This is a genomic window from Anaerotignum faecicola (genome assembly GCA_024460105.1).
Taxonomy (GTDB): domain Bacteria; phylum Bacillota; class Clostridia; order Lachnospirales; family Anaerotignaceae; genus JANFXS01.
Window position 1 is genome coordinate 288,357 of record JANFXS010000003.1, and the last position, 115,343, is coordinate 403,699.

General features: G+C 38.5%; 105 protein-coding genes, 2 tRNA genes, 1 other RNA gene and 2 riboswitches (1 of these 110 only partly in view). Of the genes, 15 read left to right on the top strand and 93 right to left on the bottom strand.

Annotated features, from left to right (window positions below):
• The 5 genes in view from NE664_06285 to NE664_06305 are tightly spaced (at most 28 nt apart) and all read right to left on the bottom strand, a layout consistent with a single transcriptional unit that may run on beyond the window.
• Window positions 1–759 carry the 5' portion of a DUF1887 family CARF protein gene (locus tag NE664_06285; GenBank protein ID MCQ4726271.1) on the bottom strand. The gene continues 435 nt to the left of window position 1, outside the view, so only the first 759 of its 1,194 coding nucleotides appear in the window; its start codon is at window positions 757–759; its stop codon lies off the left edge, out of view.
• 28 nt (window positions 760–787) lie between these two features.
• The gene (locus tag NE664_06290; GenBank protein MCQ4726272.1) at window positions 788–1,207 is read right to left on the bottom strand and encodes a spore germination protein GerW family protein; all 420 of its coding nucleotides are present in this window, start codon (window positions 1,205–1,207) and stop codon (window positions 788–790) included.
• A gap of 10 nt (window positions 1,208–1,217) precedes the next feature.
• Complete coding sequence (locus tag NE664_06295; protein ID MCQ4726273.1) at window positions 1,218–2,288, bottom strand: hypothetical protein; 1,071 nt, start codon at window positions 2,286–2,288, stop codon at window positions 1,218–1,220.
• A gap of 20 nt (window positions 2,289–2,308) precedes the next feature.
• Window positions 2,309–2,995: a TIGR01906 family membrane protein gene (locus NE664_06300; GenBank protein ID MCQ4726274.1), complete on the bottom strand. Its 687-nt coding sequence runs from the start codon at window positions 2,993–2,995 to the stop codon at window positions 2,309–2,311.
• Between the two features lie 12 nt (window positions 2,996–3,007).
• Complete coding sequence (locus tag NE664_06305) at window positions 3,008–3,334, bottom strand: hypothetical protein (protein ID MCQ4726275.1); 327 nt, start codon at window positions 3,332–3,334, stop codon at window positions 3,008–3,010.
• 363 nt (window positions 3,335–3,697) lie between these two features.
• On the opposite strand from NE664_06305, the gene NE664_06310 reads away from it, so the two are divergent.
• Genes NE664_06310 through NE664_06320 form a run of 3 tightly spaced genes read left to right on the top strand, consistent with a single transcriptional unit; the run spans window position 3,698 to window position 7,486 of the window.
• Window positions 3,698–5,446 carry a Na/Pi cotransporter family protein gene (locus NE664_06310; GenBank protein ID MCQ4726276.1) on the top strand — a complete coding sequence of 583 codons (1,749 nt, stop codon included), beginning with the start codon at window positions 3,698–3,700 and terminating at the stop codon, window positions 5,444–5,446.
• 6 nt (window positions 5,447–5,452) lie between these two features.
• Window positions 5,453–6,139: a response regulator transcription factor gene (locus NE664_06315; protein ID MCQ4726277.1), complete on the top strand. Its 687-nt coding sequence runs from the start codon at window positions 5,453–5,455 to the stop codon at window positions 6,137–6,139.
• 9 nt (window positions 6,140–6,148) lie between these two features.
• Entirely contained in the window at window positions 6,149–7,486 is a 1,338-nt protein-coding gene (locus tag NE664_06320) for an ATP-binding protein (protein ID MCQ4726278.1), read from the top strand.
• Window positions 7,487–7,555: 69 nt separating this feature from the next.
• Here NE664_06320 and NE664_06325 read toward each other — a convergent pair whose 3' ends face one another.
• The 17 genes from NE664_06325 to NE664_06405 all read right to left on the bottom strand — a co-directional run bounded on the left by NE664_06325 (window position 7,556) and on the right by NE664_06405 (window position 24,545).
• Window positions 7,556–7,789 (bottom strand): DUF378 domain-containing protein, encoded by a 234-nt coding sequence (locus NE664_06325; protein MCQ4726279.1) that lies wholly within the window; start codon window positions 7,787–7,789, stop codon window positions 7,556–7,558.
• A gap of 70 nt (window positions 7,790–7,859) precedes the next feature.
• On the bottom strand, window positions 7,860–9,119 hold the full coding sequence (locus NE664_06330) for an insulinase family protein (GenBank protein MCQ4726280.1): 1,260 nt from the start codon (window positions 9,117–9,119) through the stop codon (window positions 7,860–7,862).
• Window positions 9,120–9,207: 88 nt separating this feature from the next.
• A complete protein-coding gene (locus NE664_06335; protein ID MCQ4726281.1) occupies window positions 9,208–11,325 on the bottom strand; it encodes a polyribonucleotide nucleotidyltransferase in 2,118 nt (705 codons plus the stop codon).
• A gap of 177 nt (window positions 11,326–11,502) precedes the next feature.
• On the bottom strand, window positions 11,503–11,763 hold the full coding sequence (gene rpsO, locus NE664_06340; GenBank protein ID MCQ4726282.1) for a 30S ribosomal protein S15: 261 nt from the start codon (window positions 11,761–11,763) through the stop codon (window positions 11,503–11,505).
• 139 nt (window positions 11,764–11,902) lie between these two features.
• Entirely contained in the window at window positions 11,903–12,853 is a 951-nt protein-coding gene (locus NE664_06345) for a bifunctional riboflavin kinase/FAD synthetase (GenBank protein MCQ4726283.1), read from the bottom strand.
• Between the two features lie 46 nt (window positions 12,854–12,899).
• Window positions 12,900–13,808, bottom strand: a complete 909-nt coding sequence (gene truB / locus NE664_06350) for a tRNA pseudouridine(55) synthase TruB (GenBank protein ID MCQ4726284.1) — start codon at window positions 13,806–13,808, stop codon at window positions 12,900–12,902.
• 11 nt (window positions 13,809–13,819) lie between these two features.
• Window positions 13,820–14,779, bottom strand: coding sequence for a bifunctional oligoribonuclease/PAP phosphatase NrnA (locus NE664_06355; GenBank protein ID MCQ4726285.1), 960 nt, complete (start codon window positions 14,777–14,779; stop codon window positions 13,820–13,822).
• Complete coding sequence (gene rbfA / locus NE664_06360; GenBank protein MCQ4726286.1) at window positions 14,772–15,149, bottom strand: 30S ribosome-binding factor RbfA; 378 nt, start codon at window positions 15,147–15,149, stop codon at window positions 14,772–14,774. Before rbfA ends, NE664_06355 begins: the two co-directional genes overlap by 8 nt.
• Before the next feature lie 24 nt (window positions 15,150–15,173).
• The gene (infB, locus tag NE664_06365) at window positions 15,174–17,528 is read right to left on the bottom strand and encodes a translation initiation factor IF-2 (protein ID MCQ4726287.1); all 2,355 of its coding nucleotides are present in this window, start codon (window positions 17,526–17,528) and stop codon (window positions 15,174–15,176) included.
• A gap of 31 nt (window positions 17,529–17,559) precedes the next feature.
• Window positions 17,560–17,859: a ribosomal L7Ae/L30e/S12e/Gadd45 family protein gene (locus NE664_06370; GenBank protein MCQ4726288.1), complete on the bottom strand. Its 300-nt coding sequence runs from the start codon at window positions 17,857–17,859 to the stop codon at window positions 17,560–17,562.
• Entirely contained in the window at window positions 17,852–18,121 is a 270-nt protein-coding gene (locus tag NE664_06375) for a YlxR family protein (GenBank protein ID MCQ4726289.1), read from the bottom strand. Before NE664_06375 ends, NE664_06370 begins: the two co-directional genes overlap by 8 nt.
• Before the next feature lie 22 nt (window positions 18,122–18,143).
• Entirely contained in the window at window positions 18,144–19,277 is a 1,134-nt protein-coding gene (nusA, locus tag NE664_06380) for a transcription termination factor NusA (protein ID MCQ4726290.1), read from the bottom strand.
• Window positions 19,278–19,294: 17 nt separating this feature from the next.
• Window positions 19,295–19,762 carry a ribosome maturation factor RimP gene (rimP, locus tag NE664_06385; GenBank protein ID MCQ4726291.1) on the bottom strand — a complete coding sequence of 156 codons (468 nt, stop codon included), beginning with the start codon at window positions 19,760–19,762 and terminating at the stop codon, window positions 19,295–19,297.
• A 110-nt stretch (window positions 19,763–19,872) separates the two neighbouring features.
• Complete coding sequence (locus NE664_06390; protein ID MCQ4726292.1) at window positions 19,873–21,147, bottom strand: adenylosuccinate synthase; 1,275 nt, start codon at window positions 21,145–21,147, stop codon at window positions 19,873–19,875.
• Between the two features lie 259 nt (window positions 21,148–21,406).
• Window positions 21,407–22,018, bottom strand: coding sequence for an epoxyqueuosine reductase QueH (locus tag NE664_06395; protein MCQ4726293.1), 612 nt, complete (start codon window positions 22,016–22,018; stop codon window positions 21,407–21,409).
• Window positions 22,019–22,067: 49 nt separating this feature from the next.
• Window positions 22,068–23,402, bottom strand: coding sequence for an LCP family protein (locus NE664_06400; GenBank protein ID MCQ4726294.1), 1,335 nt, complete (start codon window positions 23,400–23,402; stop codon window positions 22,068–22,070).
• A 15-nt stretch (window positions 23,403–23,417) separates the two neighbouring features.
• Window positions 23,418–24,545 (bottom strand): LCP family protein, encoded by a 1,128-nt coding sequence (locus tag NE664_06405; protein ID MCQ4726295.1) that lies wholly within the window; start codon window positions 24,543–24,545, stop codon window positions 23,418–23,420.
• A gap of 414 nt (window positions 24,546–24,959) precedes the next feature.
• On the opposite strand from NE664_06405, the gene NE664_06410 reads away from it, so the two are divergent.
• Entirely contained in the window at window positions 24,960–26,837 is a 1,878-nt protein-coding gene (locus NE664_06410; protein MCQ4726296.1) for an LTA synthase family protein, read from the top strand.
• Between the two features lie 76 nt (window positions 26,838–26,913).
• On the opposite strand, the gene groL is transcribed toward NE664_06410, so the two are convergent.
• The 6 genes from groL to NE664_06440 form a co-directional block, all read right to left on the bottom strand.
• Entirely contained in the window at window positions 26,914–28,551 is a 1,638-nt protein-coding gene (gene groL, locus NE664_06415; protein ID MCQ4726297.1) for a chaperonin GroEL, read from the bottom strand.
• Between the two features lie 33 nt (window positions 28,552–28,584).
• The gene (locus NE664_06420) at window positions 28,585–28,872 is read right to left on the bottom strand and encodes a co-chaperone GroES (GenBank protein MCQ4726298.1); all 288 of its coding nucleotides are present in this window, start codon (window positions 28,870–28,872) and stop codon (window positions 28,585–28,587) included.
• Window positions 28,873–29,257: 385 nt separating this feature from the next.
• A complete protein-coding gene (locus tag NE664_06425; protein MCQ4726299.1) occupies window positions 29,258–29,584 on the bottom strand; it encodes a branched-chain amino acid transporter permease in 327 nt (108 codons plus the stop codon).
• Window positions 29,584–30,291: an AzlC family ABC transporter permease gene (locus NE664_06430; GenBank protein MCQ4726300.1), complete on the bottom strand. Its 708-nt coding sequence runs from the start codon at window positions 30,289–30,291 to the stop codon at window positions 29,584–29,586. The genes NE664_06425 and NE664_06430 overlap by 1 nt, the downstream gene beginning before the upstream one ends.
• Window positions 30,292–30,574: 283 nt before the next feature.
• A tRNA-Leu gene (locus NE664_06435) sits at window positions 30,575–30,659 on the bottom strand.
• A 31-nt stretch (window positions 30,660–30,690) separates the two neighbouring features.
• The gene (locus NE664_06440) at window positions 30,691–31,629 is read right to left on the bottom strand and encodes a polysaccharide deacetylase (GenBank protein MCQ4726301.1); all 939 of its coding nucleotides are present in this window, start codon (window positions 31,627–31,629) and stop codon (window positions 30,691–30,693) included.
• Window positions 31,630–31,811: 182 nt separating this feature from the next.
• On the opposite strand from NE664_06440, the gene NE664_06445 reads away from it, so the two are divergent.
• Window positions 31,812–31,885, top strand: a tRNA-Arg gene (locus NE664_06445).
• Between the two features lie 192 nt (window positions 31,886–32,077).
• Here NE664_06445 and NE664_06450 read toward each other — a convergent pair.
• Window positions 32,078–32,239, bottom strand: coding sequence for a hypothetical protein (locus tag NE664_06450; GenBank protein MCQ4726302.1), 162 nt, complete (start codon window positions 32,237–32,239; stop codon window positions 32,078–32,080).
• Between the two features lie 302 nt (window positions 32,240–32,541).
• Window positions 32,542–33,519: a threonine/serine dehydratase gene (locus NE664_06455; protein ID MCQ4726303.1), complete on the bottom strand. Its 978-nt coding sequence runs from the start codon at window positions 33,517–33,519 to the stop codon at window positions 32,542–32,544.
• A 171-nt stretch (window positions 33,520–33,690) separates the two neighbouring features.
• Window positions 33,691–33,805: riboswitch (FMN riboswitch) on the top strand.
• A 94-nt stretch (window positions 33,806–33,899) separates the two neighbouring features.
• Here NE664_06455 and NE664_06460 point away from each other — a divergent pair.
• Window positions 33,900–35,270, top strand: coding sequence for an MATE family efflux transporter (locus NE664_06460; protein MCQ4726304.1), 1,371 nt, complete (start codon window positions 33,900–33,902; stop codon window positions 35,268–35,270).
• A 558-nt stretch (window positions 35,271–35,828) separates the two neighbouring features.
• Here NE664_06460 and NE664_06465 read toward each other — a convergent pair.
• Window positions 35,829–37,088, bottom strand: coding sequence for a dicarboxylate/amino acid:cation symporter (locus NE664_06465; protein ID MCQ4726305.1), 1,260 nt, complete (start codon window positions 37,086–37,088; stop codon window positions 35,829–35,831).
• Between the two features lie 101 nt (window positions 37,089–37,189).
• The gene (locus tag NE664_06470) at window positions 37,190–39,802 is read right to left on the bottom strand and encodes a cation-translocating P-type ATPase (GenBank protein MCQ4726306.1); all 2,613 of its coding nucleotides are present in this window, start codon (window positions 39,800–39,802) and stop codon (window positions 37,190–37,192) included.
• Between the two features lie 1,195 nt (window positions 39,803–40,997).
• Here NE664_06470 and NE664_06475 point away from each other — a divergent pair.
• Window positions 40,998–41,795: a ZIP family metal transporter gene (locus NE664_06475; GenBank protein MCQ4726307.1), complete on the top strand. Its 798-nt coding sequence runs from the start codon at window positions 40,998–41,000 to the stop codon at window positions 41,793–41,795.
• Window positions 41,796–41,928: 133 nt separating this feature from the next.
• On the top strand, window positions 41,929–42,840 hold the full coding sequence (locus NE664_06480) for a MerR family transcriptional regulator (GenBank protein ID MCQ4726308.1): 912 nt from the start codon (window positions 41,929–41,931) through the stop codon (window positions 42,838–42,840).
• Window positions 42,841–42,995: 155 nt separating this feature from the next.
• Here the strand turns inward: NE664_06480 and NE664_06485 are convergent, their stop codons facing one another.
• The 7 genes from NE664_06485 to NE664_06515 all read right to left on the bottom strand — a co-directional run bounded on the left by NE664_06485 (window position 42,996) and on the right by NE664_06515 (window position 52,685).
• Window positions 42,996–43,457, bottom strand: coding sequence for a DUF1097 domain-containing protein (locus tag NE664_06485; protein ID MCQ4726309.1), 462 nt, complete (start codon window positions 43,455–43,457; stop codon window positions 42,996–42,998).
• A 29-nt stretch (window positions 43,458–43,486) separates the two neighbouring features.
• Window positions 43,487–44,866 (bottom strand): dihydropyrimidinase, encoded by a 1,380-nt coding sequence (gene hydA, locus NE664_06490; GenBank protein ID MCQ4726310.1) that lies wholly within the window; start codon window positions 44,864–44,866, stop codon window positions 43,487–43,489.
• An 87-nt stretch (window positions 44,867–44,953) separates the two neighbouring features.
• Entirely contained in the window at window positions 44,954–45,343 is a 390-nt protein-coding gene (locus tag NE664_06495; GenBank protein ID MCQ4726311.1) for a hotdog fold thioesterase, read from the bottom strand.
• A 22-nt stretch (window positions 45,344–45,365) separates the two neighbouring features.
• Window positions 45,366–45,809 carry a beta-alanyl-CoA:ammonia lyase gene (locus NE664_06500; GenBank protein MCQ4726312.1) on the bottom strand — a complete coding sequence of 148 codons (444 nt, stop codon included), beginning with the start codon at window positions 45,807–45,809 and terminating at the stop codon, window positions 45,366–45,368.
• Window positions 45,810–45,825: 16 nt separating this feature from the next.
• The gene (locus NE664_06505; protein ID MCQ4726313.1) at window positions 45,826–47,004 is read right to left on the bottom strand and encodes a CoA transferase; all 1,179 of its coding nucleotides are present in this window, start codon (window positions 47,002–47,004) and stop codon (window positions 45,826–45,828) included.
• A 706-nt stretch (window positions 47,005–47,710) separates the two neighbouring features.
• The gene (gap, locus tag NE664_06510) at window positions 47,711–48,718 is read right to left on the bottom strand and encodes a type I glyceraldehyde-3-phosphate dehydrogenase (GenBank protein MCQ4726314.1); all 1,008 of its coding nucleotides are present in this window, start codon (window positions 48,716–48,718) and stop codon (window positions 47,711–47,713) included.
• Between the two features lie 199 nt (window positions 48,719–48,917).
• Complete coding sequence (locus NE664_06515) at window positions 48,918–52,685, bottom strand: phosphoribosylformylglycinamidine synthase (protein ID MCQ4726315.1); 3,768 nt, start codon at window positions 52,683–52,685, stop codon at window positions 48,918–48,920.
• A 204-nt stretch (window positions 52,686–52,889) separates the two neighbouring features.
• Here NE664_06515 and NE664_06520 point away from each other — a divergent pair, with 204 nt between their 5' ends.
• The gene (locus tag NE664_06520) at window positions 52,890–53,258 is read left to right on the top strand and encodes a zinc ribbon domain-containing protein (GenBank protein MCQ4726316.1); all 369 of its coding nucleotides are present in this window, start codon (window positions 52,890–52,892) and stop codon (window positions 53,256–53,258) included.
• Here the strand turns inward: NE664_06520 and sigE are convergent.
• From sigE to NE664_06645, 25 genes are all read right to left on the bottom strand, one after another.
• A complete protein-coding gene (sigE, locus tag NE664_06525) occupies window positions 53,255–53,992 on the bottom strand; it encodes an RNA polymerase sporulation sigma factor SigE (GenBank protein ID MCQ4726317.1) in 738 nt (245 codons plus the stop codon). The two genes, NE664_06520 and sigE, sit on opposite strands and share 4 nt — an antisense overlap.
• 12 nt (window positions 53,993–54,004) lie before the next feature.
• Window positions 54,005–54,886: a sigma-E processing peptidase SpoIIGA gene (locus tag NE664_06530; GenBank protein MCQ4726318.1), complete on the bottom strand. Its 882-nt coding sequence runs from the start codon at window positions 54,884–54,886 to the stop codon at window positions 54,005–54,007.
• Between the two features lie 393 nt (window positions 54,887–55,279).
• Window positions 55,280–56,665: a VWA domain-containing protein gene (locus NE664_06535; GenBank protein MCQ4726319.1), complete on the bottom strand. Its 1,386-nt coding sequence runs from the start codon at window positions 56,663–56,665 to the stop codon at window positions 55,280–55,282.
• A gap of 303 nt (window positions 56,666–56,968) precedes the next feature.
• Entirely contained in the window at window positions 56,969–58,114 is a 1,146-nt protein-coding gene (ftsZ, locus tag NE664_06540; GenBank protein MCQ4726320.1) for a cell division protein FtsZ, read from the bottom strand.
• Window positions 58,115–58,295: 181 nt separating this feature from the next.
• Window positions 58,296–58,649 carry a small basic family protein gene (locus tag NE664_06545; GenBank protein MCQ4726321.1) on the bottom strand — a complete coding sequence of 118 codons (354 nt, stop codon included), beginning with the start codon at window positions 58,647–58,649 and terminating at the stop codon, window positions 58,296–58,298.
• Between the two features lie 8 nt (window positions 58,650–58,657).
• On the bottom strand, window positions 58,658–59,389 hold the full coding sequence (locus tag NE664_06550; protein ID MCQ4726322.1) for a DUF881 domain-containing protein: 732 nt from the start codon (window positions 59,387–59,389) through the stop codon (window positions 58,658–58,660).
• Between the two features lie 21 nt (window positions 59,390–59,410).
• On the bottom strand, window positions 59,411–60,181 hold the full coding sequence (locus NE664_06555) for an FtsQ-type POTRA domain-containing protein (protein MCQ4726323.1): 771 nt from the start codon (window positions 60,179–60,181) through the stop codon (window positions 59,411–59,413).
• A complete protein-coding gene (gene murA, locus NE664_06560; protein MCQ4726324.1) occupies window positions 60,178–61,443 on the bottom strand; it encodes a UDP-N-acetylglucosamine 1-carboxyvinyltransferase in 1,266 nt (421 codons plus the stop codon). Before murA ends, NE664_06555 begins: the two co-directional genes overlap by 4 nt.
• 68 nt (window positions 61,444–61,511) lie before the next feature.
• Window positions 61,512–62,252 carry a tRNA (guanosine(37)-N1)-methyltransferase TrmD gene (gene trmD / locus NE664_06565; protein MCQ4726325.1) on the bottom strand — a complete coding sequence of 247 codons (741 nt, stop codon included), beginning with the start codon at window positions 62,250–62,252 and terminating at the stop codon, window positions 61,512–61,514.
• Window positions 62,252–62,755, bottom strand: a complete 504-nt coding sequence (gene rimM, locus NE664_06570) for a ribosome maturation factor RimM (GenBank protein MCQ4726326.1) — start codon at window positions 62,753–62,755, stop codon at window positions 62,252–62,254. Before rimM ends, trmD begins: the two co-directional genes overlap by 1 nt.
• Before the next feature lie 88 nt (window positions 62,756–62,843).
• The gene (locus NE664_06575; GenBank protein ID MCQ4726327.1) at window positions 62,844–63,074 is read right to left on the bottom strand and encodes a KH domain-containing protein; all 231 of its coding nucleotides are present in this window, start codon (window positions 63,072–63,074) and stop codon (window positions 62,844–62,846) included.
• A gap of 23 nt (window positions 63,075–63,097) precedes the next feature.
• A complete protein-coding gene (gene rpsP, locus NE664_06580; protein ID MCQ4726328.1) occupies window positions 63,098–63,346 on the bottom strand; it encodes a 30S ribosomal protein S16 in 249 nt (82 codons plus the stop codon).
• 39 nt (window positions 63,347–63,385) lie between these two features.
• A complete protein-coding gene (ffh, locus tag NE664_06585; protein ID MCQ4726329.1) occupies window positions 63,386–64,723 on the bottom strand; it encodes a signal recognition particle protein in 1,338 nt (445 codons plus the stop codon).
• A 13-nt stretch (window positions 64,724–64,736) separates the two neighbouring features.
• Window positions 64,737–65,093 carry a YlxM family DNA-binding protein gene (locus NE664_06590; protein MCQ4726330.1) on the bottom strand — a complete coding sequence of 119 codons (357 nt, stop codon included), beginning with the start codon at window positions 65,091–65,093 and terminating at the stop codon, window positions 64,737–64,739.
• Between the two features lie 210 nt (window positions 65,094–65,303).
• Window positions 65,304–65,753, bottom strand: a complete 450-nt coding sequence (locus NE664_06595; GenBank protein ID MCQ4726331.1) for a GNAT family N-acetyltransferase — start codon at window positions 65,751–65,753, stop codon at window positions 65,304–65,306.
• 540 nt (window positions 65,754–66,293) lie between these two features.
• Window positions 66,294–67,589: a signal recognition particle-docking protein FtsY gene (ftsY, locus tag NE664_06600; protein MCQ4726332.1), complete on the bottom strand. Its 1,296-nt coding sequence runs from the start codon at window positions 67,587–67,589 to the stop codon at window positions 66,294–66,296.
• Window positions 67,590–67,597: 8 nt separating this feature from the next.
• The gene (gene smc, locus NE664_06605; GenBank protein ID MCQ4726333.1) at window positions 67,598–71,164 is read right to left on the bottom strand and encodes a chromosome segregation protein SMC; all 3,567 of its coding nucleotides are present in this window, start codon (window positions 71,162–71,164) and stop codon (window positions 67,598–67,600) included.
• A 17-nt stretch (window positions 71,165–71,181) separates the two neighbouring features.
• The gene (locus NE664_06610) at window positions 71,182–72,093 is read right to left on the bottom strand and encodes an RluA family pseudouridine synthase (protein MCQ4726334.1); all 912 of its coding nucleotides are present in this window, start codon (window positions 72,091–72,093) and stop codon (window positions 71,182–71,184) included.
• Between the two features lie 2 nt (window positions 72,094–72,095).
• Window positions 72,096–72,572, bottom strand: coding sequence for a signal peptidase II (gene lspA / locus NE664_06615; GenBank protein ID MCQ4726335.1), 477 nt, complete (start codon window positions 72,570–72,572; stop codon window positions 72,096–72,098).
• Window positions 72,573–72,578: 6 nt separating this feature from the next.
• A complete protein-coding gene (gene aroB, locus NE664_06620; protein MCQ4726336.1) occupies window positions 72,579–73,661 on the bottom strand; it encodes a 3-dehydroquinate synthase in 1,083 nt (360 codons plus the stop codon).
• A gap of 12 nt (window positions 73,662–73,673) precedes the next feature.
• On the bottom strand, window positions 73,674–74,465 hold the full coding sequence (locus tag NE664_06625; GenBank protein MCQ4726337.1) for a YlmH/Sll1252 family protein: 792 nt from the start codon (window positions 74,463–74,465) through the stop codon (window positions 73,674–73,676).
• A 13-nt stretch (window positions 74,466–74,478) separates the two neighbouring features.
• Entirely contained in the window at window positions 74,479–74,760 is a 282-nt protein-coding gene (locus NE664_06630) for a YggT family protein (protein ID MCQ4726338.1), read from the bottom strand.
• A gap of 25 nt (window positions 74,761–74,785) precedes the next feature.
• Window positions 74,786–75,280, bottom strand: a complete 495-nt coding sequence (locus tag NE664_06635; protein ID MCQ4726339.1) for a cell division protein SepF — start codon at window positions 75,278–75,280, stop codon at window positions 74,786–74,788.
• Between the two features lie 26 nt (window positions 75,281–75,306).
• On the bottom strand, window positions 75,307–76,014 hold the full coding sequence (locus tag NE664_06640; protein ID MCQ4726340.1) for a YggS family pyridoxal phosphate-dependent enzyme: 708 nt from the start codon (window positions 76,012–76,014) through the stop codon (window positions 75,307–75,309).
• Between the two features lie 14 nt (window positions 76,015–76,028).
• Window positions 76,029–77,531, bottom strand: coding sequence for a hypothetical protein (locus tag NE664_06645; protein MCQ4726341.1), 1,503 nt, complete (start codon window positions 77,529–77,531; stop codon window positions 76,029–76,031).
• Between the two features lie 175 nt (window positions 77,532–77,706).
• Between NE664_06645 and NE664_06650 the strand changes: the two genes are divergently transcribed.
• Window positions 77,707–78,987 (top strand): amidohydrolase, encoded by a 1,281-nt coding sequence (locus tag NE664_06650; protein ID MCQ4726342.1) that lies wholly within the window; start codon window positions 77,707–77,709, stop codon window positions 78,985–78,987.
• 171 nt (window positions 78,988–79,158) lie between these two features.
• On the opposite strand, the gene ssrS is transcribed toward NE664_06650, so the two are convergent.
• A non-coding RNA gene (gene ssrS, locus NE664_06655) (6S RNA) lies at window positions 79,159–79,346 on the bottom strand.
• Between the two features lie 6 nt (window positions 79,347–79,352).
• Complete coding sequence (lspA, locus tag NE664_06660; GenBank protein ID MCQ4726343.1) at window positions 79,353–79,793, bottom strand: signal peptidase II; 441 nt, start codon at window positions 79,791–79,793, stop codon at window positions 79,353–79,355.
• Between the two features lie 171 nt (window positions 79,794–79,964).
• Here lspA (NE664_06660) and fba point away from each other — a divergent pair, with 171 nt between their 5' ends.
• Window positions 79,965–80,912 (top strand): class II fructose-1,6-bisphosphate aldolase, encoded by a 948-nt coding sequence (gene fba / locus NE664_06665; GenBank protein MCQ4726344.1) that lies wholly within the window; start codon window positions 79,965–79,967, stop codon window positions 80,910–80,912.
• A 449-nt stretch (window positions 80,913–81,361) separates the two neighbouring features.
• Here the strand turns inward: fba and NE664_06670 are convergent, their stop codons facing one another.
• The 6 genes from NE664_06670 to NE664_06695 form a co-directional block, all read right to left on the bottom strand.
• Window positions 81,362–81,808: a hypothetical protein gene (locus NE664_06670; protein ID MCQ4726345.1), complete on the bottom strand. Its 447-nt coding sequence runs from the start codon at window positions 81,806–81,808 to the stop codon at window positions 81,362–81,364.
• 2 nt (window positions 81,809–81,810) lie between these two features.
• Complete coding sequence (locus NE664_06675; GenBank protein ID MCQ4726346.1) at window positions 81,811–82,008, bottom strand: helix-turn-helix transcriptional regulator; 198 nt, start codon at window positions 82,006–82,008, stop codon at window positions 81,811–81,813.
• A gap of 501 nt (window positions 82,009–82,509) precedes the next feature.
• Complete coding sequence (gene rmuC, locus NE664_06680) at window positions 82,510–83,847, bottom strand: DNA recombination protein RmuC (GenBank protein ID MCQ4726347.1); 1,338 nt, start codon at window positions 83,845–83,847, stop codon at window positions 82,510–82,512.
• A gap of 15 nt (window positions 83,848–83,862) precedes the next feature.
• Complete coding sequence (locus tag NE664_06685) at window positions 83,863–85,047, bottom strand: MBL fold metallo-hydrolase (GenBank protein MCQ4726348.1); 1,185 nt, start codon at window positions 85,045–85,047, stop codon at window positions 83,863–83,865.
• A 13-nt stretch (window positions 85,048–85,060) separates the two neighbouring features.
• The gene (locus NE664_06690) at window positions 85,061–85,777 is read right to left on the bottom strand and encodes a 1-acyl-sn-glycerol-3-phosphate acyltransferase (protein MCQ4726349.1); all 717 of its coding nucleotides are present in this window, start codon (window positions 85,775–85,777) and stop codon (window positions 85,061–85,063) included.
• Between the two features lie 200 nt (window positions 85,778–85,977).
• Complete coding sequence (locus NE664_06695; GenBank protein MCQ4726350.1) at window positions 85,978–87,381, bottom strand: LysM peptidoglycan-binding domain-containing protein; 1,404 nt, start codon at window positions 87,379–87,381, stop codon at window positions 85,978–85,980.
• 413 nt (window positions 87,382–87,794) lie between these two features.
• On the opposite strand from NE664_06695, the gene proS reads away from it, so the two are divergent.
• The gene (proS, locus tag NE664_06700; GenBank protein ID MCQ4726351.1) at window positions 87,795–89,231 is read left to right on the top strand and encodes a proline--tRNA ligase; all 1,437 of its coding nucleotides are present in this window, start codon (window positions 87,795–87,797) and stop codon (window positions 89,229–89,231) included.
• Window positions 89,232–89,711: 480 nt separating this feature from the next.
• On the opposite strand, the gene NE664_06705 is transcribed toward proS, so the two are convergent.
• The 7 genes from NE664_06705 to NE664_06735 form a co-directional block, all read right to left on the bottom strand.
• Complete coding sequence (locus NE664_06705) at window positions 89,712–90,908, bottom strand: peptidoglycan DD-metalloendopeptidase family protein (protein ID MCQ4726352.1); 1,197 nt, start codon at window positions 90,906–90,908, stop codon at window positions 89,712–89,714.
• Between the two features lie 103 nt (window positions 90,909–91,011).
• The gene (locus NE664_06710) at window positions 91,012–91,779 is read right to left on the bottom strand and encodes an ABC transporter ATP-binding protein (protein ID MCQ4726353.1); all 768 of its coding nucleotides are present in this window, start codon (window positions 91,777–91,779) and stop codon (window positions 91,012–91,014) included.
• Complete coding sequence (locus tag NE664_06715; protein MCQ4726354.1) at window positions 91,776–92,849, bottom strand: iron ABC transporter permease; 1,074 nt, start codon at window positions 92,847–92,849, stop codon at window positions 91,776–91,778. The genes NE664_06710 and NE664_06715 overlap by 4 nt, the downstream gene beginning before the upstream one ends.
• 3 nt (window positions 92,850–92,852) lie before the next feature.
• The gene (locus NE664_06720) at window positions 92,853–94,040 is read right to left on the bottom strand and encodes an ABC transporter substrate-binding protein (GenBank protein MCQ4726355.1); all 1,188 of its coding nucleotides are present in this window, start codon (window positions 94,038–94,040) and stop codon (window positions 92,853–92,855) included.
• A gap of 297 nt (window positions 94,041–94,337) precedes the next feature.
• Window positions 94,338–94,517, bottom strand: a riboswitch (cobalamin riboswitch).
• Window positions 94,518–94,959: 442 nt separating this feature from the next.
• Window positions 94,960–95,694 (bottom strand): ABC transporter substrate-binding protein, encoded by a 735-nt coding sequence (locus NE664_06725; protein MCQ4726356.1) that lies wholly within the window; start codon window positions 95,692–95,694, stop codon window positions 94,960–94,962.
• A gap of 29 nt (window positions 95,695–95,723) precedes the next feature.
• Window positions 95,724–95,894 carry a DpnD/PcfM family protein gene (locus NE664_06730; GenBank protein ID MCQ4726357.1) on the bottom strand — a complete coding sequence of 57 codons (171 nt, stop codon included), beginning with the start codon at window positions 95,892–95,894 and terminating at the stop codon, window positions 95,724–95,726.
• 281 nt (window positions 95,895–96,175) lie between these two features.
• Entirely contained in the window at window positions 96,176–96,346 is a 171-nt protein-coding gene (locus NE664_06735) for a hypothetical protein (GenBank protein ID MCQ4726358.1), read from the bottom strand.
• Between the two features lie 184 nt (window positions 96,347–96,530).
• Between NE664_06735 and NE664_06740 the strand changes: the two genes are divergently transcribed.
• Window positions 96,531–97,967, top strand: coding sequence for a recombinase family protein (locus NE664_06740; protein ID MCQ4726359.1), 1,437 nt, complete (start codon window positions 96,531–96,533; stop codon window positions 97,965–97,967).
• Between the two features lie 10 nt (window positions 97,968–97,977).
• Here the strand turns inward: NE664_06740 and NE664_06745 are convergent, their stop codons facing one another.
• Both NE664_06745 and NE664_06750 read right to left on the bottom strand, forming a co-directional pair.
• Complete coding sequence (locus NE664_06745) at window positions 97,978–98,316, bottom strand: ABC transporter substrate-binding protein (protein MCQ4726360.1); 339 nt, start codon at window positions 98,314–98,316, stop codon at window positions 97,978–97,980.
• Between the two features lie 204 nt (window positions 98,317–98,520).
• Window positions 98,521–99,219 carry a 4Fe-4S binding protein gene (locus NE664_06750; GenBank protein ID MCQ4726361.1) on the bottom strand — a complete coding sequence of 233 codons (699 nt, stop codon included), beginning with the start codon at window positions 99,217–99,219 and terminating at the stop codon, window positions 98,521–98,523.
• A gap of 101 nt (window positions 99,220–99,320) precedes the next feature.
• Between NE664_06750 and NE664_06755 the strand changes: the two genes are divergently transcribed.
• Window positions 99,321–99,968: a Crp/Fnr family transcriptional regulator gene (locus NE664_06755; GenBank protein MCQ4726362.1), complete on the top strand. Its 648-nt coding sequence runs from the start codon at window positions 99,321–99,323 to the stop codon at window positions 99,966–99,968.
• A 54-nt stretch (window positions 99,969–100,022) separates the two neighbouring features.
• On the opposite strand, the gene NE664_06760 is transcribed toward NE664_06755, so the two are convergent.
• The 3 genes from NE664_06760 to NE664_06770 form a co-directional block, all read right to left on the bottom strand.
• Window positions 100,023–101,219, bottom strand: a complete 1,197-nt coding sequence (locus tag NE664_06760; protein ID MCQ4726363.1) for a VWA containing CoxE family protein — start codon at window positions 101,217–101,219, stop codon at window positions 100,023–100,025.
• 16 nt (window positions 101,220–101,235) lie between these two features.
• Entirely contained in the window at window positions 101,236–102,066 is an 831-nt protein-coding gene (locus tag NE664_06765; protein ID MCQ4726364.1) for a MoxR family ATPase, read from the bottom strand.
• Between the two features lie 104 nt (window positions 102,067–102,170).
• Window positions 102,171–103,763, bottom strand: coding sequence for a family 10 glycosylhydrolase (locus NE664_06770; protein ID MCQ4726365.1), 1,593 nt, complete (start codon window positions 103,761–103,763; stop codon window positions 102,171–102,173).
• Window positions 103,764–104,032: 269 nt separating this feature from the next.
• Here NE664_06770 and NE664_06775 point away from each other — a divergent pair, with 269 nt between their 5' ends.
• Window positions 104,033–104,440, top strand: coding sequence for a hypothetical protein (locus tag NE664_06775; protein ID MCQ4726366.1), 408 nt, complete (start codon window positions 104,033–104,035; stop codon window positions 104,438–104,440).
• Window positions 104,441–104,511: 71 nt separating this feature from the next.
• Here the strand turns inward: NE664_06775 and NE664_06780 are convergent, their stop codons facing one another.
• The 9 genes from NE664_06780 to NE664_06820 all read right to left on the bottom strand — a co-directional run bounded on the left by NE664_06780 (window position 104,512) and on the right by NE664_06820 (window position 114,857).
• A complete protein-coding gene (locus tag NE664_06780) occupies window positions 104,512–104,766 on the bottom strand; it encodes a DUF6514 family protein (protein ID MCQ4726367.1) in 255 nt (84 codons plus the stop codon).
• Window positions 104,767–104,924: 158 nt separating this feature from the next.
• On the bottom strand, window positions 104,925–106,199 hold the full coding sequence (hflX, locus tag NE664_06785) for a GTPase HflX (GenBank protein MCQ4726368.1): 1,275 nt from the start codon (window positions 106,197–106,199) through the stop codon (window positions 104,925–104,927).
• Window positions 106,200–106,420: 221 nt separating this feature from the next.
• On the bottom strand, window positions 106,421–107,659 hold the full coding sequence (locus tag NE664_06790; protein ID MCQ4726369.1) for an LL-diaminopimelate aminotransferase: 1,239 nt from the start codon (window positions 107,657–107,659) through the stop codon (window positions 106,421–106,423).
• 66 nt (window positions 107,660–107,725) lie between these two features.
• Window positions 107,726–108,559 carry a diaminopimelate epimerase gene (dapF, locus tag NE664_06795; protein MCQ4726370.1) on the bottom strand — a complete coding sequence of 278 codons (834 nt, stop codon included), beginning with the start codon at window positions 108,557–108,559 and terminating at the stop codon, window positions 107,726–107,728.
• A gap of 366 nt (window positions 108,560–108,925) precedes the next feature.
• Window positions 108,926–110,128, bottom strand: coding sequence for a dicarboxylate/amino acid:cation symporter (locus NE664_06800; protein MCQ4726371.1), 1,203 nt, complete (start codon window positions 110,126–110,128; stop codon window positions 108,926–108,928).
• 78 nt (window positions 110,129–110,206) lie between these two features.
• The gene (gene ilvA, locus NE664_06805; protein MCQ4726372.1) at window positions 110,207–111,394 is read right to left on the bottom strand and encodes a threonine ammonia-lyase; all 1,188 of its coding nucleotides are present in this window, start codon (window positions 111,392–111,394) and stop codon (window positions 110,207–110,209) included.
• A 40-nt stretch (window positions 111,395–111,434) separates the two neighbouring features.
• The gene (gene sdaAA, locus NE664_06810; protein MCQ4726373.1) at window positions 111,435–112,307 is read right to left on the bottom strand and encodes an L-serine ammonia-lyase, iron-sulfur-dependent, subunit alpha; all 873 of its coding nucleotides are present in this window, start codon (window positions 112,305–112,307) and stop codon (window positions 111,435–111,437) included.
• Between the two features lie 21 nt (window positions 112,308–112,328).
• A complete protein-coding gene (gene sdaAB / locus NE664_06815; GenBank protein ID MCQ4726374.1) occupies window positions 112,329–112,988 on the bottom strand; it encodes an L-serine ammonia-lyase, iron-sulfur-dependent subunit beta in 660 nt (219 codons plus the stop codon).
• Between the two features lie 642 nt (window positions 112,989–113,630).
• Complete coding sequence (locus NE664_06820; GenBank protein ID MCQ4726375.1) at window positions 113,631–114,857, bottom strand: hypothetical protein; 1,227 nt, start codon at window positions 114,855–114,857, stop codon at window positions 113,631–113,633.
• Window positions 114,858–115,343: the final 486 nt, after the last annotated feature.

A 115,343-nucleotide genomic window follows, 5' to 3' on the forward strand; every position in this document is an offset into this window, starting at 1 on the left:
TATAAGATAGCTTTTAGCAAGTTTTGAAACAAACGACAACACAACATATTTTCCCGAAAAATACAAATCCCGTATAAAGCCCATTTTCTGAAATTCATAAAGCATATCTTTATCGGGGCTTACATGGCGTCCGTCCTTTTGGTATATTTCCGCTCTGACTCTTAAATCAAGCTGCGACGGAGCCGAATCTGCCATAGCCGTCTGAAAAAAGCCGCATGTATTTCGCCATTTGCTAAGATGATTAAAAATATACCTGCACATTTTTAATATATTGTCAAAATCTTTTTCATCCGGCTCGGCATGGGAATTTCCGATAAAGTCAGATCCTCTCGCATCCACAAAATCCGAAAGGGTAAGCATTTCCGTTTTAACAAAATCGTTTTCATTTTCTATATTTACAAGCTTTTCTTCAATTATATCCGTATATACAAGCTTTGCGCCCTTTTCCGTTCCGGCTTTATAGCCGGCTATAACCATCAATTCGCTTCCTCCCGTAAGATCAATTATACAGTTTCCGTTTTCATCTATTACCTCGCAAACTTTTTTATAAATGTCATTCATTTTTAAGATATTTACCGGATACTTTTCAAGTATTATATTAGGAAGATGTTTTTTAAAACATTTCTCCAGACTTACAAATCTATACATATCATCTAAAGCATTATCGTAAATATATATAACTTTATCTGGCTTTACAGTCAGAACGCCAAGCGTGTTCTTTATAATGTCCTTGTCGTAAAATTCAATCTGCGTCGTCATGATAACCACCGGCTTTCAAAATTTTCGACTACTCTTCAACAATAATTTTTTCTTCAAATTTAACTTCTGCTCCGTCGTCTTTAGTCTTATTATTTTTATTCCCGAATATGGAGCCGAAATTAAGCTTTGAAACAGCTCCGGGAACCATATCGATAAGTTTGTTCACCGCATCCTGATTTTTAATATTTATAAGCTGTACGCTGCCGTTTATAATAGCTATAACAGCGCTCGGCGTAATCTTTGCCCCCATTCCTCCGGCTCCCGATTCCGTTTTTTTCCTGTCGGGATTCTCACTGCCTAGCGCTCCCATACCGAAACTTACTTCTATAAGCGGTATAAGCACAACATCGCCAATAGTAACTGCATCGCCGACAACTGTTTTTGTAGATACAAAATCGTCAAGCCTGCTGCATAATGCTTCAATATTTCCGTTTATAGATGCGCCCATATATGTCACCTTAACCCTTCAAATATATTTTAATAATTTTTCTTATCGGTTTTGATAATACATAAACTAAAGCCGAGCCGACAAGCCTGCCGACCGTTATGCTTCCTAAAATATTGATATTTCCTTCCGCCGTTTTTTTAGAAAAATCGCCTTTTATATTTACCGTTTCATAAAACATCCCTTTCAATACTGCCCCTGCGGCCACTATATTTCCCGTATCGCATGGATCGCCCGTACCGATAACGGCGTTAACAACAGTCCTTTCAGGCGCAATATCTTTAAAAACTGATTTAATAAATTTTACCGAAACCTTGGCAACAGCCTTTTTCTCTTCCCACGGCATATCTTTAAAATATTTAAGGTCAATTTTCCCGCCTTCATCCGGTAATCCGTTTTTATCGCCATTACTTTCTTCGGACATCCTATGATTTTCAGATATATTTCCCGTTTCATCATTAACTTTTTTATCAGTTTTAAAATCACTGTTTAAATTAACATTATTATTAATATTGTCAAACTTAAATTCGGACATTTTAACGCGCCTTACAACAGGTTTTTTTATATTTTTAGCGTTAAACTCTTTAATATTTTCTTCACCTTTATCATCAAAGCCGGGAAATACCGCCTTTTCGATTTTAATCGCTGTGTCTTTCGATTCCGCCGAAATATCTTCAAAGCTTCCTTTTTTTATTTCCTCAGAACCCATATTTAAATTTTGGTTTGCAGCGTTAATCCGTTCGCCAGTTTTTTCCTGCGCGCTTATTTCACAGCTTTTATTTTCTCTTCTTTCAGCCGATTTCCTTTTCTTCTTCTTTTTCCTATAATTTTCAATATTGGCTCCAAGTATTTTAATCATTATTTTCGCTTTATCTTCCAAATAAATTATATCAATATTTACAATTCCGAAAAGCCATTTAATATTTACATTCCCTTTAACGCTTTCATACTTTTCAGCATTTATAAAATATTTAACCGGAACAAAAAGTATAATACAAGCTAAAACTATTAAAATACCTATAACGGCTAAAATTACAACGCCGATAAATTTCAACGCTCCAAGAAGAATTAACAGTATATCCATGTTATACCACCTTGTTTGTCCTATGCCGCTTTGTTGCGCTTCTTTAAAAATACGGCCAGAGAAATTATCCAAATAAAAAATAATACCAAAACAAAAATAATTCCTATTTTCAAGGCCATAGCAATAAAAAAGCTTTCCGGAACAATATTAATAAGCCTGTCCCTTGTGTAATCCAGCTGCCATAAATCATTTGTAAAAAATATCTCATGAAAATAATTAAAAGCAGTCGTAAAGTCCCTTGATATAATAAAACCTAATACAGCGATGCAGGCAGAGAGAACTGGAATCCCAAAAACAAAATACTTTGAAGCGGATTTAAGGCCGGCTCCCAAATACATTAACGCCGCAAATGAAATCACAGCTGCAACCGCGGCGCCGTCCCTTATATTTTTGCCGCTCATCATTAAATTTCTTACGTCAACCATATGGTCGAGCTCCCTGCTGTTAAAAAACTGAGTTTCCGTGCCGTTTATATCAACAATTAAATTTAAGTAGTTTATACTGCCTTTCATATAATTAATTAAGTTATCCGTAACTTTTTCCAAATCTTCTTCATTTATTGATACTGTTTCATATACGTTGTTTTTTTGATATTGGCTGTAATAAAACTCCTTATCATGAAGAGCAACATAGTCTACCGAAGTCAGCAGGCAAACAATTAAAACAGAAAAAAACAATATAATTCCTAAAAATGCCCTTAACGCCATCAAACAAAACCACTACTCCCCGATAATATTATCTCTAAAGTCAAACACGGTTTTCCCTGCGGAAATCCAATACTCCAAAATTTCCGCAAACAACTTTCTTGCGCTGTATTTTCCATGCGCTATGCCAATAGCTTTAATATCGTTCTTGCCGCCTATTTCCTTTAAGAACTGGCGCGACGTAATGATTTGCGCGATATTGCGTCCGCTCTTGTAAACGCAGATAATATAAATATTATAAACAGGAATACCATTTTTTAAGCTATAAATGACTGTATTTAAATCTTCTATTTCCTTGCCTACAAAAATATTGTCAATAAAAAATTCGTCAATAATATCCAACAAACCACCGCCTTTATTTTAATAATTATACCTTAAACTGCCGAAAATTAAAATAACAATTTAATAATATAGCCGAAAATGCCGTATCAATATTTTTTATTTACGAAATAAGAGATTAATCTAAGTTATATTCGTTTTAATGATATATCCGTAAAAATAAAATGTCAATATATGCAAAAATTACATTTATATATTTTCCAACATGTCAAAAATATATAATAAATTTATTTAAGCTTTAAAATACAAGTTTTCTACATATGGATTTTACATAAATTTTACATACTGTTGTATATGGATTTTACCTTTGGCCGATACTATAAATACGGGAATTATTGTAAAAAGAAATATTTTGGGAGGAATACTATGTCAATTTTTAATGTATTAAGCCTGATAGGCGGGCTGGCGCTTTTCCTGTTCGGCATGAACATTATGGGAGGAGCCCTTGAAAAACAAGCCGGCGGCAAACTGAAAAAAATATTGGAAAAATTAACTTCAAACCCTTTTAAAGGGCTTATTTTAGGTATAGGGGTTACCGCCGTTATACAAAGCTCATCCGCGACAACCGTTATGGTAGTAGGATTTGTAAATTCCGGCCTTATGGAACTCGGACAGGCCATAGGCGTAATAATGGGCGCCAATATCGGCACAACCGTTACGTCATGGCTTTTAAGTTTAACCGCTATCGAAAGCAACAATGTGTTTATCTCGCTGTTGAAGCCTTCAAGCTTTTCGCCGATACTTGCGGCAATCGGCGTAGGATTTTATATGTTTTCCAAAGACGCAAAAAAGAAAAATTTAGGCACTATTTTTCTTGGTTTTACCGTATTAATGACTGGCATGGACACTATGACGGCGGCTGTTAAGCCTTTAGCCGACATACCGGAATTCGCAAATATTTTGCTTTTATTTTCAAATCCAATTTTCGGAGTCCTTGCCGGAGCCGTTTTAACGGCAATTATACAAAGTTCGTCCGCTTCGGTCGGCATACTTCAGGCTCTTTCGCAAACAGGGTCTCTTACCTATGGATCAGCCATACCTATTATAATGGGCCAAAATATAGGAACATGTGTAACGGCATTAATTTCTGCCATCGGCGCAAGCAAAAATGCAAAAAGAGCCTCTATGGTTCATTTGTACTTCAATTTAATTGGTTCCACATTATTCCTTTTGGTTTTTTACCTTCTGAATGCTATAATAGGCTTTGAATTTATAAATTCTTCGCTTAATGCGGCAGGCATAGCGGTAATACACACAACATTCAACGTACTTGCAACTATGGTAATGCTTCCTTTTTCAAAATGGCTTGAAAAACTTGCCGTTTTGACCGTAAAAGACAGCAAAGAAGACGAAGAATTCCAAACGCTTGACGACAGGTTTCTTGTTACCCCTTCAGTAGCTGTTTTTCAAAGCCGTGAAGTTGCCATTAAAATGGCAACGTTGGCTAAAGACGCCCTCTATGAAGCTATAGGGCTTACTGAAAAATTTGACAGCCACAAAGCCCGCGATGTTGTTGAAAAGGAGGATAAAATCGATATATATGAAGATAAGCTCGGAACATACATGGTTAAACTGAGCCGCCTTGACATAAGCGAAGATGACAGCAATGAAACTTCAAAGCTGCTTCACTGCATAGGCGATTTTGAACGTATAGGCGACCATGCGCTTAATATCAAACAGACTGCTGACGAAATTCACGAAAAAGAAATTGAATTCAGCCCGGAAGCCCTTGCTGAATTAAACGTTATTGCAAACGCTGTAAAGGAAGTTCTCGATCTTGCAATAGACTCGTTTATAAAAAACGACATTGCCCTTGCATCAAAAGTCGAACCGCTTGAACAGGTTATCGACATGCTTAAAGCCACCCTCAAAACAAACCATATCCGTAGGCTCAAAAAAGGCGAATGTACAACTGAAGTAGGCTTCGTTTTCTCCGATCTTATTACAAACTATGAAAGGGTTGCGGATCACTGTTCAAATATAGCAGTCTGCATAATTGAAATTGCCAAAAACAGTTTTTCAACTCATGAGTACCTGCATGAACTCAAAGAATCGAACAATAAAGCCTTTGAAGCTATGTATGAAACTTACAGGGAAAAATATGCCCTTAATTAAGGAGGTATTACAATGATTTATATTGTAGAGGACGATATTAACATACGCGAAATGGAAGAATACGCGCTTAAAAACAGCGGATTTCAGACAATGGGATTTTCTGACGGCGAAAGTTTTTTTGAAGAATGTAAAACAACTCTTCCAAACCTTGTTGTGTTAGATATAATGCTCCCCGGCAGCGACGGCCTCACAATATTAAAAAAGCTAAGACAAAATGACAAAACCAAAAAGCTCCCAGTTATAATGGTAACGGCAAAAACAAGCGAAATAGACGCCGTAAAAGCCCTTGACAGCGGCGCCGACGACTATATTAACAAGCCTTTCGGCATAATGGAATTTATAAGCCGCGTCAAAGCAGTACTTCGCCGTTTTGATATTGAGAGCGAAGTTTTATATACGTTTGAAGAAATTGTCCTTGACGACAGAAAACGCGAAGTTACCGCCGACGGAAAAGTATGTGAACTGACATATAAAGAATATGAACTTTTGAAGTATCTAATATCAAACAGCGGCATTGTTTTAAGCCGCGATAAAATTATGGACAATGTCTGGGGCACAGATTTTGAAGGCGAAAGCCGTACCGTAGATATGCATATAAAAACATTGCGTCAAAAACTCGGCCTAAGCGGGGCATACATAAAAACAGTCAGAAATGTCGGCTATAAAATCGATGTAATAAAAGAAGATAATTAAGGTGATTTTTTGGAAGAAAAAATTAACGCCCGAATGCTTTTTATAGGAATAATTTCCATGATACTTACGGCGTCTATGACAATAACAATATTCCACAAAGCGTTCGATAGGCAAATTAAAACTGATATAAGGCAAATGGCCGTTACATTGTCAACTATATATAACGGCATAGATGATTACAGCGATCTTGAAGCATATTCGGATAACGGCATACGCATAACTTTAATAGGGAAAAACGGCGACGTTCTTTTTGACAGTGACGGCGATGAATCCACAATGGAAAATCACAGTTTAAGAGAAGAAATCATTGCCGCAATGGAAACCGGTTCCGGGGAAGCCATGAGACATTCCGACACAATGGGATATAATACATATTACTATGCCGAGCTTCTTCCTGACGGAAACATACTTCGCACCGCAACAAATGTTGCCACAATGTACGCGGATTACAACAACACAATGCCAATGGTAATCGTTATAGGTATTTTAATATTATTTATAAGCGTATGCCTAAGCCAGATGCTTACAAAAAAACTTGTAGCTCCTATAGAAGCTATGGCGGAAAACATTGATGATATCGATAAGGATATACCCTACAAGGAACTTGAACCGTTTGCTCTGGCTATTAAAGAATATCACACAAAAAAAGATGAAAGCTCCAAAATGCGCCAGGAATTTACGGCTAATGTTTCCCATGAACTTAAAACTCCGCTTACAAGTATATCCGGCTATGCCGAAATGATTGAAAATGGCATGGTAAAAGATTCGGATATAAAAGTGTTCGCAGGAAAAATTCATACAGAAGCGCACAGGCTTATCGTCCTTATAGGCGATATACTTAAATTAAGCGAGCTTGACGAACCAAACAGATGTGACAACTGCGAACCTGTAGATCTGTATAAACTTGCAGAACATACAATTGAAATGCTGGCTTTGAACGCTGAAAAGTCAAAAATAAAACTTTTTCTATGCGGAAATGGCGCTGTTATAAACGGAAGCAAATTAATGTTAAGCGAACTTATATATAATCTATGTGATAACGCAATAAGATATAACAAAATAGGCGGATACATCAAAATCAAAGTATCTTCTAAAGACGGAAAAGCATATATAGATATAAAAGATAACGGAATAGGCATCCCTAAAGAATATCAGGACAGAATATTTGAAAGGTTTTTCAGGGTAGATAAAAGCCGCAGCAAAGAAACCGGAGGCACCGGCCTCGGCCTTGCCATTGTAAAACACATAGCTATACAACATAACGGCTGTATAAGCGTTGAGAGCCGGGTTGACGAAGGCACAACAATGCACGTTGTTTTAAAAGGGATGGATGAAAAAGTACCGTAAAAATATACGCGTCTGATTTTACTTAATCTTATTTATAATCAAATCGGACGCGTATATTTATTTTAATATTTATTTTTTCCCGTTGCTAAAATGGAATTTGGTATCGTGATAGTCCATTCTGCTGTATAAGCTTAAACAATACAACCCTGAAAGACCGACAACAGCAAAAATAATCCTTGCAACAAACTGCATATTTCCATTAAAAACAGCTGATACAAGATCAAAATTAAAAAATCCCACAAGCCCCCAGTTAAGAGCGCCGATAATAATAAACGTAAGGCAGAGCCAATCCATATTCTTCATATAATATTCCTCCTTAAGAAATCTTCGTTATATTATCATTTCCAAAGGCAAAATATTTATTAGTTTTATGTTAAATTGAATTAACTATTTTTTCTATATCAGCCTTCTCTATCCTTCCTACAGCCGAAATGCTCATCTTAGAATAGTCAAACAATTCTGATATTATATTTCTCATATCATTTAAAGTAACGGCTTCAATCTTTTCAATTACTTCTTCTATCGTCAAAATATTATCTTTAAGGAGTATTCCTCCTCCGTTTGAAGTCATCCTGTTAACAGTGCTCTCACTGCCTATAATAAAATTACTGATTATTTGTTCTTTTGTTTTGTCAAGAACCTTTTGTGAAATTCCCTCTTCTCTCAGATTCCTTATTTCGTCAAAAATCAAACTGAATACTTTCTCCATCTGTCCGGGGCTCATTGCCGCATAAATCGAAAATAAGCCGGCTTTGCTGTACTGCGACGTATAGCTGTAAATTGAATATGTTAATCCATGTTCCTCGCGTATTTTTTGAAAAAGTATACTGCTCATTCCTCCGCCGAAAATAGTGTTAAAAACTGTATACGCATATTTTTTTGGATCATCCCTTTTAATGCACGGAAAAGCAATTATTGCGTTAAGCTGTTCATTTTCTTTCTTCTTAACAGTAATAGCAGACGTATAATCAACATCTTTTTCTTCCTTGTTTCTGCGTTTTCCACTGTTCCATTTTGAAAATACCGCTTCAAACTTTTCAAGCATTTCTTTTTCTTTAAAATTTCCGGCTATTGAAATAACCGTATTATCCGCCCTATAATTTTCTTTATAATATCTGTATATAATTTCATGGTTAAATTTAGATATTGTGGCAACTTCCCCAAGTATCGGCATCCCAAGGCTGCTGCCTTTCCAAACTTCGGATTGAAGCGCCTCATGCACCATATCTTCCGGTTCGTCTTCATACATGTTTATTTCTTCAATAATCACGTTTCTTTCTTTCAAAATATCTTCATCGCTGAATTTTGAATTCAAAAACATATCGCTTAATATGTCAAAAGCTATGTCAAAATGTTTATCAAGCATCCTTGTATGATAGCATGTATACTCCTTTGTTGTGTATGCATTGATCTGCCCGCCTACTGCGTCCATTTCCTCCGCTATATCCCTGGCGTTCCTTTTCGCCGTGCCTTTAAACATCATATGTTCAATAAAATGCGAAATTCCGTTTAATTCCCTGCTTTCGTTTACCGAACCGTTTTTAACCCAAATTCCTAGAGAAATACTCCTTACATACGGTATCTCTTCCATTACAACCCTCAAACCGTTTGAAAGCTTTTTAACAGTAACCATAAAGCACCTCCATGATTATATTTAACACTTCCGCCTAAAAAAATACAGCGTTCAAAATATATGAACGCTATATTTTTATCATTTTATATTAATTTTTTTCTATCGCATCTTTAATGGAAAGGTTAAGCCTTCCCTGCCTGTCTATTTCAAGCAGCTTAACATTGACGTTATCCCCTTCTTTGAGGACGTCCTCTACTTTGTTAACCCTCTCTTTTGAAATTTTTGAAATATGGACAAGCCCTTCCTTTCCGGGAGCGATTTCAACAAATGCGCCGAACTCCATTATCCTTGTTACCTTTCCGGCGTATATTGTTCCGGGCTCCGGATCCATAGTTATGGCCTTAATTTTGTCTACGGCAAGCTTCATCATCTCTTCGTCGTCGCCTTTAACAAATACCCTTCCGTCGTCTTCCGTATCAATAGAGCAGCCTGTTTCTTCAATTATCTTTTTAATAGTTTTTCCTCTCGGGCCGACAAGCTCTCCTATTTTGTCAACGTCTATAGTAAGGTTAACAATTTTAGGCGCATATTTTGAAAGGTGCTCCCTAGGTTCGGCAATACATTTTAAAAGAACCTCGTCGATAATATAGTCCCTCGCACGCTTAGTCTGATCAAGCGCCTGCTCTATCATCTTAAATGTAAGCCCCTTTATTTTCATATCCATCTGTATTGCCGTAATGCCTTCATGAGTTCCGGCAACCTTAAAGTCCATATCGCCAAAGAAGTCTTCTAACCCCTGTATATCTGTCATCATAATAAAGTCATCGTCGTCCTCACCTGTAACAAGGCCAACCGATATGCCGGCAACAGGAGCTTTGATAGGTACTCCGGCCGCCATAAGGGAAAGCGTCGAACCGCAAATACTTGCCTGACTCGTAGAGCCGTTGGAACTTAATATATCGGAAACAAGCCTTATTGCATAAGGGAACTCGTCCTCACTTGGAATAACAGGAACAAGAGCCCTTTCTCCCAATGCCCCATGCCCAATCTCACGCCTTCCCGGCCCTCTTGACGTTTTTGCTTCGCCAACGGAAAAACCCGGGAAATTATAATGATGCATATACCTTTTTGTAACTTCCGACGTATCAAGGCCGTCAAGACGCTGTATCTCAGCCATTGCGCCGAGAGTCGTTACTGTAAGGGCCTGAGTTTGCCCCCTTGAGAAAAGCGCCGATCCATGAGTCCTCGGAAGTATATCTACTTCTGCCGAAAGCGGACGGATTTCTTCAATGCCTCGGCCGTCAGGACGTTTGTGATCCCGCAAAATCATACGCCTTACCGTTTCCTTTTCAAACTTATATATTATATCGTTAACAAGCGTTTCAATATCAGCTTCTTCGCCCACAATTTCAACAAGCTTTTCCGTAAATTTTTCTATAACTTCTTCTGTTACAGCCGTAATTTTTAAATCGCGTTCCTGTTTTTTATCTGTAAAAACAGCCTCTTCCATGCGGGCGTCCGTAATATATGATTTAATAAGCTCATACGCCTCATTATTAATAACGTATTCTTCATACTGCTGCTTTTCTTTTCCCTCTTTTTCAACTATTGTATCAATAAATTTAACCATTTCCACATTCACGTCGTGGGCAAGGCGTATAGCCTTCATCATCATATCGTTAGGCACAATATTAGCGCCTGCTTCAATCATCATAACTTTGTCTTTTTTAGATACAACCGTTAAAGCAAGATCCGATATTTCCCTTTGCGCCGAATCGGGGTTTACAATAAGCTCCCCGTCAATAAGCCCTATATTACATGATGCAACCGGATCCGTAAAAGGAATATCAGAAATTGACAATGCAATAGAAGCGCCAAGCATTGCCGCAATTTCGGGCTGACAGTCTTGATCAACAGACATAACCGTAGCGATAATAGCTACATCATTTCTGTAATCCTTAGGAAAAAGCGGCCTTATCGGCCTGTCAATGCACCTTGATGTAAGTATTGCTTTTTCGCTTGGCCTTCCTTCCCTTTTGATAAACCCGCCGGGAATTTTGCCGACAGAATATAGCCTTTCTTCGTAATCAATGCTTAAAGGGAAAAAATCAATCCCAGCCCTCGGTTTATCCGATGCGGTTGCCGTAACAAGCACAACCGTATCGCCATAGCGTACAATAGCCGCTCCGTTGGCAAGCTCTGCAACTCTGCCTATTTCAACTGATAAATCACGTCCCGCAAATTTGGTTGAATAAGTTCTAAACATACAAATTCTCCTTTTAATATAAATGTTTCTTCCGTACGACGACACCATAGATCCTCAGCTTTCCCCACAACATCGTTATAAAAAAAGCTGGAAACCTATAGTGCCCCATATCAACAACTTAAATTTTAATACAACAATAGAGAGGATATAAACCCTCTCTATTATCATCAGTATTAATTACTTCCTTAAACCTAACTCGCTGATAAGTTCACGGTATTTAGTAATATCCCTGTCTTTAAGATAGTTAAGAAGCTCTCTTCTCTGGCCTACAAGCATTAAAAGCCCTCTTCTTGAGTGGTGGTCTTTTTTATGCATTTTAAGGTGCTCTGTAAGGAGAGAAATCCTTGCAGTTAAAAGAGCGATCTGAACCTCCGGCGAACCTGTGTCATTAGGTGTCCTGCCGTATTTTGCGATAATTTCCTGTTTGTTGATTGCCATAATAAATTCCTCCTGAAAATTAAATAATATAACCCCGCATGCTAAGTGCAGGTTGGAGCTTCACAGCACTGAGCGGCGGTTTCAAACTTGTTCATTTTACCATATAATTTAAATATTTTCAAGGACTATACAGATAAAATTAATACTTATTTTTCCAAAACTCGTATTTTTCCGTCAAAAAATATTTTTCAGCGCTTTTTGCATCGTTCTCAAGCTGTTTCTGTAGTTCGTCAACTCCCGGAAACTTTTGTTCCGCTCGTATAAAGTCAAACACATATGTTTTGATATATTCCCCATAAATAACTTTTTTAAAATCAAAAAGATATGTTTCAACTATTTTTTTATCGCCGTTTACCGTCGGATTTATACCTATATTAGTAACTCCGTAATAGAATTTCCCGTTATAGCAGCTTTTTGTAGCGTATACGCCGTTGGGCGGAAAAAGCTTATCCTTGTCGGCTATAATGTTTATTGTAGGAAAACCGATCGTTCTTCCAAGCTGTTTGCCCTTCACAACTTCGCCGTAAATAAAATACGGTACGGTCAGAAGCCTGTTTGCCAGCTCTATATCCTTATTAATAAGGGCTTCCCTTACCCTTGTACTGCTTACCCTTTCATCTTCGTACATAACCGACGGCACATGAATAATTTTAACGCCGTATTCGGCGCCAAGCCTGTCTAAAAGCGCGCCGTCGCCTTTCTGATGTGCTCCGAACTTATAATTTTCACCGACAATAAGGGCTTTGCATTTAAGTTTTTTAAATATTATGTCAACGGCAAACTCTTCAGGGCTTAAAGCGGCAAAACTATTGTCAAAAGGATATTCAATATATAAATCAACTCCCATTTCTTCAACAGACATCCTTTTTTCATCCGGAGACATAATAAGGGCATTATGTTTCCTGTTTGAAAAAACAAACATTGGATGAGGATAAAATGAAAATACAACTGATTTTAAATTTCCCTCTTCTGCAATCCGCATGGTTGTTTCAATAAGCTTTCGGTGTCCCTGATGAAGTCCGTCAAAATTGCCGAGAGTAACTGCCGTTTCAGCGCATTGATCTATATTGTGGTTTGTTATATGTTCCATACTGCGTCCCTTTCGCACATTTACTGTGTCAGTAAAACTTTATTAATTATAATATTTTCAAAGGTTTTATGCAAACCATATTTTTCTCATCGTCAAAAACAGCCGTAAAAAGCCCTACCAAATTGTTTTCACTGTCATAAGCGGCAACAATATCGCCGATTTCAACTTTCCCGTCTGTTCGGTCAAAAAAGTATTCATAAATTTTACAGCCGTTATGTATGAATTTGTCTGCCTTTTTCGTAACTGATATTTTTTTATATCCTTTCAAAGCCTCTTCCATTGGAAGAATAACCTCTGAAATTCTTCCGTTGCCGCACAGCTCTTTCAGCTTTTCGAGTTTTACGGCCGTATCCAGTGTAAACCCGCCGCTCCTGCTCCTTAAAAGCCCGGACATGTAGGCTCCCCATCCAAGCTCTTCCCCAATATCATGACAAAGGGTCCTTATATATGTACCCTTGGAACACTCAACGGTTATTTTTATCATGTCAGGCGGTATAAATTCATCAATTTGAATATTATTTATATATATTTTCCTTGCCTTGCGTTCAACTTTACCGCCTGCCCTTGCAATTTCATAAAGTTTTTTGCCGTTTACCTTTATAGCGGAGTACATCGGCGGTACCTGAAGTATTTCGCCTTTAAATTTTGAAACGGCCTGTTTTATTTTCTCTTTGTCGAACTCAAACGGCCTGTTTTCAACAATCTCCCCTGTATGGTCCTGAGTTGTCGTAGTTGCGCCGAAAATAACTTCAGCAGAATATGTTTTGCTTTCAGCCATGATATAGTCCGCAAGCTTTGTGGCTTTTCCCAAGCATATGGGCAACACGCCTTCCGCCTCCGGATCAAGAGTTCCTGTATGGCCCACCTTTTTCTGGTTTACAATTTTCCTTACAACGGCAACAACATCATGAGATGTAAATCCCTTTTCCTTATATACGTTAATTATACCATCCAAGGCTATCTCTCCTAAAGTTCTTCGCCTATTTTATCCAAAATATTTTTTAAAACAACGTCAATTTCTTTTCCGCATACTGTGCACCCGGCTGCTTTTGCATGGCCGCCGCCGCCAAACATTACCGCTATTTTTGATACGTCAACGCCGTTTTCACTTCTCATGCTTGCTTTAAAAACCCCGTGTTCCTTTTCATATACAAAAACTGAAACTTCGGTGTTTATAATTCCTTTCAAGTAGCCGGATATTTCAGAAACGTCGTCGCTCACAGCCCCGCATGCCTTCATTTCTTCACCGGTTGCATACGACGCCGCAACAGCCCCTCCGTAATAAAGCTTTAAGTTCGTAAGCGCCGTACCCATTATTTTTGCTTCTTCGAACCTGCGGCTGAAAAAGATCGAATTATAAATTTTATTAAAGTCAAAATCATACTCCAACAGCTCGCCGGCCGCTTTAAGCGTTGAAGCTCCCGTTGAAGTATGCCTGAACCCGCCCGTATCAAACACAAGTCCGGTGTAAATTGCTGCCGCAATATCCGCATTAACAGGATAGTATCCGTTTATAAGTCTGAACACTATTTCACATGTACTCGAAGAATTTTCCTCAACATAATTTAATTCCCCGAAAAATGTATTGCTTTTATGATGGTCAATATTTATCGTATGCCCTGCTTTTTCAAATACGGCTTTATTTTTTCCCAGCCGTTCTTTGTCGCCGCAGTCAAGCGAAATATAAAGTTCCGGCAAATACCCGTCATCAACGTCATTGGAAACAAGCCCGCCTGTAGGTATTACAGAAAAAGTTTCAGAATATGGTTCAAGTATTATTTTTATTTCTTTTCCCATTTCTTTTAAACTCATACCCAGGGCGGCGCATGCGCCTACAGCATCGCCGTCGGGGCTTGTATGCCCCGATATGGCGATAGAACCGCTGGAATTTATAAGGCTTCTTATTTCTTCAAAAGTATTATTCATTGCCCTCATCTCCGGAACCGCTGTTTTTGGAAATTTCGTTTATTAATTGGTTCATTCTTACCGAATATTCAACCGAATCGTCCAATTTAAAAATAAGTTCGGGCGTATTCCTCAAATTAACCCTTTCGGCAAGGAGATGGCGCATAAATCCGCCTGCATTTTTAAGCCCCTTCATAACGCTGGCCTTTTCTTCTTCATTTCCCAAAACCGAAACATAAACCTTACAGTATTTAAGGTCGCTTGTTGTTTCAACCCTTATAACGCTCGTTAAGCTTCCTATACGGGGATCTTTAACTTCGCTTCTTATAATATTTGCAAGTTCACGCTGTATTTCATCATTTATTCGGATCATCCTGGTATTTGTTTTCATCTTTTCACCACTTTTCAGTTTAAATTACCTTGGCACTTCAACCATGATATAAGCCTCGACTGTATCGCCTTCTTTAAGGTCATTAAACTTTTTGATTACAAGCCCGCATTCGTAATTGGTGTTAACTTCTTTAACATCGTCTTTAAAGCGTTTAAGGCTCTCAAGCTCACCGTCATGTATCATTTCCTTATCGCGGAATATCCTAACTTTGCATCCCCTCTGGAACTTTCCGTCTGTTACATAACTTCCCGCAATAGTGCCAACGCCTGACGCTTTAAACAGCTGCCGCACTTCCGCATGTCCGATAATCTTTTCTTCATATACAGGGTCGAGCATGCCTTTCATAGCGCTCATTATGTCCTCGATGGCATTGTAAATTACCCTGTAAAGACGCACGTCAACTTTTTCAGTATCTGCAAACACTTTAGCCGCCGGTTCCGGCCTTACGTTAAATCCGATTATAATAGCGTTTGACGCGCTTGCAAGCATAACGTCAGACTCGGTTATTGTTCCAACTCCGCCATGTATTATACTTACCCTTACCTCTTCATTTGAAAGCTTTTCAAGGCTCTGTTTCACGGCTTCAACGGAACCTTGAACGTCGGCTTTTACAACAATCTTAAGTTCTTTCATATTTCCGCTTTGAATCTGCGTGAACAAATCGTCAAGGGACACTTTCTGCGGAGTGTCTTTAATCATTTCGGTCCTGTTTTTAGCCACAATCGTTTCGGCAACCTGACGCGCCTGTTTTTCATTTTCGGCAACATAAAAACTGTCGCCTGCTGAAGGCACTTCCGAGAGTCCTAATATTTCCACGGGAGTTGAAGGACCCGCCTTTTTAACACGTTTGCCTTTATCGTCCATCATAGCCCTTATTTTTCCGTAAGCACAGCCTGCCACAATAGGATCCCCTATATTAAGGGTTCCGTCCTGTACAAGAACTGTCGCGACAGGTCCGCGGCCTTTGTCAAGCTGCGCTTCTATAATTGTGCCGCGGGCTTTCTTTTTCGGATTTGCTTTAAGTTCTTTCATTTCGGCAACAAGTATAATCATCTCAAGCAGCGTATCAATGCCGACTTTATTTATAGCCGACACAGGCACGCAAATAGTATCGCCGCCCCAGTCTTCCGTTAATATTCCGTATTCAACAAGCTCCTGCTTAACTCTGTCAGGGTTAGCTCCTACTTTGTCGATTTTATTTACCGCAACAATTATTTCAACGCCGGCCGCCTTCGCATGGTTAATCGCTTCAACAGTCTGCGGCATAACTCCGTCGTCAGCCGCAACGACAAGTATGGCAATATCCGTTACCTGCGCTCCGCGCATACGCATAGCCGTAAATGCTTCATGTCCCGGCGTGTCGAGGAAAGTTATGGGATTTCCGTCAATTTCAACTGTATAAGCTCCTATATGCTGAGTAATACCTCCCGCTTCGCCAGCGGTTACGCGGCTGTGCCTTATTGAATCAAGAAGAGAAGTTTTACCGTGGTCAACATGCCCCATAACTACAACAACAGGCGGTCTTTCAATAAGATCTTCCTCTTTGTCCGGTTCTTCCCTGAATGTTTCTTCAAGAATGTCCTTTTCTTCTTCAAGTTCAAGTATTATATTAAATTCTTCTGCTATCTCTGACGCTTCATCAAATGTAAGCGTGTGGTTAAGCGTAAGCATTTTTCCTTTTTTCATAAGGCTTTTTACAAGTTCGCTTGAACTTTTGCCAAGTGTTTCCGCAAGTTCCTTAACTGTCAGGCTCGCCGGTATTTCCCTGATTTTAAGTTCGTCTTCAACCGGTTCCGCCGTTTTTGGCTGAACGGCAGGTTTCTGATTTTCCGGCTTTTTACTCTGCTGTTTTATATTTTTATTGTTTTTGCCGTTTTGCTGCTGGTTTTTATTATTCTGGTTCTGCGGTCTGTTATTTTGCGTCCTGTTCCCGTTCTGCCCGCCGCCGTGACCGTTTTGAGGCCTTGTATTTTGCTGATTCCTGTTATTATCGGAATTGCCATGAACATTCTGGCTTTTGTTTTCGTTTGAATGGCTAAACGGCTGTTTTCCGCTTTGCTGAGGTTTTTGGCCGTAATTTTTTTGGTTTGGTTTATTTTTAAACTGGCCGCTATTTTGGTTATTGTTTTTTTCCCTTTTTTCGGAAACTGCTTTCGGATGTTCGTTTTTGTTTTCCTTAAACTCTTTTGGCGGCTGTTGAACCGGCGCTTCCGCTTTAGTCTCCGGCTTATAAAATTCTTTTAATTTTGAAACCGTCGTTTCGTCAACGGCGCTCATATGGCTTGAAGCTTCTATTCCGTATTCTTTAAGCTTTTCTATAATAGTTTTAGAGCTGACGTTCAATTCTTTCGCTAATTCATGTATTCTGACTTTTGACAAAGGCTCCACCTCCAATAATGCATTTCCAATCCTATATCTCTAAAAGGGTTAATATTTTATTTGCGAACCCTGAATCGCAAACTGCCACTACCGACCTTTCGGCTTTTCCGACAGCATTTCCAATTTCCGCTTTTTTCCCAAAATATACAATCCGCACTTTGTAGTAATCAGCCGAATTTTTAAACTTCTTTTTTGTGTTGTCAGACGCGTCTTCAGATACGATAACAAGACTTGCCTTACCGCTTTTAACAGCATTTTCAGCAGCCGTTTCACCCGCCGACAATTTGCCGGCGCGCATACATAATCCTAAAATCGACAATGTCCTATTCATTTTCAGCAAGCTCTTCCCTTATTTTTTCATAAACTTCTTTAGGCACCGGCGATTTAAAGCTTCTTTCAAAACCCTTAGATTTCTGAGCTTTGTCAAGACATTCAACCGAACGGCATACATACGCCCCTCTTCCCGGCTTCTTTCCTGTTAAATCCAGGGAGAATTCCCCTTCGTCATTTCTTACTATACGCACAAGTTCTTTTTTATTTTTCATTTCCTGGCATCCTGTGCATTTTCTAAGAGGAATTTTTTTCTGCTTCAAAGTGGTTTCCTCCTTATATCAATTATTCTTCGTTTGTTCCGTCGTCCGAATATTCTTTACGCTCGGCATTATCCTCAACTATATCGTCAACGCTTTCCATATCGTCAAGAAAACCCGTCGCTTCGGCTTGGCTTTCGCTTTTAATGTCAATTCTCCATCCTGTAAGCTTTGCTGAAAGCCGTGCATTCTGCCCTTCTTTTCCGATAGCAAGAGAAAGCTGATGATCCGGCACAACAATTTTAGCGCTTTGGTTTTCCTCGTCAACCTTTACGGCAACAACCTTTGAAGGGCTTAATGCGGCGGCTATAAATTCCTTAGGGTCGTCGCTCCAGTTGATAATGTCAATCTTTTCTCCGTTAAGTTCTTCTACGATTACGTTTACCCTGTATCCATTCTGCCCTACGCAGGCGCCAACTGCGTCGACGTTTTCATCTTTGGAATAAACGGCAATTTTAGTTCTGGAACCTGCCTCGCGCGCAATACTCTTAATTTCAACAAGCCCGTCGTGTACTTCCGGAACTTCCTGTTCAAACAGTCTTTTGACAAGCTCGGGATGAGTTCTTGAAACATAAATCTGAGGGCCTTTTGTCGTCTGCTTAACTTCAACAACATAAACTTTTATTCTGTCTTGGAACGAATAAGTTTCTCCCGGTATCTGCTCGTTCGGCGAAAGAACAGCGTCAATTTTTCCAAGCTGTATTATAATATTTTTCTTGTCCATTCTCTGAACAATACCCGTAACTATATCTTTTTCTTTAGTTATATACTGATTAAAAAGTATTTCCCTTTCAGCCTCGCGGAATTTCTGAACAACAACCTGTTTTGCCGTCTGGGCGGAAATACGCCCAAAATCCTTCGGCGTTACAACTTCATTATAAACGTCGCCGAGTTTATACCTTTTGTCGATTTTTCTTGCATCCTCAAGGGAAATTTGCAGCATATCGTCCTCAACTTCTTCAACGACGTCTTTTTGCGCATAAACGTCTACAGCGCCTGTTTCCCTATTAATTTCAACCTTAATATTCTGCGACGTTCCAAAATTCTTTTTGCATGCCGAAACAAGCGACGTTTCGATTGCTTCAAATATTATTTCCTCATCGATGCCTTTTTCTTTCTTAATTTCCCTCAAAGCATCAATAAACTCCTTCTGATCCATTTTCCATACTCCTCCTTTTAAAACAAAACCGCAAGGCGAATTAAAGCAATATCTTTTCTGTCAAAAGATAATTCGGCGCCGTTTTCATCTGTAATTGTAACAACCGTACCGTCAAGCCCCTTTAGTATTCCTTGAAATTCTTTCTGTTTATCTACAGCTTTATAAAGTTTAACGTCAACCGTTTCACCGGCATATTTGACAAAGTCCGAATCTTTTTTCAGCGGCCTGTCTAACCCTGGGGAGCTGACTTCAAGTATATAGGCCTGCTCAATAGGGTCTTCCACGTCGAGCACTTTTTCAACGGCGCGGCTCACCGTTTCGCAGTCATCCACGGTGACGCCTCCTTCTTTATCGATAAATATTCTTAAATACCAATTTTGGCCTTCTTTTACGAACTCAACGTCAACAAGTTCATAATTGTCTTTTAATATAACCGGAGCAATCAGGTTTTCAACTTTTTTTTCAGTGTTCATCTCTTTCGCCATACTATCACCTCTTTACTATAAATAAAAGAGTGGGTTTTAAGCCCACTCTTTAACAAATCCCAATATTAACTGTAATATAGTATATCACCATTATATATATATTTCAATACTTATCTGTAAATAATCTCGTTTCTTTTTGGCCCATTTGATACAATAGTTATAGGATAACCTATTTCTTTTTCAATAAACTCAACATAATTCCTTGCATTTTCAGGAAGATCCTCATACTTGTCGATTCCTCTAATATCGCATTTCCAGCCCGGCAGAACTTTAAAGACAGGCTTTGCCTTTTCAAGCAGGGGAGTAACTGGGAACTCCTTAGTTACAACGCCGTCAATTTCATATCCGACGCAAACAGGTATTTCGTCAAGGTATCCAAGTACGTCAATAGCAGTAAAAGCAACATCCGTAGTTCCCTGAAGCATACAGCCGTAACGCGTAGCCACGCAGTCAAACCATCCCATACGCCTCGGACGTCCTGTAGTTGCACCGAATTCACCGGCGTCGCCGCCACGCATGCGCAGATCGTTGGCCTCATCGCCGAATATCTCACTAACAAAAGCTCCTCCGCCGACAGCGGATGAATATGCTTTGGCAACAGTATATACTTTTTCAATAGCATAAGGAGGTATGCCCGCCCCGATTGAAGCAAACCCCGCAAGCGTTGAAGAAGATGTCGTCATTGGGAAAATACCGTGATCCGGATCCTTAAGGGCTCCTAGCTGGCCTTCGAGAAGTATATTTTTTCCTTCCTTTAAAGCTTTATTCAAATACTCGGCAGTATTTACAATATAAGGCGCAATAATCTCCTTATATTCGATAACTTCGCTAAATATCTTCTCCGGATCAAGTTTCGGCTTTTTATAAAGATGTTCAAGAAGTATATTTTTAATTTCACATGCCGAGTTAATCCTCTCCCTTAGTATATCTTCATGGAAAAGGTCGCATATTTGAATTCCTGTTTTAGCATATTTATCGGAATAAAAAGGCGCAATACCGCTTTTTGTAGAGCCAAACTGCTTATCGCTCAAACGCGCCTCTTCATATGTATCAAATAAAATATGGTAAGGCATAAGAAGCTGAACCCTGTCCGAAATTAATATTTTAGGATCATGTATTCCGTTTTCTTTTAAATAATTAAGTTCTTTAACAAAATAAGGGACGTTAAAAGCAACGCCGTTTCCTATTATATTAACAGTATTTTTATTAAATATACCCGACGGCATTTGATGAAGGGAAAATTTCCCGTAATCATTTATAATTGTATGCCCTGCATTGCTTCCGCCCTGAAAACGGATAACTATGTCGGCGTCAGCGGCAAGCATATCGGTTATTTTGCCTTTGCCTTCGTCTCCCCAGCAGGCTCCTACTATTGCTTTTACCATATCAAATATTCCTCCCATATGTTTAATAAGGACTGGCTGATCAACAGCGCTTAATGTCAGAAAAACTTATTTGCTTTTTCGGCCCGGTTTCGTTAAACAGGAAACCGGAAACCTTCTGCCATTTGCGCTTGCTTTAAGCGCCGCTTTTCTTTTCAACGCTGCTGTAAACATAAAAATCATATTGCTTATTTATTATACTACTGTACATGTCATAAGTAAAATAAATACTTTTTATATTTATTATAAATTATAGTGATATCTAGTCAAACCAAACCGAAAACTCGCATCCGCAATAGTTCTGTCTGTACAACCCGAAACGCTTGGATAATTCTATTGAACGTTTGTAGCCGTCTTTCTTTTTAAAATCCGAAACAAGGTATTTGATGTTAAATTCCCTTTCAAGCTCAAGGCCAATATTATTAAGTATATCCGCATTTTTATGAGGGCTTACCGTGAGTGTTGAAGCGAAATAGTCAAATCCATATTCTTTTGCTGTTTTAGCCGTTTCAAAAAGACGCAGCTTAAAACATTCAAAGCATCTTTTGCCGCCTTCACGTTCCTCTTCCAGCCCGTTAACTGCTTTAAGAAATTTGCCGTAATCATATCCCGCCTGCATAACTTCTATATTTCCTTCAAAATCGGCCTTTTCAATAAGCTTAAACTGTTCCTCAAGCCTTTTACTATATTCGCTTTCAGGGTAAATATTCGGATTATAAAATAATACCGTTATATCAAAATATTTTGAAAGATATTCCAAAACATAACTGCTGCATGGGCCGCAGCAACTATGAAGCAAAAGTTTAGGCCTAATTCCGTTCAACTCAATTTTTTTAATTTCCTCATCTGTGATTAACTGATAGTTCTTTCGCATTATTTCCTCCAAAAATATAAAAACGGCCTGATATTTCAGGCCGCATAAATTATTCGTCTGTACCGAGAATTATAAGTATGTCGATTCCTTCTCCAAGCATGGACGGTTCTACTATTATTTCACTGTTCGGATAATATCCTTGAATATCCTTTCCCATGCCTTCCTCTGAAACAAATATTCTCGTATTGGCCGTTTTTTCACCGTTATAAGTTGAAATTCCGGATATCGTAAACCCTTCGTTTTCAAGCATTTGCTGATTTTCCGCTGCAAATCCGCTTTTATAGCCGCCGTTCGCAACTTCTATATTTTTCCCAACGCTTGAAATTTCCTCTGTTGTTCCTTCCTCAACAGCCTCGACATCGTCGCTGAAGAATATCCTGTTCACAGCTGCCTTTGCTTCAACCTCATCAACAAGATAATATGAAACCCCGCCGACCATCTGTCCTTCGCCGGGTATAGTTTCCATTTGTATTTTTGACAAATCGGCGTCGTCCGCATATTGAACATACTTTAACGCGTCACTGAGAGTTATATCCGTTTCAACATATTCATATGCAGTCTTAACAAGTCCCGGAAGATTTTTAATTAAATTATTGTCGCTTAAAAGTTTTTCGGCCAAAGCCATAAGGAAATCCTGCTGAACCTGGACCCTCTGCACATCACCAAGAGGATAACGCCTAAATCTTACAAGCTGCTCGGCCTTTTCGCCGTCAAGGTGCTGCATGCCCTCTTTTAAATTTATAAGCGGATCTCCCGTATCTCTCATGTCCCAATACATATCCTGCGGAACATAAAAATCAATTCCCCCTACGAGATCTACAAGAGCCCTGAAACTTTCAAAATTAACTTTCACAAAATGATCTATTTCTATTCCCAGAAGTTCTTCAAGCTGTATAATAGAAAATTCATTTGCCTTTTCCTTGCCGGCATATGCATGCACTTCATTAATTTTACATACGGCGCCGCTTGGAATATATTTTCCGTTTTCAACAAGATAAGTATACATAGCGTCGTTTATCTCAACGCGCGTATCCCTCGGAACAGACATAAGCCCTATCTTGCCCGACTTGCTGTCGAAATGCACAATAAATATTACGTCCGTCCTTGTGCCGTCGCCGTCTACGCCAAAAACCGCAACGTTAAGCGTTATGTCTTTGCCGACAAAAGCGTCCATAAAATTCATTTCGCTTCCCTGCAAAGGCTCTTCCTGCTCAAAACCAACAAATTTAGAATATGCAAAAACCCCGGCCCCCGCAATAACAACAAAAGTCAAAACCATTGAAAAAACTATCTTAAAAAATCTCGCTATCTGATTTCTTCTTTTTCTCTTTTTAACTTTCTTGTTTCTATGTGGCATATCACGCTCTATATCTCTTTTGTTCATGGTAACTCCCTAGATTTATAAATTTTCTGTTTCGCCGATGTCATCTGAATAATTGTCCTGTAAAGATCCGTTTTCATTTTCTTCTGTTTCCTGGGTTTCTCCATATACCATTTCAAGCACAAGCTTTTGAGTGCCTTCACTGTCATGCTCAAAGAAAACAGGGCCGCCTTCTCCCGGAATCGTTTCCATACGGATATTATCAACATTAATGTCGTCTATGTACTTAACATATTTCAAAGCGTCCATAATAGTTGCATTTGTTTCAACACAATTAAAAAATGTTTTCGTAAGCGGGATTATATTTTCCTTAATATTATCCATATTCATCAGTTTTTTAGCCAAAGTTCTCATAAAGTCCTGCTGAACCTCAATACGTTTTAAATCCTGCGAACCGTATCCTTTTCTAAAACGTACAAGCTGTTCAGACTGCTCGCCATCAAGGTGCTGCATGCCTTCTTTCAGATTTATGAGGGGGCCGCCATTGTCCCTCATATCCCAATACATATCCATCGGCACATAAAAATCAACTCCGCCTATGGCATCCACAGCGCTTATAAAGCCATCTGTCGTAAACTTAACATAATAATCAATATCTATTCCCAACAGATCCTCAAGCTGAAGTACAGAATAATCGTTCCTGTATCCGCTTCCCGCATATGCATGCACCTCGGTGAATTTACACACCCCGTAACCGTTCCGCGTAGGGATAAAATCTTCCCGGTTCCTCGAAACAAGGCCGTTTACCACATCGTCGCACATCGTCACTTTTGTATCTCTCGGCACTGATAAAATATTAATATCTTTTGTTTCGCTGTTAAAACTTACAACAAAAACAACGTCTGTATGAAGTTCTTCATCGTCAACTCCGAAAACGGCAACATTTGTAATTTCCTTAATCTGCTCCTTTTCTTCTGTTATTTCCGGAGAATTTTCATGTTCTCCTCTATCGGCCGGACTTGATTTTTTATCTTTTTCCGTAACTTTCGTGTCATCCCTTGTAATACCGTATACAAAAATCCCTACAGCTGCCACAAGCATAAACGTCATAACCATCGTAACAACAATTAATAAAAACCTGCGTATGAGCCGTAACTTACTTTTCTTTTTTTCTGCCAACGCCTTAGAGGAGCGTTTTTTTTCCATACAGCACACCCCATATTTATAAAATTACGCCTTTCAAATACAAATTAGCTATAATTATAACAAAAACAATTATATATTACAATAATTTTGCTTTTGATATTTTAACATAAAAAAAATAAAAATCTACAAATATATTATTAAAATTATCTTACGTTCCAAACGCATAGATAAAATCGGCTTAAACAGCATGTATAAATACAAAAATCATTTAAGAATATTAAATTGCACTTTACTATTTTAAAAATAGGGTATAACATATGAAAATAGTATTTTAACAGCTTAAATAAATTCATCTCGGAATTTTTCCATATCTTAAAAAAGCATTGGAAATTTAAGCGCAAAATGCGGCTGACAGTCCGGCCGTTAACGGTATAATTGAACTAATTATGCCTAATATTTACCAGGAGGAACAAAATGATAAAAATTAAAGACTTTTTAAAAAAAAGAATTGAACTGAAACTTATCCCATCTTTTATAATTATGATTGCCGGTTCTTTGGCCATAATGTTTGCCGCAATATCCATCAACGAAACGTTTGCCCCCATAATTAAAAATTATATGTCAGAAACGCCCTTACTATTTTTACTTAACTACATACCGATTATTTTAACAATACTACTGTTGTTTTTTATATTCAATAAAGCTGTTTTTTCTACAATATCGGCAGGATGTTTTTTCCTTCTGCTCGAATTTGTAAACAACGAAAAAATCCTTTTGCGTCAGGATCCTCTGTTTCCAACCGACTTGACCTTATTCACCGAACTTGTCGGAATAGCAAAAAATTTTACGCCTAGGACGCTGATATTTTATATCATGCTTCTCGTTTTTGCCGCTTTTGTTATCATGGTATCATTTATATTTTTTAAAACTAAAAAAATCAATCCAAAGATAAGGGCCGGCGGCGCTGTACTTGTGTTGGCAGTATTTATGCTTTGCAATAATTTCTTATATAAAAGCGAACAGATTTACAATAGTTTCAACGTATATGAAAACCCGTATTTTGAAGTTAATCAATATGGTTCAAAAGGTTTCCTATACAGTTTTATCCACAAATTCAATACAATGCAGGTAACCCCGCCCGACGGGTACAATCAAGCAGAACTCATTGAGGCGGAAAATTCATACGACTATAAAACGGACGAATATAAAAATTCAGAAAAACCGCACATAATTATGATTATGGGCGAAGCGTTTTCAGATCTTTCCGAAAACAGTCATTTAAATTTTGAAAATTACAGAGATCCCCTTGAAAACTGGAAAAAGCTTTCTCAATCCGAAAACGCCCTTAGCGGCCATATAATTGTACCGAATTACGGAGGAGGAACAAGCAACACTGAATTTGACGTGCTTACAGCGCTGCCAACCCGTTATACAGGCAATTCTTCAACATCATATTCTCTGATCCGAAAAGAAATGGACGCCCTGCCATGGCGTTTAAGAGAAATAGGATATAACACAATGGCAATACATCCGGGATATTCATGGTTTTACAACAGGGCTAATGTATACAGGTATCTCGGATTTGAAAACTTTATACATCTCGAAAGTTTTCAGGGAAGCGAAAAATATCGCGGAGGGTATATTGCAGACAAATACGCTTCCGACAGTATAATTGAAAATTTTGAAAATCATATATCTTCATCAGACGCCCCTATTTTTGAATTCTGTGTAACAATACAAAATCATGGGCCTTATGACGAAAAATATAATGAAGTAATAAAAACATTTGACACTGACATAGAATTGTCAGAAAGTGAAGAAACACTATTAAACAGCTATTTTATGGGAATTATTGACGCTGATAAAGAAATAGGCAGACTTACGGACTATTTTTCACAAACCGACGAACCGGTTGTACTCGTGTATTTCGGCGATCATCTTCCCGGATTTTCAAACGGCATGGATTTCTTTGATATACTTGATTACAACATAGATGCAAACGGCGCTCCCGAACAAATACTCAATATATATAAAACGCCTTTCATAATTTGGGAAAATAACGCCGCTAAAGAAATTTCGGATTTCAGCTTAGTTAAAGATACATTGGAACTTCCTTACAACAATACCATAAGTTCCAATTACCTTGGCACCACTATGCTTGAAATTATGGGCATAAACGGTATATCTCCCCTTTATGATTTTGAAAATTCCCTTAGAAAATCTCTTCCTGTTATTACAACAAGCAATTTCATGAATTCATCAGGAGAATACACATCCTATTTAACTGCGGAAGAACAGAATAAAATAGCCGAACTTAAAAATTGGGTATATTACAAAATGTTCGATAATTAAATAAAAAAGGAGCCCGCATATATACGGACTCCTTTTTATATTTTATATTAATCCTATGCCGGATTGCAACGGCTTTTTACATAAAACCGCCCATTCCGTTTGAAGGCCCTTGCTGAGCATAGTCGGCCGCTCCATTCTTAGCCGGGAAATCCGCAACGACAGCCTCTGTTGTGAGGAATGTAGATGCAACCGACGTTGCGTTCTGAAGAGCGCTCCTTGTTACTTTTGCAGGGTCTACAATTCCGGCTTCAACCATATCAACATATTCTTCCGTGAGAGCGTTAAAGCCCATTCCCGCTGCAAGCTCTTTAACCTTATTTACGATAATCGAGCCTTCAAGTCCAGCGTTGGCTGCAATCTGGCGCATTGGAGATTCAAGCGCTTTGAGCACGATTTCGCCGCCTGTTTTTTCATCTCCAGTAAGATCCTTAACAACTTCCGCAACCTTTGCAACCGCATGTATATAAGCTGTTCCGCCGCCTGGGACAATGCCTTCTTCAACAGCGGCCCTTGTAGCGGCAAGCGCGTCCTCCATACGAAGTTTCTTTTCTTTCATTTCTGTTTCTGTAGCGGCTCCTACTTTAATAACGGCTACGCCGCCTGCAAGTTTAGCAAGCCTTTCCTGTAATTTTTCTTTTTCAAAATCGCTTGTTGTTTCTTCAAGGGCAACTTTAATCTGACGAACTCTTGCTTCAATATCTTCTTTTGAACCGGCGCCGTCTGTAATGATTGTATTTTCTTTTTCAACGCGCACTGTCCTTGCACGGCCAAGCATTTCAACCTTTACGTCTTTAAGATCGATTCCAAACTCGTCGCTTATCACCTGTGCGCCTGTAAGAGCGGCAAGATCCTGAAGCTGAGCCTTTCTTCTTTCACCATATCCCGGAGCCTTAACTGCAACGCACGTGAACGCTCCCCTCAGTTTATTAAGCACAAGCGTTGCAAGAGCCTCGCCTTCAATGTCTTCTGCAATAATAAGGAGTTTTGCCCCCATCTGAACAATCTGTTCAAGCACAGGAAGAATTTCCTGAATGTTTGAGATTTTCTTATCTGTGATGAGTATATACGGATCGTCGAGAACCGCAACCATCTTTTCCATATCTGTTGCCATATATGATGAAAGGTATCCTTTGTCAAACTGCATACCTTCAACAAGTTCAAGTTCAGTGTTCATAGTTTTTGATTCTTCAACTGTGATTACTCCGTTGTTTGTTACTTTTTCCATAGCATCTGCAATCATTGTTCCAACTTCTTCATCGCCTGAAGATATAGCCGCAACTCTTGCAATATGGTTTTTAGTTGAAACTACCGTGCTCATTGCTTTAATTTCTTCAACCGCAGCATTAGTAGCTTTCTGCATACCTTTTCTTAATATAATTGCATTGGCTCCGGCAGCAATATTTTTAAGACCTTCCTGAACCATTGCCTGTGCAAGCACTGTAGCTGTAGTTGTTCCGTCGCCCGCAACGTCGTTTGTCTGTGTTGCGACTTCTTTTACAAGCTGTGCGCCCATATTTTCATATGGATCTTCAAACTCAATGTCTCTTGCGATCGATACGCCGTCGTTTGTAATAAGCGGGCTCATAAATTTCCTATCAAGCACAACATTCCTGCCTTTAGGCCCAAGTGTAACCTTAACTGTATCGGCTAATTTATTAACGCCCTCAACCATAGAATTTCTGGCTTCTGTTCCATATTTAATCTGTTTTGCCATTTCTCTCAATCCTCCAATTTAATCTATATAAAATCAGTCTTCAACTATAGCTAAAATGTCAGCCTGCCTTAAAATAATATAAGTTTCCCCGTCAATTTTAATTTCAGTTCCCGTATATTTTGCATATATAACTTTGTCTCCGGGTTTAACCGTCATAGTAACTTCTTCTCCATATACGTTTCCTCCCGGTCCAACTGCAATAACTTCAGCTTCCTGAGGTTTTTCTTTGCTCTGCGTAGGAAGAACTATGCCTGATTTTGTTTTTTCCTCTGCATCCATCTGTTTAATAACTACCTTATCTCCAAGTGGTACAAGTTTCATAATAAAAGCCTCCTTATATAAAGTTTAGAGTAAATTTCAATCTTGTTAGCACTCATTTAAGCCGAGTGCTAATCACTGAGATTATATTATCCTTATGATGAAATTTATGCAACTCATATTATTTTATATTATATCCCTTTATTTGGCAATAATAACATTTTTAAAATTAAAATAATTAAATCTCTTTAATTTACTTTTAATATCTTTAATTTTCTTATAAATTCATTAATTTACAAATTTTAAGCCTAAAAAAATAATTTTCTTTAGGCTTATTTATTAAAACAATTATATTTTTATATATTAATCAACAGAAATTAGACTTTTAATTATATGCGCAAATAAACATTTCATTCCACGGCAGCCAAATTAATGCAACATAAAAAATTCAGAAAACATAATTAACAAGTATAATATATGTAAATGTTCCTCCCGCTATGGACAAAAGCATTGCCCGTTTCCAAATATGCAGGCAGCACACAACAGCTATAGATATTATTTCCGGCACGGCATGCGTTCCTGAAGTAATATCGACATTTTTAAGGCAATATACAACAAGCATGCCTAACGCCGCCGACGGAAGAACTTTTCCTAAAAACTTTATATATTCGGGCGTCGGTTTATCCGCCGGAAAAATTATAAAAGGCAGAAACCTTGTCGTCACAGTTCCGGCAACAACCGCCGCTATAGTTAACACCTGCTGCATTATCGTCATTATTTATCCCCTGCTCTTTCCAATTTTTTCCTAATAAGTGTCAATACTCCGAGTATTATTATCATTGAAGGTATTATAAAATTGCTTTCCCCGAAAATAATACGGCATACTACCGACACAACAACTCCTATTACAGCGCTTGTATGGTCTTTATCTTTAAGGCACTGTTCAAGAAATATAACAACTATCAGCGACGTCATTATAAAGTCTATACCTTCGATGTCAATATTTATAAGCGAGCCGAATATACCGCCGAGAGTCGCCCCGCCAACCCAATATGCATTATTCAAAAGAGTTACAAAAAAATAAAACCAGCCTTTGTCAACCCCTTCCGGTATGTAAGCAGTATAGTTAATTGAAAAAGATTCATCACACATGCCGAATATCAGATACCATTTCTTTTTTCCTACGTTTTTGTACTTATCCAGCATGGAAATACCATAAAATAAATGCCTAGCGTTAACCATAAGAGTAAGGACAAACGCTCCTATAGGATCGAACGTTCCTAAAAGAAGGTTCGCCGCCACAAATTCCATTGACCCGGCAAATATAGTCATACTCATTAATATCGGATAAACAGCCGGAAAACCTGAAATATTCATATAAATTCCATAGGCTATTCCTAAGAAAAGAAAACCGGCAAATATAGGCGCCGTATACGGGAGCGCCGTCTTAAATGCGGTTTTCAGCTCAGAATTTTTGTTCATAATTATTCATCCCCTTCCATTTCGCAAAAGTATACCACCGTATTGTATTTCAATCAATATTATATCGGCATACCTGAAATTTTAAAATAAAAAACAGGCTGAATATATAAGCCTGTTTTTTTGAATGAAGTTAAAATTTGTATTTTCTGTTTATACATAACTCATTTAGAATCATTATATAAACAACGCTGTTAAATGTATGCAAACCAAAATTTATTGTATTTGTTATAACTAACATAAAAAATAAAAAGTACCCTCTTAAATCTACTAAGAAGGTACTGAATGCGGATAACAGGACTTGAACCTGCACCGCCCTTTCGGGGACAAGAATCTGAATCTTGCGCGTCTGCCAATTCCGCCATATCCGCATATTAAAGCTGCAAAATGCAGCTTAAAAACTTATTGAAATTGTATAGGAACCAAATCTGACTCAAGCTTATCAAAAACAAATCCCTGTTTTTTCAAGCCTTCTATAATTTGCGGAAGAGCTGCAACCGTACTTTCTTTTGCACCTGAATCATGCAACAATATCACAGCCCTGTGCTTATTCCTTGATCCCTCCAAAACATTGTTTACTATAGAATCAGGAGCTACATTCGAATAAACCGCGTCTTCACCTGAAACATTCCAGTCATAGTAAACAAATCCCCTTGCCGCCATTTCTTTTTTTATATCTTCTTCAGTATTGTTTTTAACCATACGCGGATTGTTTGAACCGCCCGGAAATCTGAATAATACAGGCGTTGAATTAGTTTTATCTTTTATTGTGGTAAATATCTCGTTAAAATCTGCAAGAAAATCCTCTGTTGACGCATATATCTTGTCATAGTTATGGCTTTGGGAATGCATCCCTAGAGTATGGCCGCGATCAACTATTTCTTTATACAGCGATTGACTTTCTTTATCCCTTGTTCCCACAACAAAAAATGTCGCCTTAATGCCATACTGATCCAATATATCAAGGATTTCGGAAGTTCGCTGGCTCGGACCGTCATCAAAAGTCAGATAAGCAGTTTTCTCTTTAGGATTATACACCGAATCTTCCCTCCAGTCAACTACCATATTCAAAAAAGTTCCCGAAGGTGCAGTCCCGCAGCTCCCGTAATCCATATCATCCATGTCATAATCAGATTTAGTAAAATTAAGTTCTTCTTCCAATTCCATTATTTTATTTTCTTTTTCCCGGATAGCCGATTCGGCTTCTTTTTTATAGATATTAAAATTATATCTCACCTGTTTTAATTCATCGCCTGTCTTAAAAAGTAAAACAGAAGGTACTGCCAAAATGCATATATAAATCAAAACAAAGACTTTCTTCCTTTTGGAATTAGATCTCAAAAGAATTCACTCCCAAATAAATACTTTATTATTTCGTTAACATAATACCACCTAAATCTACTTAAATCAACAAAATATTATTAAAACATAAAAAAATCTTCAAATAAAAACATATTTTTTTTTAATATAAGGCTTGACATATTTTCCAAATGCTGATATTATATTTCTTGCGCAAATGTTATGTGCGCGTAGCTCAGCTGGATAGAGCGTCTGACTACGGATCAGAAGGCCGCGTGTTCGAATCATGTCGCGCACATATCAAACAACCTTTATTTTATATAAAGGTTGTTTCTTTTTTTCATAAAATATTAAAATAATTATCTTTTTTTATTTTATGTTGATGTATCCGGGATAATTCATGGCAAACAATACTTACACAGCCAATTTATTTTTATATAAAAAGAAACGTCATAAAAAATATTTATGACGTTTCTTAAAACAAAACTTATTATCTGCACATTTCTTTTTTTCTTTCATACCTTTCCATTTTGTTAAGGTATTTCAAAAATTCATAAGCAAGCTCTTTATTTTCCGGTGACAACATTTCAAATATTGCCGATGCATAATTTACATCGCATGTTTGATGGACAGATTTTGTTTTGTAGTTCATATTATCCTCCAATTTTAATATCTGAAATAACCTTTAATGCGAAACTGAATATAAAAGCTCATCTATAAGTATATGTCAAAGCCAACCTCAAAATAATTAACGCTATTTAATAAAATTTATAGAAATAATTTAAAACCCTTCTAATCCAACTAAAGAAACTAAAAACTTTTCATACTGAACTGAAAACTCAGAGTGCTTATTTTAATCGTATATATTTTAAAAAATATTTAAACATCTCAAATGTAAACAGTTATGGCTTCCTTCTTATTTCCGGATCCGAATCAAAATAGCCGTTAACTTTCCTACAGCTCCTCGTCATTTAGAATTTTTCCTATTTTGTCTATATCCCAGTTACCCGCCGTAAGCACAAAAACTACATTTTCATTTACGGAAAAATTCAATTTGCCGCTCAACACAGCCGCTATGCCTACGCATGCAGAAGGCTCTGCAACAAGTTTTGCATTTGAAGCAATAAGTTTAACAGCCCGTTTAATTGATTCCTCGTCTACGCCTATAAGTTCGTCTACGTTTTTTTCAATTATCGGATATGTATTATCGCCTGCCTGTCTTGTAGAAAGCCCGTCCGCTATTGTCGGAGTATTCCCTACGCTGACGCGTTTATGTTGTTTTCTGCTTTCAATATATGGCGCCGATGCTTCCGGCTCTATTCCTATAACCTTTATTTTAGGATTTATGCTTTTTATTGCTGTTGAAATACCTGAAATAAGCCCTCCGCCTCCTACTGGTACAACAACTTTGTCAACATACGGCAAATCTTCCAATATTTCAAGCCCTATCGTTCCCTGTCCTGCCATTACATTAAAATTTTCATAAGGGTGTATAACTGTATATCCATATTTATCAACTTCCTGCTGAACCCGTATCCACCTTTTTTCATACGATCTGTCTTCAAGGATTATCTCGGCTCCATATTTCTTCGTTCTTTCAATTTTAATTTGCGGCGTATCATCCGGGAGGACAACGGTAACGGGAATTCCCAGCATTTTTCCTATGTAAGCGCATGCCTGTCCGTGGTTTCCTGACGAGCTTGTAATAATTCCTTTTTTACGAATTTCATCATCTAACATAAACACTGTATTTAAGGCGCCCCTAAACTTGAAAGCCCCTGTTTTTTGAAGCATTTCCGGCTTCAAATAGACATTGCAGTTTAAAATACCGTCTAAAGTTTCTGCACGAATCAATCGCGTACGGTTTATAAACGGCGATATCCTTTCCTTAGCCTGTTTAATGTGATCAAGCGATAAAAATTCTTCATGCACGTCTCTTTTACCTCCCTCTTAAATTATACACAAAAATTAAAAATTGTTCCCAAATAAGAATACCATTTAGCTATAATTAAAGTCAATAAAATGATTTAACAAAATTAGTTTATAATTTTTTCATCTAATATTAATATTGACAACATAATTATTGTAACTTTATAATATATTTATATTCTTCGGAAATGGGATTGACCCTACCGGCGGTATCAGCCCGCGAGCAATTATTTTGCAAATTCAGTTAAAACCTGAAGCCGACAGTAAGTCTGGATGGGAGAAGATTGGCTTGAAGCAGCCGCTTTCCTAATTACTCTCGTTCTCTGGAATTAAAAGCGTCTGTTTCAAAGATGCTTTTTTTATTTCAGAAAGGAGAATTATTTATGGATAAAAATTTAAAAAATCCACTTGCAATTGATCCTATTTCAAAGCTTTTATTGAGATTTTCAGTTCCGACTGCGCTGACGCTTATAGTAAATTATTTGTATAATATAGTAGATCAGATTTTCGTAGGGCAAAAGGTTGGAGTAGTAGGTATAGCCGCAACAAATGTTGCTTTTCCTTTGACTACAATCTGTATGGCCATCGCCCTTATGACAGGCGACGGCTGCGCCGCGAATATCAGCCTTCATTTAGGCCGCGGAGAAAAAGAAGATGCCGACAATACATTTGCAAACGCGTTTGCACTGCTAATCGTATTCGGCGTTTTTGTTGTGATTGTCGGAAACATATTTTTGGAACAGCTCATTTTAATATTCGGGGCAACCGAATCGGTTTTTGAATCTGCCGCTTCATATTCAAGGATTATTCTGTTCGGCCTTCCTTTCATGATATTTAACGTTTCATTTACGGCTATAATACGTTCCGACGGCAATCCAAAATATACTATGAAATGCATGATGATCGGAGCGTTGATAAACGTTGTGTTAGATCCCGTTTTTATTTTCGGGTTTGATATGGGTGTAGAGGGTGCGGCTATAGCCACAATCATAGGCCAGTTTGTTTCAGGAATACTCTGCCTGATATATATACCTAAATTTAAAAATATACATTTTTCAGCTTTAAATATGAAACTTAAAGCCAAAACATGCAAGATGATATTTACTCTCGGTATACCAAGCTTTTTTACACAGATAAGCGCGGCCATAATGCAGATAGTTATGAACAACCTTATGAGGAAATACGGAGCCGCTACTATATATGGAAGCGATATAGCGTTATCTTGTTACGGTATGGTTATGAAAATATATCAGCTTGCACACGCAATGCTCGTAGGCGTATCATCGGGCACACAGCCTATTAACGGCTTTAATTTCGGCGCAAAACAATATTCAAGGGTAAAAGAAACATATAAGCTCGCCGTAACGGTATCTTTCGTGATTTCATTAATATGGTTTGCAATATACCAAGGTTTGGCCGGAGTTATAGGAAGCTTGTTTGTTAAAAACGATCCATTGTACAGCGAATTTACAAAACATTTTATAAGGATTTATATGATGGCGTTTTTCATATACGGCCCGCCTATGACAACCGCTTCATTTTTTCAGGCTATAGGCAAACCGTGGAAAGCTCTGCTTCTGTCCCTGTCGCGCCAAGCTTTCTTTTTAATTCCCCTTGCATTGTTCCTTTCAAGCATATACGGTTTAGACGGCGCAATAATAGCCGCCCCTGCCGCCGATATACTTACAATGGCGCTTGCGGTTATACTTATAACTTTTGAGCTGAAACAATGGAGAAAAGAAAATTTTATTTAATATAACTTACAATAATATTTATTAATTAATAATTCTATTAAATCCCGCTTTAAAATATTAATATATTTTCGGCGGGATTTTTAAAATTCACTCAACGCTATTGCCACAAGAGGCTATTATATTTTCCCTGCAAACCCTTTGCACAGAAATAATCACTGTATTTAAATAAAAATTTTCGTAAATACAGCCTTTGAAATTCTTTAATATTTAAACGGCTGTGTAAATATTAAATTATACGGCATAACGAAATACCGCACTGCCTTTTTCATAAAAGTTAAAGCTAATCATCATTAACTAACGCTTATGGATATAATCGGCGCCTTATATGTTCTGTCAAATAAAATAAATAAGCATAAAAATCATAAACCGTATAAAAGTTGCCTTTATAAACATTCCACAGGCTACATCTTTAATATATGCGCCTTTAAAAAAGTTATATATAACTCAATATTACATATAAAATTCAAAAGCTGCTAACTTCTGCCTCAAAATTAAATTGTAGATATATACACAATCAATTCCGCCAATTTATTCGGACAAATTTAAAATTTAATATTATCATGAATTGAATATATTCTTATCAATCATATCCGCCTTTGCAGAAACAATAGCAGTGCAAACGGCGTCGCCTGTTACATTAACCGTTGTTCTTGCCATATCGATAATCCTGTCTATTCCCATTATAACCCCTATAGCTTCAATAGGAAGATTAATAGACGAAAACACCATAGACAGCATAACCGTGCCCATGCCCGGAACTCCGGCGGTTCCGACAGAAGCTAATGTAGCCGTAAGTATAACGGTAATAAATTCGGAAATTCCGAGTTCTATTCCATATGCCTGAGCCGCAAACACAACGGCAATCCCCTGCATAATAGCCGTGCCGTCCATATTTATCGTCGCTCCTAGAGGAACTGTAAAAGACGATATATTAGTTGATATGCCGAGTCTGTCACTCAAATATTCTATTGACATAGGTATTGCCGCATTTGAACTGGCCGTTGAAAATGCAAATCCCATAACGGGGAAAAATTTTTTAATAAATATAATCGGGCTTAACCCGGTAAAAAATTTAAACATAGGCATATAAACAACAATACAATGAAGTATAAGAGCAATATAAACTCCAAATACATATTTGAAAATAGGGATAATACCCTCTATACCCATTTCGGCAAATGTTTTTGCTACAAGGCAAAAAACTCCAATCGGCGCGGAATGCATTATAAAAGACGTCATTTCCATCATTATACAATTAAATTGTCTGAAAAAACTTGATACTATACCCGCTTTTTCTCCGAGCCTTGTAAATATAAGCCCCACAAACACAGCAAACAATATAATTTGGAGCATATTCCCTTCGGCCATTGCAGCAACAGGATTAACAGGCACTATGTTTAATAACGTGTCCTTAAAATTTATCTGCTGCGCAACGTCCGTTTTTGTTGAATTAAGTTCAGGCATATCAAGCCCTGTGCCCGGGTTTATAATATCAGCAACAACAAGCGCTAAAGTTATTGCACATGCAGTTGTGCAAAAATAAAATATCATCGTTTTTACGCCTATTTTGCCCAAAGCCTTAGTATCGCCAACCGATGAACTTCCGCACACCAACGAAGTAAAAACAAGCGGCACAACAAGCATCTGCATAAGCCTTAAAAAACCGTTTCCTAAAATATAAAAAATTCCATCTGTTATAAATTCCCGCGTAAACCTGCCGTAAGGAAAGTAATGCAGGCATATGCCGGCTGCAAGTCCCGATATTAAGCCCGCAAATATTTTTGCAGTTAATCCAACCCCTTTTTTATTTCCATCCATCTATTTCCCTTCCCTTTTTGGTTTCACTTTTTCATAAGCAATAATCCATACCCAAAAACAAAATTCAGCAGGAATATAAAAGATATTCCTGCTGTACAGCGCTATTTTCTTATAAATTTAACAAACTGCACTATCACAAGGTTTGACAAAGCAAGGCAGTAAACTGTGGCAAGCTGCCATAAATCAAGAGTTTCAACTTTAAAAATATTTTGCAGTCCCGGAACGGTGAGTACGGCCGTCATTAGCACAAATCCAATGATAAACGCCGCCTGCATATATATGTTGTTAAAGAATTTTTTCGTAAAAATAACCGGTTTTGAGGATTTACAGTTAAAGCCATGCACAAGCCTGCTTAAACACAGAGTTCCAAATGCCATAGTGCTTGCGGAAACGCCGTTTCCGCTTCTCAGCCCGATTAAAAATGCAGTAACTGTAAGCGCCCCGATTATAAGTCCTTCAATACCGACAGTTTTAAGAAAATCCGAAGTTAATATTGACTGATCCGCCGGCCTTGGCTTTTCATTCATAACGTCTTTATTATGCGGCTCCATTCCAAGGGCAATGGCAGGAAGGCTGTCAGTCAAAAGGTTTATAAACAAAAGATGCACGGGGGCAAAAGGTACCGGAAGCCCTGCAAACGATGCAAACATAACAGTAAGGATACCGCCGAAATTTCCTGAAAGCAGGAACTGTATTGAAGACTTAATATTTTTATATACATTCCTGCCGTTTTCAACAGCTTTAACAATAGTCGCAAAATTATCGTCAGTCAAAACCATTGAAGCGGCATCCTTTGAAACTTCACTTCCCGTTATACCCATTGCAACGCCGATATCGGCTTGTTTCAGCGCCGGCGCGTCATTAACGCCGTCGCCCGTCATCGAAACAATATTCCCTTTATTTTGCCATGCTCTTACTATCCTTATTTTATGTTCAGGCGAAACCCTTGCATAGACCGATATATTGCCGACAAAATCCATAAGTTCATTGTCATCCATACCGTCTAATACAGAACCTTCGCATGCCTGCGACATGTCGTCAAGTATTCCTATTCGTTTTGCTATAGCAGCCGCTGTAATTTTGTGGTCTCCGGTAATCATAACAGGTTTAATCCCTGCTTTTATACACTCTCCGACAGCCGATTTAGACTCATCCCTGGGAGGATCCATCATTGCAATAAGTCCAAGAAATGTTAAATCTCTTTCACTTTCATTTGATATATTTTCATCCTCCTTTATTTTCTTAAATGCAAAAGCAAGAACCCTAAGCCCGTTTTGGGAATATTTTTCATTTTGAGCTTCAATAATCTGTATATCGTTTTCCGTTATTTCTCTTATTTCACCGTTAAATTTAATGTTTTTTACTCTTTTTAATATTACGTCGACGGCTCCCTTTGTTATCATAAGATTACAGCTTCCGAAGTTGTGGGCTGTCGACATAAGCTTCCTGTCACTGTCAAACGGGTTTTCCGAAGCCCTCGGATACTTATTTCTAACTTTTTTATAATCTTCTCCCAGCTCTTTTCCAATGTTTATGAGGGCTATCTCTGTAGGATCTCCTATTTCTTTTCCGCCGTCGTTTTCAGAATCGTTACAAAGCATACTGAAAGTTAAAAGTTCCATCTCCTCCTCATTTTTGACGTCAATATTTTTGACGTCAATATTTTCGGCCTCTATGTCTTTTTCACCAACATAATAATTTTCAACCGTCATCTTATTTTTTGTAAGGGTTCCTGTTTTGTCGGAACATATAACCGAAACGCTCCCAAGCCCTTCAACTGCCTGAAGTTTCCTAATTATCGCATTTTCTTTTGCCATCTTCTGTGTTCCGAAGGAAAGGACAATCGTAACAATAGAGCTTAAAGCTTCAGGTATAGCGGCCACAGCCAGAGCCACTGCAAACATAAATGCGCTGCCTATGCTTTCCCCCCTTAAAACACTCAGCCCAAACAGCACAAGACAAAAAATAATAATTGCAACCGAAAGTTTCTTTCCGAAACTGTCAAGGCTTTTCTGCAAAGGAGTTTTTTTGTCAGACGTATTTTCTAAAAGCGAAGCTATTTTCCCAACTTCCGTATCCATACCGATTGAAGTAACAAGAAACGCACCACGCCCATAAGTTACAAAGCTTCCCGAATGGACCATATTTATCCTGTCGCCAAGAGACACTTCCTTTTCAATGATACAAGCATTTTTTTCCACACTCAGGCTCTCTCCCGTCAATGCGCTTTCGTCGACTTTCATACTTGCACTTCTTATAACCCTGCCGTCGGCAGGAATACTGTCGCCGGCTTCTATAATTACCTCGTCTCCCACAGTTACTTCCCTTGCAGGAACTCTTATAACAACTCCGTTACGAAGGACTTTTGCCTCAGGAGCCGAAAGTTTTTTCAGCCCGTTCAGCGACTGTTCCGCTTTTACCGTCTGAACAGTTCCCAAAACAGCGTTAATCAATATTACGACTAATATAACCGCCGAACTTTCAATATCGCCCAAGACGCCTGAAATAACAGCGGCAAAAATAAGTATTATAACAAGAAAATCCTTAAACTGTTCTAAAAAAATACGTGCTGTGCTTTTTTTACTCCCTTCGGTTATTTCATTAGGCCCGTATTTTTTTTGGTTCGCCAAAACCATTTCATCCGTCAGCGGTTTGCTTGAACCGTTAATTTTAAGCCTAACCTCTTCCTCGGTCATTCTGTAAAAATTTTTCATTGCATTTCCTCCCTTTGTTTATATCTTTACCAAATAATATTTCTAAATGCAAAAAAAGCGAGCTTTTTATTGCATTTAAACTATGCAATAAAAGTCTCGCTTATTACTTATGATCCGGATGAATTATCATCGTACTGACGGTATCATAAACGCCTTAAGACGTCAGCTACTCCCTTTTATTGTTATTATAATACTTTATAAAAAAGTTTTTGTCAACAGCAATATTACAAAAAATTAAACGGTGCATATTTTTACTTAATAACCCTGGGTACTATTTCTAATCAGTTCTTCATACATGTAACAAATACTTTGTATTTTACGGCAACGTTACATAATCAATTCATTCAAATATAGATTTACAATATTTCATATGATATAATAAAATATAATATATTTAAAATAGAAATACATTTTCCATTTTATACTGCGGCAGTCAAAAATAAACATGTTTATTTTTAACAGATAAGTTTTATTTCAGATTAATTTTTATTGAAAACCGCGGTTTTATGAAATTAAAAATGGCATATAATTTTAAATCGGTTACTATATGGACAACTAATCTTTTAGATGAAACCAAAAATATCAATAAATTATAGAACGATATAATAATCGGCAAAATGCCTTTACCTTTAATTTTAACAGCGCTTATAAATTTTTAAACGGTAATTTCACCCGTATCAAAACGCGGCGATTATTCAGGCAATGAAAAAGATGACTTTGAGCTTACGATAATGGCCGTAACGCCGGACTTCTTTACTTCGCTTGAAGAAAAAATTGAAAACGGTACGTATATAAAATATGATGAAATTGATAAGAATGGAAATTTAGCCTAACGTACAAAAAAGCATGGCGGAAAGTATGGAACGAACAGAACCGCGGCATTATAAACTGCGCTTTCACACAAGACTTTGAAAGCACGATCCCATCTAAATACACAAATGGCAGATTTGCACACTGCTGTCTGTATACAGCTGTAAATCCCGTTGTAAAATGAATGTAGTATCTCCTAAGACAAGCAGATGTTTTTACAGTTGCTGTTTTATTATTTTATTACATAAAATAAATTGCATACGCAAAACTAACGGCATACAAACCTTTGCAAATTAGTATCTTTCTGTTTTGCATTTGGAATTATAACCGGAAATTATCAGCATAATAAATTCAAAATGTTTACTTTGTATGAAAGGAGTTTTATATGACAACTTTTTCGCCATTGGCGCTTGCCCTTATGGGTACGGGATTTACATTTTTTATGACTGCGCTTGGTTCGGCAATCGTTTTTTTCTTTCACGATGAAATTAAACCGAATATACAAAGAGTTTTTCTTGGTTTCGCTGCCGGCGTAATGATAGCCGCGTCAATATGGTCGCTTTTGAATCCCGCCATAGAAATGGCCGAACAACAGGGAAAAATCGGCTGGATACCGGCTGCCGGAGGATTTATAATCGGCGGGGCATTTTTAATGATACTTGATAATATACTTCCGCATCTTCATCCCGGCAGTGATAAACCGGAAGGGCTTCCATCCCCTCTCAGCAGAACAATAATGCTTGTGCTTGCCGTTACGCTTCACAATATCCCCGAAGGGCTTGCAGTAGGCCTTACATTCGGTATGGCTGGATACGGCGAACCGGCAGTAACGCTTGCCTCCGCGATTACTTTGGCCGTTGGCATGGGGCTACAGAATTTTCCCGAAGGCGCCGCTATTTCTCTGCCTTTAAAAAAAGAGGGGTTTTCAAATACACGATCATTCATTTATGGCGCCTTATCAGGCATTGTAGAACCGGTTGCAGGCATTGTGGGAGTTCTGCTGATAGGCGTTGTATCGACAATGCTTCCATGGCTGCTCTCTTTCGCCGCCGGAGCAATGATATATGTTGTCGTTGAAGAGCTCATACCTGAAGCGCATCTTGGGGAGCATTCACATTCGGGAACTATCGGAGTTATGTTTGGTTTTCTTGTTATGATGGTGCTTGATGTAGCGCTCGGCTAAACCGAATTATGTCACAAATATAAAAATCAATTGATAATAGTTCACTAAAATGTTATAATCTATTTAAAAAATATTTATAATGGATTTCATTTAACTAATAAGAATTTTCAGCTGACATTAAAGAGGTGGAAAAATGACAGACAAGCAATTTTACACAATCGGCGAAGTTTCCGAACTGTGCGATATCTCCTCGAAAACACTCAGATATTATGATACAATTAACTTAATTGTCCCTCAGCAGAGGGATACCGACAATAATTACAGATACTACACAAAGGATCAGCTTTTAACAATCCTTACAATTAAAAACCTCAGACGCTTCGGTTTTTCACTTAAAGAAATAAACGAAATTATTTCAGCCGGAAACCCTCAGCTTATTGAAAGTTCAATTGAAAAGAAGCTTGTCGAAATAAAAGAAGAAATTTATGAAATGACGCTTCAATATACAGAAGGGCAATATTTTTTGCAAAGATTAAAAAAAGGTGTAAATATATTAAAAAATCATGACAAAGTTAAAAACTACCGTCATGACGGCATGATACTTGAATCCCTGCCCGAAATAAACTTATTTTTTAACAGGCAAATTATGAAAAACTATAAAAACGCCGAAATGAGCCTTGATCGCTGGCGGGATATAATCAGTGAAGCCGCAAAACGCCGGTTAAAAGTCTGCGGTTCTATATTTGTAACTTTTTTAAATGAAAATCCTCTTGATAAATTCCTTCTCCAAGACAGTTTTGTAGAATTTGCAATACATGTTGAAAACAGTATACAAAACAGTCCTGAATTTCGCAAACTCGGTTTTCCTCTCGCACTGACAATGATACATATAGGGCCTTACAATACAATACTTAATACATATGTCGAAATGATTAACTGGATAAAATCGAATAATTACGAAATATGCGGCTATTGCACAGAGGAATTTATAATTTCGCCTCTCGATGTAGCAGACGAAGCAAGCCATATAACAAAAATATATATACCAGTAAACAAGATACCGGAATTTTCTCCTTGCACGAAAAAGAAAAATAAAAAGGCATGATATAAAAAATCCAGATTTCTATCATAAATTAGAAAGCTGGATTTTTTCAGCATAGAACTGCCGCACACGGGTATATACGGCAGCCTATGTTATTAATTGCGCCGTATGGTTGAAGGGTAAATATACAGCGCCAAGCCAAGCGTTTTTTATTTAAATTAGTTTTCTTCTTTCTTTCCTGCTACTTTAAAAAGCCACTGCCCGGATTTGTCACATGCAAGCCCCAATATAATACCGCAGAGTATTGACGGTATTATCATAGGATCTCCGTTAGCTGCAAATGTTGAAAATGATCCGAAAAATGTTCCGGGTATATACGATAACAGTTTAACTTTATTCTGTACGCACATTAAATATGTCGCAACTATAGTAACAATAATGCTTGCAAAGGGGAATGTCAGTATCCCTCCAAGCTTAATTGAAATCATAGCGTAAGCAACGCCGCTCATAGTACAGCATATGCATGATATTACGCCCTTTAAGCCTTTATCAGGGCATGCAAAATAAGATGTGCATCCTGAAAACCCTGCCCAGCCTAAAAACCCGATAATACCTGCCGCCCATGTCCATGCTCCGCATAAAATTGCAGTTGTCAAGCCCAAAGCCACAATACTACTCATATCACACCGCCTTTATGGGTTACATTAGGTTACATTATTTCGCCAATACCGCGTTTAATATATTTGCCGCGTTTTTCTTCACCGACATATTCGCCGTTTTCGGCAATAATATCGCCCCTTGATAACGTCATTACTGGATATCCTTCAAGTTCAAATCCTTCATATGATGTATAGTCAACGTTTTCATGCATCATTGATTTCGTAATTGTAACTTTCTTTTCAGGATCAAATATAACAATATCGGCGTCGCTTCCAACTGCTATGGTACCCTTCTGAGGATACATTCCGTATATTTTAGCCGGATTCGTAGATGTAACCTCAACAACTTTCTGTAATGAGAGGCCATGTTTAGGTCCATATGTAAACATAAGAGGAATCCTTGCCTCAATTCCCGGAGCGCCGTTTGGTATTTTTGCAAAGTTGTCAATGCCAAGGCGTTTTTGTTCTAAGAAGAACGGACAATGGTCTGTAGCTACAGTCGATATAACGCCGTCTTTAATCTGTTTCCAAATATAATCCCAGTTTTTCTTATCCCTTAACGGAGGGGACATTACATATTTTGAACCGCCGAAGTCTGGTTCCTCATAATTATCTTCTGATAAAAGAAGATACTGAGGGCATGTTTCAGCCATAACTTTAATTCCTTTGTCCCTTGCTTCTTTGATCCTGGAAATAGATTCCTCGCATGTGTTATGCACAATCATAAGAGGGGCGTTTGTCATTTCCGCAAGCTTGATAGCCCTGTTGGCCGCTTCGCCCTCGCATTTTGCAGGCCTTGAAACGGCGTGATATTTAGGTTCGACTTTTCCTGCCGCCAAAAGTTCTTCTGTTAAATGTTTGATTACATAGTAGTTTTCGCAGTGAACGCCAACAAGCGCATGACATTCCGCTGATTTTTCCAATATCTTCATAAATGCTTCGTCATCAACGCGCATTCCGTCGTAAACCATATAAACTTTAAAGCTTGTTACGCCTTCTTCCATCATTTCAGGAATTTCTTTAATGGCATTATCGTCGCAGTTTGTTATAGCAATATGGAAACCATAATCGATACAAGCTTTTTCCGCTTTTTCTTTCCATATCCTGAGCGCGTCTGCCAAAGTGCCGCCGCCCGGCTGAACGGAAAAGTCAATAACGGCTGTTGTGCCGCCTATTGCAGCCGCCTTTGAACCGGTCTGGAAATCATCGCTGGAAAACGTTCCGCCGAAAGGCATATCCAAATGTGTATGCGCGTCAATACCGCCCGGAATAACGTATTTATTTTTTGCATCTATTACTTTTGCGGCATCGTCGCCTATAGCTGTAGAAATCTCAACAACTTTGCCGTCTTTAATACCGATGTCGGCCTGATAAATATCAGAAGCAGTTATAATAGTACCATTCTTAATAATTACATCGTATTTGCTCATACAATCATCCTTTCATAAACCAGATAATAAAATAAAATTATAACAGCAGCTATTTCAAATGCGTATTAAACGCATTATCCATCATTATCATTCACGCGGTTCATACCAGAATACAGCCGAGGTAGATAAAACAGGTTTCTCAAGTACATCGATAGAACTTTCAAATTCCGGATTTTCAGGTATTTCCGCTATTTTAAACGAACGGCATTCAATCCTTGCCGCCTTTCCCTTAACTTCCGTAATTCTTGCTATAAACTCCAGATAATCTCCGGCAAAAACAGGCGAATGTAATCTGACAGTTTCGACTTTTATACACCTTGCTGTCTTTCTGAAAGCTTTTGCCATTATCCTTTCAGCCAAATCTCCCATATATGTAATAGACCTTGCGCCGTTTACAACTCCGCCGCCATAAAATACATCTCTGTCCGACATCCTATAGCGCATAGTTTCCGTAAATTCTTTTATTTCCTGATCCATTTTATATTCCTCCCATAAATTATCAGATTTCAAACCATGGATCGTTTACAATACCGTCAGGCTGGACGCCCCTTTGCAAATGTTTTTTTACAACAAGCGTAACTTTCCCTTCAGTAATAAGTTTAGGCTCGTCATAATAAAAAATATCGCTGTCTTTCGCGCCTTCGATTCCAAGCCTTTTTGCTTTAGTAGCAACTTTAAACGTTTGTATAAGGCATGTTCTTGAAGTATTTCCTATATTAAGCATAGTTGCTTTAAAATTAAGCATATCTCCTACATAAACGTCTTCAAAAAATTTAACGTCGTCATATCCAAGACACAGCGACTCATCGCCGTCGTTTAATATCATAAGTTCCGTTTCAACGTCGCCTATAAAGTCAAACTGCCTTCCTATGGGAACTATGCCTTCGGCATTATTGGCGTCGGCCGTTGTCATATTATAGCTCAAAAAAGCTTCCCTTCTCATAAAAATACTCCTCCGATTATAAAATTCCTTCCTTTTTCATTTCTTCCATTTCTTCGTCTGTAAGTCCGAAAACTTCCTTATTGTGCTGGCCCAAAAGAGGAGCCGGCGTATCTACGCTTCCCGGAGTTTTTGAGAGTTTTACAGGGCATCCCTGAAAATACATATCCCCTATTGTCGGATGCTCCATATGCACCATCATTTCCCTTGCTTTAATATGCGGATGATCAATAGCTTCCTTCATATCCAAAACCGGGCCGCACGGAATTCCCGCTTTGTCAAATATATCCTCTATTTCTTTTTTTGTACGTTCCTTTGCCCATTGCCTTATACCCTGCTGCAAACCGTTTTTATAATTCTCGCATCTCAAATCGTTAGTCAAATATTTAGGATCATTAATCCATTCGGGCCTGCCGATCTCATTGCAGAAAATTTTAAACAATTTGTCGTTTCCAACGCCTATTGATATAAATCCGTCCTTTGCCTCATAGATGTCAAAAGGCGCAATAGAAGGATCAATATTTCCTTGGCGCTGCGGTATAACATTTTTCATTGTCGTTATTACAATAGCGTTTTCAAGCAGACTGAAAAGCGTATCAACCATTGAAACGTCAACCTGTTGGCCTTCTCCCGTTTTTTCTCTGTGATATAAAGCCATTAAAATCCCTACGCACAGATAAATGCCCGTAACATTATCTCCTACTGAGGATCCTACCTTTGTAGGTACATTTTCCGGAAACCCTGTCAAATTTACCATACCGCTCATTGACTGGGCAACAATATCATAGCATGGGCGGTTCGAGAGGGGGCTGTTTTGTCCAAACCCCGAACCCGATGCATATATTATCTTTGGATTTATTTTTTTGAGCGTTTCATAATCAACTTTTAGTTTATGCGCTACTCCTGCCCTGAAATTTTCTACAACCACATCTGCATCCTTAACCATATTATAGAAAATTTCACGCGCCTTTTCGTTTTTTAAATTTAGGGTAACGCCTTTTTTATTTCTGTTTAAGAAGGCATAAAACCCGCTTTCACCGCTTTTTTCATCAATAGGTCCCCACGTTCTGCATTGATCCCCTTCAGGAGGTTCAAATTTTATTACATCAGCCCCGTTATCAGCCAAAAGCGTTGTACAAAAAGGGCCGTTATACGCATGTGTCAAATCCAACACTCTTAATCCCTTTAATGCCTTCATAAATGTTCCTCCAAATATTAAGCATAAATCACTTTTAATATTTTTCAATACTTTTTTATAAATTATTTGTAACTTTTAATTTATTTAATTTCATTATAGGCTATACTATATATAGAAAGTAAATAATAACTTTTGATTTTTATTATTTTTTTTATCAAATTATTTCATAAACTATCCCACGGCAGAACTTAAAATACGCCTGCAACCGCTAATTAAAAATATGTATTAAGCCGATATTCTTCTTAAAAATCCATGTTTATATATGTAATCCCTATATTTTTAATGTATTTAATCTATATATATAATTAAAATCATACGAAAAAACATTCCCCCAACTGTAATGTTTTACAACCTCAATTGTTCATAAATTCCACTGTTCCAAGACAATATGCTTTACGCCTCATACCGCATACTTCCTTTCCACACCAATTAATTTTTAAATTCCCATTTAAAATAATATATCAAGCTTAATATCAAAATTATTTATCTGACGTTTATGCAATAATGCGTACATTTCTCAAATATACAGCTATTCTCATATTTTTTATTTCAAAAAAAACCGCCTCTTGACTAAAAAATTCTTTTTTGTCAAAGAAGCGGTTTGAAAATCATTGTCATAGCAAGGTATGGCTTAATTATTCATAATTCATAAGCCTACTGGCACTTTGCTTATATCTTTTCATATGCGCATAACATAAATTTTAAATTATTGGGCGTCAACCTTAGCCATATGGCATACTAAATCAACAACCTTGTTTGAATAGCCCCATTCGTTGTCATACCAACTTACAAGCTTAACAAAATTATCATTTAAAGCAATACCGGCTTGGGCGTCAAAAATAGAAGTTCTGGGATCTCCGAGGAAATCGCTGGAAACAACCGCGTCTTCCGTATATCCGAGTATGCCTTTAAGAGGTCCTTCGGAGGCCGCCTTTACGGCATATTTAATTTCTTCATAGGTTGCCTTTTTCTCAAGCCTGCATGTAAGGTCAACAACAGAAACATCGATTGTAGGAACACGGAAACTCATGCCTGTAAGTTTCCCGTTAAGCTCCGGAATAACTTTGCCTACAGCTTTTGCCGCTCCCGTTGAAGAAGGAATAATGTTCGCCGCAGCAGCGCGTCCTCCCCTCCAGTCTTTTTTAGAAGGGCCGTCAACGGTTTTTTGTGTAGCAGTTGTTGAATGAACTGTTGTCATAAGGCCTTCAACAATGCCGAACTTATCATGAATAACTTTAGTTAAAGGCGCAAGGCAGTTTGTAGTACAAGAAGCGTTTGAAACGATGTTCATATCTTTTGTATATTTATCATTATTAACGCCCATTACAAACATAGGCGCGTCTGCTGAAGGAGCTGAAATAATAACTTTTTTAGCTCCTCCTTCAAAATGTGCTTTTGCTTTGTCCGTAGTAGTGAACGCTCCGGTTGCTTCGACAATATATTCAGCCCCGGCGTCTTTCCACTGTATAGAGGCAGGATCCATACATGCAAATACAGTTATTTCCTTTCCGTTAACAACAAGCTTGCCGTCTTTCGCAAATACATCGCCTTTAAATTTTCCCTGCGCCGAATCGTATTTCATCATATAAACCATATATTCCGGATCGACAAACGGATCGTTTACCGCAACAACCTGGACGTCGTCCCTTTCAAGAGAAGCGCGGAGTACAAGCCTGCCTATACGGCCAAAACCGTTAATACCTACTTTTACCATGTGAATTACCTCCTAAAATTTTATTTTTACTTTAAATATGCTATCCACAGATATTTTTAAAAAACCAATCCACAAATACCATATTGTCAGCAGTTTTTTCTTGCTAAATTTACAATAGAGAACGCTAAAAGCGCAGCCGAAACCGCTAATGACACTGAACTTAAAACTAAAGCAGTAACTTTCATTAATATGCCTCCTTCTATTTAAAATATGATACTCCGGATTCAAAAATTTTCTGGTCTTTGTTTCCAGTTACGTTTTTATATAAACCGTTTCCGATTCTTTCAGAGTGGCACATTTTTCCAAGCACCCTTCCGTCAGGGCTTGTAATTCCTTCAACAGCCATTATTGAACCATTTGGGTTAAACTTTATGTCATATGTTGCTTTGCCTTTTTTATCGACATATTGTGTCGCGACCTGTCCGTTTGCGATAAGCCTCTTCAATTCTTCTTCAGGCGCTATAAACCGGCCTTCTCCATGAGAAACAGGCACTGTATGAATTTCGCCGCAGCTTGTTCCCCAAAGCCATGGTGAAAGTGTCGAAGTAATTTTTGTATCAACAAGACAGCTTACATGCCTTCCGATTGAATTATATGTTAAAGTAGGGCTGTTTTCATCAAGATCCCTGATTTCGCCATATGGAACAAGACCGAGTTTGACAAGCGCCTGAAAGCCATTGCATATTCCAAGCATAAGACCGTCGCGGTTTTTAAGCAAATCCATAACGGCTTCTTTTACATAAGGGTTCCTGAACACGGCGGCTATAAATTTACCCGAACCGTCTGGTTCATCTCCGGCGCTGAAACCGCCGGGTATCATAATAATCTGGCTGTTATTAATTTCTTTAACCATTTTTTCTATTGACGCTTCGAGAGCCGTTACAGTCATATTGGCTACAACAAGAGTTTTTGTTTCGGCTCCGGCCTTTTCAAATGCCCTGGCCGTATCATATTCACAGTTAGTGCCCGGAAAAACAGGTATAAATACCTTTGGTTTAGCGGCCTTAATTGCAGGCTTTGCAAAATTGAAATTCTCAAAAGGTTTAATTTCAGGATTTCCAATTTTACTGTTTTTAACCGTTGTGGGGAATATTTTTTCAAGAGTTCCTTCCCACGAATTAAGCGCTTCGGAAAGTTCGATTTTCGTATCGCCTATTATGATGCTTTCATCTTCGGCAGTCTTTCCGATTATCTTGGCGTCAAGGCCCATAAAGTCTATTACTTTTGCGTTAGATATTTCAAGTACAAACGAACCGTATGCAGGCCTGAAAAGGTTAACAATGTCTATTTCGTCCTCAGATACAAAACCTATACCGTTTCCAACGGCCATTTTAGTGATTGCCTCTGCAATACCGCCGTTTCTTACAGTATGGGCGGATATGCAAACGCCTTTTTTAATAAGGGAGGTTACAAGGCTGAAAAGTTTTTTTGCATATTCAAAATCAGGCAAATCATATTTATCAAGTTTCATAGGAAGATAAACGACAGTATTCCCGGCATTTTTAAATTCCGGCGAAATAATATCGTCAACTTTTGCCGTATCGACTGCAAACGACACAAGTGTCGGCGGCACTGACATATCCATAAATGTGCCGCTCATGCTGTCCTTTCCTCCGATAGCCGCAACGCCAAATTCCATCTGCGCCCTGAAAGCTCCGACAAGAGCCGCAAAAGGCTTGCCCCATTTAACAGGATCCGTTCCGAGTTTTTCAAAATACTCCTGAAACGTAAGCCTTACTTTTGAATATTCCCCTCCTGCTGCAACAATTTTTGAAAGGCTTTCAATAACCGCATACACAGCTCCGTGGAACGGGCTCCATTTTGATATCTTGGGATTATATCCGAAACTCATAAGGGTAGCCGTTGTCGTTTCTCCCTTAAGAAGCGGTATCTTCGCCGCCATAACCTCCGGCGGAGTAAGCTGGTTTTTGCCGCCGAAAGGCATAAGTACGGTTCCGGCGCCTATTGTTGAGTCAAATCGCTCAACAAGCCCTTTCTGGCTTGCCGTATTCAAATCCGATATGTTTTCAAGCCATGCTTCTTTTAAATTTGAATTTATCAGCCCCTCGCTGACAACAGGCGTTTCAAAGTATGATGATTTTTCAGGAGAAGCAACTTTGATGGAAATTCTTTGCTTTGCGCCGTTTGTATCGAGAAAATCCCTTGAAATATCAACAATATTCTTTTCTCTCCATTTCATTGTGAGCCTTCTGTCATCTGTTACAACCGCAACGGGAGTAGCTTCAAGATTTTCCTCTTCTGCAAACTTAATGAATTTATCAACATTTTCCTTTGCAACTACGACAGCCATTCTTTCCTGGCTTTCGGAAATTGCAAGCTCCGTACCGTCAAGCCCTTCATACTTCTTAGGCACGGCGTCCAAATCTATTGTAAGGCCTTCGGCAAGTTCCCCTATCGCAACGGAAACGCCTCCGGCTCCGAAATCGTTGCACCTTTTTATCATAACGCTTACTTCAGGATTTCTGAAAAGCCTTTGAAGTTTCCTTTCTGTCGGCGCATTTCCCTTTTGAACCTCCGCGCCGCATGTTGTAATCGATTCAAGCGTATGTTCCTTTGACGAACCTGTAGCCCCGCCGCATCCGTCACGTCCGGTACGTCCGCCCGTAAGAATTACAACGTCGCCTTTTTCAGGAGATTTCCTAATAACATGCTCTTTTTTGGCCGCTGCTATAACAGCCCCTATTTCCATTCGCTTTGCAACAAATCCATCGTCATATATCTCAGCCACCTGGCCTGTTGAAAGCCCAATTTGATTCCCGTATGAACTGTATCCCCTTGCCGCTTCAGTCACAATCTTCCTTTGCGGCAGCTTCCCTTTAATCGTATCTTCAACCTTTGTCCTCGGATCGGCAGCCCCTGTTACACGCATCGCCTGATAAACATAGCTCCTTCCGCTTAGCGGATCTCTTATAGCTCCTCCAAGGCATGTGGCGGCGCCGCCGAACGGCTCTATCTCTGTCGGATGATTATGCGTTTCATTTTTAAACATAATAAGCCATTCTTCTTCAATACCGTCAACATCTACAGGCACAACTATGGAGCAGGCATTTATTTCTTCAGACTGATCAAGATTATCAAGAGTACCGTTCATACGCAGCGCTTTCATGCCGAGCACTGCAATATCCATAAGGCAGACGTCTTTTTCCTTATCCCCGTAAACGCGTTTTCTTTCATCCATATAATATGAATATGCCTTTTCAACAGGCGTTTTATAAGCCCCGTCTTCAAACTCAACATTTTCGATCTTTGTCTGGAATGTCGTATGGCGGCAGTGATCTGACCAATAAGTGTCAATTACGCGTATTTCCGTAGCAGTAGGATTTCTTTTCTCAACGTCCCTAAAATATTTCTGGCAAAACAGCATGTCCTCACTGCTCATTGCCGTTTCAAGTTCATTCCTAAGAGCAATAATTTCTTCTTCAGTCTTATCGATAAACCCTTCAAAGCTTGCTACATCATCAGGAACGTCCATTTTCATTGCAAGCGTTTCCGGTTTTTCCAGCGAAGCCTCACGGCTGTCCACCGGATTTATACAGTAACTTTTTATTTTTTCAAAATCACTTTCGCTGATATTTCCTTCAAGCACAATTACTTTCGCAACCGCTATTTCAGGCCTTTCCTTCTGGGATATAATCTGCACGCACTGCATGGCGGAATCCGCCCTTTGGTCGTACTGTCCCGGCAGGTATTCAACGGCGAACACTCTTGCTCCGTCCTCAACAGATATTTCTTCTTCATAAACTATATCAACGGGAGGTTCTGAAAAAATAGTCGGTTTGGCGGCCTCATAAATTTCTTCCGAGATACCTTCAATATCATATCGGTTAAAAACCCTAACGCCGATAAGCGAGGTAATCCCGAGGTTTTCCCTTATATCAGAAAGAAGGCTTGAAGCTTCAACGTCACAGCCTTTTTTCTTCTCAATATAAAGACGTTTTATATTCATTTTCACATTCCCCTTTATATGCATAATTTACTTATTAAACAGCATCATTGTTTATTATTCTACCACATATAAACAAGCATGTAAAATATTATCGGCAAAATTAATTCATAATCTTTAAAACCTATATCGATAAATATATAATTAATTTCAAAAACGGTTTTTTTATGGTATAATAATGGCTAAAAATACTGCGGAGGTGAAATAATGTTCTTTTTAATAGCAGTTATGCCTGTTGAAAAAAGGCTTCCTTATCCCTTTAGCGGGATATGCCAAACATGTGGAAAAGTATGCGGTTATGAAGTGTATATGAGCGCGTCATGCCTAAGCTTGTTTTTTATCCCATTAATAAAATTCGGGAAAAAATATATTGTTAAAGTCGACTGCTGCCAAAATGTATATCTGCTTAATAAAGAAAAGGGGCGGAAAATTGAAAGAGGCGAAAACGTTATGATAAACGAAAATGACCTCACGCCGTATATCGGCGACTTTTCAATCCGCCGCTCCTGTCCAAACTGCGGGTATGAAGTTGAAGAAGATTTTATACATTGCCCTAAATGCGGCAAAAAGCTTTAAACCATTTTATTAATTTCTTTTTTAAGCCTGCTTATTATTCTTTTTTCAAGCCTTGAAATATAGCTTTGCGATATTCCCAAAAGGTCGGCAACTTCCTTTTGGGTTTTTTCTTCGCCATTGTCTGCAATGCCAAAACGCATGGAAATTATTTTCTGTTCTCTTCTGTTTAATTTCTCCATTGCTTTTTTGAGCAGCATCTTATCAACTTCGTCCTCAATATCCCTGTATATTACGTCGCTGTCAGTTCCCAAAATATCGCTCAATAAAAGTTCGTTTCCTTCCCAATCCACATTAAGCGGTTCGTCAATGGATACTTCCGTTTTTATCTTTGAATTTCTTCTCAAATACATAAGTATCTCATTTTCAATACATCTTGAGGCATATGTCGCAAGTTTTATCTTCTTTTCCGTCTTAAATGTATTTATGGCCTTTATAAGGCCGATAGTTCCTATAGATATGAGATCCTCCACATTAATTCCCGTATTTTCAAATTTCCTGGCTATATAAACGACAAGCCTCAAATTCCTTTCAATTAACACGGCCTTAGCGCTTTGTTCTTCCTCCGTGCCCAGTTTGCCTAGAACAGCCGTTTCTTCGTCAGCCGTAAGCGGCGGCGGAAAAACATCGTTTCCTCCTATGTAATAGATGTCTTCAATATCCCTGTTTTTCAGACGATTGTATATTTCGCCGCAGTCGTACTTGAGCCTGAAGAAAAAATATTTTAAACATTCCATTTTATATCCTCCTTATCCCTCTAATATACAGGGGTTAATTATTCCGCTAAAGCTTCCGCTACCGCTTAAATTTCCGTTATATACAGCCACAACGGCATTTTTAATCGTTGTTTTTTCAATTCCGAAGAACTCCGCATAGTCCAATTTATATGCTGTAAGGCTGCCGCTTTCCGTTCCCAGTGAAGAAAACGGGACAAGAAAAAAACGGCTTAATTCTTCATCGTTTTTTATTAAATCCCGTATTTTTTCAGGACTGGCTTTTTTTAAATACAAAAGCTGTGTTTCGGCGCTCAATATATCCCTAACAGCCCTAAATTCAGCTATAACTATTTTTCTCCCCAACGAATCCTCGGACAAAAAGTTCCCCGTATCCATAAGCACAGTAAACTCAACCCATCTCCCATTTAAGTATAACTTAGCAGTACAAAAGTCCCGCCTTTTTGTGACGGAAGAAACAATTACTCCTCCAATCAGCTTTACAACTGTATAAAATACAGCTGTAAGGACTGCCATAAGTTTAAACGAAAAAGCTCCGATACCGGCAGAAATTATTCCGTATACATCAATAAAATTAAACGCTGCAATAAACGCTCCTCCCACAATAAATGAAGCCAGGACAGAAAAAGCAAACGTCCTGAAAAATATTTTTGCTTTTTGCGGTTTAAACACAATCAATATTGAAATGCCAACTGAAATAATCCCGCATAAAGCGTTCGATAAAACGCCCCTGACGGCAAAAACAACAAAAAAGCAATAAATAAAAGCTCCGGCCGTCCCACCTGCCGCAATCCTTATTAACTTTACCTTCCTCCTGTCCAATACCGATGTTATCCACAATATCAGCGTATCCATAAATACATTAACTAAGAAAAGCACATCAATATAAATTTCCATATCAACACCTGCCATAATGTAATTATAGGATAAGCAGAATACAAATTTTGTAAAATATACGTTTAAATTTTTAAAATTTTATTCTATATTAAATGTTTTTATCCCAACTTACCTCAAAAAAATTCACAAACCCACTTTAAACTATTAAAACTGTACGCCTGTATAAATAAATGTTCAGCATATTTCCAAATAACGTCTATTTATCAATCTACGCTTTGTTTTGCGATTTATATATTCCATTCATAAAAAATTAAATTGCCGCCGCCTTAACTATTAAAACCATCAAATAAAAAAGGCGGAAAATATCCGCCTTCGAGCACAATAATTTATAAAAAAATATTTATCTTTCGACTTACGAACTTCAGCATTGCGGAAATGCCGAAAACTTTTTAACTATAATACCGTGATAACCGATTCGCAGCATCTATAGTCAGTATCAATATTATGGGCAATTAAACGTACATTTAAATTCCTCGTCATGCACATAGACGTCGAACCTGCGCTTGATACGTTCAGGCTTTCAGGCAATACGAACTTAACGCATTTAACAAGCACATCCCTGCATGTAGGATAATTGTGTGCTGGTATCACTATTGTTTTTAAACCGCGCTGGTATTCATTTCCGGTTGAATCAACTTCTGACAAAATTACGGCAAGAGCAACCCTTTTCCCGGGGCAAACATTTTTAACCGTAACATCAACCTGTGCAATCCTTCCCTGTGATTCAAGATAGGTTTCGCCCAAATCTACTACAATGGAATCGCTGCATCCCGACATCTCAATGCTTACGGGAACCGGGCAAGGTTCGGGATTAACAACAATACCGCAATCGACCAAAACAGAAGGCGTTGGGAATGTAACGGCATTACCTTCACTGTCTGAATAGTCAATAGAACTGTTTATAAGTTTTTCGCCTGAACTGTCGGCAACATGTTTAATAAAGAATTCAAGCGCCGCTCCTTCGTTCCCTGAAACGCCTAATTCAGGGATTGTCCATCTTATGGTTGTATCATTAACTATTACTGCAGTGCCTTTCGTAGGCGCCGGCATGTTTATAATGGCAAAATCTGAATTTATAACTTCATTTATTACTATATTAGTTGCGCCGGGCTTTGAAATATTCTGTGCCAGATCCTCAAAAAGATCCTCAAGCTCGTCGTCATCGGGAGTAACGGCAACATGCGATGCGTCAGGATCTGTAGCCCAGTCGTTCAAAACATTTACATCAATGCCGTCCGAACCAATCAAACCAATACAATATATTATTATTCCCGAAGCCCTGGCTGCCGCGGCTACCGGAGAAGGATCCGGTCCCTCCGTAGTTTTGCCGTCTGTAAACATCACAATCACTTTTGCATTGGTTGAAAGAGGATTGAAAAGCCCCATGGCCTTTGCAAAAGCATCGGCATGATTAGTTGATCCGCCTGCCGTTATTGAGTTAACGGCATTTTTTAACGTCTGTACTGAAGTAATCAGCTGTGCGTTTACAGTTGCAGTATCTGCAAAACTTACAATGCCGATATGACTGCCTCCGCCAATATTCCCGTCTTGAGAATTATCGGTTGCTTCATCAATGATGTCAATGAACTTTTCCGCTCCGAGCTTCATGTTTTCAAGCGGAACTCCGGCCATACTTCCCGAACGATCAAGCACCAGTACAATATCCGTTGGATTTTCGGAAATATCCGGCGCCGCCGATAAAGCCAGCGTTACTTTAAGCGTCCCATTACAGTCAATTTCAGTTAAATCAATCTGCTTATTAGAATTTGTTATACCCATATTGCTCATCCTTTTTATAAGGCTAATAGCCTAAATGATATATAACCATTATATGGGACTTGTCCTAATTTGTTACTTTTTTTGAAAATAACAGTTTCTCACAACTAATGCCTGTAATTTCTTATAATATATTTCCTCTTTATAAAATATATAAAATTTACTGATAACGCCGAAATGTCTTTATATTTCATTCGTATATTTATACTGTAGAAACTTTTAGTTTTCATAAATATACAATTTATTAACTATATAAAAAAGAGAAACTCCATAAAGAGTTCCTCAAAAAATAAACAATATATAGTTTTAGAATGACTTTCTTTTTTTAATAAAGTCAGGTATTATTATATCGTCGTCATCAAAATCAGTTTCAATCGGTTTAAATTCGGGCTGACGAGACCTCTGCTGCTCTGCACCGCCATGCTCCATACTGTCCTGAACATTCCTTTCGCCGTTTGACGAACCAAAAAGTTCACGGATATTTCTTGAAGGAAGGCCTTTAACATCGTCAAAACCGGTAGCAATAACTGTAACAACCATTTCATCTTTAAGATTTTCATTAATCGTAGTACCGAATATAATTTCAGCTTCGGGATCAATGTTTTCCCTGATAAGGGTAGCCGCTGCATCAGCCTCAAGAAGCCCCATATCCACGCCGCCGCTGACATTAATAAGAACGCTTCTGGCGCCGTCGATTTTAGTTTCAAGAAGAGGGCTTTGTATTGCGGCTTTAGCTGCATTTTCAGCCTTATCTTCACCTTCGCCGTGTCCGATGCCCATGTGGGCAACGCCTTTATCTTTCATAATAGTTTTAACATCGGCAAAGTCGAGGTTAATAACGCCCGGTTTAGATATAAGATCCGAAATTCCCTGGACGCCCTGCCTTAAAATCTCGTCAGCTTTCCTGAATGATTCGATTAATGTCGTTTTTTTATCAATAATGCTTAAAAGACGCTGGTTCGGTATAATAACTAATGTATCAACAATTTTTCTTAACTCCAAAATTCCTCTTTCGGCGTTGTTCATCCTTTTTTTGCCTTCAAACTCAAAGGGTTTTGTAACAACGCCTACCGTTAATATTCCAAGCGCTTTTGATATTTCAGCGATTTTAGGCGCCGCGCCTGTTCCTGTGCCTCCTCCCATGCCGGCAGTAATGAACACCATATCTGCCCCATTAAGCACTTTGGAAACTTCTTCTTTAGTTTCCTCAACGGATTTTTCACCGATATCCGGATTTCCACCCGCCCCTAGTCCTTTGGTAAGCTTTTCTCCTATTTGTATCTTTGTTTCAGCTTTAGATTTTGACAGATCTTGAACGTCTGTATTTACAGCGACGAATTCAACGCCGGCCATATTATCTTCAATCATTCGGTCAACGGCGTTGTTTCCTCCGCCGCCAACGCCAACTACCTTTATCACTGCCGCATTGCCTTGATTAATAAACTCAAGCACTGCATACCCCTCCCAACGTCATAATTGATTAGCTTGTCTTATATTATACCGTAAACTGCACGAAATTGCTATACCAAACTAATGTATGTTTAATAAAATTAATACAAATTTAAACTTTTTTACAGCCTAATCTGTATTATACTATAAACAAGTATAAATGGGCTATACTTTTCTAAAATAATTATGTATTATTATTAGTACCTTTTTCGCCTTTATTCAGCAGATCCCGTCTGATACTTGAAAAATTGTTGAATATCCTCGAACCGAATACAACAACCGCCGCTATTGAAAGCTGTATATTAAGCTGTTCCCCGAGGAACACAAGAAGCGTGGCCAAAACGGCATTGCTGAAAAATCCGGTCATAAAAATAGCAACGTCAAATTTGTCCTTCAAGATACTTCTTACGCCTCCCAAAACAGTATCGGCGCATGCAAGTATTCCAATAGCTATATAGCCCGAATAACCTGAAGGGAATATGTATGGGCAAAGTATGCCTAATATTATTCCAACAGCCAAACCGATAACAGGAATTATAATCATGCTTATCCCTCCGTACTCACATTTTTCGCTTCTTTAAAAACAAACTGCTGCTGATATGCCGGGATTTCAACCGTTTCAAGCTTCTTAATAAGTATTTCGATTCCCCACGGTTTAAGCGAATCTACAACCCCTCCAGGAAATACAAGAGCCGCTTCAAGTATATCAGGATCGCCTATTGCCGTAATTACAAAAGGAGCCGCAATTTTAACATCGTTAACGTTAACGACCGATCCGGCGCACCTGACTGCGCTTGTTGAAACAATCCTCTGCCCGTTTATGGCTATAGCTTCGGCGCCTGCAACATTCAACTCATTAAGTATCGAAAGTATATCCTCCGCATGCACAAGAAATGCGTCTGAACTGACTCCATCGCCGCTTTGCCCCGCTTTCGGGCTGTCATTTATAGTAACCGAAACACCGCGTCCGCTTACGTCGGTTAATCCCGCAAACATTCTAAGCTTATTGTTTTCTTCAACTATAAGGCTCAATTCTTCATTATCTTCAGCTATAAAATTTTCATATTCTTCAATTTTTTCTTCTTTTTCCTCTAAGCTTTGTTTCAGCGTTTCATTTTCAGCAACGGCATTATTAAGCTTTATTGAAAGCTCGCTGACACGCTGTATATCCTGCGCGGTAATTTGGCTTCTTACCGTTTTAAACTGAATCCCGATAATCGTCCCAAGTATAACGCATACAACAGTAATTGAAACTATGCCATGTTTAGCTTTACTCACGTTATCATCTTCCTTTGCTATTTAAGTCAGATATTTAAAAACAATAGGCTTGCTTAAATCGCTTAAATCCAGCGTGCCTCTGTCATTTTCTGGGATTTGCTTTATAACCTCGGACATTGTGCGTATTTTTTCGTCACAGTTTGTCCCATCGCCTAAATTAATTTCAACTTTCCTTACATAAGCCATAATTTTATTTGTATCGCTTACATCAATCCTTACAACTGTATCAAGCATATCATACTTTGTCATCACCTGCGCAATTGTAACAATTATATCGAAAGCCTCCGGATTTTCACAATCTATCTTCTGCCCAAGGCTGAAACTGTTAAAAGCCAGCCCTGTTACAACAGGCAGCGGTTCAGTAACGGCTTGATTAATTTCCAGTACGCGCCCGTATTCGTCTATGTAAAGGTAAGAGCCCATGTACGGAACATATCCTCTTACCCGTCTTTCATCAATAATAATATCAACTTTGTCCGGCAAAGTTCTATTAATGCGGACAGATTCTATATATACATTTTCTTTAAGCTTATCTTCGGCTTTTCCTGTTGATACGCTGAAAATATTAATTCCCGTATTTATGCCTGTAATTTCACAAATCTCGTCTGCCGTAAATTTTTTAATGCCGTTGACATTCACTTCCCTGACTGTAAATAAAGGTGAAAAAAGTATCGACGAAACAGCTCCGGCAACAACAATAAAAAATAACAGCGTCTTTCCCGCCTTAATTTTTTTCCTGCCCTTGTTTCTGCCTTTAAATTCATCTGTTAATTCATTGCGCATTTTTTTCATACGTTAATCTCCGGTGAAAATTTAATATCTGCTCCAAGCGCCGCAAGGCTCCCGTCAATATTTTCATAACCCCTTTCAACGAAATGGGAGTTTTGAACCACCGTTTCTCCCTTCGCGCCGAGCGCCGCGGCAATTAATGCCGCCCCTGCCCTTAAATCCGTTGCCGAAACCGATGCCCCGTTAAGTTTCCTTACTCCTTCAACTATAGCTACCCTGTTTTGCGCCGTTATTTTTGCGCCCATTTTATTGAGTTCAGAAACGTGGTTAAACCGATTTTCGAACATCGTTTCAATTATAATACTTGTTCCTTTGGCTATTGTCAACATCGACATTACAATGGGCTGCATATCTGTAGGGAAATTAGGATAGACTCCGGTCCGTATAACGGACGCCGGTTTTATCTTTCTCGGGGATTTAAAATAAATACCGCCTTTTTCCGCCTTAATTTCACACCCACAATTACTAAAAATTTCTACAGTTTTACACATGTGAAGCCAATTTGTATTTTTTAAAAAAATTTTTCCTTTTGTCATTGCAGCGGCCGCCATAAATGTTCCGGCCTCGATTCTGTCCGGTATAACCGAATATTCTCCGTCATTAAATTTACTGCATCCTTCAATAAAAATCACTTGCCCTCCGGCCCCTTTAACTTGAACGCCAATAGATTTCAAATAATCCTGAAGAGCGACTACTTCCGGTTCCCGGGCCGCATTGTGTATAACAGTGCGCCCCTTTGCAAAAACGGCCGCAAGCATAATATTTTCCGTGGCGCCGACACTTGCAACAGGCAGATAAATACTTGTTCCTGTAAGTGTTTCGGCTGTACAGCAAATAGAATCGTCGTTTTCTTCAATTTTCGCACCAAGTTCTTTCATAGCGTCAAGATGTATATCTATGGGCCTTCTGCCTATGGAACACCCTCCCGGCCTGCAAATTTCGCTTCTGCCCCATTTTCCAAGCATAACTCCCATAAAAAGTATTGAAGAACGCATTTTTCCCGCCGTATCTTGACATATGCCGCAATATTCGGCATTTTTTGAATTAACAATAACAGTTTTGCCTTCCCTGCTAATTTCGCATCCAAGATCTTTTAAAATTTCCAAAGTCAAAGACACGTCTGTAATATCAGGGCAGTTATGAATTATGTTTTCTCCGCTGTTTATTAAGGCCGCGCTTAAAATAGGGAGAGCCGCATTTTTGCTTCCGTTAATAAATACTTCGCCGCTTAGCTTCCTGCCGCCGTTAATAATATATTGGCCCATGAAAACCACCCTTTCACGGAATATACAATATATTATTCAAAATATTACATTATGTGCCTGGCTCAAAATCAACGGCTTTCCGATTTATTCGTTAAATATTTTTCCATAAAATCTTTTTCCTTTTTTGAAAGTTCCAAAGTTTCATATAAATCGGGCCGTTTTTCATATGTCCTAATAAGCGATTGTTCTCTGCGCCACTTTTCTATGTTGCCATGGTGGCCGCTTAAAAGTATGTCCGGCACCTTTCTCCCTAAAAATTCATAAGGCCTTGTATACTGAGGATATTCCAATGTATTTTGGCAAAAGCTCTCGTCCATAAAACTTTCCGCTTTACCCAAAACACCCTCCTTTAACCTGGAAACTGCGTCTATAACCGCCATAGCGGCAATTTCCCCTCCGGTCAAAACAAAATCCCCTATCGAAATTTCGTCGGTTACAATTTCTTCGATTATACGTTCGTCAACGCCTTCATAATGGCCGCATAATATGACAAGTTCTTCTTCATTTGAAAGTTCATGTGCAGTTTTTTGCGTGAACGGTTTGCCCTGCGGCGTCATATATATAACTCTTGTCCCGTTTTTTATATCCAGACTTTTAAAAGAGTCGTAAATCGGCTGTGCCTGCATAACCATGCCGCATCCTCCGCCATAAGGGTAATCATCCACATGCTTTTGTTTATTTAAAGCGAAATCCCTTATATCAACAGCCTTTATATTAATAATTCCTTCTTTCTGCGCCCGCCCCAATATGCTGTGGGAAAGACCTCTTTCAACCATTTCCGGAAAAAGCGTAAGTACATAAAAATTCATTATCTCAGCCCCTCTAACAGCCTGACCGTCATCTTTCTGCCTTTAATGTCGACATTTAATATACAATCTTTTATTGCCGGCAAAAGTAAATCTTTTTTTCCGTCACAGCCTACAACATATACGTCGTTTGCCCCTGTTTTCAATATGTCGGTTATAATGCCGAGTTCTTCCCCTTCGTCGCTTACAACATTCATATCATATAAATCCCTTGTATAATATTCGTTTTCTTCCAAAGGGATAGCATTTTCTTCTGTAATCAATATCGAAGCTGTTTTATACTTCTCCGCCGTATTAATATCCTCTATGCCTTCAACAGTCAGAAGCACCATATTTTTCTGAAATCCTACTTTTTTAATTTTAAAAGTTTCTTTCCTGCCATTAGAATCTATAATAACTTCTTTTAAAGCCTGAAACCGCAACGGATCTTCCGTTGTCGGAAAGACCCTGAACGTTCCTTTAATGCCATGTGTCCCGGTAATTTTTCCAATTTCAAAATATCCCATAAATCTACCCCTAAAGTATATATTAAAAGGCTGATTTCCACAGCAGGCTACATAGCCGGCTATATAGAAATCAGCCCCAATCTGTCAGTTACTGCACAATCTCAACAACTATGTGCTTGTCCTCATGTATTGCAGCCGCTTTTACAACTGTACGGATTGCTTTTGCAATCCTGCCCTGCTTACCGATAACTTTGCCCATGTCTTCCGGTGCAACTTTAAGTTCAAGAACTAAAGAACGTTCGCCCTGTACTTCTGTTACTGTTACCTGTTCAGGATGGTCAACAAGATTTTTTGCAATAACTTCTAATAATTCTTTCATAGCAACCTCCTGAAAGAAAAAAATTATTCAGCGATAACGCCTACCTTTTTCAATAAAGCTTTTGCAGTATCAGAAGGCTGTGCGCCTGTCGAGAGCCATTTTTTAGCTTCTTCTTCATTTACTTTCAATTCAACCGGTTCTTTAGTTGGATCATAGTAACCTATTTCGGCTATTGACTTGCCATTTCTAGGCGTCCTTGAATCTGCAACAACTATTCTATAAAACGGAGCCTTTTTTGCGCCTAACCTTTTTAACCTTATTCTTACTGACATGTGTTTCACCTCCCGTATAAATAAATATTAGCTAATTATTTAAAAGGGAAATCTGAATTTACCCTTTTTGCCCTTAGTCATGTTATTCATTTGTTTCATCATTTTCTTCATATCTTCAAACTGTTTTAAAAGCCTGTTCACATCGGCAATATTCCTTCCGCAGCCGTTTGCGATCCTTTTTTTACGCGGCCCGTTCAGTATGGAAGGGTTAAGCCTTTCTTCTTTTGTCATGCTTTGAATAATAGCCTCGACACGGCGCAGCTCTTTGTCGGTATCAACATTGTCAAGCGCATCCATGTTTATTTTATTCATGCCCGGTATCATTCCCAAGAGATCCTTCATAGGGCCCATCTTTTTTATCTGCTGCATCTGGGAAAGGAAATCTTCCAATGTAAAATCGTTTTCCCTAAGCCTCTTTTCAAGCTCCATAGCTTCCTTTTCATCAATATTGCGCTGAACCTTGTCAATAAGGCTTAAAACGTCGCCCATTCCCAGTATGCGGCTTGCCATTCGGTCCGGGTAAAACGGTTCCAAATCCTCCATTTTTTCGCCCATTCCGATATATTTAATAGGCTTGTTTGTAACGCTCCTCACGGAAAGCGCCGCCCCGCCCCTTGCATCGCCGTCGAGTTTTGTCATTATAATGCCGTCAATACCAAGCTGTGTATCGAAGCTTTCGGCAACCGTAACCGCGTCCTGCCCTGTCATTGCATCTACAACAAGCAATATTTCCTGCGGCCGTACGGCGCTTTTTATCTCTTTCAGTTCTTCCATAAGCTCCTCGTTTATGTGGAGCCTTCCGGCGGTATCTATTAATATAACGTCGTTCCTGTTTGCAGACGCATGTTCCAAAGCTTTTTTTGAAATTTCAACCGGGCTTAACTGGTCGCCCATTTCAAAAACGGGTATATTATAATTTTTCCCTACAACCTGAAGCTGTTTTATGGCGGCCGGCCTGTAAACGTCGCATGCTACAAGCAACGGATTTTTTCCCTGCTTTTTGAGCTGACCGGCAAGCTTGCCGCTTGACGTAGTTTTTCCGGCGCCTTGAAGGCCAACCATCATGTAAACTGTCGGCGGTTTAGGAGCAAAAGTAAGCTTGCTCTGGGTTGAACCCATAAGCTCGATAAGCTCTTCATTAACTATTTTAATAACCTGCTGTCCCGGAGTAAGGCTTTCCATAACCTCGCTTCCGACAGCCCTTTCCGTTACTCTGTTAATAAACTGTTTAACTATTTTAAAGTTAACGTCGGCTTCAAGCAGCGCAATTTTAACCTCGCGCATAGCCGCTTTAACGTCGCTTTCAGAGAGTTTTCCTTTTCCTCTTAATTGTTTAAAAACGTCCTGCAGCTTATTTGAAAGGTTTTCAAACGCCATTTATAAGCCTCCTTTAATCAATTATTTCATCAGCGATCTTTTTTATTTCTTCTATTTTTATGATATTTACGGAATCAAGATTACTGCTATTTTCTATATCTTCAACTATTGACTTAATTTTTCTGACAAGTTTTTTCTGTTCGTAAAACCGTTCAAGCAGCATCAGCTTGTCTTCATATTCCGAAAGTATCTTTTCAGTTCTTTTAAGCTGATCCCGTACAGCCTGACGGCTTATGTTAAGCTCCTGCCCTATTTCCGTCAGCGACAGGTCGTTCAGATAGAACATTTCAAATATCGATTTTTGCTTGTCGGTAAGCAGCTCTCCATAAAAATCAAAGAGCATAGACGCCCTTAAAATTTCGTCCATCATTATCCTCTGCTTTCAATCGCCAGACATAAAAAATGTAAAGTAAAAATACTTTACTTGGATTATACTACACCCTTTTTACTATTTTGTCAAGCATTTTTACTTTACAATATATTTTTTCATAGTTAAAAAAGGCGCAAGTTCATCATCACTGGCACATACAATTCCGATTTTCATGTTTTTCTCCTTTCTTCGCCTATGAAAAACTGAGATTTATCGTTCCTTTATCATCACATAATTTGTAAGAAAAATTCCTTGCCGTTCTACCTGTTGTTCCTTTACAATCTTATAACCTCTTTTTTCAAAAAAAGGCTTTGCAGTAATAGAAGCGTGAGTAGCAATATCTCCTTTAACCGCTTGCTCCAGTTGATTACAAATAGCAGTTGCAACGCCTTTTCCTTGATAATCAGCGTGAATAAATAGACGGTCAAGATAGCCTGTTTTATCTATGTCCCCAAAGCCTACAATGATTTCATTATCAACCGCAACAACACTGAAATGTTCTTGAAGCGACTCATTCCACTTTTCTAAATCTACTTGCCCTGTCGCCCATACATTTAACTGTTCTTTTGTATAATCTTTTGCATTAACATTGTGAACTGTATTATAAAACAGCTCTGTCAATTCTTTGCAATCTGACGGCTGATATTTTCTTATAATCATTTTTTCTTCCCCTAAATTCTAATTTGTTTTTATCTGCATTATATCACGCTGTTATAAACGTTGCCATTTCTTTTCTGCATTTGAAAAATTACTTATCAGCCTATACTTTGTAAAGGGCGCTGTTTAGCATTGCTTACGAAACAAGCCTTTGACAAACCATAGTCCGATAAGTCTAGGGTAATCAAGCGGAAATGAAATAATCTGTTGTTTTACGATATAGAAAAAGACGCTCTTTTTCAAGCGTCATTCTCCCATAACTCGGTATTTATTTGTATAAGTCGTTACATAAGGCTCTTTCGTTTGTTGTAATTTCGTTTTAATTTTCCTTATTTTTCTTTCACTGTTTTATTGATTGATACTGTATTTATGCTGGTTTTCTTAATTTAGTATCTGTTTTTTTAATAAATATAACAAAAAATTCAAAATCTTCCGGACGTAAAAACTGCCGGGCTAAATGTTATTGTTGCTGTAAATACGCGAATTATGTTAAAAAAAAGCCTTTAATCCCTTTCATTTTTCAAAAATCCATAACATTATAACCTATTCATCTCCGAAAAGCGCTTTTGCAAAGTTTTCGGCATTAAATTTCTGTAAATCGCCGATTCCCTCTCCAACGCCTATATAGCGCACAGGTATTTTAAGCTCGTTCTTAATAGCGACAACAATTCCGCCCTTGGCCGTACCGTCCAGTTTCGTTAAAACTATTCCTGTTATATCCGCAACTTCCTTAAAAAGCTTTGCCTGCTGCAATGCGTTCTGACCGGTAGTGGCATCCAGTACAAGGTACGTTTCCCTGTTGGCCTGAGGATACTCCCTTTCAATAACTTTAGATATTTTTTTAAGTTCTTCCATAAGATTTTTCTTATTGTGCAGCCTTCCGGCAGTATCGCATATAAGCACGTCGGTTTTTCTGTTTTTCGCGGCATTAACGGCGTCAAACACCACTGCCGCCGGATCGCTGTTTTCCTCATGCTTAATTATATCGGTTCCGCTTCTTTTGCCCCACACCTCAAGCTGATCTATTGCCGCCGCCCTAAAAGTGTCGGCGGCGGCAAGAAGCACGCTTTTTCCATCGGATTTTAAATTACTGCAAAGTTTTCCTATAGTCGTTGTTTTTCCAACCCCGTTAACGCCTATCACAAGAAGGACTGCCGGAGTATTAAGTTCATAATCGTCCTCCGTACCTTCCGTAAGTATTGACGTAATTTCTTCGGCAAGCATTCCTTTAATCTTTGAAGGATCCGTTACCCCCTCTTTTTTAACTCTCTTTCGTAAATTTTCAATAATCGACATAGTAGTTTCAACGCCCAAATCAGCCATTATCAATATTTCTTCGAGTTCTTCAAACAAATCCTCGTCAATCTTGGTAAATGCGCCAAGTACGCTGTCAACTCCGCCTAATATACTGTTTCTGGTTTTGTTAAGCCCCTCTTTTAATTTTGCAAAAAATCCTTTTTTTTCTTTATGTATTTCTTCGGCTTCCGGATTCTTTTCTGTTTCTATGACTGTCTTTTCCGGATTTTCTTCAAAATTCTCAGTAATATTCCCGTTTTCATCATCGCCGGAAGGTGTGCCGCTTTGTTCGTTTTTATTTTCACAATATATGCTTTCTTCAACGCCAGTTTCGGCTGTAAAAACATCTGTTTCATCGCCGCCGGACTCTTTTTCTTTATCTGCATCGTTTAATTTGTCAGCTTTTTCTTCATTATCTGCATTTGTTTTTTCCGAAATATCATCTATGTTTTCCTGCACGCAAACTTCTTCCGAGACGCCGCTGAGGCTTTCCGCGCTTTCTTTATTTATATCTTCCTTCTTCTTTTTTAAAAAATCAAAAATTCCCAAAATTAATCTCCTTTCCCGTCTTCAAATTTTACAGAAACAATTTTAGAAACTCCATGTTCCTGCATTGTTATGCCGTACATAACGTCGGCGGATTCCATTGTTCCCTTCCTGTGTGTTATTACAATAAACTGAGTGTCACAGGAAAATTTTTTAAGATAATCCGCAAACCTCTTAACATTTGCATCGTCTAGGGCCGCCTCTATTTCATCAAGTATACAAAAAGGCGACGGTTTCATTTTAAGTATTGAAAATAAAATTGCTATTGCCGTAAGCGCCCTCTCTCCGCCTGAAAGCAGCATCATATTCTGCAGGTTCTTGCCCGGCGGCTGGGCTATAATTTCAATTCCGCTTTCAAGGGCATTTTCTTCGTCGGTCATTTTAAGGTATGCTTTTCCGCCGCCGAACATCTCCCTGAAAACGCTGTTAAAATTCTCTGAAATCAATTTAAATTGTTCCTTAAACTGATTTTCCATAAGCTGCGAAAGTTCGGATATTATTTTCTTAAGCTTTTCTTCGGCGTTAATTATGTCGTCGCGTTGGGCAGTCAAAAAATCATACCTGCCTTTAACTTCCCTAAATTCTTCAATGGCGTTGACATTTACATTGCCTAGGGCTTTTATACCGGATTTAATCTCTTTTATAGCTTCTGATATTTCATTGGCAGGTATTGTTTCGTCAAACATGTCCTGCGCCTGCCGATATGTAATTTCATATTCTTCCCACACGGTATTATATATTCGTTTTTTTTCTTCCTCCAAGCCTTCAAGTTTTGTTTCAAGTTTAAATATACGGCTTTCAAGCTTATTTATATTTTCAAAAGAATTCTGCTTCTTTTCCTCGTTTTCTTTTATTTCATCATGGATTAAATTTATTTTTTCCAAAATTCCATTTCTGAGATTTTCAAGGCTTTCAATCCTTACCTTTAAGGCTTCGCCCGTTTCAAAAACTTTTTTAAGCCGATTTTCTTTTTCTCCCATGTTTGAAACAAAATTATTTTTCTCTTTGTCCGCATTTAAAATCTCATCGTTTATTTGCTTTTGCATATTGAGGATACGTTCCAAACTTTCAAGCGCTGATTTTTTCTCCTGCTCTGCCGACGACGCTTCAATTTTAAGTTCGGTTATACTTTCGTATATTTCATCCCTGACAATTTTATCGCTTTGCATCGCTCCCTGATATTCCCGGAGATATTTATCTATTTCGTCTATTTCATTTTGAAGTCTAGAAAGCCTGTCTTCAAATTCAGATATATCTTTCTGTGCAGATCCAATCTGTTCCGTCAGCGCGTTGCTTTCCATGTCAAGACTGTGCGCCGCCTGTATACGGTCCGTATAAGACTGCTTAAACTGCTCAAGTTCCTGTGATTTAGCCGCACATGAAATATTAATACTCTGTACTTTTTCAGTTTTTTCCTTATAACCGGCGTCAAGTTTTTCAGCTTCAGATTTTTTATTTTCCATTTCCGACAGTATATTACCGCACTTCTTTTCTAAATTTTCTATTTGGGCTCTAAATTCCTCAATTTCACGGCTCCGGCTGAAAATATTTGAACTTTTTTTGGCAATACTGCCTCCCGTCATTGTTCCGCCGGGATTTAATATGTCGCCGTCTAACGTTACAATTTTATACTTATGTCCCGTTTTCTTTGCGGCATTAAGGGCGGAATTTATATCTTCGGCGATAACAGCCCTTCCGAGTACATTTAAAATTACATTCTCATATTTTTTATCAAATTTGACAAGTTCGCTTGCAATTCCGATTACGCCGTCCAATCTAAGCAGATCGTCCCTGCCGTTTTCAATACCGCGGCCTTTAATAACCGATAAAGGAAGGAAAGTCGCCCTGCCGAGATTATTTCGTTTAAGATATTCTATCGCATTTTTCCCGTCGATTTCCGTTTCTGTAACTATGTGCTGTATGGCGCCGCCAATAGCGGTTTCAATGGCGGTTTCATACTTTTTTTCAACTCCTATAAGTTCCCCGAAAGCGCCGCAAATCCCATTAAATCCATCGCTTCCTTTAAGTTTGAGTATAGATTTCACACTTTTGAAAAATCCTTCGTGTTCATTTTTCATTTCACTTAAAACTTTAAAGCGGCTTTTACATTCGTTAAGCCGCATCATTTGGCGCTGATATTCCTTGGCTTCATAATCCAGCAAATTTAAAATTTTATCTTTTTCCGATACAATACTTTCGATTTCACTTTCATACCGATTCTTTAAGCCATGTTCTTCTGAAATAATTTTATTTAAAGCCGATATTTTAATGTTTATTTCATTTAAACGGCTGCTGTTAAAATCCTTTTCATCCAATATACGCTTTTTGCGTTCCGTAAATTGTTCAAGCATTGTTTCAAGCCGTTGGATATTGCTTTTTATATCCGTGGAATCTTTTATTTTTTCAATTATATCAGTTTTAAATCGCTCTGCCGTCTCCTCGTTTTTTTCAAGAGAGCCGGACAAACTGCCAAATTCCTCTTCTTTAGTTTTAAGCCTCTCTAAAATATGCGCATGGTTAACACTTATTGCCGTAAGCCTTGCTTTAAGTATTCCCTCTTCGTTTTTGCTGTCCTCGAGCTTCCGTATTCTTTGTGAATTTTCGTTCTCTATCCTTTTAATATTTTCGTTAGCATATTGTATTTGTTCGTTTATTAAATTGATCTCGCCTTCGACGCTTTTTTCATCCGCTAAACATACGGAAATGCTTTCGGATGTTTTTTCAAGCTCGGCTTCGACTTCTTTTCCGCTTACTTTAAGCTTTTCGTATAATATTTTGGAATTTTCGTAGGCTTCTTTTTCACTTGCGGCATTTTGAAACATTATTCCTTTAGCTTCGGTTATCTCCGAAATGCTTTTCTCAATTCTCCCAGCCTGTATACAGAAATTGTTTACTTCATATTTTTTTAATTCTTCTTTAAGCCGCAAATATTTTTTTGCAGTTTCGCTTTGCTGCGCTAACGGCCCTGTCTTAGTTTCAAGTTCGCCTATAATGTCATTAACTCTCAACAGGTTTTCATGTTCTTTTTCAAGTTTTCCCGCCGCTTCAAGCCTTCTTGTCCTATATTTGACAATTCCGGCCGCTTCTTCAAAAAGCCTCCTTCTGTCCTCGCTTTTATTGCTCAGTATTTCGTCGATCCTTCCTTGGCCTATAATTGAATATCCCTCACGGCCAATACCCGTGTCCATAAACAGTTCATGCACGTCTTTCAGGCGGCACTGAGTGCCGTTAATCATATACTTGCTTTCTCCAGAACGGAAAACAGTGCGGCTGACTGTTATCTCGCTGTATTCAAGCGGTATTTTTCCGTCGCTGTTGTCAAGCGTAATTGCAACTTCTGCAAATCCTAAAGGTTTCCTGCTTTCAGTTCCCGTAAATATTACGTCCTCCATTTTATCACCGCGGAGGCTGCGCGCCTTTTGCTCACCGAGCACCCAGCGTATTGAATCCGAAATATTGCTTTTGCCGCTTCCGTTAGGCCCTACAATGGCTGTTATTCCCTTATTGAATTCGAGCTTTATTTTATCCGGAAAAGACTTAAACCCCTGCAGGTCAAGACGCTTTAAATACATTATAACACCTCAAAAATCTATCTAAGTTTTTCTAAAAGCTTTTGAAAATATTCGGGAAGAGGAGCTTCAAACTCCATATACTCGCCGCTTACAGGATGTACAAAGCCGAGAATCCTTGCATGGAGAACCTGTCCGTTAAGCTTAAACGGCTGCTTTGCACTTCCGTAAACCTCGTCTCCCAAAAGCGGGTGTCCGATACTCGCCATATGAACCCTTATTTGGTGAGTACGCCCTGTTTCAAGTTTCGCCTCAATAAACGTGTACTTTCCGAACCGCTCAATTACTGTATAGTGAGTAACCGCACGCCTTCCCCCTGCCTGCAAAACGGCCATTTTTTTCCGGTCTTTGGGATTACGTCCTATAGGTTTATCAATAGTCCCCTCATCCGTTTTAATGTTGTTAAAAACAACGGCGTTGTATTTTCTTGTTATGGAATGTTCGGCAAGCTGAATGGCAAGGCCTCTGTGGGCGGCGTCGCTTTTTGCCGCCATAAGCGCTCCTGAAGTATTCATATCAATCCTATGAACAATACCGGGCCTCATGCAGCCGTTTATGCCCGAAAGCCCATCCCTGCAATGGTACATAAGAGCGTTTACAAGAGTGCCGCTGTAATGTCCCGGAGCCGGATGCACAACCATTCCCTGAGGCTTATTTATAACTATAACGTCATCGTCCTCATAAAGTATATCAAGCTTAATGTCCTCGGCTTCAATCTCCAAAGGCTCCGGATCAGGTATTTCTATATATACAATATCGTTTTTCCTAATCTTATAATTGCTTTTTACATTTTTTCCATTAACAAGTATATTTCCGGATTCTATTAATTTTTGTGCCTGACTGCGCGACAATGAATCTTCCGTTTCGGAAACAAAACAATCAATCCTTTTATTTATAAATTCATCTTCGGCAGCCACAGTAAATGTTTCCATAATTATCCTTTCTTTTTTTCCGGTTCGTCTTTTATAAAAAACAGCAAAAGCACAGCCAAAATCACCGTGCCGCACACTACATATATATCCGCCACATTAAATACCGGATAATTTATAAATGTAAATTCAAAATAATCCACAACGTATCCCCTGAAAAGCCTGTCAAGCGCATTTCCCCACGCGCCGGAAAGTATCAGCATAACAGAAAATTTAAGTATATTGTGAACCCTGTCGCATTCCTTCATCTTATTCAAATAGAAAAAAGCCGCTATTGTCACTGCGACAGTAATTGCAATAAAAAGCCACCTATGTCCGTTAAGGATTCCGAAAGCGGCTCCCCTGTTTTCGACAAAAGTCAAATCAAAAAAACCGTCTATTACAGTTATATTTCCGACAGGCTTGAGATTTGCAACAGCCAGAAATTTTGAAACCTGGTCAATCGCCGTAAGCAAAACGGCGCCGATTATAATAGCAAACATAAATAATCACCCTGATATACTTTTAATAGCTTCAACCGCTTCTTCTTTTGAAACGGAATCCGTCCTGAATACATTCCCCAAAGACTTCATAATGACAAAATTAATCTTATTATCCCTAACTTTCTTGTCAAAAAACATCTGTTTATATACGGCTTCACAGTCTATTCCGGAAATATGCGGCGGCAGGCCGAAAAATTCAATAAGTTCCGTAAATTCATCCAAAAAGCCTTTTTCTATATATCCTCTGTTTAACGATATATTTAATACAGCCGCCATACCGGCAGCCACACACTCGCCGTGCAGAAGCTCAAAATTTTTAACGGTTTCAACTGCATGCCCTATTGTATGCCCAAAATTAAGTATCTCCCTTAGGCCGTCCTCTTTTTCGTCCTTTGAAACAACATCGGCTTTTATTTTACAGCATTTTAAAATCATTTGGGATATGATTTCACTGTCGTAATTTTTAATTTCATACTTATGCGTCTTTATAAAATTATAAAATTCCGCGTCGGCTATAAGTCCGTATTTAATAACTTCGGCCATTCCGGCAGAAAATTCCCTCTTAGGAAGAGTTCTAATTGTTTCCGTATTTATGTACACAAAATCGGGCTGGTAAAAGGCTCCTACAACGTTTTTGCTGTTTTTGTAGTCTATGCCTACTTTTCCGCCAACACTGCTGTCAACCTGTGCAAGCAGGGTCGTAGGTATCTGTATAAACTTTACGCCCCTTAGATACGTAGCCGCCGCAAAGCCGGCCATATCCCCGCATACGCCTCCGCCAAGCCCGGCTATTACCGTTTTCCTGTCAAGTTTTTTGTCAAGGAAAAAATCATACATCCCCTTAACCGTTTCAATATTTTTGCTTTTTTCACCGGCTTTGAATATGTACTCGTAAACGGCAGAAAAGCTGTCTTTAAAGGCAGCCTTGATCTTTTCAATATAAATAGGCGCAACATTGCTGTCTGACACAATACAAAGCGTCCTCCCGTTAAGGCCGCACCTGCACGCCAAATCGGACAGACCTCCAAACTCCATTCCAACCGAAATCGGGTACATTTTATTTTTGGTAACAACGTCTATTTCTTTCAAGCGTTTCACCCTCTAAATATATTTTTCAACTACAATGCCAATCCGGCCTTTTTTTGTCTTTCCGTTCAAAGACATAAATTTTGCGCGCCCAAGCCCTCGAACTGAAATCATATCTCCTTCTTTAACGGGCTTTGAAACATTTGTAACCGAAAGCCAATTAATAAAGACTTTTTCGCCTTCTATTAAATCGGACGCCTTTCCTCTTGAAATGTTAAAAATCCCCCCTATTACGGCGTCGAGCCTTAAAGAGGCGACGGTTATGCTTTTTTCAACAACATTTTTCTCAGGCATTTGTATATCGCAAATTTCCATTATTTCAGTTTTTACGGCAGTTCTGCCAACCCGTTCAAGATTGGCCGCTATGTATTCCGCAATATCGTCGAACGCAAAAATAATGGAATAATTGTCAAATATAAATATATCGCCGACTTTTCCCCTGTCAATTCCAAGGCCCAGAACCGAACCGAGGAAATCCCTGTGGGATAACTCTTTGGAAAATTTCATATTGGCTGAAACTTTAACGGCCTTAATAGGAAAATCAAAATTTTCAATCTCCCTGTAATCGGGACAAAACCCAATTATACGCCTCTCGCACTCGCCGCTTCCGCCAAAAATAAAAAAGTTTATGCCGCTTATATTCCTAATAACCGACATAACCGTTTCCATTTTTTTCGGGTCGCAGAAATCCGTAAACGTATCCGAATGCCGCTTTAAACTAAAATCAGCCTGATCCAGGACCTTTGCAAGCAAAAGCCTTTCGTCAGGCTGATAAACATTGCGCAATAAAGCTTGTTTGTCAAGCATACTACTTCACCGCCTAAAAAATCATAATAACTATGTTTTTAAGCACAATAGAAACCACCTGCATTAAAAATAAAGCTATAACCGGCGAAAAATCAAGCATCATTCCACCGCCTATGGGAGATTTATCCATCCAGTGCCTGACAGGTCCGAGTATAGGTTCCGTCAAGCTGTATAATAAATTGCCTATGCCGCTTTGGCTGGCCCCCGGAATCCATGACATAATTATCCTTATGAAAATAAGGAAATACAAAAGCCTGAAAAATGTGTCAATCGAATTTAATAATAAACTTTCCATAAAACGCTCCAGTCTAAAAATACGTTTACTTGCCCTGGCTTGCCCATGGAAGAATTAAGCCGCTTGTTTTAAGTTCCTCTTTCAGATCGCCTGAAACGGAAACGTTTTCAGGCGCAATTATGTATATATTGCTTGCAACTTTCTGGATTGTTCCGTCAAGAGAATAGCATGTGCCGCTTAAAAAGTCCATAATGCGCTGGGCTGTAGGATACTCCATCTTTTCAAGGTTAACAACAACCGGTTTCCTTGCCTTTACTTCATCGCATATTTCCTGTGCGTCTTCATATTTAACAGGATTTATTATACGAACCTGCATTTGTATATTAGTGTTGATGTTAACAACTTTTGAATCTGCCCTTAACTCCCTTCTTCTGTAAGAAGGCCCCGAAGATGAATAATCATTGTTTCGCGGATTATATAAAGGCTCCTGCTCCTCGTCTTCCTCCATCCCCAAATCATCATCATAATAATCATCATCGTCAGGTGCAAATACATTCTTCATCTTATCAAAAAGTCCCACTACATTTCCTCCTTAGCAGTAAATGCTCAGTTTATTTTTTCAGGGTACAGCCTTGGACCAAACACCCCTGTTCCAATCCTGACCATGGTCGCCCCCTCCTCAACGGCAACTTCATAGTCCCCTGTCATTCCCATAGATAACGTGTCCATATTTACATTATCAATATTTTTACTGTTGATGTCAACAAGTAATTCCTTCATTCGTCTGAAATAAATCCTGTTTTCTTCCGAATTTTCAACAAAAGGCGCTACTGTCATGAGCCCTTTTATCGAAATATTAGACAATTTAGCAATTTCTCTCACAACATGCTCCGTATCCTCCGGTTTAAGGCCAAACTTACTTTCTTCGCCTGCAATATTAATTTCAAGCAGTATTCTTGCGTCAATACCTTTCTGTACGGCCCTTTTTGAAATTTCTTCAGCAAGCTTAACGCTGTCTACCGAATGGATAAGTTCAACTTTATCTATTATATACTTAACTTTATTAGTTTGCAAATGTCCGATAAGATGCCATTTAACTCCATCTCCCATATATTCGTATTTATCCATTATTTCCTGAACTTTATTTTCCCCGAGATTTATCTCGCCGGCTTCAACGGCCTCTTTAATACGCGGCACGTCTATAGTCTTGCTTACAACTATAAAAGTTACGTCCTCTCTTGTTCTCCCGCTTTTAACCGCGGCCGCTTCTATCCTTCTGTTAATTTCCGCAATATTATCTTTAATACTTGACATTTGCCATTTCCCCTTTAGCTAACTTGTTCTTCATTACTTATAACGCTTGCATCGGAAACAATTTTATCATATACTTTAGGGCCGTATCCCGTTTCGGCGTCAATAATTGCATAGTCGCTGTTTTGTCCCAAAATGTCTACAACCGTAATTTCAGATATAGAGCTGTTGGCAACATAAACGCAATTAAATGTCGTTACTTCGCTTAAGGAATACTGCTGGGCTTCTTCTCCAGTTCCGATTAAAATATCGCCCAGTTTAAAGTCATTAAAGTTCTGAAGTATATAAGCGTATTTATCATCGGATTTGAGTATTTTCAGCTCCTTAAATTTATCCCCGTCGCTTTCCCTTTTTATAACGCCTTTAACGCCGTTGCTTTCGCTTATGTATTCAACGGGAATTTTTAAAAACGCCCTTTCAACAATAGCTTCGTTCGGAACTTTAAGACCCTTTTGAAGTTTTTCGTTAACTTTAAAATCCATTGTTCTTATATCAAGAAAATCAGCCATATTCCTATCGCTTACAAAAACCACATATGTAGAATTTTCTCCGGCTTCCATACTTTCAATCTGCATCTGAACAGTTTTTTCCTCATCGTCCACAGTGGTGGTAAGCTCCATATAATCGCCCGTTTCCCATTCTGAAGCCACGCTGTTGGGCACATAGCTTACAACATACCATGTATTGCTTTTAATAAGCTTAAAAAGAGGCGAACCCGCACTTTGAGAAAGGCTCTTTGATATATATGACGGCCTTACCGTCATTTTAATTTGATCTTCGGCAATACTTGTCCTAACATCGGGAGTAACAATTTCCTCGAAATTGTCTACTTTAAGCGAAATAATTCCGCTTTCCGGCGCCGTCACAGTTTCGCTGTTGCCCGAAAGCTGGTTCTTAAACTGCTGCCTTTGGGCCGCAAGCTCGTCCGTGCTTTTTGAATTTTCTGCAAGCCAAATCTGGTTGCGCTGATTAATTTGGGTTTGTATCTGATTTTTAAAGGAATATATCTCGCTTAAATCATTATTAACAAATTTATATATGGAATTGTCAATGATATTTTCTATACTTTCCTCAACGCTTTTAATATCGTCTTTAAATAAAGAAAAATCCTCCCTGCTTTTTTGGGCTTCAAGTATGCTTTTATCTATTTTTTTAATTTCGCTTTCAATAACGTCAGTCGTTCCTGTATTTTTAACCGAACATATAACGGTGTTTTTTGCAACCCTGTCGTTTTCCGAATAATAGTATTCTGCCTGCCCGTCAATGGAACTGTTGATAACAACCTCGTCCCTGACTATAATTCCCCTAAGCGTTGCCGGAACGTCTATTGTGCCATAGTTAAGCGTTTCTATTGAAATAGAAGGCCTGTTTATAAGCTTAACAAGGTACCCCGAAAGATATATTGAAAGGACGATAAAAAGAAGCAGCGTACCAATCCTGTAATTCTTATTATTTTTTTTCTTTTTAACATTTGCAGGACGTTTTCCCGCCGGACGTTTTTTCATTTGTCTGCCTGCCAATTAACTTCCTCCAAAAGGCTGATGCCAACATCTACTATTTTTTGAACAAATTTTATTATAATACATTTTTTCCATTTGGTAAACATAATATATAGTTTTTTAGGTGAAATATATTGACAAATTTAATATAAAATATATATCCTTATGTTAATTAATGTAAAAGGAGGTTAAAAATATGCTGTTTGAAAACATTAGTTATCTGAACGAAAGCTTTGAAGTAATAAAAAATACAAATATACTTGTTGAGCATGATTTAATTTCTTATATAGGCAAAGAAACGCCGCGCAGTTACAACGGACGCAGATTAGACGGTAAAAATAAATTGCTTATGCCCGGTTTTGTAAACACTCACTGCCATGTTCCAATGACAATATTCAGAAGTCTTGGCGGTAATCTGCCTTTAGACAAATGGCTTGAAAATTTTATATTCCCTTTTGAAGCAAAGCTTACGGAAAAAGCCGTGTACACAGGCTCTCTTATTGGTATTTCAGAAATGATAAAAAGCGGCGTAACATCCTTTAACAATATGTATTATTTCAGCGAAACTATTTGCAGCGCAATAGATGAGAGCGGTATAAAAGCAAATATTGCCATGGAAGGCCTTTCTTTTGACGACTCTATCAATAACAAATATACCTGCAATAAAGACGATGCAATAAACTTTTTCAAAAATTACAATAATTCATGCGGCGGAAGAATTAAAACCGATCTTTCAATACATTCGGAATATACGGGAAACCCTCAAAAGGCCGAAATGATAGGCGCGCTTGCCCGCGAATTAAATACGGGAATTCAGCTTCATTTAAGCGAAACCGAAAAAGAAACAAAAGACTGTATCTTAAGGCATGGAAAAACCCCGCCGCAGTATTTTGAAAGCCTCGGCGTTTTTGATAACCACGTTACAGCGGCCCACTGCGTATATATAAACGATGATGACATTGAAATATTAAAAAATAAAAACGTAACCGTTTCACATTGCCCATTAAGCAATCTAAAGCTTGGAAGCGGAATTTGCGACATTTCAAAGCTGATTAATAAAGGGATTAACGTAACCATAGGAACAGACGGAGCGGCGTCAAACGATAACCTTAACTTCCTTGAAGATATAAAAATGTCGGCGCTTTTAGCAAAAGGCATCCATAAGGACGCGTCCATGATAAGCTCTGAAGATATAATAAAAGCCGCGACAGTAAACGGCGCGCTGTCGCAGCGCCGCTATGACACAGGCGTAATTGCACCCGGAAAGAAAGCGGATTTATTTGTCATGGATTTCAGCGGCATTAACCTTCTGCCGGGGAATGATTTTCTTAACGGCCTTATATACGCTTCACTTCCGGAAAATATAATTTTGACAATGGCAGACGGAAAAATACTATATGAAAACGGTGTTTTTACGGGAATTGACATAGAAAAACTCAAATATGAAGCTATAGGAATACTAGGAGAAATTAAATAAACATAATTAAAGCCGTCTTAAAACAAAGCTCCCGATTTTAAATACAGGACAAAATCCAAATTATAATAAAACTATAATTCTATGCAAAACGGGCGCATAGCCTAAAAACGGATATGTCTTTGCCGCCTGATTAAAAATATAAAGAAAAGCGCCGCTTTAAGCGGCGCAAACTTTAACCCGGAATGCCGTTCCTCCCCCTTGACACCTAGCCTCGGCTAGGTGGGTATCCGCAACGGTAGCATTTGTCTTCCTCTGCCCAAAGGGAATTAGCTTGAGGCCTGACATAGCTTCGTTTATAGGATTCCCTTATATATAATGTAGGTTCAAAATAGGCAGGCTGTCGAACACCCCAGGTATTTAAAACACTATTCAGACTTTAAACTTAAAGCCGAAATCACAGAACCAATAATAAGAAAAATATCAGCTATATTAAATATCGGCGCGGATTTTGCTTTAATGTACAAAAAATCCGTCACTTCCATATCGCGCAGACGATCAATTAAATTTCCCGCCGCTCCCGCCAGAAGAAAAGAAAATCCTGTTTTAAGGCTTTTAATTCCCTTAACCGGCAGCATAATAATGAATAATATATATCCGATAACGGTTAGAACGGCTGTTGCAGTTGAAATTGCTTTAATATGGCCGCTGAATACGCTGAAAGAAATCCCCGTATTTTTTTTGTGCCATATATAAAACCTGTTTTTTATAACCTCATGCTTTTCATTAATGCCAAGCTTTTTCTTAACTAACCTTTTTGTTAATTGGTCTACAGATATTATTAAAAAGTTTATAATTAAATATACCACAGTTCAATCCTTAAAATTTACCTTTTCTGTAATTTCTTTTATGATTATAACACATAATAAAACAAAATGAAATACTTTAAATAAAATTTATTTGCTTGTATTAAATCTGCAAAAGTATTATAATTTTAATTAAGTATCATTTTTAACCAATATTGAAAGGTGGTAATTAAAATGGCTTTAGTAACAACAAAAAAAATGTTTGAAAAAGCATTTGAAGGCAAATACTCAATCGGCGCTTTCAATATCAACAACATGGAAATTATACAGGCTGTTGTCGAAGCGGCGAAGAAACACAATTCTGCCGTCATACTACAGGTTTCAAAAAGCGCACTCAAATATGCCCACCCTGCTTATTTAAAAGCAATGGTTGAAGCGGCCGTTGCCGAAACAGGGCTTGACATTGCTCTGCACTTAGATCATGGCGCCGATTTTGAAATATGCAAGGAATGTATTGAAGCAGGCTTTACATCAGTAATGTTTGACGGTTCACACTTTGACTATGAAGAGAATGTTGCAAAGACAAAAGAAATAGTAGATTATGCACATTCAAAAGGCGTCGTAGTCGAGGCTGAATTGGGAAAACTCGCCGGCGTTGAAGATGAAGTTAAAGTTTCCGCCGAAGGGGCGACATATACCGATCCGGATCAGGCTGTGGACTTTGTAAAACGCACAGGCGTAGACTCCCTTGCTATCGCAATAGGCACAAGCCATGGCGCGTATAAATTTAAAGGCGAAGCAAAACTTGATTTTGACAGGCTTAAAACGATTACCGAAAAGCTTGAAGCCGCCGGTTTCCATAACTACCCTATCGTTCTTCACGGCGCATCGTCAGTTGACCAAAACGCCGTTGAAACATGTAATAAATACGGCGGTCAAATTAAAGGCGCAAAAGGCATACCGGTTGAAATGCTGAGAAAAGCAAGCGAAATGGCAGTCTGCAAGATAAACATGGATACGGACATCCGCCTTGCCATGACGGCCGCTATTAGGAAATCCCTTTCCGAAAAGCCTGAAGCCTTTGACCCTCGCGGTTATCTTGGCGCCGCAAGGGAAGATATTACCGCTATGGTTGAAAGAAAAATCACAGATGTGCTTGGCTCCACAGATTCAATGAAATAAATCCAAATTTTGATTTTAAAAGCCGGAAAGTATATTCCGGCTTTTTGTTATACAAACTCAATTTTTATTAATAAGATTATAAAATACAATTAGCTTCGGTTTACAATGGCACACATGGTTCTAATCGTCAACAGGCGTTAAATAGCCGGGTTAACTCCGCTCTTGCCGTATGATTAGCTGCGCCTGCGCATCTTCGCCTTGTTTTTACGCCTATACCGCCCGTTAAAACTTTCCAACATCAAAAAGTAAAAATTTTTGCCGTTCAAGGCGCAGGCGCTCCTGCGTCATGCTTTTGCAGCGCCCAAATACGAAATTTTTTTCCCTGTGAAGCGCGTGTTCTCCTGTAAGACGGAGCCAATATTTTATCATAAACAATTCGCTTGCTTTCAATATTATTTTGCATTACAGTTACTCCTTAAAAATCATAAAATTAAAATTCATCATTTTAGTTATTCATCATACCTTTTACTGAGCGTTTCCGCCCTTTTTTTTCTGAAATATATAAATATTCTTTGCGCTATTACAAAAGAAACAATAAAAGAAAGTGCAAATGCAAAAACTTCACCTTTCGGAGGCATTTCCCCCTTTATAAAATCCACAAAGTAAGCTATAAACAAACAGCATATAAGCGCAACTGCCGTAACAGCCGCCTGTTTTTTCCATGTATAATTTTTCGCGCTTTTAACATCGATTCCTTTAATCCCGCAGCTTATTCCATAATAAAAGCAAGAAAACAATACAAGTATTGATTCCGTAATATAATATTTGCTGTCCATTTCAAAAATAAACGCTTTTATAAACATAGAAACAGCTAAAGCCAACGTAATTATAACAAATCCTCCGGATGCAATTTTCAGCCTGATAATCTGTTCCCTTTCATCTAAAACTTTCCTCATTTTTAATCCTCCTCCCAAAAAAGTTCGTCCAATGTTTTATTAAGAGTTTTGCAGATAGCAATGCAAAGGTTAAGCGTCGGGTTATACTTTCCGGCTTCTATCATTCCTATAGTCTGCCGCGTAACGCCGACTGCATCTGCAAGCTGTTCCTGCGATAAATCCATCGCCGCCCTTGCGGCCTTAAGTTTCAGGTTTTTCAAACCATCACCCCCTTCACAGCTATATAGTAACATATAACCCTCTATATGTCAATTATATTTTACTTTTTTATATATATAATTGTCTTAATGCAATATAAATATCATTTTGATGCCTCCGCAAATTTTTATAATGGAACTTAGCTTCAGTTTACAAGGACGCGCATACATTACAAGGAAAATTTAACGCGTTTCAGCGGTGCATACGCTTCTCTTAGAAAACGCTGCGCCTATGCGTATGCGCCTTGAATAGCAAAAATTTTCCATTGTAAGATCTGAGAGTTTTAACCGATTTTTAAACTTCATTATTTGCCTTTACATATAAATACAGCAATCCAACATCCATAAAATATAAAAAGCCCGATCCCCTCCGTATTATTTTATACTTCGGAAATCATGGCTTTATAAATTCAACTGTTTATTTAAACACACGCATATCAATGTATTTAACCAAAAATTATGATATCATTTTAATAAGCAAACATAAACGCATACGCCCTTATACTACTCCTCATCTATTATTGTATCGTCCGTTCCTAAAACGGCTTTAGCTTCAAGCTCTGTAAGGCTTTCAACATTTTTAAGCTTACTCCTTATAAGCCTTGATCTCGTGCCGATAAGTTTATCAAGCTCGTTGTTCGCCTGTTCAATCCTTTTCTGCGTATCAGCCAAAACCTTGTCAAACTTGTCAAACTCTGTTTTAACAGCTCCCAGCACCTTCCAAACTTCCGTGCTCCTTTTTTGAATTGCAAACGTCCTAAATCCCATTTGCAGGCTGTTTAAAAGTGCCGCCATTGTACTCGGGCCCGCTATATTAACCTTATATTCCCTTTGAAGCGTTTCAACCATTCCACGGTTTACAACCTCTGAATAAAGCCCTTCAAAAGGAAGGAACATTATTGCAAATTCCGTTGTATTGGGAGGATCAATATATTTATCCCGTATATCTTTTGCTTCTGATTTTATTGTTGATATTAACTGCTTAGCGCAATTATCGATTTCATCCTTATTGCCGCTTTCGTACGCGTCCCTCAACGCGCCGTATGTATCGCCCGGAAATTTAGAATCTATGGGCAGGAATATTATATTATCATCTTCCGTCGGTATTTTAACGGCAAATTCAACAACATTTTTACTTCCTTTTTTCGTTGCCACATTGACCATATACTGTTCAGGCGATAATATTTCCTCTAATATTGCGCCCAGCTGTATTTCACCTAAAATTCCCCTTGATTTAACATTACTGAGAACTTTTTTTAAATCCCCAACCCCAACGGCAAGCGTCTGCATTTCTCCAAGTCCTTTATAAACTTGTTCCAATCTGTCATTAACAAGTTTAAACGACTGCGTCATTCTCTCCTCAAGCGTATGCTGCAACTTTTCGTCAACAGTAACCCTCATTTGTTCAAGCTTGCTGTTATTATCACGCTGTATAAGCTCAAGCCTTTTCTCAACAGCGCTTCTTATTGCTTCAAGTTTTTGTTCGTTTTCCACGGCAAATGTTTTAAAACGTTCTTCCTGTCTTGAAAGCTGTGCATTGACGGCATTTTGAAACGCTATCTGTTTCTCGCTTATGCTTTTATTCATTGCTTCTATTTTTTCAGTCTGGGCGTCATTTGCTTCTTTTTCCCTAGCGGCTACTGTATCTCCCAACACGCTTATTGAACGATGGGTAGTATCGCTTAACTCTTGTCTTAAGATCCGCTGGCTCTCGCCTATATCCCTTTTTATGCCTTCAAGACGTTCAATCTCACTGTTTCCATTATTCTTTTTAACGGCTGCCAAAACAAGTATTATACATATTATTGCCGCTATCAAAAGACCGATTATTATATAATCCATTTGATCCTCCAATTTTTATTCTACACAGTTTTTATGTCCCCTGAATCCGCTTTCCTCAGCTTCTTCACGGCTTTCAAAATAAACCCTGTTTTCATCGTTGGGCAGTGAACCGCATGATGGCGAATGAAATACTTTGGTATTTTTATTTCCAATATAGCAAGCCCCGCTGACGTTGGTATCCGAACTTTCCTGAGATGAAACTCCGCTGTTTTCCGGAATATCTGCATCACTTTCTGTTCCGCCGCTTTCGGGCGTCGGAGTTTCTGTTTTCTTAATATTTGAAGTTCCATTGTCTTGCCCGCCGTCAACTTCTATAATATCGTTATTTCCGCCATAATCCACTTCAATGGTCTCCCCGTCAGTCCTGACAACAATATCTCCGAGATAATCGTTCCTGTAAACTTTCGCTCCTAAATCGCTCAGCTTTTCCAGCGTTTCGTCATTCGGAAGCCCGTAATCGTTTCCTTCCCCAACCTGTATAACGGCCACTTCAGGACTTACGGCTCTCAAAAATTCTTCGCTTGAAGAAGTACGCGAACCATGGTGGGCAACTTTAAGCACATCGGAATTTAAATCATATCCGCCACTTAAAATATCGCTTTCGCGTTCCTGTTCAATGTCCCCGGTAAAAAGGAAACTTCTGCTGCCGTAATCCATTTTGCATACCAACGAAATATTATTCGGATCACCGTTATAATCGCTCTTTGGCGGTATAACAAGAAACTGCGCGCTTCCCAAAGTAAAACTGTAATCGTCCGTCGGGCGTATTTCTTCAACTTCATTTTCCTCTATGGCATACAGCATATTTGTATATACCATAGAATCAAAATCGCCCTCCGGCAAAAGAATTTTGTCAACATCAAAGTTTGCCAGTATATTTCTCATAGAACCTATATGATCTTCATGATGATGAGTCCCTATAGCGACATCAATATGGCTTACGCCTTGATTTTTTAAATATTCTGTTATATATTCGTTATCGCCCCTGTTGCCTGAATCTATAAGCACGTTATAACCGTCGGGAAGTTTTATAAGCGAACAGTCCGCCTGTCCAACGTCTATATAATGAACTTCAAGAGTGCCGTTTGCAGGTATTGCCGTACTTTGAACATTTTCATCAGAAGCGTTAACCGAACATGACGTAATCAAAAAAGATATTAAAAAAACAATAAAAACTTTAAATTTATTTAAAAAATTCATTTTGCTATTCCTTTCATTTCATCGGTCCTTCAATTATTTCCTGCACAGTTGAATGAAGTTTTGATAATTCCTCTTTTCCTAATGAGGCCACGTCTATTTTTTTGTGCACATATAAATGTACGTCCGCCGGAGCAATTATATAATTATTGTTTTCAAGCACATCCGCCGCTCCGATAATAGTAAGAGGTATTATAGGAACTTTGGACTTTGTGGCAAGTTTAAAACTTCCCGCCTTAAATTCCTGTATTTTCCCGTCCCTGCTTCTTGTCCCTTCCGGAAAAATTATTAGGGAATGTCCGCTTTTTAAAAGTTCAATGCCTTCAAGTATAATTTTGAGCTGCTGTTTCATATCGCTTCTATCCATAAAAAGGCAGTGTATGCTGTCCATCCAGCCTTTAATAATCGGCAATTTTTTCAGTTCAATTTTTGCAATAAACCCAACGGGAATTTCTATTTCATCCAAAAGCATTGCAAAATCAAAATTGCTTTGATGATTGCTTACAAACAGATAGTTTCCGTCTTTCGGAAGATTTTCGGGATTATGGACAATTACGTTTGCCCCTGTGTCCCTTACCCTTCCCCCTGCCCACCAGTGTACAACCTTATAAATATATTCATCCGCCGCTTTCCTGCCCTTTGCCCTCAATATCAACTTAGCTTTGAATCTAAGCGGTACTAAAGCAATTACGGCCCCAAGGGCTTTTATATAAAACTTAATTGTCCTAAACATTTCCAACCTCCGATTATAAATTTAAATTTTCATATTTTATATTATACATCACAAAACCAATATCTGCAAAACTATTTATATAAAAACGGATATATCGCACCGCCGCTTTAAATATATTTCGATTTATAAAAACATGGCTCCTTAAATAAAAAAGCACGGGCCTTATCAGACCCATGCTTTAAAATCAAATTTAATTAAAATTATTTAGACTGCTCAAACAACCAATTTCTCATATCTTCGTCAGCGTAGGCAGGAACCCATGAGAAATGCGCTGAAGGTGTGAACACTGAACCTTCCGGATAAATTGTCGATTTATATTCAACCTTTGCAGCATCAAGCGCTTCAAGTGTAGGATATAAAAATTCATCAGGAGCTACAGTCGGATCATCTGCCGCATGGAATATCCACATAGGAATTCCTTTAAGCGCTGAAACTTTTTCAGGATCTGCGCCTCCGCAAACAGGAACTAATGCCGCAAATGTATCAGGGTGCGCAATAGCTATCGCATATGTAGCAAAACCGCCTGCCGACAATCCCGTCATATAAATCCTGTCTTTATCAACAGAGTATTCTTCCATTGTTTTTTCAAGGAGATTATAAGCGGCAACACTGTAATCAGTCATCTGGAAAGCGTTTTCAGCTTCTCCTGATCTGTATGTCATTAAAGTCGTCCAGTTATCGCTGTCGTCCTTGCTTGCACACTGAGGCGCAAGAACAATACATTCGTTTATTCCGGCTTCGCTGTCCTTAGCCCAAACAGTAGCCATCTGATATCTCTTTAACACCATGTCAAGCGACTGTGAACGCTGTCCTGAACCATGAAGGGCAAATACAACAGGATATTTCTTAGAAGCGTCATAATTTGAAGGAACATAGATTTCATAAGGCATAGTTACGCCTGTTTCTTCGTCAACATATTCTTTCTCTTCAAAAAGCGCATATGCGTCGTTGTCTTCGGCTCTTACGACATTAACCGTGTATGTATTTGAAACATCGCCGTTTGCAACGGTTATTTCAATTTCCTGCTTAACTTCCGCGTCATAGTCCTCATATCCGTCAGGAAGCTTAACAATAACGTCCGAACCGCTTTCAACTTCTTCACCGTCAACAGTCACTACCGAACCTTCAGGCGCGGAAGGCGTAACCTTCACTCCGTAAATGTCGCTTTGAACATTAAATGTATATTCATTAACAAGAGATTCGAATTTCGGAGATATGCTGTTGCCGGTTAATGTTATATCATTAACTTCAAGTCCTGTAAGGATGGCTTCCGTTTCTTTTGCTTCTTCCGTTTCCTTAGTTTCCTCGGCAGGTTTTTCTTCTTTTACAGGCTCAGCCGGTTTGATCGTTTCAGCCGGTACTGTTTCTTCAGCTGGTTTTTCCAAATCCGGCACTTTTAATACCTGATCAGGGTAGATAAGATTTGGGTTAACCAATCCGTTCATTTCTGCAAGAACTCTCCATGTTGTATTAAAAGCAGGAGCTATTTTGGATAAGTTATCCCCTTTTTTAACAACATATTCCCCTGCCATTGCAAGCGGAGCGCAACCGAGAGCCATAACAGCCGTTAAGCCTAAAGCGGCCGCCCTTTTCGATAATTTCATAAAAATTCCTCCCTACTAAATTTATTTTGTTTTACAAATACTGCATATATTAAAGTTATCATAAAATAAAAATATAGTCAAACATTTTATTCAACATTGCCCACTATACGATTATATCGTTCGCTGTAATTCCAAAAAATACGAAAAACAGCACATATCCTCACCATATAATAGTTAAATACTTATTATATTTTAACATCGCCAAAAATCGCCGATTAGCAATTTTATATAATCAAGAAGCTCTTAAGACAATAAATACGAAAGAAAAAACATCATAATTTACTAAAAACTATTTCATTATAATCCTTAAAATCAATTATTACTTTTTTTTATGTAAATTCCCTTGTTAAAAAATTAAAAATATTATAGAATGGTAAAATATGATAATATAAGAATTGAAAGGAGCAACAAAAATGGCTAATGATAAAAAACTTGTGGCTGCCATTACAGATATGGAACAAGACTTCCCACAATGGTATACAGACGTCGTTAAAAAAGCCGACCTTGTTGATTATTCAAGCGTCAAAGGCTGCATGATAATACGTCCATACGGATATGCAATTTGGGAACTTATGCAGAAGGAGCTTGACTCCCGCTTTAAAAAAACCGGCCATGAAAACGTTTATATGCCTATGTTCATACCGGAAAGCCTGCTTCAAAAAGAAAAGGATCATGTGGAAGGATTTGCGCCTGAAGTCGCATGGGTTACCCACGGAGGCGATAACGAGCTTCAGGAACGGCTCTGCGTCCGCCCTACATCCGAAACGCTTTTCTGCGACCATTACAAAAACATAATACACTCATATAGGGATCTTCCAAAGCTTTATAACCAATGGTGTTCCGTAGTTCGGTGGGAAAAAACTACAAGGCCGTTTTTGAGAACAACTGAATTCCTTTGGCAGGAGGGCCATACAGCCCATGCGACCGCCGAAGAAAGCGAAGAAGAAACAATAAAAATGCTTAACGTTTATGCGGATTTTTGCGCCCAAACACTCGCAATCCCCGTAATAAAAGGCGAAAAAACTGCAAAGGAACGCTTTGCAGGCGCTAAATCAACATACACAATAGAAAGCCTTATGCATGACGGAAAGGCTCTTCAAAGCGGCACATCGCATAATTTCGGCGATGGGTTTGCACATGCGTTTGAAATTCAATACACAGATCAAAATAACGAATTAAAGTATGTCCATCAAACGTCATGGGGCGTTTCAACACGCCTTATGGGCGCAATTATAATGGTTCACGGCGACAACAGCGGGCTTGTGCTTCCTCCTGCAATCGCCCCGATACAAGTTATAATCGTTCCTATCGCTATGCACAAAGACGGCGTTAAAGAAAAAGCCTTTGAAATTAACGAAAAATTATCAAAATCAGTCAGGGTTAAATCGGATTTAACAGATAAATCTCCAGGATGGAAATTCAGCGAATATGAGATGAAAGGCGTTCCTGTCCGCCTAGAAATAGGCCCTAAAGATATCGAAAAAAATCAGGCCGTTCTTGTGCGCCGTGATACAGGCGAAAAGATAACCGTATCCCTCGAAAATATAGAAAAAGAAATTTTGGCGCTTCTTGACGAAATACAAAAAAACCTCTACGAAAAAGCAAAACAAAACAGGGACTCAAAGACATATACAGCCAAAAATATGGAAGAATTTGAAAAAATCCTTAATGAAACGCCAGGGTTCATTAAAGCCATGTGGTGCGGCGACCGCGCATGTGAAGACGCTATAAAAGAAAAAACGGGAGCTACAAGCAGATGTATACCGTTTGAACAGGAAAAATTAGACGACGTATGTGTTTGCTGCGGCAAAAAAGCCAAACATATGCTCTACTGGGGACGCGCTTATTAAACTTTAAAAACTATGCATAAGCACAGAGTTTATTCATAAACACCCTAAAAATATAAAAACCGAACCGAATTATATCTCTCGGTTCGGTTTATTATATTTTTTTAAACGATTTTGTAATTCTTACTTAGAGCCGATATACTCTTTATTTCCGTTAACTGCTTATAAAACTTTCGCAATTTAGCGTATTAACATGCTGAAATTAAAGTTAAATCCTGTAAGCCCAAATCATCTTTCCATTTCCTGCGCACGCCATATAAACGTATAAATTTATAATTCTTATAAACTTTATCGCTCGTTATATAATTTGGGTTTCCTTTCTTCTTCATACCGTTTAAGACAATACATTTAAATATTTTAACTATCATAAACCTTTACCGGACAAAATATGTTTTTAACTTCCGCTATTAAATATTATCGGATGATATAACAAAAAGGAACGGTATTATAAACAAATCCCGTTCCTTTTTAACTTATTAACTTTTACCTTGATATATTTCCTACGCCAAGATACGGTTCAGGGCTTACATATTTTCCGTTAAGCCTAACTTCAAAATGGCAGTGATTTCCCGTTGAATTTCCCGTGCTTCCACACTTAGCTATAACCTGCCCTCTTGAAACTGTAGAGCCTTTCGGCACAACAAGACTCGAGTTGTGCCCGTAAAGCGTAACCAGGCCTCCGCCGTGATTAATCATAATTGTATTTCCATATCCGTTCATCCACCCTGAATAAATAACTGTACCGGCTTCAGCTGCAACAATATTAGCTCCGTAACTCGCCGGAATGTCATAACCTGTATGGAATTCCGTTCCGCTTCCAATCGGTCTGTTCCTGCTTACAAAGCCGCTGCTCAAGCTTGACGATGACGCCGCTCTTGAAGGAACCGGCCAGTTAAGCGTACCTCCCGTATATACATATCCCGAATCGGATCCCTGCTCTGCCAGAGCCTGGTTAATAAGGGCTTCAACTTCCCTGCTTGCTTTTTCATTGCTCTCAATAAGCTGATTATACTTTTCTTCATCCTGCTCATATGAAAGCATTATAGCCTTCTTTTCATCAAGAGCGCTGGAAACAGCGTCATTCTTTTCTTTTTGTTCAATAAGCAGTTTTTCAGCCTCCGCCTGTTCAAGTTCGATGTCCTTTGTTTTCTTTTCTATAAGCTCCTTATTTGCTTTGAGGTTTTCAAGTATTTCATTATCGTAATTTATAATATCCTGTATGTACTGCATCCTTGTCAGCACGTCAGTCATGCTGTCGGATTCCAAAACAACCTCAAGATAACCGACGCTTCCGTTTTCATGCATAAACTTTATCCTTTTGCCAAACATATCCATTTGGTTATCCTGATCGATTACAGCCTGTTCAAGCTGCGCCTTTGACTCGTCAAGTCTTGCGGTTACCTCATTTAAATCGCTCTGAGCCTTGTCAAGTTCCTCCTGGGCCGCTTGAAGCACCTTGTCCAGCGCGTCAAGTTCTTCCTGAACAGAAGCTTTTTTATTTTTAAGTGATTCCAATTCTTTCTTTGCGTTTTCGCTTGCATTTGCAAGTTCTTTCCTCTCGCTCTGCAACTGGGAAAGCGTTTTTGCCGCGCTTGCAACCGTAGGCGTCTGGGTAAAAACCAAAGCAAACATCGAAACTGTTAAAACAGCTGCTTTTTTTAAATTTAATTTAGCTCTCATAGAAATCCTCTCTCCGTAATAATAATCAATAACTAGGATAGCACGTTTCTATTAAAAACTCCAGAAAATTTACAAAATATTCACAATTATAAACATAAAATAACTATTGCCGTTTAATCCTTACATTAATGCAACCGTCTTTTTCACAAACTTCACTTTGAACGCCGTATACATGACAAATATTTTCTTCCGTTATAACATCCCGCGGCTTTCCTTCTGCAAAAACTTCGCTGTCTTTCATCATAATAATTTTGTCCGAAAACATGGCGGATAAATTTAAATCGTGTATCGTGAGCACAGCCCCCATGTTATTACTTCTTACGATATCGCAAATACTTTCAAGCACAAAAAGCTGATTCTTAAGATCAAGACTGCTTGTGGGCTCGTCAAGGAGCAGAAACGAAGGTTCCTGCGCAAGAGCGCGGGCAATATAAACCCTCTGTCTTTCTCCTCCGCTTATTTCATTTATATACTTAAACGCAAATTTTTCAAGCCCCATCTTTTTTATAATTTCAAAAACGACATCTTTGTCATGGCTGCTGATTTTTCCGAATATATAAGGAGTACGTCCAAGCATTATTACATCTATAACTTTCATAAGGAAGATATTATTAACATACTGAGGCACATACGCTATAGCCTTTGCCCTTCTGTTCAACGGCATTTTCCGTATGCTTTCGCCATTTAACAAAACTTCCCCTTCAAAGGGAACAAGAATATTGTTTATACATTTCAGAAGCGTTGTTTTTCCTGTGCCGTTTGGTCCCAGTATACTTAAAATCCGGCCCTTTTCCGCTGTAAAAGATACATTTTTAAGTATATCCCTTTCCGCCGTGTATCTGAAGCCGATATTTTTAATTTCAATGCTCATATGCCGCGCCCCTTCCTGCCCTTCAGTATAAGGTTTATAAAAAGCGGTACGCCCAAGAATGAAATTACAATCCCAACGGGTATACTTACAGGTGAAAGTATAGTTTTTCCGACAATATCGGAAACCAAGAGCAAAAACGCTCCTATTACCGCCGAAAACGGTATTAAAAATTTATGATTGTTTCCTACGGTCATTCTTGCTATATGCGGCGAAACAAGTCCGACAAAGCCTATAACTCCACAAAAACTGATTATGGCTGAAGTCATTGCAACCGAAAGCGCCCCCATAAGCGCCCTCACAAACTTTGGACTAACGCCTAGGCTTTTCGAAAACTCGTCATCCCCTGAGGCCATAACATTCAATGCAAGGTAATATTTATAAACTACTGCCGTACATATGGATACAAATAATATAACAACTGTTGTTTCATCCCATGTAACGCCGTTAAAAGTTCCGAACGTCCATTGCACAACCGCCGAAAGCTTATGTTCCTGTGCAAAAAATTCCACTGTCGAAGTCATTGCATTAAAAAAATAATTTAAGGCGATACCGGCAAGCGCTATGGTTTCCGCTCCCATGCCGGCTTTTACAGAAACGCCGTAAACAAGCAGCGCACATATAGACGAAGAAACAAATGCGCAGAATATTATTCCTGCCTCACTGCCAAAAAAAATGCCGCCTCCGAACACTATGCACAGCGACGCGCCAAATGCCGCCGCTGAAGATATACCTATAGTAAACGGGCTTACCAATGGATTATTTGTTACGGACTGCATTGCCGCCCCGGAAACAGAAAGCCCTATTCCGGCAAACACAGCCATAATAATTCTCGGAAGGCGCATATAGACTATAATTTTATACGAAGCCGCATATGGCGAACCTTCAATCTCTCCGGTTATCCATGCCCATACGGCTTTTAGAACAAGGCTTACGCTTGTATCGGCAACGCCTAAAGCCATAAATAAAAATCCAAGAGCAAAAACCGTTACTATGCTTACAAAAAGTATAATATATTTAATACTGTCCGACTTTTCATATTTTCTTCTTATACCTTCACTGTCATTTTTCATAACTCAGTCCTCAAAAGTGTACGCCGGGTATGTATGGCCTTCAATATAGTCAAGTTTCTGGTATTTAGTAATCCAGTCATAAAAAACCTGTTCGGGGTGCAGTTCGGGAAGAAGTTCAGGATAAAGGAATTTTGCTATATACATAGTTCCCACAAGTTTCGACGCGCCTCCGTGAACATAATGCGAAAGCAGCAAAACCCTGTTGTTTTCCGTAACTTCAGGAAAACCGTTGTCAAGTGCATTTTCATATTCAACTAAGCTGTTATCCTTAATTGCCGATATTTCATCCCAGCCGGGCCTTGAAGCAAGTTCGTCAAGTATAGCTTTATGTTCTTCAAGCGTAGGCGGATAGTATGACGAATAAACATCGGGGGCCGAAACTTTTACTATATACTGTGGATCCTCAACCACAACGGCCTCTGTATCAACCTGAACATTCTCGGCAGTTTTAAAAATATTATCGGCGCCGGAAAACTCAACCATATTGAAAAAGAAATCCCCCGGAACGGTTGTATTGCCTTCCGTCCTGTATTCAAAATACACCGTCTTTTTCTCGACGCCCTCAAGCTGTTTATTTATGTAATCAAGCTTGTCCATAAAATAATCGCTCAGTTCTTCCGCTTCGCTTTCTTTTCCAAAGATTTTTCCCAACAACTCGCAGTTTTGTTCAAATTGATCAGTGTAATAAGCATCCACAACCACAACTTTAATTCCAAAACTTTCAAGCTGTTTTTCCGCTTCTTCATAAACGCCGTTTCCTGTCAGTATCAGCACCTGTGGGTTAATTTCAATTATTTTCTCATAATTAAGTTCTTTTTGACTTTTGCCTATAACCATATCTTCGGTAAAACGGTTTTTAAAGCCCTCCTTGTCCTGAAAAATATTATAATCAACGCCGACAACGCTGTCTATGGCGTCTATGGCATTAATAATTTCTACGTTATAAGCATTTGCCACTGCCGCAGAAGTCACAGGGTATGGTATTTCAATTTCACGGCCTATACTGTCAGTTATAACCCGCGTGTTTCCTTCAATTTGCGTATCGTTTTCTTCCACATTTTCATCAATCCGGCTTTCTTCACCTGCTCCGCCATTTTCCTCATTGCCCGACGTGCAGCCCGATAATACCGATAACGCCGTCAAAAGTAAAACTAAAATTGCCGCTGCCTTTTTCAATAAATTGCCTTTCATAAATTCTCCTCCTTTTTTCAGATGCAGGCTATATATTAAGTTTACATAGATATTCGCGGCAAGGAATGATATGGTAAAAACTAACGGCGCATTTTTTATCGTATACACCGCGCCGTAATTAAGAACCTTGTATATTCCCGTTACCGAAAGTTACAAATCTGATTTAATATGCCGCGTACATTAACGTCCGTTTCAAAAATCCGAATGAAACTCCCGAAATATTTGTAAACCAAATTTAAAGCCCGCAAAACAGAAAACAGGCATAAAAAAAATACCTATCTCCGTCCCCAAGATTTGCTTGCATTTTACATTTCAGGCAGGTCTCCTGGCTTCTTTTCATACTCCCCACGCCTTCCCGCTTTAATGCAGTGGCATTTGTGGCTCGTCAAAGTTACAGTAGTGGGCGCTGCTTTGGATTTTCACCAAATTCCCTATTCTCCCTGCGTTAAACAAGGCACCTGAAACATTAAATATGATAATTTTACATCAATAGGAAAAAACTGTCAACAACATTTTAATTTATCGTATAAAAACTCAAAATACAAAATATTGCTTGAAAATAAAAACAGCTTAATTCCTAAACTCCCATAAAAATATCGAAAATTAAAGCGTTTTCATCCTTAAAATATTATTTAACAGATTTCTTATGACAGTCTAAAAAAGAAAAATTCTATTGACAAACTCTTATGATATAATTTGCTTTCATTTTCTGATAATTTTGAATAATTAAAAATCACTTCTATCTCAAAAGCCGTCAATATTTATTTTTACAAAAGAAAAAGGCGGGATTTAACCCGCCGTATAATAACTTTAAATTTAAAATTCCTAAGCAAAAAACTTTTATGTGCCGATGAATAATGATGTGGCTCTAAGGCTTTTCCATAAAACGAAAACTATAACGCCGAAATTTTAAATTTTATTATTTAACCGTTTTAACAGCTTCTTCGGCAAACTCAGTATTAATAAATTTATCGAAATCAACTCTTCCGCTGAGTTCTCCGCCTTCTTCCATTATATCCTGTATAAGTTCAAATCCGTCACGGCTGAATACAGGATCTGCGGTCCATGTGTCCTGTGATTTATATCGTTCAATAATTTTTGTGAGGGAATCTATATTGCTGTCCTCGAAATAAGGCAGGCAGACCTCGGCAATTTCCGCCGCCGTATGTTCGTTAACCCATTTCTGCCCTTTATAAATTGCATTTGTAAATTTTTGAACTGTTTCACTGTTTTCTTCCATATATTCCTGAGTCGCCATATAAACGGTATAAGGCACATAACCGCTGGCTTCTCCAAGGCTTGCAACAATATACCCGTTTCCCTGCTCCTCCAGAGTTGTTGCAACAGGTTCAAATTCAACTGTATAATCGCCTACGTCGGCAACAAAAGCGCCGCTTGTCGAAGTAAATGAAATGTTATTTATTACCTCAACGTCTTCCCCTATGACAAGCCCGTTTTCCTTAATTATATATTCAAGCACAAGTTCCGGCATGCCTCCGAGCCTTCCCCCTATAACCGATTTGCCTTTTAAATCGCTCCATTCAAAATCAGGTTCGTCTGTTCTTGAAACAAGGAAATTTCCCGCACGCTGGGTCAGCTGTCTTAACTGCTTAAAACGGATAAAATAAATCGCCGCATGCCTTTTTAAATCCATAAACATAGATACCTTCCGTAATTCAAATGCTATTCGGTAACCACCTGTATGTTTTTGCCAGTAAAATTTTTATAATCGAGTATAATCTCTTCATTATCATATTTTTCTTCAGCTAATCTCACTGCTTCTTCCTCATTCTCCGCACATACCTTAATTCTTTTAGATAAAACTTCACTGATTTCAATCGTATACTCATTCATTAAATTTCAGCCTTTCGTTATTTAGATTCATGGTATTAAATTTACACTGTTTTAATATTATAACATTTATTTTATAGAAATATTTACATAATCATGAACATTTTTATTGTAATATCTTTTATCAAACGATATAAATATACACATAATTTTTGGGGTTGGGTTCCGGTGTCTTTATATAGACGTCAATCTGTGTAAAGATCATATTTTCACATCTTGCAACTTAAATCTTTAAAAATTTACAACTATTAATAATAATATCATATATTATAACATCAATACTATCACTTTTGCTTAATTGTTTCAATTTCAAATTTCACTCCCATAACAGTTTTTTTGTCATATATTTTTTGTATAAATTCTTCATATTCTTTTACATTCAATTTGCAAATCAGCGTTGCTTTATCGTTCATTTTATCTGTCACTATCGATGAAAGAACTTTCAAATCTCCCAACTTCAATACACCTCCGGTTAAAAATATGAATATAATGTTAATTTTATTACTCATTTCAGCAAAAATGTCCAATCCTAAGGCAAATACCGGCATCACAAAATAAATTGTTCCTCTATAAATGTCATAAAAATTTATAAAACAGTATATTTTTAATATAACATATAATTTCGAGGTTTAATAGTCTATGAAAAATGCCGCCGCTTATATTAGGGTATCAACCGATGAACAGCTTGAATTTTCTCCTGACGCACAGAAAAGGGCTATTAAAGAATACGCAAAATGTAATAATATAGAAATTAAGGAAGAACATATATTTGTAGATGAAGGAATTTCGGGTCGCAAAGCCGAAAAACGTCCTGCATTTATGGCAATGATTTCCGCCGCCAAACAAAAGCCAAGACCGTTTGAAATGATACTTGTACATAAATTTGACAGGTTCGCCAGAAGCCGTGAAGACAGCGTAGTTTATAAATCCCTTCTTCGCAAGGAATACGGAATAAAAGTTATAAGCATAACCGAGCATATAGAAAACGATAAATTCTCAATTATACTTGAATCTATGCTTGAAGCGATGGCCGAATACTACAGCCTTAACCTTTCCGACGAAGTTAAAAAGGGAATGTTTGAAAAAGCAAGACGGGGGGAACATATCGGAAAACCTCCTTTCGGATACGATCTCATCAATAAGAACCTTGTTATAAACAATTCTGAAGAGGAAACGGTGAGAAAAATATTCGATTTATTCCTGTCGCATAACAAAAGCCTTACATATATTTCAAGATATCTGAATGACAACGGAATAACAACAAAAAACGGAGGTTTGTGGCGTAACTGTACCATAAAATATCTTTTGGAAAACCCTGTGTACGCCGGACTTACAAGATACAATTACATTTCATCAAATAAAACTTCCCCAAATCCCGAAAATGAGTGGATAATATCAAACGGTTCCCATACGCCCATTGTTTCAGTTGAGGAACATCTTTCCGCTGTAAAAAAACTGGATTCAAACGCTTCGCCTGTCGGCGAAAAAGCCAAAAATATAAGCAGCTGGCTTTACAGGCTCGTATACTGCAACAAATGCGGCTTTCCTCTTATTCTCCATAAATATAACAAAGGAAAATACAGCGCATTTGAATGTACCCACTGTCTGAAAGACGATAAAGACTTCCAAAAAACCATATCAAGCAAAAAAATTGAAAAATTAATCTTAGAAACAGTCAAAAATGATTTAAAAATACCAGACACTATAAAAATTAACTGTATGCCTGCCGTAAAATCCGAAAACCAAATTGCCGATAATTTAAAAAAGCAGTTAGAAAACATATCCAGAAAAAAAATTCTTGCGGAAAAAGCATATTTCTCAAATGTAGACAGCTTGGAAGAATACAGCCGCAATAAAAATTTGATTTTAAAAGAAGAAGATATAATATATAAAAAGCTTGAAGAATTGAAAATAAACTGCCAAAAACACAGCCTGCCTTCGCCTTTAAATCTTTATAGTATTCTGTCAGCTGCTTCAATTCCCATTGAAGAACGCAACTGCCTGGCAAAACAGTTTATATCGAAAATTTTACTGGATATGGAAAACGGGACAATTCAAATATATTATTATATATAATCCGTTTTCATCAGTTTAATTGAGCAAACGCTTTCGGATACCCTTCTTTGCCTTCATTATAAACGTATATGCCGGCTTCCGTACCGAGCAGGGCAATATCCGCGCTGTCTGAAAGCAAAGCTGTCATTGATTTGTCGGCTCCCTGCCCCACATCAAGAGTTATTGAAAGGCCCTCTTCTTCAAAAAAGCCTTTTTCCATCGCAACATATTGCGGGGCATAAAAAATCGAGTGAACAACCTCATTAAGCCTCACCTCAGTAAGTTCTTCGTCCTTTGTACATCCTGTAAAACATGCGGAAATGAGCAGAAGTGATGAAAAAATACACAACAAAACCTTATTTTTTTTCATTTTCTTCCTCCAAAAATTTTTTATTACACAATATATTCTCTGCATTCCGTAATTGTGCAAATCCAACGAAAAATAATTTATATAGTAATAAAATCTTTATCTTCTAAATATACTGTTATACATAAAAGTACATATAACTAAAGCGGGAAAATACCATGTTTCCCGCTTGTCTGCAATAATATTAATTTTAAGGTATATTTATTACTATTCTTTTATTCTTCCGTCAGTTGTAATCGTAACCACCTGCCATGGTATGAACTTACCGCTGTTCATAAGAGCAGTTTTTACGGCATTTTCTATCCCGCCGCAGCACGGAACTTCCATTCTCACAACAGTAACGCTTTTAATATCATTTTCAGCTATTATCGAAGTAAGTTTTTCAGAATAATCGACTCCGTCAAGTTTAGGACAGCCTATAACAGTGATTTTGTTTTTCATAAATTTCCTATGAAAATCGCCAAATGCAAATGCGGCGCAATCGGCGGCCACAAGAAGATTTGCCCCGTCAAAATACGGCGCTTTAACGGGAACAAGTTTAATCTGCACCGGCCACTGCATAAGCTGGGATATAACTTCTTCAGATTTTCGGCCGTTTTCTTCAATATTCCTTGATATTGTTTTTGCCGCGCTGCCTTTACAGCCTGAATTTGAGTTTCCGTAAGTTTTATTTGTTTTATTGCGCTTAACAGCTTCCTCGTCATATGCCGCCGCTTCCCTTTCCACAAAGGAAATAGCCCCGGTAGGACAAGCCGGAAGGCAGTCCCCAAGCCCGTCGCAATAATCGTCCCTTAAAAGCTTCGCCTTACCGTCTACCATTCCTATAGCGCCTTCATGACAGGCTTCCGCACATATTCCGCATCCGTTGCATTTGTTTTCATTTATTTCAATAATTTTCCTAATCATATTTATCCCCCTCAAAGTTTTTTAATTAATTGACTTTATGGCTAAACTATACTACAATTTCTTCTGTAAATCGGTTGTAAAAACAACAGAAAGGAATATTTATGGACATATTAAATCAAACGCTTTTTAAAGGGATAGATAAAAAAGACGCCGAGGATTTCATTAAAAGCTCATTTGTAAACAGAAAAACCTTTGAAAAAGAAACTTTTATTTTAACAAGCGGAAATTTCGCTTCTTCCCTCGGCATTATACTTTCAGGTAAAATTTATATTATAAACGAAGATTTTTGGGGAAACAGGACAATAATTTCCGAAATCGGAACAGGAGATATTTTTGCCGAGTCGTATGCGTGCATACCCGACGAACCTCTTTCGGTAAGCGCCGTAGCCGCAGAAAAAACAGAAATATTATTTCTTGACGTCAGAACAGTTATATCTGCACAGGCCCCTTCATGCAAAGTTCAGGCGGCAATTATCAAAAACCTGTTAACGATACTTGCAAAAAAAAACATACTTCTTACAAGAAAAATGGAACATATATCAAAAAGAACGACACGCGAAAAACTTCTTTCATATCTTTCATCACAGTCTGTCAAATATAATTCATCTTCATTCGTTATACCATTTAACAGACAACAGCTTGCCGACTACCTTTCCGTTGACAGGAGCGCAATGTCAAACGAACTTTGTAAACTTCGAGACGAAGGGCTTTTATCATTTAATAAAAACCATTTTGAATTAAAACAATAAAAGCCGCTGCTTTTGGACAGACTCTACCGTGCCTGTCCAAAAGTATACGGCATGTTATCTTGCGGCAATAAGTTTTTTAAGAGCTCTTTCCAAATCGTTAACAGTAAGCGGGTACATATCAAACTCATTGTTAATTATGTTATATGTCTGCATCCAGAATGAGGATCTCCACTCGATTTCAACTATAGGATTAAGCCAAACCATATTTTCATATTTGCTTTGGAACCGTTTAAGCCATTCCATTCCGGTAACCTCAGTTCTCGCGCCGTAATTGTAATAGCTCCTTCCCAAAAGTTCGCTCGGATCCATTGATGCATCGCCCACTATAATAACCTTATAATCGCCGCTTATATTTTTCAGCACCCATTCGGTATCAATCCAATTTCCCGGGATACAGTAAGGATCGGTATACAATTTTGAATATATACAATTATGGAAATAATAAACCTTCAAATCCTTAAAATGGCTTGATTTGCTTACAGCTTGGAACAATGAACTGCAAAGTCCGCTGTAAAAATCCATTGAACCGCCGCTGTCCATAAGCAAAAGCACTTTAACCGTGTTTTGTCTGGGCCTTCCATATACAAGCTTCAAATTTCCGGCATTATTGCATGTTTCATCAATGCTTCCGTCAACATCAAGTTCGGTTTTAGGCGCGTCAACCCTGCTTGAAAACTGTCTTAAACGCCTGAAAGCCATTTGAAATTGTCTTGTATCAAGCACAGTATCATTCCTGAAGTCCCTGAAATTACGTTCGCTTGCAACCTGCATAGCGCTTCGCCGCATGCTTTTTCCGCCTACCCTTATACCGTTTGAAGCATTGCCGCTGTTTCCGAAAACGGACATTCCTCCCGTGCCAATCCAATATTTGCCGCCGTTATGTTCGCTGTCCTGCTCCTTTAACCTTTCAAGCAGCATTTTTTGAATTTCTTCATGGCTTAGACTTAAATTATACTCATCCTGCGCCTTATCATAATTGTCTTTTTTCTCTTTCGGATTGTTAAGCCAATCCATAAGCTCCTTTGGAATTTCCTCAAAATATTTTATGTCTTTAAAAAATTCAAGGAACGCCCCGTCAAATTTATCAAACTCCGTTTCGCTTTTAACCAAAATACTCCTTGCAAGATAATAAAACGAAGTAAAACTTGAATACGCAAGCCCTTTATCCAAAGCTTCCATAAGTGTAAGCCATTCATTAAGCGAAACTTTCAGCCCCTTTGCCCTCAGCAAATAAAAAAAGGCGGTAAACATAGCTTTCACTCCTTATTTAATATTTGAATCTTCTTTTAACTCTTTCAAGCGTCTCAAGATCCTCATTTTTCTTCAGCAGCACGCCCGCAAAAGGAACTTCTTTCTTAATAAGTTCAGGAGATACTCCCCCTATTTCCAAAGCCTGAATCCAGTCGATAACTTCAGAAGTGCTTGGTTTTTTCTGTATGTCCATTTCCCTTATCCAATAGAAAGTATCCATAACCTGCGCAAGAAGCTTTTCGTCAAGGCTGTCAAAGTGCACCTTAACAATTTCTTCCATAAGTTCCTGCGACGGAAATTCTATATAATGGAATATACACCTTCTTAAAAACGCATCCGGCAGTTCTTTTTCCGCATTGGAAGTTATAATTACAATCGGCCTTTGTTTAGCTTTTATCGTTTCTTTTGTTTCAGGGATATAAAATTCCATTTTATCAAGTTCCCACAAAAGGTCGTTAGGGAACTCAAGATCCGCCTTATCAATCTCGTCAATCAAAAGTATTACCTGTTTTTCCGAGTTAAAAGCTTCTCCGAGTTTTCCAAGCTTAACATACTTCTTAATATCGTCTACGCCTTCTCCCCCAAACTGGCTGTCATAAAGCCTTTGGACAACGTCATATACATAAAGCCCGTCCTGAGCTTTTGTTGTGGATTTAATATTCCATATAATAAGTTCTTTATCAAGCGCTTTGCTGATAGCCTCTGCAAGCATAGTTTTTCCCGTTCCCGGCTCGCCTTTTATCAAAAGCGGTTTTTCAAGCGCCATTGCAATATTTACCGATCTCATAAGCTGTTCGCTTGCAACATAATTTTGGCTTCCATTAAAGTGCTCTTTTTCTTTAATCATGCTTTTACCTCCAAAATAAAAATATGAAAAATATTTTACCATACTTTAAAATAAAATTCCACTAAAAAGCCGCCGATTATGTTAACCGACGGCCGCTTAAACCTTTATTCGCTGTACCCGACAAGAGTTACTATTCCTATAGCGTTAAGCTCATTGTTCCAAACAACGCCGAAGTCAACTGCTTTTGCAACGTCCCTAAGCTTATAGAAATTATTTCCGTCTATATTATACGCCTCACATTCTACAGGGGAATTATTAACATAAAGCGTTGCATTTGAAACTGCGGCAGTTTTGTCGCTGCCGTTGCCGGCCTCAAGCTCGCCGCCTGCCTCAGTATATTTTTCCCCAAGAGATAATGTTATAGACTGCTTATCTTCATCCCATACGGTATCAAACTGCTTGTCTGTGTCGTTCAGCACATACGCCAAGTCGCGCAGTTTAAAATAATTATAACCGTCGATATTATACGCTTCAAGCGTTTTTTCCACACCGTTAACCATAACGGAAGATTTTGAATACTTTGCGTTTACCGTTTTTACAGGAACATTTGGTTTTGTCTGATTCTGAGTATCATTTTCGATATGAGTTTCCGCATATGCTGTTTTTAACGTATCATATGCCCCCTGTCTGTTGTTGAGCAGATCTTTTGAGCTGTAATAAATATTTCCGGATACGTTGTCATATTTTCCGCATATTTCAAGGTGACTGCCTATTTCTCCGGCAATAACGTCTTTATACAGGCCTTCGCCTATGTAAAGTTCCACGTCCGTGCCTTCAACCTGTTTGTCCCACCATTTTACAACCTCTTCATAAGGAGCTGTTGAGTGGTTTGTTTCCCAATAAATTTGAGGTACAATATAGTCTACCCAACCATTCTCAATCCATTCAAGAGTATCGGCATAACCGTTATAATAAGTCTGCGATCCTTTGAAATCCACTGTATTTTTATATATACCGGCCGGGCTTACGCCGAACTCAACGTCGTTGTCTCCATACATTTCTACTGTTTCATGAACTTTTCTTATAAGGCTGTTAATATCTTCGCGTCTTTGATCTGCCTCAGGACCGTCCCCGTCGCCGTTTGTAAGCGGGTACTTGTCAGGATAAAAATAATCGTCAAAATGTATTCCGTCTACGTCATAATTAACGAGTATCTCTTCCACGGTGTCGCATATAAAATCCTGAACTTCTTCCAAAGCCGGATTAAGATACAATGCATTATTATGCGATATAAGCCAGTCAGGGTGCTTCTTTGCGGCATTTTTATCAGCAAGCACGCTTACGTCTGTTCCGGACGTAGTTACCCTGTATGGATTGAGCCATGCATGGATTTTCATTCCTCTCTTATGCGTTTCCTCAACCATATATTCAAGAGGATCATACTGGGGATACCCATCCTGCGAGCCTGTAAGCACATCGCTCCATGGATTTATTTCAGAGTTATAAAGCGCATCGTTTTTCGGCCTTATCTGGACTATAACCGTATTAAGTCCGGCCGCTTTATACCTGTCAAGTTTTTCCGAAAATTCGGCCTTTTGGGCTGAAACATTCCCGACATTCGAAACTGAGGGGAAATCTATGTTATAGACGCTTGCGACCCAAACGCCCCTCATCTCTTCCTCAGCCGCCTGAACAGGCATGGCTATACCGCCGAAAGCCATTGATAAAGTAAGCATAAAACCAATTATTTTTTTCATTATCCTTCTCCTTATTTTAAACTTATATGCTAATTATAAGTATTTTTGTCTTTAATTTCAATGGAATATGCCGGAAAAAATGCTGTTTTTAAATCTAATTTCAAAACCGTTTTCATATAAACATAATATCCTTATATATCAAAAATATCCTACTATTAAAAATCAATATGCAGTTGCTTCAAAAACACACCGACTGCCGAATATAAAAGTTGACAATGCCTATCTTTTTTATATAATGTATATAGATAAACGATATTGGAGGCACATATATGAGCGGATTTGCAAGGGCAATTACACTATGGGTTATTGGATTTGTCTTATCAATTTTACTTAATAAAGCACAAATGAAACTTCTTTCTTCACACAGCGATTCCCAATCGGAACTAAACGACATAAAAACTGCAAAAAAACACTTTACCGCAACATTTATTGTAAACTGTGCCGCTCTTTTTGCCTCGGAATTTATACCTATTTCAGCAATTGTCTGGATATTCTTTATCGGCTGCGGCATGCTTCTGGCGCCTGTTTTTTACAATGTCGTATATGTATGCCTGCCACAGACAAGAAACAGCAAACTTAGGTTCCTTCTCACAATAATGTCGCTTTTAAACATTATTCTGATAGCGTATACATTGATTTATATATATTACAGCAATATCAATAAACCATTTATGTAAAAAATAACCATGTATATTAAATGTTTTAATATACATGGTTATTTACTTTTCTTTCTCTGATAAAGCTAACTTCAATTCATTAATTCATCAATCACTTCCGCAAGTACAAACGGCGTAACGGTGTTATCGGCCAACGTCCTAATCAGGCCTAAAGCTTCTTTTTCTGTTTCAAAAATACACCTAATATTATCCTTATCCACGACTGTGTCATTTTGTACCTTCTCTGCCCCGATCCCATAATAACCATTGTCTTCCAAAATATAATAGTTAATGCGGAAATCGTTTACCTCATCTTTCACAAACCTTGCTTCTAATGCTTCTAGCAAAAAAATCTACCTCCCCAAATGTCTTAGCTCCATAAAAGCTTAAATGCATTATACATCTTTTTCCAATTAAATTCTACACAAAGTTTGCGTCATTTTTCGCATATTATGATAAGGATATTGTAAACCTTTACCAAAAGCCACCATTTGTGTCTTAAAAGTCATCTTATGATATAATTATTAAATCTGCTTTTCGTTTCATCATTAACATATGCTTCTATAACGGTACCTTCAGTCGTATGCTCTTCCGATACTATTTCACACCTTCCATGTAACAGCGACAATAAATTGCCTTCCGTATATGGAATTAAAATCTTCACTGTACTTCTATAAGATTTTAATACGTTTTCAATAGTTTCGTTCAAAAATTGCAAGTCTTTTTTATTTTTTGCGGAAATTTTTATGGAAGTTTTACAATATTTGTCTGCCGGAACGGGAAGTTCAACATCTTTATCCATTTTATTAAATATAGTAATAACAGGCTTATCATCGCATCCAAGTTCTTTAAGCGTTTTATACACAACCTCCATATGATGCTGCCTTCCAGGATCTGAAGCGTCAACTACATGCAAAAGCACATCTGCATATTTAAGTTCTTCCAAAGTAGCCTTGAACGCCTCTACCAGGTGGTGTGAAAGTTTCTGTATAAAACCGACTGTATCAGAAAGAAGTATATTTGTTCCTCCCGGAAGCTTAACATTTCTTGTAGTCGTATCCAAAGTTGCAAAAAGCATATCTTCTTCAAGCACTCCGGCATCTGTAAGGCCGTTTAAAATAGTACTTTTGCCGGCGTTTGTATATCCGACAAGAGACACTGTCGGCATTCCTTTCCTCTCCCTTTGGGAGCGTAAAAGTTCCCTGTGCGTTCTTACATCTTCCAAATCTCCTTTGAGTTCAGAGATACGATCTTTTATATATCTCCTGTCAACTTCCAGTTTTTTCTCACCAGGCCCGCGCGTTCCAATTCCGCCGCCGAGACGTGATAATGAAGCACCCAAACCTGTCAGCCTTGAAAGCCTGTATTTTAATTGCGCAAGTTCAACCTGTATTTTTCCTTCGCTCGAAGAGGCCCTTGAAGCAAAAATATCAAGTATTACCATTGTCCTGTCCATTATTTTAGTTTCAAGGAGTTTTTCCATATTTCTAATCTGCGCCGGCGTCAATTCGTCGTCACAAATTATGCCTGTAGCGTCCAATGCATTTATCATTAATTTCAGTTCCTCTATCTTACCTGTCCCTAAATAATGGCCGGGATGCGGCCTGTCCCTTTTTTGTATTATCCTACCGACCATTTCAGCCTTGGCCGTTGCAGCAAGTTCTGCCAATTCGTCAAGGCATGAATCTATATCCATCCCCTCCGTTTCCAAATCGCAACCAACAAGTATAACCCTCTCTGCCTTTTCTTGCGTTGCATGAAGTTCTCTTTCCTTAGCCACCTTACCACTTCCTTTCCAGCCCTCTTAGTATATCTCTTTTTTGTATGTTTGCATAGCATAATTTATTCATTATCCATATTTCCTACCGTTTTTGTTCCACATTATGAATAGTGAAAAAACGGATAAGCTAATTCTTATCCGTTTTTTCAGACTTTAATGCACACTTTTATATATTATTGTATATTAACATACACACTAATGTTTCAATTTCTAAAGTTTAATCAGAAAATAAATTCCGTATCGGAAAGCCTTCTATATATCTCGTCAATAACCCCTTTTTCTTCATCTTCTGTTTTTGCAACAAATGTAACCGACATACGAACATATGGCTCCACATCATCCCATGGCACTGTTGAAATCAGCTTTTCCTTTATAAGATATTGGCTGAATTCTTCTGCATTTTTAAACTCAATTCCACCTTTAATTCCCTTTGGTATTTTAACATATAAATAGAATGAAGCCTTCGGCTTTTTTGCTTTAAAGCCCAATTTATTAAGAACTTCCACAAGCATGTCATGGCGTCTTGAATATTTTTTTGCCGTTTCCGACGTTATTTCAGTATGCTCCAAAGCATATTTGCCTGCAAGCTGTATTGCATTAAACTGCCCTGAGTCATTATTGTCTTTAACAGCCGCAAAAGCTTTAACTACAAGCGGATTACCTGTTACAAACGCCATCCTCCATCCCGTCATGTTGAAAGCCTTGCTGAGGGAATGTATCTCTATGCCCACATCCATTGCGCCATCGACACTCAGAAAACTTAACGGCTTTGTTCCGTCAAATGTTAAAGCGGCATATGCGGCATCCTGAACCACAACTATATTATATTTCTTAGCAAAAGAAATAACTTCATTATAAAATTCCTTTGACGCAAATGCCCCAGTCGGATTATTAGGATAATTTATATACAAAAGCTTTGCTTTTTTTGCAACATCCTCCGGTATGGAAGATAATTCAGGCAAAAATCCGTTGGCTTCAAGCAAAGGAAGCTTATAAACTTTACCGCCAAGCCATGAAGTCATAGTTCCTATTACAGGATAGCCGGGAATTGTCATAATAGTTATATCTCCCGGATTTATAAACGCCTGTGCAATCATTGCAAGCGCCGGTTTTGAACCTATCGAATGTATAACCTGTGTATACGGATCAATTCCTTTAACCCCATATATGTCGTTCATATATTTTGCAGCGGCTTTCTGAAAATCCTCGCGGCCGTTATCTGTATAACCCCTATTTTCCCAAACTGCCGCCTGTTTTGCAAGCTCCGCAATAACGCCTGCATCGGCCATGTCGTCAGGTTCGCCGACGCCCATGTCAATAATTTCCACACCCGGGTAAGCCGCCATTGCCGCGCGCTTTGCCCTTTTAATTTTCTCAAACTTATAAAGGACAGTATCCTTTCCGAATTTGTCCCCGCCGATTCTCTCGGCTATAAGCCCTTGAATATAACTATCAGCCATTTAAAATCCCCCTTTTTAAAATTCTGATAAAACCGCCGGCAGAACAATTCCGCCGTTAATTTATAGCTATGCAAGCCAGACGCCGTCAAATGAATAGCGGGCCGGGCCTGTCATATATACGCGGTTATTTTCTTCGTTCCATTCAATCATTAAGTTGCCGCCGAGAAGTTCAACTTCCGTTCTCCTGCCGCATAACCCATTTAAAACCGACGCCACCACACAGGCGCATGTTCCTGTCCCACATGCCAGCGTTTCCCCTGAGCCGCGTTCCCAAACCCTCATTTTCAAATAATTATCGTTTACTTTTTCAACAAACTCCACATTGACCCTGTTTGGGAAAAACTTATCATTCTCAATAACGCTTCCGTATTTTTCAACATCAAAATCTTTTATGTTTTCTACATATGTCACTGCATGGGGATTTCCCATTGAAAGGCATGTAAATTTAAAATTTTCCCCGCATGCCTGTATAGTTTTCCTAACGATTTCATTCCCGCCTTCAGAAACGGGTATTTTTTCAGCTTTAAAAACAGGTTCGCCCATATCTACCCGTATAGTATCCACCGCTCCGTCAATAACATTTAGTTCCAATATTTTAATCCCGACAAGCGTGCTTATGGATACCGTAGTTTTGTCGGTAAGCCCCCTGTCATATACATATTTGCCGACACATCTTATACCGTTTCCGCACATTTCAGATTCAGAACCGTCCGCATTAAACATTCTCATCCTGAAATCCGCCTCGTCGCTTGGGCATATAAGTATAAGGCCGTCGCTGCCTACACCATAATTCCTGTTGCTCATTTTAACAGCCAGAGCTGAAGGATCTTCAACATTCTCCTCGAAGCAGTTTATATAAACATAGTCGTTTCCACATCCCTGCATTTTCGTAAATTTCATTGTTTACACCGCCTAATTTATATTATTTTAAAGTAAAATCATGTAGCTTTGTGTTAACAATTATATCATTACACCATATTTACCGTAAATATATAAAATGCAAAAATACATATAAAAATGGCGCTTTTTTTTAGCAATATTAACCTGTATTACAGCTTTAAAAATCTGTTTTATGGACAAAAAATATTGTTAAAATTATATGTATTAAAACTTCATCAAGATAATCTGTTAACAAACGTACTCTCATATTATTTATTTTAAGCGCATAAAAAGCCGCCTGCTTAAAAACAGGCGGCCTGCTTTAATTTTACTGCCAAAATCCAAATACATACTTCTAATACAGGGGCAAAAGTTAATCAGTCAAAATTATTGTGCTTTTTCCTCTTTACTTGATATAGCATCCATAAACACGGCTATAGCTCCGTCACCCGTTACGTTGCATGCAGTACCGAAGCTGTCCTGAGCTATGTAAAGGGCAATCATAAGCGCAAGCATAGGCTCGTTAAAGTGGAGCATTGATTCAAGTATACCAAGCGCCGCCATAACCGCTCCGCCCGGAACTCCGGGAGCCGCAACCATAGTAACGCCAAGCATTAAAATAAACGGAAGCATAGAACCGAAAGAAACATCCCAGCCGTTAAGAAGCATTATAGCAATAGAGCAGCTCGTAAGCGTAATTGTACTTCCCGAAAGATGTATTGTAGCGCAAAGCGGGCATACAAATTCGGCAATACGGTCTACAACTCCGTTCTTTTTCGTACAGTCTACCGTAACAGGTATTGTCGCTGCCGACGACTGTGTGCCAATCGCCGTAAAATATGCCGGTATCATATTTTTGATAAGCATAAAAGGATTTTTCTTTGCAACAGCGCCTGCTATTGTATATTGGATAATTAATATAGCAAAATGAAGTATAAGTATAATACCAAACACTTTTATAAATACTGTCATAATCTCAAATACAGTGCCTGCAAATGTAAGGTTTGCAAATATACCGTAAACGTGGAAAGGAAGCAGAGGAATAATTATGCTTGTTACAAGCTTGGTTATAATATCCTGAAGCCCATTAAATACATCCCTCAAAGGCTTATTGTCAGTAACTGCAATTCCAAGGCCCAATGTAAATGCAATAAGCAGAGCTGTCATAACTTCCATTACCGGAGGCATTTCAATTTGGAAAAATCCGGAAAGCATTGTTTCTTCCGCATTCTGCGCATTGTCCATAACAATCGAACCTACTTCAAGGAAACTCGGGAAAATAGCAGTATCTGTAAAGTAGGCAATAGAGCCTGCCATAATTGTTGAAATATATGCAACAAGCGCTGTAAGCGCAAGAGTTTTTCCCGCGCCTGTTCCAAGATCCGCAATACCAGGAACAACAAATCCTATAATAATTAATGGAATCGCAAAGTTAAGGAAATTACCGAAAATCCCGTTAAAAGTAGCGCCAAGCCTTATTATAACGTCAGTATTAAGCACTTCTTTTGAAAGCATGCCGATCACGATACCCAAAATAATAGCTATAATAAGCTTAGGAAGCAACCCTATTTTCTTTTTTTCTTTCTCCATAAAATTCCGCTGTGGGCACATAATTTATTTCGCCCACAACTCCCTCCTTCTCAATCAAAATAAACAACATGTAAAATATCAAAAAACTTCATATCCTTTAGATTTCAGCAGGCTGCGTATCTCTTTAACATGTTCCATATTCCTTGTTTCCAAAACCATAGTCACAACACATGAATTAATTTCAGATTTTTCATCTTCCCTCTCATGTACAACGCTCATAACATTTGCGCCTGTTTTCGAAACAACCTGTAAAAGGTTAATAAGCTGGCCCGGCTTATCCATAACCTTCGTTGTGAATTCAGCAATACGTCCTGACTTTGTCAAGCCTTTTGTTATAACCCTTGATAGAATACTGACGTCGATATTGCCTCCTGAAACTACACATACAACCTTCTTGCCTTTAACATCGATTTTATTGAACATAACGGCTGCAACTGAGGTTGCCCCCGCGCCTTCAGCAACAGTTTTTTGCCCTTCCATCAATGTAAGTATTGCTGTTGCGATTTCATCTTCACTCACAGTTACGATGTCATCAACATATTTTTGACAAAGCTCAAACGTCAAATCACCCGGCTTTTTAACCGCTATGCCGTCGGCAATGGTTGAAACGCTGTCAAGCTCTGTTACAGCCCCGTTTTTTCTTGAATTATACATACTTGGAGCTCCGGCCGCCTGAACGCCTATAACTTTACATTCAGGCTTAATAGCTTTAATCGCGTATGAAATACCGCTTATAAGCCCGCCCCCGCCAATTGGTACAACCACGACATCCACATCCGGAAGCTGGTTAAGTATTTCAAGGCCTATTGTCCCCTGCCCTGCAATAACTCTTTCGTCATTGAACGGATGGGCGAAGGTATAGCCTTTTTCTTCAACAAGCTGCACTGCTTTCGCATATGCGTCGTCATATACTCCCGGAACAAGCACGACTTCAGCCCCATAATTCCTGGTAGCTTCCACCTTTGATAAAGGCGCCCCTTCCGGCATGCAAATAATAGATTTAATTCCCGCTTTCGAAGCCGACAAAGCAACTCCCTGCGCATGGTTTCCCGCCGAACATGCAATAACTCCGTGTTCCTTTTCTTCTGCAGAAAGGCTGTGTATTTTGTAATATGCCCCCCTAAGTTTAAAAGAACCGGTCAGCTGAAGGTTTTCGGCTTTAATATAAATATTTTCTCCGATTTTCGGAGCGGAAGATACCGGCGTTAACCTTGCCACATCCCGTAATACGCGCTGCGCATCATAAAGCATTTCTAATGAAATCATTTACATTACCTCCATTTACAGTTAGTTTCCAATAATAACTTTAACCAAAAACCCTTTTACACAGTTCACGGCCTGTCGGCGTTGCGGCCAAACCTCCTTCTGCCGTTTCCCTTAATGCCGATGGCATAGAATTTCCTATCTTCTTCATAGCCAAAATAACCTCGTCAGCCGGAATAGCGCTTTCTATGCCTGCAAGAGCAAGCTCTGCCCCGACAAAAGCATTGGCAACGCCCATGGCGTTTCTTTTTATACAAGGTATCTCTACAAGGCCTGCAACCGGATCGCATACAAGGCCCAATATATTTTTTAATGATATTGCGCAAGCATCGGATGCCATTTGCGGGCTGCCTCCGCACATTTCAACAAGGGCGGCCGCCGCCATCGCACTCGCACTTCCACACTCAGCCTGACATCCGCCTTCAGCTCCGGAAATGCTTGCATTATTGGCTATAACCATACCAAAAGCCGACGCCGTAAACAGCGCCTTTACTACAGTATCATCATCCAGCCCACGATCTTCCATTATTGTCAGAAGCGCTCCCGGAAGTATTCCGCAGCTTCCGGCCGTAGGGGCTGCCACGATCCTGCCCATGCATGCATTTGTCTGGGAAACGGCAAGAGCTTTCACCATAGCTTCGCCAAATATTTTTCCGCATATATTTCTGCCGCCGTCAACCTGTTTTTTCATTTTGTATGCGCTTCCGCCCGTTAATCCGCTTGCAGAACGCTTGTCCGGATCTACTCCTTCCAAAACTGCTTCCTTCATAACTTCAAGAGCCTTTTTCATCCGGTTGAAAATTTCTTCTTGAGTCGTTTCAAGCGACAGCGCCTGTTCTTCTATAACTAAATCTGATATATTCTTTCCGCTCTCTTCGGCAAGACGCACAATTTCAGCTATGGAGTCATATTTCATATTTTTCCTCCTCATAGATTATTAAATTGCTTTTAATATTGTAGAACCCGTTACGTTAGGAAAGTTCTTTATAGCCTCATTTACAGACGGATTTATATCGCCGTCAATTTCAATCACCATAACTGCAATGCCGCCTTTGCGGCTTCTTCTAAGCTCAAACCTTCCTATGTTAACGCCGCGCCTTGCAAGTATATTCGTAACGTCAGAAATCATACCGGGCACATCCATATGGTGGACTATTATTGTTGTAGCTTTTCCGTTTATGCTTACAGCGGTATCGTCTATTTTGGTAATAAGAATGTTTCCGCCTCCTACAGACGCCCCCTGAACCGAAACATATTTCCCGCTCTCGCCGGTAAGTTCAATTAAAACTGTATTCGGATGCGCTCCTTCAATATCCGTTTCATAAAAAGTAAATTTAAGTCCGCTCTCTTCGGCAATTTCAAGGCTGTTTCTAAGTCTTATATCATCGGTATCCATATTCAAAATACCGGCAATAACAGCTTTGTCTGTTCCGTGCCCTTTATATGTTTTGGCAAAAGAGCCGCTGAAATAAATATCGGCTTTTACGGCGCGTTCTCCTAAAAACGTATATGCATATTTGCCGATCCTTGACGCGCCGGCCGTGTGAGAGCTTGAAGGCCCAACCATAATCGGCCCTATAATATCAAAAGCGTCCATGTGCTTCTCCTTAAAATATTTCATGATTCAAACAATTTACAAAACTTACAAATCCATATGTTCATTATATAGATAAAAAATTTTTTAGTCAATGTATTTCTGTCACAAACATTCAGCATAAAACCGTAAATAAATTGATTATGTTCATCTGATGAATACATTCTATTTTGAGTGACGGCTTTTGCATTAAATCTGCCTAAAAATCGTATTATTTTATAGTTTATTACCAATTTTTTTTGTGAATATCGACGTTTTTTATAATAAATTAATAAATATATATAAATTAAAACAGCGCATAAGATGTATTTGATTTTATGCATTAAAAAAAATTATTATATACGCAAATTATTATTTTTTATTGACTAAAATTATAATATAATGCAATATTTCATGAACATTTTATTCCAACCGCATTTCATAATTAAAATCATATTTTAATACAAATCCAAAAGTTTAATTGGTTATAACAGCTTATAATATCAAAATACCCTTTTTACACAATATTTATTTACAATAATAAAATAATAATTTCAATCCGCCTTCTAATCTGCATAAAAAATCCCGCCTGTTAAAAGCGGGATTAATACATTCTGTTTACATAGTCTTTAAAAAATTTGTCTTGTGAATTGTACGAAATGAAAATCAAATAGGCAGATACGGTATTATAAGCTTAATAATAACGGCTTCAATGGCAATCGCAATACCCATACCGCCCGTACCTCCCACAACGCCGTGATACCGCGTCAATTTTCCGCTTAACGCCGCTGCAAAAAGCGGGCATAGGAATGAAGACATAAGCGCCCCTATTATTATAATCGGCAATGATGTTCCGAATGTCATTACAAAAGCCCCCTGTGCAAGGCTGGCAGTAAATGTGTTATACCACCCAAATTTCTGCCACTTATCATAATGCACAAATATAGCAAGCGAAGTTCCCATAAGCTGCGATGCCAAAATTGCCGATGTAAATGTAAAACCTCCGTAACATGGATGCGCCGGATTCATAACCCAACTTATAATCAAGCCCAATATAAGGCCGGCGCCGGCTATTTCATTGCCCATAAAATAAATTTCAGTAAAGTCGGATAACGTTCGGCGAGTCATCCAGCCAACTCCTGTTCCAACAGTAGGAGGCAGCGGAGGCAATTCTCCGGCTTTTAATTCAGGCAAAGGCGCAGCCGCGGCTTTTTTCTTTTCTTCTTCTTTGGCTTTTATAATAGGCTTCATCCACGGAAGCAGCCTGACAAATTCCATAATCAGAATGCCGGCAATAGCCATGCCGAAAATGGCATTTCCCGAAATACTGGGAAGGCCAAGCATGGTTGCAATTTTAATTCCGAAACATCCCATTGGAAACTGTACTATTCCCGAAATAATACCGCCTGTTAACGCAACAGTCCATCCCCCGCCATACATAAATACTAATGCGGCAGGTATAGTACATCCCGGAAGGAATGTAGGCATCCAACCGTTTTTTAAAGAAGGGCTGTACAATAATGTTGAAACTGTCATCCCTATAAAAGCCGCCGCAACAACCCAAGGAAACACTCCAAGGTTTGCGCATATAGGATTACCCATTTTGTCTGATTTTTTCAGCCAAAGCTTGTGGGCAACAAGCCCGCCAATCAACAGGCCTATTGAAGCAATTAAAGATTTATGTACCGTGCCTTCTGTTAAATCCCCGATTATCCAAAGGATTTTGTAGCCCCAATTATCTATGGCTCCGTTTTGCCATGTCAAATAGTCAAACAGAATATGCGGCCCCTCAAGCAGTTTTTCCTCCAAAGGCGGAAAAGCGAAATAAATAGCCAAGGCTACAATCCATATAACAATCAGTCCGGGTAAAATTTTACTTCTTGATATTCTCATAATATATACCTCCCTTACTTATATTACACTTATAATATAGCAATAATAATGCCAAACGGCGCCTAGATATATTGTTTAATTTAACAATTTTTCATCATATAAAATTATGTCATCCTCAATTTTGTTGTGAATATCACTATATATATTTTTTATATCCACGATTTTATGTGCATTTTTGCACACATTTTATTTTATTGCTAAAAATATATTGTAACTGTAAGATGATTTTTTATGTGCATTATTTCATCATTGTGCAAATATGCACACATTAAAATAAGTACATATTAAGAAATAAGAATCTTATATTTTTTTGTAATATGCTCGTTTAAAACCAATATTATCATATAATACGCTAATCTACATAGAGCCTCTGTATACATAATTTACAGCTTACATATTGTTTAAGGCACTTTTATATGATAAAATTTTATTGTAAGATCATTAAACGAGATAATCAAAATTCTGCATGTATCCCCAATATAACAA

Bases quoted from the DNA above. Each gene is read 5' to 3' on its own strand.
- NE664_06775 (MCQ4726366.1), top strand. From the start codon at position 104,033: ATGAGCGGATTTGCAAGGGCAATTACACTATGGGTTATTGGATTTGTC.
- NE664_06640 (MCQ4726340.1), bottom strand. From the start codon at position 76,014: ATGTCAAGTATTAAAGATAATATTGCGGAAATTAACAGAAGGATAGAA.
- NE664_06520 (MCQ4726316.1), top strand. From the start codon at position 52,890: ATGTTCTTTTTAATAGCAGTTATGCCTGTTGAAAAAAGGCTTCCTTAT.
- NE664_06720 (MCQ4726355.1), bottom strand. From the start codon at position 94,040: ATGAAAGGCAATTTATTGAAAAAGGCAGCGGCAATTTTAGTTTTACTT.
- NE664_06295 (MCQ4726273.1), bottom strand. From the start codon at position 2,288: ATGGATATACTGTTAATTCTTCTTGGAGCGTTGAAATTTATCGGCGTT.
- trmD (MCQ4726325.1), bottom strand. From the start codon at position 62,252: ATGAATTTTTATGTACTTACGCTTTTTCCGGAAATGGTTGAAAGAGGT.
- sdaAA (MCQ4726373.1), bottom strand. From the start codon at position 112,307: ATGAAATATGACTCCATAGCTGAAATTGTGCGTCTTGCCGAAGAGAGC.
- dapF (MCQ4726370.1), bottom strand. From the start codon at position 108,559: ATGAAATTTACGAAAATGCAGGGATGTGGAAACGACTATGTTTATATA.
- NE664_06475 (MCQ4726307.1), top strand. From the start codon at position 40,998: ATGACAACTTTTTCGCCATTGGCGCTTGCCCTTATGGGTACGGGATTT.
- NE664_06625 (MCQ4726337.1), bottom strand. From the start codon at position 74,465: ATGCTTGACAAACAAGCTTTATTGCGCAATGTTTATCAGCCTGACGAA.
- NE664_06465 (MCQ4726305.1), bottom strand. From the start codon at position 37,088: ATGGATGGAAATAAAAAAGGGGTTGGATTAACTGCAAAAATATTTGCG.
- NE664_06590 (MCQ4726330.1), bottom strand. From the start codon at position 65,093: ATGATGGACGAAATTTTAAGGGCGTCTATGCTCTTTGATTTTTATGGA.
- ffh (MCQ4726329.1), bottom strand. From the start codon at position 64,723: ATGGCGTTTGAAAACCTTTCAAATAAGCTGCAGGACGTTTTTAAACAA.
- proS (MCQ4726351.1), top strand. From the start codon at position 87,795: ATGGCTAATGATAAAAAACTTGTGGCTGCCATTACAGATATGGAACAA.
- NE664_06745 (MCQ4726360.1), bottom strand. From the start codon at position 98,316: ATGAAAAAAAATAAGGTTTTGTTGTGTATTTTTTCATCACTTCTGCTC.
- NE664_06390 (MCQ4726292.1), bottom strand. From the start codon at position 21,147: ATGGTAAAAGCAATAGTAGGAGCCTGCTGGGGAGACGAAGGCAAAGGC.
- NE664_06765 (MCQ4726364.1), bottom strand. From the start codon at position 102,066: ATGATTAAAGAAAAAGAGCACTTTAATGGAAGCCAAAATTATGTTGCA.
- NE664_06790 (MCQ4726369.1), bottom strand. From the start codon at position 107,659: ATGGCTGATAGTTATATTCAAGGGCTTATAGCCGAGAGAATCGGCGGG.
- fba (MCQ4726344.1), top strand. From the start codon at position 79,965: ATGGCTTTAGTAACAACAAAAAAAATGTTTGAAAAAGCATTTGAAGGC.
- NE664_06355 (MCQ4726285.1), bottom strand. From the start codon at position 14,779: ATGAATAATACTTTTGAAGAAATAAGAAGCCTTATAAATTCCAGCGGT.
- rimP (MCQ4726291.1), bottom strand. From the start codon at position 19,762: ATGGCGAAAGAGATGAACACTGAAAAAAAAGTTGAAAACCTGATTGCT.
- sdaAB (MCQ4726374.1), bottom strand. From the start codon at position 112,988: ATGGACGCTTTTGATATTATAGGGCCGATTATGGTTGGGCCTTCAAGC.
- NE664_06695 (MCQ4726350.1), bottom strand. From the start codon at position 87,381: ATGAAATTATCGAAAAGGGCGGCCGCTTTAGGCTTAACGGCTGTTATG.
- NE664_06715 (MCQ4726354.1), bottom strand. From the start codon at position 92,849: ATGAAAAATGACAGTGAAGGTATAAGAAGAAAATATGAAAAGTCGGAC.
- NE664_06630 (MCQ4726338.1), bottom strand. From the start codon at position 74,760: ATGGAAAGTTTATTATTAAATTCGATTGACACATTTTTCAGGCTTTTG.
- NE664_06820 (MCQ4726375.1), bottom strand. From the start codon at position 114,857: ATGAGAATATCAAGAAGTAAAATTTTACCCGGACTGATTGTTATATGG.
- NE664_06760 (MCQ4726363.1), bottom strand. From the start codon at position 101,219: ATGTTTACCGCCTTTTTTTATTTGCTGAGGGCAAAGGGGCTGAAAGTT.
- smc (MCQ4726333.1), bottom strand. From the start codon at position 71,164: ATGTATTTAAAGCGTCTTGACCTGCAGGGGTTTAAGTCTTTTCCGGAT.
- murA (MCQ4726324.1), bottom strand. From the start codon at position 61,443: ATGGGCCAATATATTATTAACGGCGGCAGGAAGCTAAGCGGCGAAGTA.
- hydA (MCQ4726310.1), bottom strand. From the start codon at position 44,866: ATGAGCAAATACGATGTAATTATTAAGAATGGTACTATTATAACTGCT.
- NE664_06345 (MCQ4726283.1), bottom strand. From the start codon at position 12,853: ATGGAACATATAACAAACCACAATATAGATCAATGCGCTGAAACGGCA.
- NE664_06410 (MCQ4726296.1), top strand. From the start codon at position 24,960: ATGATAAAAATTAAAGACTTTTTAAAAAAAAGAATTGAACTGAAACTT.
- lspA (MCQ4726335.1), bottom strand. From the start codon at position 72,572: ATGTTTGCTATTATAATCGGCGCCGTTTTGCTTACGGCGATTGACCAG.
- NE664_06575 (MCQ4726327.1), bottom strand. From the start codon at position 63,074: ATGAAAGAATTATTAGAAGTTATTGCAAAAAATCTTGTTGACCATCCT.
- NE664_06650 (MCQ4726342.1), top strand. From the start codon at position 77,707: ATGCTGTTTGAAAACATTAGTTATCTGAACGAAAGCTTTGAAGTAATA.
- NE664_06405 (MCQ4726295.1), bottom strand. From the start codon at position 24,545: ATGGAAAAAAAACGCTCCTCTAAGGCGTTGGCAGAAAAAAAGAAAAGT.
- NE664_06725 (MCQ4726356.1), bottom strand. From the start codon at position 95,694: ATGGATTTAAAAAGGCATGCGGCGATTTATTTTATCCGTTTTAAGCAG.
- rimM (MCQ4726326.1), bottom strand. From the start codon at position 62,755: ATGGGATATTTTGAAATTGGAAAAATTACCGGGACACATGGCATTAAA.
- NE664_06705 (MCQ4726352.1), bottom strand. From the start codon at position 90,908: ATGAGAGCTAAATTAAATTTAAAAAAAGCAGCTGTTTTAACAGTTTCG.
- NE664_06425 (MCQ4726299.1), bottom strand. From the start codon at position 29,584: ATGACGATAATGCAGCAGGTGTTAACTATAGCGGCGGTTGTTGCCGGA.
- groL (MCQ4726297.1), bottom strand. From the start codon at position 28,551: ATGGCAAAACAGATTAAATATGGAACAGAAGCCAGAAATTCTATGGTT.
- NE664_06485 (MCQ4726309.1), bottom strand. From the start codon at position 43,457: ATGAGTAGTATTGTGGCTTTGGGCTTGACAACTGCAATTTTATGCGGA.
- sigE (MCQ4726317.1), bottom strand. From the start codon at position 53,992: ATGGAATGTTTAAAATATTTTTTCTTCAGGCTCAAGTACGACTGCGGC.
- NE664_06610 (MCQ4726334.1), bottom strand. From the start codon at position 72,093: ATGGAAACATTTACTGTGGCTGCCGAAGATGAATTTATAAATAAAAGG.
- rbfA (MCQ4726286.1), bottom strand. From the start codon at position 15,149: ATGAAAACAAATACCAGGATGATCCGAATAAATGATGAAATACAGCGT.
- NE664_06770 (MCQ4726365.1), bottom strand. From the start codon at position 103,763: ATGAAAAAAATAATTGGTTTTATGCTTACTTTATCAATGGCTTTCGGC.
- NE664_06685 (MCQ4726348.1), bottom strand. From the start codon at position 85,047: ATGAATTTTTTAAATAAATTTAAAGTTTTTATTGTTTTTTTAATATCT.
- NE664_06420 (MCQ4726298.1), bottom strand. From the start codon at position 28,872: ATGAAACTTGTACCACTTGGAGATAAGGTAGTTATTAAACAGATGGAT.
- NE664_06470 (MCQ4726306.1), bottom strand. From the start codon at position 39,802: ATGAAAAATTTTTACAGAATGACCGAGGAAGAGGTTAGGCTTAAAATT.
- NE664_06800 (MCQ4726371.1), bottom strand. From the start codon at position 110,128: ATGGAGAAAGAAAAAAAGAAAATAGGGTTGCTTCCTAAGCTTATTATA.
- NE664_06535 (MCQ4726319.1), bottom strand. From the start codon at position 56,665: ATGGGTATAACAAATTCTAATAAGCAGATTGATTTAACTGAAATTGAC.
- NE664_06555 (MCQ4726323.1), bottom strand. From the start codon at position 60,181: ATGAAAAAAATGCGCAATGAATTAACAGATGAATTTAAAGGCAGAAAC.
- NE664_06730 (MCQ4726357.1), bottom strand. From the start codon at position 95,894: ATGAATGAGTATACGATTGAAATCAGTGAAGTTTTATCTAAAAGAATT.
- rpsP (MCQ4726328.1), bottom strand. From the start codon at position 63,346: ATGTCAGTAAGAATAAGGTTAAAAAGGTTAGGCGCAAAAAAGGCTCCG.
- gap (MCQ4726314.1), bottom strand. From the start codon at position 48,718: ATGGTAAAAGTAGGTATTAACGGTTTTGGCCGTATAGGCAGGCTTGTA.
- NE664_06460 (MCQ4726304.1), top strand. From the start codon at position 33,900: ATGGATAAAAATTTAAAAAATCCACTTGCAATTGATCCTATTTCAAAG.
- NE664_06505 (MCQ4726313.1), bottom strand. From the start codon at position 47,004: ATGAAGGCATTAAAGGGATTAAGAGTGTTGGATTTGACACATGCGTAT.
- rmuC (MCQ4726347.1), bottom strand. From the start codon at position 83,847: ATGGATTATATAATAATCGGTCTTTTGATAGCGGCAATAATATGTATA.
- NE664_06740 (MCQ4726359.1), top strand. From the start codon at position 96,531: ATGAAAAATGCCGCCGCTTATATTAGGGTATCAACCGATGAACAGCTT.
- nusA (MCQ4726290.1), bottom strand. From the start codon at position 19,277: ATGGATCAGAAGGAGTTTATTGATGCTTTGAGGGAAATTAAGAAAGAA.
- NE664_06395 (MCQ4726293.1), bottom strand. From the start codon at position 22,018: ATGCGAAAGAACTATCAGTTAATCACAGATGAGGAAATTAAAAAAATT.
- NE664_06690 (MCQ4726349.1), bottom strand. From the start codon at position 85,777: ATGTTTAGGACAATTAAGTTTTATATAAAAGCCCTTGGGGCCGTAATT.
- NE664_06310 (MCQ4726276.1), top strand. From the start codon at position 3,698: ATGTCAATTTTTAATGTATTAAGCCTGATAGGCGGGCTGGCGCTTTTC.
- NE664_06450 (MCQ4726302.1), bottom strand. From the start codon at position 32,239: ATGAACTACAAAACAAAATCTGTCCATCAAACATGCGATGTAAATTAT.
- NE664_06300 (MCQ4726274.1), bottom strand. From the start codon at position 2,995: ATGGCGTTAAGGGCATTTTTAGGAATTATATTGTTTTTTTCTGTTTTA.
- NE664_06290 (MCQ4726272.1), bottom strand. From the start codon at position 1,207: ATGGGCGCATCTATAAACGGAAATATTGAAGCATTATGCAGCAGGCTT.
- NE664_06430 (MCQ4726300.1), bottom strand. From the start codon at position 30,291: ATGAACAAAAATTCTGAGCTGAAAACCGCATTTAAGACGGCGCTCCCG.
- ilvA (MCQ4726372.1), bottom strand. From the start codon at position 111,394: ATGATTTCATTAGAAATGCTTTATGATGCGCAGCGCGTATTACGGGAT.
- NE664_06670 (MCQ4726345.1), bottom strand. From the start codon at position 81,808: ATGAGGAAAGTTTTAGATGAAAGGGAACAGATTATCAGGCTGAAAATT.
- NE664_06500 (MCQ4726312.1), bottom strand. From the start codon at position 45,809: ATGAGAAGGGAAGCTTTTTTGAGCTATAATATGACAACGGCCGACGCC.
- NE664_06335 (MCQ4726281.1), bottom strand. From the start codon at position 11,325: ATGTTTAGAACTTATTCAACCAAATTTGCGGGACGTGATTTATCAGTT.
- NE664_06495 (MCQ4726311.1), bottom strand. From the start codon at position 45,343: ATGGATCAGGAAATAAAAGAATTTACGGAAACTATGCGCTATAGGATG.
- rpsO (MCQ4726282.1), bottom strand. From the start codon at position 11,763: ATGGCAATCAACAAACAGGAAATTATCGCAAAATACGGCAGGACACCT.
- NE664_06515 (MCQ4726315.1), bottom strand. From the start codon at position 52,685: ATGAATATAAAACGTCTTTATATTGAGAAGAAAAAAGGCTGTGACGTT.
- NE664_06400 (MCQ4726294.1), bottom strand. From the start codon at position 23,402: ATGAACAAAAGAGATATAGAGCGTGATATGCCACATAGAAACAAGAAA.
- NE664_06325 (MCQ4726279.1), bottom strand. From the start codon at position 7,789: ATGAAGAATATGGATTGGCTCTGCCTTACGTTTATTATTATCGGCGCT.
- NE664_06530 (MCQ4726318.1), bottom strand. From the start codon at position 54,886: ATGGAAATTTATATTGATGTGCTTTTCTTAGTTAATGTATTTATGGAT.
- NE664_06750 (MCQ4726361.1), bottom strand. From the start codon at position 99,219: ATGATTAGGAAAATTATTGAAATAAATGAAAACAAATGCAACGGATGC.
- NE664_06710 (MCQ4726353.1), bottom strand. From the start codon at position 91,779: ATGAGCATTGAAATTAAAAATATCGGCTTCAGATACACGGCGGAAAGG.
- NE664_06595 (MCQ4726331.1), bottom strand. From the start codon at position 65,753: ATGATTATAAGAAAATATCAGCCGTCAGATTGCAAAGAATTGACAGAG.
- NE664_06330 (MCQ4726280.1), bottom strand. From the start codon at position 9,119: ATGGTTACTGTTAAAAAGCTTTCAAACGGTTTGAGGGTTGTAATGGAA.
- NE664_06755 (MCQ4726362.1), top strand. From the start codon at position 99,321: ATGGACATATTAAATCAAACGCTTTTTAAAGGGATAGATAAAAAAGAC.
- NE664_06480 (MCQ4726308.1), top strand. From the start codon at position 41,929: ATGACAGACAAGCAATTTTACACAATCGGCGAAGTTTCCGAACTGTGC.
- NE664_06370 (MCQ4726288.1), bottom strand. From the start codon at position 17,859: ATGAATAGGACATTGTCGATTTTAGGATTATGTATGCGCGCCGGCAAA.